Genomic DNA, 115343 nt, shown 5'->3' with positions numbered 1-115343 from the left:
TAAGCTCGCGCTTGCCGGTGATGAACTCAGCGAGCCCCTGTTCGTAGAAGCGCTTCAGGTCTGCGTTGGGAATGGGCAGCATGTCGGAACCGATGGCCGGCGTCCACTTGCGGCTCTGCATGTCACGCAATACCGTCAACGCGCTCATCGTCTTGCCGCTGGTCGCCGTCTGGTAGGTCGGGTACCGGCTGCCAAGCTCGATGTCACCATTGTAGAACACCATGTTGCGCAACTGGGTGACCGTCTGGCCTTTCGGACCGGAGAACGCCAGATCTTTGTCCACTCCGTCAGCGACAGGAATACCATTGGCGTCTTTGGTGTAGTTCACGCCTTCGACACCCCATCCGAGCAGATAGTAGCCCTCATCGGAAGCCATCCACTCCAGCAACTGGGCGATCTTGTCCAACTTGCCGGCTTTCGCCGCCTTGGCGCTGACCGCGTAGATGCGGTAGTTCACTGTGTACGGACCGATGGAAGCCTTGCCCGTAGGCCCTACCGGCGGATCAATGACGATCCATTCGCCGTTGGGGAAGTTCTTGTCAAACGGTGCGTAGTTGGAAGTCGCGGCGTACGCGGCGTTCTGTTCCCGCATGATGCCGAACCGGCCCTGCTTCCACGCAGCGCGGAAGTCATCCTTCTTGTAGGCCAGCCAGTTGGGATCGATCACACCAGCGTCCTGGATCTTCTTGATGAAGACCATGGCGTCGTAGAACTCCGGCTTGAGGATGTTCAGGCCAGCGTTGGCTTTGGTCATGTCCCAGGTTCCTTCCACGCCGAAGGCGCCAAGGATCGGCTCAAGACGACGGCCAGGCCACTCTTCGTAGTTGTTGATCTCCTGGAAGGCGCCATAGCCGTAGGTGTCGTTCTTTCCGTTCCCGTCAGGGTCGTTCTTGGTGAACGCAACCATGACGTTGTACAGGTCATCCAGCGTCTTGGGAACAGCCAGACCAAGCTTGTCCAGCCAGTCCTTGCGGATCAAAAGACCTTCGTTCTTGGCGATGGAGCCCGGGTCGGCAAAGCCATAGGAATGGCCGTTGACGGTGGTGTTCTGGATGCTGGAGGCATCGTAGTGCTTTGCGGTGCGGACCGGCATCTTGGCATACATGTCATCCACCGGGGCGACCAAGCCCTGCTTGACCAGACGCATCAACGTGTCACGGCGCACCATGAACAGATCCGGCAGGTTGTTCGCCGCGCCGGCAGCCTGAATCTTCACATCCTGGTCGTTTTCCGCAGAGGGAAGCGCCGTCAGCTTCAGATTGATGTTCAGCTTGTCCTTGATGATCTGATAGCCTACCCAATCATCAGGTGGGGGTCCCGCTTCGGTGATCGCCGCGCCATACCACAGATCAATCGTCACCGGCTCTTCCTTGGCAGGAGCTGCCGGGGCGGCCTGCTCACTGGTCGCCTGCGCAAACAGCGCGCCGACCAAGCAGGTCAGGATCAACAGAACCAACAATGTTTTCTTCATGTAATCCTCCTCTTTCTGATTACCTCAATTCGATATCATCATGCTCAGCCCTTGACGGAGCCAAGCAACGTGCCCTTGGTGAAATACTTCTGGATGAACGGATAGGCGAGAACCATCGGGATGGCGCTCATGAACACCGACGCCGCCTTGATGGCGGAGATCGGGGCCTCGCCGAAGGCGCTGACCTCCACGTATTCGTTCATGCCGCTGCCGATCAAGATGTTCCTGAGCAGAATGGGAAGCGGCTGCAGGTCGTTGTTGTTCAGATACAGCATGGCGCGGAAGAAGTCGTTCCAGAACGAGACGCCGTAGAACAGGCCGACGGTCAGGATGATGGCCTTGGACAGCGGCAGGATGATGCGGATCATCACCTGGAGCTCCGAGGCGCCATCGATCCGGGCCGATTCCTTCAACTCATTGGGAATCCCCTCGAAGAACGAGCGCATGATCAAGCAGTTGTACGTCGAGACGGCGACCGGCAGGTAGACGGACGAGAGGTGGTCCTGCAGTCCGATGCCGGTGACCAACAGGTAGGTCGGGATCATGCCGACGTTGAATACGTACGGGATGATGATCAACCAGTTGAAGAACTTCCGTCCAGGAAGCGTCGGAATGGAAAGACTGTAGGCAAGCGGAATGGTAAGCAGCAATGCCGTCGCCACACCGAAGATCAGAATCTTGATGCTGTTCCAGAAGGCAAGCAGGAAGCCCCGGTTGCCCAGAAGCGCCTTGTATGCCGCCGAGGACCACTTCCAGAAGGGAAGGAACATCCCCTGCAGGTTGGAACCAATGTAGTCGTTCGGACGGAACGACAGCGTGATGGTGCTCCAAAGCGGGATGGCGATGATGAACAAAAGAAGCCAGAGGAACACGTCGACGACGATGTTGAACGTATGGTCGGCGGCGGTGGGCTTGACGGCCACCGCATTGAGCTTCGGTTTCAGAGAGGTGCGTTTTTCTTTTTTCTGCTTGGTATCCATGCCTCACCTCTCAATACAGCGACGACCCGCTGAGTTTCTTGGTCAGCTTGTTGCTGACGACGATCAGAAGAAGTCCGATGACCCCTTTGAACAGACCGACGGCGGTGGCGAGGCCAAACTGGAACTCCAGCAGGCCTTGGCGGTACACCCAGGTGTCGATGATGTCTGCGACGCTGAGGACCGGCGTGCTGTACAACATGAAGATCTGGTTGAAACCGGCATCCAAAATGGTGCCAAGCCGGAGAAGCAATACGACGACGATCACCGGGCGGATCGATGGAAGGGTGATGTAATGCACACGTTGCCAGCTGTTGGCTCCTTCCACCATCGCCGCCTCAAACAGCGACGGATCGATGCCCATCAACGCGGCGATGAAGATGATGGCCGACCAGCCCATCTCCTTCCACGCGTCGGATAAGATGACGATCCAAGGGAACGCCTTGGTGCTGGTCAGAAAGTCGATCGGCTTCCCCCCGGCCATTTTGATCAAATCGTTGACCACGCCGTCTCCCGGAGCGAGCAGGGAGAGCAGAATGCCGTACATGATGACCCAGGAGAGGAAGTGCGGCAGGTAGGCCAGCGTCTGCACCACTTTCCCCAATTTGGGATGGACACACTCATACAGCGCGATGGCAAGGATGATGGACAACGGCAGGCTGAACACCAGTTTTCCCACGCTGTACATCATCGTGTTGCGGATCAACTCACCAAAGTAGAACGAATGGATGAAATCCTTGAAGTTGGCCAATCCAACCCATTTGGACCCCAGCACGCCATCCAGGGCCATGTAATCACGGAACGCGATCTGGCCGTTCCAGATCGGCACGTACTTGAACAGGATGTAATAGGCCAGCGGAATCAGCATGATCGCATAGATGCTTCGATGCCGCTTGATCTCCCGCGTCAGATGATGCTTTTTATACGCGAGGTATGCCGCTCGTTCCTCACTGTTCAGCGAGGCTGCCATCGAATCCAACTGCGCGGCATTGTCTTTCCGTTTGCCCATACCAGTCTCCCTTGCCTTTTCAGTATAGGAGCCGTTTCGCGTAAAAATGCAGAGAGACAATTGTACTTTACCGACTTTCTGAACTGCCTTTCCCCCGCCTGATTTTCCCCGGATTGACTCCCATCGTCTTCTTGAACACTCTGCAGAAATAAGCCTGATCCTGGAATCCGCTCTCGCTGGCCACCTCGTTGATGGTAAGCGATGTCTGCCGGAGCAGTTTGGTCGCCAGGAAGATCCGATACCGGTTCAGATAATCCCACGGCGAGATCCCCAGCTCCTTGCGGAAGATCCTGGTCAGGTAATCCTCACTGACGTTGATCGCCTCGGCAAGCTGCCAGCGTGAGATCTGGCTGGTGGCATTCTTGTCCAGATAGGCGATGGCCCGTTTGACCAGCACCCCGGTGAGCGGAGGCAGGATCGCCTCCCCTCCGATGATCGAGATGATCCGGGTGATGAACGAGCCGACGTCGCAGACGCAGGTGTTGGCGATCACCAGGTTGGGGATGGCGGCAAGCTTCTCCACCGCGTCCTTGTCGAATTTCTCCGAGATCACCAAAATCGGGGTCTGGGAGACGCTTCGGATGGAAGAGAGCCTGCTGGCGTCCACATTGGTGGTCAGGAACAACGCCGGAGCCCGTTCCTTGGCATAGGTGGCGAAAGCATCCAATGAAGGAAGCATCAGGAAATCGGAGGGAATCCCCAGTTTCTCCAACCCCGGAGGAATGACCGGTCCATCGACGAAGATCGCCCCACCCAGGACACTGCGGAAGCGGGACTTCAGCGCCTCGACAAGCGTATCGTAGCCCTGCGGGCAGTTCAGGCAGAGGATCGGCATCTTTCGGGCGGCCTCATCCGTCTCCATCGCATGGACGAGCATCTGCATGGTGAACGAACCACTCTGGGCGTCCAGCGCCACGGCGCCGTAGCCGTCCAGCATTTTCAGATCTTTGATCACCATCTTGGCATCCAGGAACGGCGAAGAAGTAAACAGGGCGGGAACCGCTGCGGGGTCTTCCCCGACGAAGCAGATCCGGGCGTCCTTGCGCCCGACGGTCTCCGAATTCTGCAGATTCGGCCAGGGGAACACCATCTGGACACGGTTGTCCACCAGGGTGAACGTTCCTCCTTCCATCAGCATGATCCGCTCGGCCAGGCTGAATCCGGGATCCTGGCGGTTCATCGACGCCATCCACCTCGGCTGGGAGCTGGTCAGTGTCAGACGGAGTCCTTCGACCGTCGTCTGGAACGTCTCCGCGCAGGTCTCCCCATCCCCTTCCATCACTTCCTTGATGGCTTCCAGCACCTCGGAGAACAGACGGCTGTCCACCTTCACCGCCGGAAGACCCGGGCGGAGCGTGGTGATGTGTTCCACCAGCTCCAACGCGCCAGTCTGGCTGAGCGAGAGATCCAGGAGGTGGTTCGCTTTGGAAAGCTGGGATTTGATCTCACCCCAACGAGGGCTGTCCTGGGACAGCGTGGCGATGGTCTCCAACGGGTCCCGCAGACCGTTTGAGATGTTGGCGAAGAACTCGCTGCGGGTCCGCTGGGCCTTCTCCGCGGCCTCCCGCGCCTTGTTGGCGGCATCAAGCAACATCGTCCCTTTGACGGCCGATGAGAGCGAGGTGCGCAGGTCTTCGATCAACGTGCCGGAGAACTCCTCCGTCTTCAGCACGACGTACCCCAGCGACTGGTTTTCCATGAACAACGGCTCCACCACGTACACACCTTCCGTCAAGGACGCGGAAACCGATTCGGGAAGCAACGTTGTTTCCGACAGGTCGGCGGGTCCGACCGGACCGTGCTCATCAAACCCGCCCACCAGACGGTTCCCGGCATCCTGGTGCAGCACCAGGTAGCAGGCGGTGATGCCCACATCGGGAAGATGGGTGGTGCAGATGGACGCGATGGAGACGATGCTGCGCGAGCAGAGGAGCGCGCTCTTCAGCGAGTTGATCCTCCGTGACTGCATCCGCGTGGCGTAGGCGCTTTCCCGGTCGACGAAATCCCTCTGACGGAGCAACAGGGAGTGCAATCCCCTGCTCCGAACCACTGATGTACCGTTCATACCAGCCGATGGCCTCATCAGCCAACAGCGTATCCCCGCCATGCTGCAAGTAGGCGCGGAGCGTCCTCTCCAGCATCCGGGGATCGCCGGAGGCGACCACCTCCCGGACCGGGTATCCGGGGAACCGTTCCTCCAGCCAGGAGACGAACGCCTCCCGGTTGCCGGAGAACTTCGCCCGGGCGATCTCCTCCCCTCCCAGGGAATCCGGACAGCCGCAGGAGCGGCGGATGACCAGCGGAGCGGGCAGCAACGTGTCGTTGTCGCTCCCCCGTGGGTTGTCGATCAAATCAAGCAATTGATAATAGGAAAGCGAGGCCATCTCCTCCACCGGCATGCGCACCGTAGTGCAGGGGCACTCCAGCAGCAGGCTTTCCTCACTGTCGTTGAATCCGGCCAACCGAAGGTCTCCAGGAATGGAGATCCCCATTCCTTCCAGCACCTTACCGGCGGAGAACATCATCATGTCGCTGGAGCAGAGGAGCGTGTCGAAATCCTTTCCCGGTTTCAGATGACGCTCGTCGACCAACTGGGAAAGCGCCTTCGCCCCATCCTCCCACGCCACCGGATCGGAGACCAGGTTGGCGTCAAACGGAATATGGCACTGGGAAAGGGCATCCACGTACGCCTTGTACCGTAGCCGGGCTCCCTCGTGGTTGCCCGGTCCCCGGAGGAACGCCAACCGTTTGGCGCCATGGTGGAGGATCATATGGGTGACCAGCGCCTGCATCCCCCCGTAGGCGTCAAAGCCGATGTTGGGGTGCCCGGGACGCTTCAGGGAATAGGTGACGAACGGAAGGTCCTGGAACCGGTCATGGAACTTCTCCACCTGGGAGATGCTGATGCTGCCCCCAAGCGAGGATCCCCAGCTGACCAGCCCATCCAGGTTCTTCGCGTTGGCAAGATCATAGATTTCGTTGCGCAGGAACTCAAATTCATCCTGGCATTCCAGCCGGCCTCCGGGAAACACGAACAAGGCGTCGCCGTGTTCCTTGGACAGGACGGCGAGGTCAGACCAGAATCCCTTGGATGATCCGGTATGGATGGATGCCAATACAAAGCCGATCCGCTTATGCACCTTCCCTATTCTCCTTCGTACAAAAAGATGCCTGTTTTTCCATCATACCACGGGAAATCCCGCCTTGACAGGTCAAAATGGCGAGCATATGATTGAAACTATGTTTCATTTTCAGAACACCGTCCAACACCTGAAGCAGGCGGACCATATCCTGGAACGGTTGATGCCGGTCATCACTCCTTGTGGCGTCCTGCTGGGGCTTCTGCTGGGACGTCACGTCGCATGGATGAAACCAAGCGTCAACTGGCTGTTCGGGTTCCTTACCCTGACCGGCGCGCTGTCCATCAGCGTCAATGACATCGGCAAGACGCTGAAGCGACCGTCGTTCCTGCTGGTGTTCCTGATCTGCGCCAATCTGCTGCTTCCGTTCATCGCATGGGCCAGCAGCGCCATCTGCTTTCCATCGGACAAGGATCTGCGTACCGGGTACATGCTGCTCAAGGCGACGCCATCGGCGGTGGTAGGGACGGTATGGAGCTCCATCTATGGCGGCAACATGGCCGTGTCGCTGACCATCCTTCTGGTGGACACGCTGTTCGCCCCGTTGCTGGTGCCGCTGACCATGCACATCTTCACCGGGCAGTCCGTCCAGATGGACACCACCGGCATGATGCTTTCCCTGGTGAAGATGGTGGTCATCCCGTCGATCATCGGAGTAGCGATCCACCAGGCAACCCACGGCAAGGTGACGAAGACCGTCGCCCCGTGTCTCAAGCCGTTCTCCAAGGTCGGGTTGCTGCTGGTCGTCATGATCAACACCTCCCAGATTGCCGAAGAGTTGATCCAGTACGCAACATGGAAGTACATCCCCATCGCCCTGCTGTGCGCCGGCCTCGCCGCGGTGGGCTTCCCCATCGCCTACCGTTTCTGCCGGCTGTTCCACTTCTCCCACGAGGACGCCATTTCGGTGACGTTCGCTTCGTCGCTGCGGAACATCAGCGCCGCCCTGGTGCTCGCCATTGAGTTTTTCCCGCCGATGACGGCGCTTCCCGTCATCCTGGGAATTGTTTCCCAGCAAACAATCTGTGCGATCATGGCTTCCCTTTTATTTGGTAAAAAAGAGAAGAAAGACGTATACTATACAAAGGAGTCTGCGAAATGAAAAGCATTCTTGATGTCAAGCAACCGGTAGACAGACCGGTGCGTGTCCTCCAGTTCGGGGAAGGCAACTTCCTCCGCGCGTTCGTTGATTGGCAGTTCGACAATCTCAACGAGAAAACCGATTTCAATGGCAACATCGTGCTGGTCCAGCCGTTGGAACGGGGCATGGGTGGGATGATCAACCAGCAGAAAGGGCTGTACACCACGGTGCTTCGTGGCGTGCAGAACGGCAAACCGGTGGTGGAATACCGCCTGATCACCAGCGTGAAGGAATGCCTCAACCCGTACGTTGAGGAAGAGTACCGGAAATACATCGGCTACGCGGAAAGCCCGGAGCTGAGGTTCATCGTCTCCAACACCACCGAGGCGGGAATCTCCTACACCTCCGGCTGCTCCCTGTCCGACCAGCCGCCGCTCTCCTATCCGGCCAAGGTCTGCCAGTTCCTGTATCATCGCTACCAGTTCTTCCATGGGGATCCGAAGAAAGGCGTGATCCTGATTCCGTGCGAGCTGATCGAGAAGAATGGTGACAACCTGAAGCGGATCGTCCTGCAGTACGCCTCCGAATGGAAGCTGGAACAGGGCTTCACCGACTGGCTGGAGAATGCCTGTGATTTCTGCAACAGTCTGGTCGACCGGATCGTTCCGGGCTATCCCAAGGCCGAGGCGGAGAAGATCTGCCAGGAACTGGGCTACACGGACAACCTGCTTGATTCTGCGGAGATCTTCCACCTGTGGGTCATCGAGTGCCACAAGGCGCCGCACAGCCACGAGGACGAGCTTCCGTTCGACAAGGCGGGGCTGAACGTCGTCTGGACGGACGACATGAGCTTCTACCGCACCCGCAAGGTGCGCATCCTCAACGGCACCCACACGATGTTCGTTCCGGCAGGCTTCCTGTATGGATTCGACTGTGTCCGGGACTGCATCGAGGATCCGGTGATGATCAAATTCATCCGCAAGGGTCTGTTCGAGGAGATCATTCCGTCGATGGATGGCGACAAGGCGATGCTGACCAAGTACGCCGAGGATGTGCTGGAGCGTTTCGACAACCCGTACATCTATCACATGCTGCTCTCCATCACGCTGAACTCCACCAGCAAGTTCAAGACCCGGGATCTTCCATCCGTCAAAGGATACATCCAGAAGACCGGCAAGGCCCCTGTGGTGCTCTCCTTCGGCATCGCCGCCTTGATCACCTTCTACAACGGAAAGGACATCCACGACCGGCAGATGACGGGCCTCAGGGACGGCAAGCCGTATGCCATCCAGGACGATGAGAGCGCGCTCTCCTTCTTCCAGGATCTGCACGGCAAGACCAACGATCCCAAGAAGCTCGCCCATGAGACGTTGGCTCATACCGAATTCTGGGGCGAGGATCTGACCAAGCTTTCCGGTCTGGAGGATGCCGTAGCCTCCGCTCTGGCGTCCATCCAGAAGCATGGCATGCAGCAGGCCGTGCAGCAGCTGGTCAAGTAAAGGGGGGTTCATGAAGAACAAACTGCTCAGGATTACGCCGCACGACAGCGTCGCCGTTGCCATCCAGCCCGTCGCCAAGGGTGAGACCTTGACGGTGGACGGGATTACGGTGACCGCGCTTGAGGATATTCCGGCGGGGCACAAGATCGCGCTGGAAGCGATCAAGGCAGGGGAACCGGTCATCAAGTACGGATACCCCATCGGAGCGATGAAAACGGACATCCAGAAAGGCGGGCACGTCCATGCGGACAACCTGCACACCTTGCTGGAGGAGTCCGGTACCTACCGGTACGATGAGAAGCAGGCGGATGCGTTCAAGGCCAAGGCTGACGAACTGAAGAAAAGGTACGAAGGGCACGTTCCCACCATCCAGGCGTATCAACGCTCCGATGGCAGGATCGGCATCCGCAACGAACTGTGGATCGTCCCGACGGTGGGATGCGTCAACCGCATCGGAGAACGGCTGGTAGCCTGGGCGGACCAGCACCTTGGGGTGGAAGCCCACATCTGGAGCCATCCGTTCGGATGCTCCCAGCTGGGCGACGACCATGAGGCGACCCGGAAAATCCTGGCCGATCTGGTCCACCATCCCAATGCCGGTGGCGTCTTGGTGCTTTCCCTGGGGTGCGAGAACAACACCCCGGCGTCGTTCCGCGAGCTGGTCGGTCCGGTGGATCCCAACCGGGTCAAGTTCCTGGTCTGCCAGGACGTGGAGGATGAGATCGCCTCTGCGCAGAAGCTGATGACCGAGCTGGCCGAGACGATGAAAGGAGACAAACGGACACCGGTCCCGATGTCCCGCCTGGTCGTCGGCCTGAAGTGCGGCGGCAGTGACGGGCTTTCCGGCATCACCGCCAACCCGCTGGTCGGCCGCTTCTGCGACGCCTTGACCGCCATGGGCGGCACGGCGATTCTCACCGAGGTGCCGGAGATGTTCGGAGCCGAGCAGATTCTGATGAACCGCGCCGATTCACCGGCGGTGTTCGACAAGACGGTCGATTTGATCAACGCGTTCAAGGAATACTTCGTCAAACACGGACAGGTGGTCTATGAGAACCCGTCGCCGGGCAACAAGGCCGGTGGCATCAGTTCGCTGGAGGATAAGAGCCTGGGATGCGTGCAGAAAGGCGGGCATGCCGTGGTGAAGGATGTCCTTCCCTATGGCGCCCGTGTGGTGACACCGGGGCTGAACCTGCTCTCCGGACCGGGGAACGACATCGTGTCGACCACCGCCCTGTCGGCGGCAGGCTGCCACATGATCCTGTTCACCACCGGGCGTGGAACCCCGCTGGGTTCCGTCGTTCCGACGCTGAAGATCTCCAGCAACACCCCGCTTGCCGAGCACAAGCCCAATTGGATCGACTTCAACGCCGGCCGGGTGCTGGAAGAGGATTCCCAGAAGGTGACGGATGATCTGATCGACCTGGTCAGGCAGTGCGCTGACGGCACGTATCGCACGAAAAACGAACAGAACGGATACGCGGAAATCTCACTGTTCAAAGATGGAGTAATACTATGAGACAATTCATGGATGAGCATTTCATGCTGTACAACGATACGGCGGAAACCCTTTTCAACACGTACGCGAAGGATATGCCGATTTTCGATTACCACTGCCATTTGATCCCCCGGCAGATCGCCGAGGACAAGCGGTTCACCACCATCACCGACGCGTGGCTTGGCGGAGACCACTACAAGTGGAGATTGATGCGGGCATACGGTTTCGATGAGAAGTTGATCACCGGCGACGCCGATCCGTACGACAAGTTCCTGGCATGGGCGGAGACGATGGAACATTCCATTGGAAACCCGGTCTACCACTGGACCCATCTGGAGTTGCAGCGATACTTCGGCATCAACCAGGTACTGAACCGCAAGAACGCCAAGGCGATCTACGACGAGGCGAACGAGAAGTTCAAGACCGATCCGACGCTGTCCGTCTTTGGCATCATGAAGAAGTTCAAGGTGTACGCCGTCGGGACGACGGATGATCCCGCCGATGACCTGCACTTCCACCAGTTGATCAAAAACGAAGGGAACTGTCCCGCCAAGGTCATTCCTTCCTACCGCCCGGACAAGGCCATCCAGATCGAGAAGGCGACATTCGCCGACTACATCGCCACGCTTGCAAAGGCGGCGGGCATGGAGATCAACAGCGCCGAGGATGTCACCGCCGCATTGATCAAGCGGCTGGACTTCTTCGTCCAAATGGGATGCAAAGCCAGCGACCATGCGTTGATCAGCGCGCCGCACACCTTCCTGCCGGTGGAGCAGGTCAACGCCATCTTCCAGAAGAAGATGAACGGTGGCATCCTCTCCGAAGAAGAAATCGACGCCTACAAGACGTTCGTCCTGACGACGATGGCCAAGGCGTACGCCAAGCGGAACATCGCCATGCAGCTGCACTTCTCCTCGATCCGAGACTGCAACCAGGTGATGTTCGACAAGCTGGGGCCGGACACCGGGTTCGATGCCGTGCATGACGTTGAGCTTTCCGCCAACCTCTGCGCGTTCCTGAAGAACCTGTCCATCACCGACGAAGTGCCCAAGACGATCCTGTACAGCCTGAACCCGAAGGACTTCTACCCGCTGGCCACCCTGATGGGTTGCTACCAGGGAGGAGGCATCCACGGCAAGATGCAGCTCGGCTCGGCGTGGTGGTTCTGCGATCATCGCGACGGCATGGAGTTCCAGCTGAAGACGCTGGCCAACGTCGGGTTGCTCCCCACCTTCATCGGCATGCTGACGGACAGCCGTTCGTTCCTTTCCTACCCGCGCCACGAGTACTTCCGCAGGATCCTGTGCAACGTCATCGGGACATGGGTGGAGAACGGAGAGCTTCCCAACGACATCGATTCCTTGGGTTCGATGGTCCAGGACATCAGCTTCACCAACGCGAAGCAGTACTTCGAAGGCTGAGGGGATCGTATGGAACCGGAAAAGACACAAACCAGCGGAGTGGTTCGGACCATCGCGATCCTGGAATCATTGGCACATTGCACAAGCATCAATTTGGAGCAGTTGTCCAAGCAGACCAAGCTTCCCAAGGCGACGCTTCTCCGGTTCCTCAATACGTTGATCGGCCTGGGCTACGTGTATCGTGACCCTGCCGACCAATATTCCTTGACGCTGAAGATGTTCTCCGTCGGTTCCCATGGCCTGGAGCACATTGATCTGATCGGACTGGCAAACCCGGTGGCGCAGAAACTCTGCGACAGCCTGGGGGAGACAGTCCACATGGGAATTCTGGAAGGCAACCACGCCGTCTATGTGCTGAAAAAAGAATCATCCTATACGATCCGGATGTACAGCCGGGTGGGCAAATCCATCCCGCTGTACTGCACCGGCATCGGCAAGGTGTTTCTGGCCAGCATGACGGAGGAAGAGTTGCAACGCTACCTCTCCTCAACCATTCTCAAACCGTACACGCCCCACACCATCAGGGATGCCGAATCCCTGAGAAAAGAACTGGAACTGGTGCGCCAGCGTGGCTGGGCGACGGATGAGGAGGAGCATGAGATCGGGACACTGTGCATCGCTTCCCCGGTGAAGGATTACACCGGCAAGACGGTGGCGGCTATGAGCGTCACCTGGCCTCTGTTCCGGTTCAACCGCGCCGAACAGGACCGCATCACCAAGGCGATCACCACGGAGTGCGGCCACCTGTCCAAACTGCTTGGCTACGAAGCGCCGAATCCCGCCTGATCACTCGCTCTCATGATCATGGTGGTCATGGTCATGATGGTGGTGTTCCTCCATGTCTTGCGACACCAGCGCCGCGGCGGCCTGGACGTATCCTTCGCACACCTCATCCATCTCCGTATCCGTCCGGTCCGGCAGGGTGATCATCATCCCCAGGGCCTGACACACATCCTTGTACAGATAGTAGGAGCGCTCATCCATGGCGTGCATCGCTGCCGGCACTCCCTTCTGCTGGCAGTATGAGAGAAAATGCTCGACGAACGTGACATGTTCCTTGGCGTAGTCGGAGATCATCATGGCATCCACCGGCGTGTGGCGTGTCTTGTCAAACAACACCTGGACGAACGGATAGGAATCCCCCAGGGGAATCGGACAGACGAACACCGCGGCGTACAGCACCGTCGTTTCTTTCTGGCGGTTCCGCCGGAGCGTTGCCAGCCTTTGGAAATCGGTGATCGTCGCCACATCGTGGGTGAACGAGATGTCGATGTCCTTGACGAACAGCGGGGAAACCGACCCGTCTTCCCCGACGAGCGGCGCCACATCCTCCGGAGCGCCCCCCACCCCGGCATCCTTCATCCACCCTTCCTTGTCCTTCCACCGGGCGAACGCGTCCACGCCGGAGAGCAGGACGGAAAGGAGATTCTCCACCGCCGAAGGGTCTTTCGGCGGATGGGGATCATGAAGCGGACGCTTTTCCATCACCGGTTCCTTTTCCCCCGGACAGATCACCAGGACATCCTGCTCGATCTTCCGGTTGAACTCCTTCAGCGGGGTGCCTTCATCCCTGCTGTCGGCGAAGCTTTTCAGGAACGTGGCGTATCCCGCCTCTCCTGGATAGGCCAGGATGGTGTCGGTGTCCGTGACGAAAAAGCAGTAGTAGATGATTCCGTTCGCCTTGACGGCGACCAGATCATACGGATTGAGCGTGGCGATCACGCCACGCTGGGAAATCTGGGTTAAGGTGTCTGTGAGACTCATGGGTCCAGCATACCATATTCCCCGCTGGTCAGGAACCTATCCCTTCACCGCGCCGGCCGTCACGCCTTTGATGAACTGCTTGCTCATCGAAAGGTACAAGAGCAGTACCGGAATGGCGGAGAGCGTCAGGACGGCAAGCACCTTGGACCAGTCCGTCTGGTACTGGCCGAACAGGCGGGTGACGCCCAACAGCAGGGTTTTCTGCGATTCGTCGTTGATGAAGATCAACGGGAACCACAGGTCGTTCCAGAAGGGGATCAGATTGTAGATGGCAACGGTGGCCAGGGCCGGACGGATCAACGGGAGCAGAATGATGCCGAACACCCTGAGGTACGAGGCGCCGTCAATGATGGCAGCCTCGGTCAGCTCGTGGGGCACTTCCCGGAAGAACTCCGTCAGCACGAACACCCCGATGGGAAGCCCCATGGCGATGTAGATCGGCACCAGGGACCAGATGGTGTTGAGCAGTCCCAGGGCACGGACCAGCTCGAGCAGCTTGATGGACGCGATCTTGATGGGAAGCATCATGCCGGCGATGAAGAACAGGTACAGGCCTCGGGATGTCCTCCCCCGCCAGTTGGAAAGGGCGAACGAGGCCAGCGACGAGATGACCAGCACCAGAAACAGCGAGAGGACCACGACGATCAGGCTGTTCTTGAAATAGGTCAGGAAATCCCCGTCCCGAAGCACGGAGCGGTAATTCCCGAAGTTCCACTGTTTGGGAATCCAGAATGGATTGGTGTAGATGGTCAGCCGCGTCTTGAACGAGTTGACGATCAACACCCACAGGGGAAAGAGGACGACGAAACACCACAGGATCATTACGACATGGGAGCCGATGTGGCGTGACGTACGGGTTTGTCGTTCCATCTCACGCCTCCTTCTGGGTGTACCGGAGTACCGGGATCACACCGGCCATCAATACAAAGAACGTGATGGTGGCGATGGCCGCCCCCATGCCGGCATCAGGGATGCCGATGGGATGCTGGCCGGCGATACCGACACGGTAGAACAACGTGCCGATTAGATCGGTGGCGTACGACGGGGCGCCGTTGACGTTCTCCGTGGCGAAGACCACGTCAAAGGCGTTGAAGTTGTTGACGAACGTCAAAATGGTGATCATCCCGACGACCGGCAGGATCATCGGATACTTGACGTACCAGAAGGTCTGCCAGGCGTTGGCCCCCTCGATCTGCGCCGCTTCCAGGCAATCATCCGGAATGTTCCGCAGGGCGGCGACGAACATCATCGTCGGGATGCCCATCCACTGCCAGCAGGAGATCAAGGCGACGCAGGTAAGCGCCGTGGACTGGTCTCCCAACCAGGGACGGACCAGAAATCCCAGGTGCATTTTGGTCAGCACATCCCCGCACCACACCGGGTTGAGCAGCAGTTTCCACAGGTATCCGGTGACCAGTACGGCGAACGTGGTGGGGATGAAGATCACCGTCTGGTAGAAACTTCTTCCCTTCATTGTCGGATTGGTCAAAATAACAGCGAACAGCATGCCCAGACAGTTCTGGGCCAGCATGTTGATGAAAAAGAAATACCAGGTGTTTCCGAAGGCGCCCCAATAGCGGACACGATGGGTCTCATCGGTGAACAACGTCCGGAAATTGCCCCATCCCACGAAACTGCGCGTCGCCGGCGTATTGCCGGTAAAGAACGCCAGCCGCAGGGAATCCAACAGGGGCCAGGCCATGAACACCACATAGAACAGCAACGCGGGAAGGAGATAGAGAATCCAGTACCTTCCCTTTGGCGTAATGGAATTCCGTACTTGCTTCATCAACGCTTCCTTGGAGAAAGACAAGCGGGATGGCCGCCAGAACGGCGGCCATCTTCCCTTTGTTACTTCTTCAGCGCGGCGACGCTGTCAGCGGCCTGCTGCGCCGTGATCTCCCCGCGCATCACTTTGATGACCGCCTGGTTCATCGGCGAATACAGATCCATCAATGCGGGCCAGACGAAACGGGCATCCGTTTCCTTGCCGGCGTTCAACGCCAGGAACTCGTTGGCGTGAGGATCATCCAGCGTGATCTCAAAGTTGATCATCGGGAAGTAGCCGACCGGCAGGTTCTTGCTTGCCGTGGTGGCGCCTTCCTTGGTGCAGAGCCACGCGAGGAACGCCTTGGCTTCTGCGGGATGCGTGGTGGCGGTGTTCATCGTGATGGCCATGTCCGGATGGAAGCAGATGGCCGTCTTTCTCCCCTTGGGGGCAGGAATGGCAAACACGCCCCACTGGAACGTGGCGTCCTTGTACACGCCGGCCGTCCAGGAACCATCGACGAACATGGCGGCCTTCTGCGTGTTGAACAACACCTGGCTGTCATTGTACGTGACGGACTCGAAGCCCTTCGGGCAGTACTTGGCCACATCGGCCATCGCCTGATAGGCTGCGACGAAGTTCTCGTCGTTGAGTTTCTTCTCACCGCTCTCGTACTTCACCCGTTCCGACGCGCCACCCACGTAGTTGGGAAGCATGCCAAGGAAGAAGCATTCCAAAATATCCCATTCATCGGCGACGCCGTTGGCAAGCGGCGTGACGCCGGCTTTCTGCAACGTATCACAGACAGAGAGGAAATCCTCCCATGTGGTCGGAATGGAAAGACCGTACTTGGCGAAGATGTCCTTGTTGTAGTACACCGCATGGCTGACCGCTGCGAACGGGACGGCGAACATCCTGCCATCGGGCATCTGCCACGGTGCCAGATTGGACGCGGAGAAATTGGTCATCAGGCCTGGAATGTCGGTGCAGTCGGCGAAATAGCCTGCGTTGAACAGTTCCTGGCCGGTGGCGTAGGAGCGGGCGTACATCAGATCCGGGCCGGTCTTGGAATCCAGCTGGAGACGCAGCGTCGCGTTGTAATCAGGGGGATTGGTCGGCTGGAATTTGATCTCCACGTTCGGGGCGACCTTCTTGTACTCGGCAAGCAGGTTGTTCATCTGCTCGACATCATCGGTTCTCCACGAACCCATCGTCAACGTCACCTTCTGGGCTGCAGGAGCGGAAGCTTCCTTGGAGCCTTGGGCGAAGACAGTGAAGCACATGCAGAGCACCATCAACAAAACCAATGTTTTTTTCATGTGAGCCTCCTCAGACATTATGCAGGGGCTACTGCCCGTCTGCGCCTCTATTGTAAAGCCAAACATTTCACATCAAAAGAGCGTAACGACAGCTTTTCATGAAAATTATCGACATGATTCAAAGGTTTTTGCCCTCTCAACAAGGCCACTTTTCCTTCCCTCTTCACGCATCACACAAGAGAATTCAGACGAATCCCCTATCGGCACACGGCCCTTTTCTTTTGGCCTTTGGAAGAAAAATGTACATACTTTTTGGGAAATCCCACATCAGGAGGAGCGGACATGCAAACCATCAACCAACATGATGCACCCATAGATGCGAAAAACCGTGTGCTCCCTTGTATTTTGGTTCCTCCGTTTGAGGTTGCAAAGCGCCCCCCTTTCTGATAGGGATGCAAGCATGAGGAATCTTTTCCAAGGGAAGGTCTTGGAATCGGTGAATCTCACCAAATTCTCCCGATAAGCATCCACCTGTCGCCAGATGCATTTTGCCATCACGGCGCGACTTTTCATGCGAAGGGTTCGAACACCATCCGCCTCCGGCCAGCCACAGCACTTGGCACGTGGAGAGGTCATACGTACCGGGGATTATCCTTTCACCGCTCCGGCGGTCAATCCTTTCACCACGTATTTCTGGAATACCATGGTCAACACGATGGCGGGAGCCATGATGGCGACTGCCGCGGCCATCACGGCACCCCAATCGACCTCCACATAGGAAAGGAAGTTGTACACGGCGATAGGAAGCGTCCGGGTCTTCTGCTGGCTGAGCACCTGGCTGAACATGAAGTTGTTCCAACTGAAGATAAAACTCAATGTCGTCGCCGTCACGATTCCCGGCGTCGAAAGCGGAAGCACAATGGAAATGAAGGTATGTTGCCGGGTCTGTCCATCAACCATTGCGGCTTCCTCAAGCTCCAACGGGACGGAATCAAAATACGGACTCATCACCCACACCACCAACGGCAGGGCGATCAACATATGGGAGAGGATCAACGCCACATAGGAATCCATCAACCGGAGCCGGGAGAAGACGATGTACCACGGCATCAGAAATGAGATTCCGGGAAGCAGGCGGGCGACAAGAATGAAGACGGAAAGCTTCTTTTGCTTGAACCGCGCAATGGAATAAGCAGCAGGCAACCCCAGCACCAACGAAAGGGACACCGCAACCACCGCAACGATGACGGAATTCTTCAGGTATTTCATGAAGTCCTGTTCAACGAACACCCGTTCATAGTTCTGGGCGGTGGGACGAAACACGAATCTCGGCGGCCAAGCGATGATGTCGACTTGCGTCTTTATCGAACTCATCACCATCCAGACAAACGGAAACAGGATGGGGATGATGATACATGCCAGCAGAATGGGGAATACGATACGAAACGCGGTACGTTCTTTTCTCATATTCCTCTCCTACAGCTCAAACGCTTTCCTGAGTTTCATGACACCCAGGCTGAAAAACAGGACGATTACGAACAGGATGACCAGCATCACGGCGCTTCTCCCCATGCGGAAATATTCAAAACTGTATTTGAACGCCAGAATATTCAGGTTTTCCGACGCATATCCGGGCCCCCCACCCGTCATGGCGTAAATGATGTCGTACGTTTTCAACGCATCAATGGAACGAAGGATCACCGCGGTGAGGATGGTCGGCATCAGCATCGGCAAGGTGATCCTGAACAGAATCTGCCGGGAATTCGCCCCATCCACATAGGCTGACTCATAGGGCTCCGTGGAAAGACCGGCGAGCCCTGCCATGACAATGATGGTGATCATCGGCGTCCACTGCCAGATATCCACCAAGATCAAGGAAGGCATCACCGTGGCCGCGTCGGTCACCCATCCGGACTGCGGCAACCCAAGTTTGCTGAGCATATAATTCAGGATCCCGATGGTAGGATCATAGAACAGATTCCAGACAATACCGATGGCGACCGGTGTCGATACCAACGGCAACAACAACAGCGTCTTCACGATTCCTTTTCCGGTAAATTCCCGATTCAACAACAGGGCGACCGCTGTTCCCAAAACCATTTCAACGATCACCGCACCAAAGGTAAACGCAAATGTTCTTCCCAGGGCCGCATGGAATCTTGGTTCCTTGAGCACGGACACATAGCTCTGCAATCCGATGAATTGCAACGGCTTTCCACTGGTGAGCGTCCAGTCCGTAAAACTTAAGAAAAATGTATAACAGACAGGAAACACCATCAGCACCACGACAAATATCACCGCAGGCAGTGGAAACAAATACTTGATGTTCCGTTCAAAGAATCCTTGCTTGATCATGCGCCGCCTCTTTCCTGCAAAACAACTCCAGGCATGGAGGACCCATGCCCGGAGAACCTTCGTGTGTTACGGTTGGTATTCCCCATCCGTCTTCAATAACTCATTCACCGCTTTCGCTTTTTCCGCAGCCATCGCGGGAATCTTGGAGGACTCACCTTTCGAATTGATCGACTCGATGATCACTTCTCCGATGAGATCCCGCGCCGCGCCCACAGAACTCATGTAGGGCCGGTCATACGGATATCCGTTGGCAGCCGCAGTCGCCTGGGACTCCACCAACCCGGGATTCATCACGGCAAGCACGTCTTTGTCTTTCCACACGGAGTTGCGGGCCATGGTGATGTCGCTCATCATGCCTTCCTTGGCAAGCGCCTGGCTGGTCGCCCACTCCAGGAACTGTTTGGCTGCATCCAGATTTTTCGTTTTGCTGGCAATGGCCATGCCCCAGGAAACCACAATGAACGGGTTGTTCCGTTTCGGACCGGTGGGGAATGCGGCAACACCGACGTTTTCTTTGGGGATCACCGTCTTCGCCGGGTCGACCACCTGGCCATAGAACACGGAGGCGTCGGTCCACATGGCGATTTTTCCCGCCTGGAAGACCGGCATGATGTTTTCCCACGACATGCTGGTGATGCCCTGCGGTCCATACGTCCCGTTCAACCGTCCGTAGTAGCGGATGGCCGCAACCGCTTCCGGGCTGTCAAATACGGCATGTCCGTTTTCCAGATACCGGCCTCCGAAATTGTACACGTAGCTGGACATCTGGGTGACTCCGGCATTCCCCTTTCCGCGCGACGCGAATCCGGCGACCCCATCTTTGTTCAGCTTGGCCGCGGCGGCTTCCAGTTCCTCAAAGTTCTTTGGAACCGCAATCCCTGCCTTCTCAAGCAGATCTTTCCGGTAATACAACACTTCCCATTCCGTCACCAACGGGACGATATAGGAAACACCGGTCTTTTTCCCGATATCCACCGTACTCTGGGGATAATCGGAGAAATCATACGAATCAAGCGGCGTATACCACCCGTTCTTCATGAACAGCAGCCCTTCCTGCAACGGTCGGGTCATGAACACGTCAACCGATGAGGATCCTGTCGCAAATTCCGTGGTAAGTTGCTGGGTCAGCTGGGCTTCCTGCAACTGTTCCACCTTCACCTTGATCCCCGTCTTCGCCTCAAACTCAGGGATTCGCTTCTTCAGGAGATCCCCATAGGGATGGTTCGCCAACATCACCCGAATCTCCTGCGGTTTTTGCGTATCACTTTTTGCTTCTTGTCCTCCTTGGGCAAAGAGCATCAGAGACCCACACATACAGAGGATAAGGAATCCAATTAAAACCTTTTTCGTCATAACGCGCTCCTTTTGTATGTGTAAGTATGAAACCTGTTTTGGAATCTGTAAACAAAAAAGTAAATAAAAATTTCTTTACATGAATATTAATTTCATCTATAGTAAGACCAGAGGTTCTCATGGAAATCATCAGCGCGACATTCGCCATTAAACAGAATTACAACGAACTGAGCATCAAAGAAAAGAAAATCGCTGATTTTGTCCTTGCGCATCCGGAAGATTCCGTCAATCCAAGCATTGAGGAACTGGCCTCCCGCATCGGCATCAGTGAAGCCACGCTTGTCAGATTCGTCAGAAAGCTGGGGTTTTCCGGATACCAACAATTCAGGATCGCATTGGCGAAGGAATCAATCAACGGATCCAAACAGATCTTTGAAGTCGAGGTTTCCGACAAGGAGGACGTGGTGGATCTTGTGTTCAACCATACGATGAAAGTTCTGCAGGAAACCCAGAAGCTTGTGAACCGCAAAGAGGTACAACAACTGGCAGCCATCCTGGCCTCGTGCAGGACTGCCTATCTCTTTGGTTTGGGAGGATCGAACATCGCGGCGCGCGCCGCATTCCATAAATTCATCCGTTCCGGATTGAACTGTGGCTTCGCCGAAGACTTCCACATGCAACTGATGCTCGCCTCCCAAAGCACTTCAAAGGATGTGGCGCTCCTGTTCAGCCACATGGGAACCAACTATGACATCCTTTCCCTCGCCCAAGAGGTGAAGTGCCATCATTGTCCCGTGGTCGTGTTCACCAGTTATGCAAAATCCCCGCTTGCCCAGATGGCGGACAAGGTATTCTGCCTTTCTCCGGTGCACAGCGAAGTGGTTGCGGAAGCGTTTACCGCAAACATCGCGGCAGCCACCTACATCAATGTCATCTACATTGAGATGATGCAGCGTCTTGGAAAGAAAGGATTGGACAGTTTGGACAATATGCGGGAAGCGATCGCCAAACGGCGGTCATAAGCAAAGGGGGATACATGAAAGCATCCATCGGATTCATCGGGCTTGCGGTCATGGGCGAGAATCTGGCGCTCAATTTGGCACGAAACGGATATACCGTCGCCGTATACAACAGAACGACATCCCGTGTGGATGAATTTCTCCAGGAGCGAGGGAAAGGAAAATCATTCATTGGAACCCACAGCCTCCAGGAACTGGTCTCTGTTTTGCAATCACCCCGCATCGTCTTTCTCATGGTCAAGGCGGGGGATCCGGTAGATCAGATGATCAACCGACTTCTGCCGATCCTCTCTCCCGGAGACATCATCATCGACGGGGGGAATTCCTATTACAAGGATACGGAACGAAGGGTGAAAACGGTAGAGGCAAAAGGGTTGCAGTACATTGGAACCGGTGTTTCCGGTGGTGAGGAAGGAGCCCTCTGGGGTCCGTCCATCATGCCGGGAGGGAGCATCGGGGCATGGAAGACCGTCAAGCCAATCCTCCAGGCAATCGCCGCCAAAGCATCCGGAAAACCCTGTTGCGACTGGATCGGGCCAGGCGGAGCCGGACATTATGTAAAAATGGTCCATAATGGCATTGAATACGGTGATATGGAGTTGATCAGTGAGATCTATGCCATCATGAAACGCTATCTTCAAATGGATTACCATGACATGGAGTCTTGCTTCCGCATCTGGAACAACGGCAACCTGAACTCATACTTGATGGAGATCACCGCAGACATTCTGGGATTCAAGGATGCGGACGGGAGCCCGTTGGTGGAGAAAATCCTCGATACAGCAGGACAAAAAGGAACGGGGAAATGGACCAGTGAGGACGCGCTTGACCGTGGTGTCCCTTTGACGTTGATCACCGAAGCGGTGTTCGCCCGTTCCCTGAGCGACCAGAAAGAGGCCCGTATTCAGGCAAGCCAGGTATATCCCCAGGACATCTTTTCATTCCAAGGGGACAGACAGGTGTTCCTTGCTGATTTGCATGACGGGTTGTATGCGGCGAAGATCATTTCGTATACCCAAGGATTTGAGTTGCTCAGAAAAGCGGGAACGACAAACGACTGGAATTTGGATTTGGGGAATATCGCACTGTTATGGAGGGGTGGATGCATCATCCGTTCTTCGTTCCTCGACAAGATCAGCGATGCATACCATACGCATCCCGATCTGGAAAACCTCATATTGGCACCGGCATTCCAGGACTCTCTGCACCGAGGAGTACAAGGACTGAGAAAGGTACTTTCCACGACTCTTCTGGCGGGCATCCCCACCCCGGCGCTTTCCGCAGCCCTGTCATGGTTTGATGGATATCGGAGCGCGTGGCTTCCCGCCAATCTCATCCAGGCGCAACGGGATTATTTTGGAGCGCATACCTATGAACGGACCGATACGGAGCGTGGATCGTTTTTCCATACCAACTGGACCGGTCATGGGGGAACCACCGCGTCAACCACATACAACGCATAGGAGGAAACCTGATATGCTTTTGCAGATACCAAAAAAAACGTCTGATGGAATTGATTTCGCCGCGTTAGGGGCTTTGGTGATCCGATTGGATTCCGGCATCACCCCAATCGAATATGCCGATACGGTACAGATGCACGTCTCAGGCGGAGAATACAATGTCGCGGCGAACCTTGCCCGCGCGTTCGGGGAACGGACGGCAATCATTTCGGCGATGGTTGACTATCCCCTTGGATGGAAAATCGAAAGCGAAGTGAGGAAAATGGGGGTCATCCCGTTTTATACCAGGTTCCCTCATGATGGCGTCCGGGGCCCCAACATGGCCCACGTGTACAGCGATCGCGGGCAAGGAGTCCGAGCACCCGTCGTTTTCTACAACCGGAGCAATGAAGCCGCCGCCCTTCTCACCAAGGAAAGTTTCGCATGGGATGAAATCTTCTCTCACAAGATACGATGGTTCCACAGCGGGGGTATTTTCAGTGCGCTCTCCCCTGCAACGCCCGATCTGGTGATCAAAGCGATGCAGGAAGCCCATTCCCATGAAGCGGTGGTTTCCTTTGATCTCAACTACCGCAAGAAACTCTGGGCTTCCATCGCGCAATCCGGAGAAGACGCCCAACGGACAGCCCAGCAATGTCTATCCCGAATCGTCGAGAATGTGGACGTACTTCTTGGCAATGAAGAAGATCTGCAGCTCGGTCTGGGACTGGAAGGTCCCAAAATGGAGAAATCGGGGAACTCCGACCCCTCCGTCTTTTTTGCCATGATGGATACCGTCTCGAAACGCTTCCCCAACATCAAGGCGGTGGCAACCACCCTCAGGGAGGTGCATTCCACCAACTCCCATGACTGGAGCGCCGTATTGTATATGGATGGGAAGGGATACCAGGCCCCCACCTGCCACCTTGACGTGTATGATCGTGTCGGTGGTGGTGATGGCTTTGCCGCCGGGTTGATCTACGGCCTGTTGGAAGGAAAGGATCCCGAAGAGGCATTACGGCTTGGGTGGGCCCATGGTGCGTTGCTCACCACCTACCCCGGTGACACCACCATGGCGACCCGGGCGCAGGTGGAAGCCCTGGCCCATGGGGCCAACGCACGAATCCAACGATGACGCAGAGACGGCGCGGAATGGATGAGTACCTCACCATTCCGCGATGGTTCCGTCGTAATTTCTCCAGATTGGATTCTTCCAGGAGTGGCCTTTGGCGGCTGCGGCCAGGACTTTCTCCTTGTTCACTTCAATTCCCAATCCGGGAGCGGTCGGGATCTGGATATACCCGTCTTTGAAACGGAACACCTCAGGATCCTTCAGATAATCGAGCAGATCTGTTCCTTTGTTGTAATGGATGCCGAGACTTTGCTCCTGGATCGCGACATTCGGGGTACACGCATCCAGTTGCACACACGCGGCAAGCGCGATCGGACCAAGGGGGCAATGGGGAGCCACGGATATGTCGTAGGCCTCCGCCATTGCCGCGATCTTCTTCACTTCCGAGATCCCTCCCGCATGGGAAAGATCCGGTTGGATGATATCGACGTACCCCGCCTCAAACAATGGTTTGAAATCCCATCGGCTGAACATCCGCTCGCCGGTTGCGATCGGCGTCGAGGTATGATGCGCGATCTCACGAAGCGCTTCATTGTTCTGGGGAAGCACCGGTTCTTCAATGAACATCAGATGGTAGGGTTCCAACGCATGGGCCAATACCTTCGCCATCGACTTGTGCACCCTTCCATGGAAATCCACCGCGATGTCCATCTTCGATCCCATTGCATCCCTGATTGTCTGGACGCGCTGGCATACCGCGTCGATCTTTGTGTACTGGTCGATGTAATGCATCTCTTCGGTAGCATTCATCTTCACCGCGGTGCACCCGCTCTCCCACAGCCGTTTCACCCCTTCCTCAAGGTCTCCCGGGCGGTCTCCGCCAACCCAGCTGTACACCCGCAAACGGTCCCTGCACAACCCGCCGAGCAGTTCATACACCGGAACGCCAAGAGCTTTCCCCTTGATGTCCCACAACGCCTGGTCGATGCCCGCAATCGCGCTCATCACTTCCGGCCCCCCACGATAGAAGCCGGTACGGTACATCATTTGCCACAGATCTTCGATCCGTCGGGGATCTTTTCCCACAAGCAACGTGCCGAAATCCTCCACCGCGGCTTTTACCACCGAGGCCCTTCCTTCCACAACCGGCTCACCCCACCCGGTGATCCCTTCATCCGTTTCCATTTCCAAAAAGAGCCATCGTGGAGGGACGGTATACAGATTCAGCTTGGTAATTTGCATGTTGCACGCTCCCGCTTTCAGCAATCAGGCACACAGAAGGCGCCGTATGATTGGTATTGGTTTCAGAGTACCATACGGAAAGGGGCTGTCAAGGAAAGCTTTGGAAAGGGTTGACGATCCTTTCCCATAAAACGACAAAAGGCCTTCCGCAGGGGAAGGCCATTGTGGGAAACGGAAGAATGATCAGCGCTGCACTCTGCCCGATCCATCGCCCTTGGCCAGCGCTTCGATCTCGCTCTTGGTGGCCAGGTTGAGGTCTCCGTCGATGCTGTGCTTCAGGCAGGAAGCGGCGACGGCGAAGTTCAGGGCATACTGCTCGTCCTGGGGATACTCGGAAAGTCCGTAGATGATCCCGGCGGCAAAAGAGTCCCCGCCTCCGACACGGTCGATGATGTCCTCGATCTCATAGTGGCGGGAGACGTAGTACCCCGTCTTGCCGGACAATGCGGCGCTCCATCCGTTGTGGTCGGCGCTGTGGCTCTCGCGGAGCGTCACCGCAACCACGTTGACGTTGGGGAACTGCTTCTTCACTTCCGCCGTCAACGCCTCATACGCCTTGGGGTCAAGCTTTCCGCTGGTCACATCCACCTTGGCCTGGATGTCCAGACACTTCTGGATATCCTCTTCGTTGGCGATGACCACATCGGCGTACTTGGTGAGCTCCCGCATCACTTCCGGAGCCTTCTTGCCGTAGTTCCACAACTTCTTGCGGTAGTTCAGGTCAATGGACACCGTGGCGCCGTGCTTCTTGGCAGCCTGCATGGCGGCCAACGCGGCGTCGGCCGCTTCCTGGCTGACCGCCGGCGTGATGCCGGTCACATGGAACCAGGCGGCATCGGCCATGATGGCATCAAACGGATAGTCGGAAGCCTTGCTGGTGGCGAAAGCGCTACCGGCACGATCGTACACCACGGAACTGGCACGCTGGTTGGCGCCGGTCTCCAAGTAATAGATGCCAAGCCGGGAACCTTTGATCCGGTTGATGCTGTCCACATCCACACCGTATTTGCGCACCTCGCGGATGCATGCCTCTCCGATGGCGTTGTCAGGCACGGAGGTGACGAACCGGGCCTTTTTCCCCAAAATGGCAAGGGAGACGGCAACGTTGGCTTCTCCGCCGCCAAAGGTGGCCTCAAGGCTGGGGGACTGGAAGAAACGCTCATGACGAGGCGACTTCAGACGCAACATGATTTCACCGAAGGTGACAAATTCTTTTCCCATGGAATTCCTCCAATTTGTTTTGTATGAAACGCTTGCAATTCCCCATCATAGGGTGTATCCTTTGGGATGTCAATATTTGAAACAATGTTTCATTAATATGCAATAAGGAGCGCACCATGTTTGAAGATTTCTACAAACGTGTCCATGACATCGGTATCATCCCCGTCGTCAAACTGGACGACGCGTCGAAAGCCACCAAGCTGGCCAAAGCGTTGATCGACGGCGGCATCCCCGCCGCGGAGGTCACCTTCCGCACTAGCGCGGCGGAAGCGGCCATCAAGGCAATGCACCAGGCATACCCCGACATGCTGCTTGGGGCGGGAACCGTCCTTTCCATCGAGAACGCCGAGAAAGCGGTGAAGGCGGGAGCGTCGTTCATCGTCGCGCCGGGCTTCGATGAAGAGCTGGTTTCCTGGTGTCTGGAACACCACATCCCGGTCTGCCCGGGCGTCAGCACGCCGAGCGAGATCACCAAAGGGGTGAAGATGGGTCTTTCCGTCCTGAAGTTCTTCCCCGCCGAAGCAAATGGCGGCGTTGACATGCTGAAGAACCTGGCCGGTCCGTTCCCCTCGCTGAAATTCATGCCCACCGGAGGCATCAACCTGGAGAATATCGCATCCTACGCCAAAGCGCCCAACGTGCTTTCCGTCGGAGGATCCTGGATGGTCAAGTCTGATCTGATCAACGGCGACAAGTGGGATGAGATCACCACGATCTGCAAGGAAGCGGAACTGGCGCTGCAGGGACTGCACTTCACCCACATCGGGTTGAACAACCCGGATGCCGCGGCCATGGAGAAATCCATCACGGCGTTCGAGCACCTCGGCATGGTCTGCACCAAGCGGGGAGCGGGCTCCTCGTTCATGGACACCACCATCGAAGTGATGAACAAACCGTTCTACGGCACCCATGGCCACATTGCCTACAGCTGCTTTGACGTGGACCGTACCATCGGATACCTGAAGCAGTTCGGCTTCACCCCGATCTCCGAGTCAATCGTCTCCGACGCCAAAGGGACCAAGGTGGTCTACTTCAAGGAAGAGGTCAACGGGTTCGCCATCCATCTGGTTCGAGCGTAACCAACCATTCCTTCTTTTCGTGTTGAGCGTGCCGGGCAACTGTCCGGCACGTTTTGTTTTCTTACGTTGTTTTGAGTTCCGTCACCCCGGTTTCCTTCTCCACCGGGCAACCGCTGACAGCAGAGAGCCGGACACTGACGTTCCGTAGCCGTATTCCTCGTGACGGATTGTCCGGAAGCCCCTGGTACATCTCGCTCTGCGCCACCGGCTCCAAGCCATCATCCGCCAACGCGAACGAGCACTCCTCCAGCACCAGACGTTCCACCGGTCGCTCTGGAAGTCCGACGATGAACGCCGCCATCGAGCGGATGCCATCGGATTGGAGCCGTTTGATGGTCACATCGTGGATGTGCGGGGTAGTCACCCCCACCGGCTGGGCATCCAAGGAAAACAGCGAATGATCGGTGGCGCCGCACATGTAGTACATGTTGATGGTCAGCGGGCAGAGCGCCCCATGGACGGTGATGTCAGTGAAGGAAAGATCGGAGATGTCTCCGGCACGCCCCCTGCGGGTTTTGACGCGCACCCCCCGGTCCGTGCCATCGAAGCGGCAGTTGGCGAACGAGATATGATGGATGCCTCCGCCGGTCTCACTGCCGATCACGGCACCTCCATGGGCGAAACGCACCACGCAATCCCTGACATCCACATCCGTCGTCGGTATGCCGACGGCCAAGGCATCCTCGCCGATGCCGCTCTTCACGGCAATGCCGTCATCCCCCACCGTCACCGTGCAACCGGTGACCGTCACCTGCTGGCAGGAGTCGATGTCGATGCCATCGGTGTTCGGGGCGTCATTGGGATTCTCGATGGTCAGATCCCGGATGGTGATCTTCTGGGAAAAGACGGGATGGAGCGTCCAGAACGGACTGTTGCGCAGTGTGATCCCCTGGATAGTCACATTTTGGCTGTGGTGGATCTGCAGAAGCGGGGGTCGGAGGAACTGGCTTGACCGACCGCCGCCACCCCCCGGCTGGGTGAGAAACCCAGGGTTCAACGCGGCGAATTTCCGCTCCAAATCCGTCACTGGTCCCTGCTGGTGTTTCTTCTCCCCCGCCTGGGTCCACCACCATGCGCCGTTGCCATCCAACGTCCCCTCCCCTTTGATCACCACATCTTTGCTTTCGGTGATCCACAAGCAGGGATGCATCGCCCAACAACGGACCCCTTCCCACCGGGTCTTGACCGGCTCATACCGGGTGGGGTCATCGAGAAAGCGGAGGGAGCTGTGCGCTTCAAGCACGATGGTGATCCGGTCGGTATCCACGGTAAGCGGCCCGGTAAGGTAGACCCCGGCGGGAATGGACAACGTATCTCCGGAAGACAGCGCCGAAAGCGCGGCGGACAGGGCCGCTGAATCATCATGCGCCCCGTCTCCGAAGGCTTGGAAATCCCGTTTCACATCATACGTTCGCATCACATGCTCCTTGAGAAACCTGGTACATCGCGCTACACTGCAGGCCATGATGCACATCGGATTCCGCGCCCACGATCTGGGCAAATTCACTACCGTACAAGAACTGGCCCAAAGAGCCGCTTCTTTCCAACATCCCGTCACCATCCAGCTGGCGATGAAAAAAGTCATCGCCACGGCAAAGGACCCGTCGGCGTACACCCCGGAGTATGTCCAGGCCATCCACGACGACCTGGCCAAGGAAGGGGTTTCCATCGCCGTCATCGGCTCGTACATCAACCCCGTCCATCCCGATGCCGAGGTCCGCAAGCGGATGCTGGCTGACTTCGCCACCAACCTCCGCTTCACCAAGGAGTTCGGCTGCCGCCTGGTCGCCACGGAAACCGGATCCGTCCATCCTGACTGTTCGTACAGCCCGGACACCTATGAACCCGAAATCCTGGACCGGTTCCACGCCAGCCTGGAGTTCCTGCTGGAACAAGCGGAGCGGTATGACGCCATCGTCGGCATCGAGCCGGTCAACCACGCCCACACCATCTGCTCCATCCAGCGGATGGTCGACCTGCTGGACCGCTACCCGACTCCGCACCTTGGCGTGGTGTTCGACCCGGTCAATCTGGTCGGATACACCGGAATTCCCGAATCGGACGGCTCGTTCCATCGTCATCCGTCCCGGGAAGCGCAACAGCGGTATTTCGCCGAAGCGCTGGATGCCTTCGGGCCCAGGATCAAAGCGATCCACGTGAAAGACTTCATCCTCTCCGAACAAGGAACGAAGATCGGGGACCTGACGGCGGGAACCGGCGTCATGGACTGGCACCTGTTCAATGCGGAACTGGAAAAACGACACATCGACGTTCCCTGCCTGTTGGAAAACCTCAATCCGGACACACTGACAAAAACCCTTGCCTCACTTTCCTAATAGTGAGGGGTTCCATCGTTCTTTTGTAGTGGAGTTTTTGACTTTTTCCGTCTACAGCAGCATCATCTGCTCAAACGAGACCGGTCTGCGGTTGTCCGAGAGGGTCTTGGAAAGATAGGTGGTGTCCAGGGAAAGGTCGGTGACGATGCGCCGCATCAGATCTTCGGCGATGAGGTTCTGCTCGCAAAACAGGTAGGCCAGCGCCTTCTCGGCGATGTGCTGGGGCCGCACCGCATCCAGATACACCTGGCCGTCCGGAAGCTTCCCGTACTGTTTTTCCAAAGAAGCGTACAGGATGGAACGCGTTTTGTCCCCCTGCAGGGCGGCAAGTTCCTTCTCCAGCGGCTTCAGATTTCCTTTGGAAGCGTCCAAGCCCAGCGGCTTCAGCGTAAGGAAGGTATATTCCTTGCCAGGAAGATAGTGATGCTTGTCACAGCGGGCGGCGTAGTTCGGCTCGGTGGCGCTCTGTTTCTCCACATCCCCGCCGACAACGATCAAGGGATCGAAATACAGGGCGGGGCATTCCCTGCCGTCCACCGTGTAGTAGCGGTAGGTGTAGAAGCCATCCCGCATGCAATCGGGATGCTCGCAATAGGCGGAAAGCGGAATGACATCCGTGGCGATGTCCAGCATCAGACGGGCGGTGGCGTTGAAGATGTCCCTGCGGAAGTTGAGGATCAACGTGGGGAAGATGAACATCGCTCCGGTGGACAGGCTGGCGCCCCGCACCACGTAGGCGATCCGCTCATCAAAGAACGACGCTTCGTCGATGATGTACGTCCCCACCTCCGGGTGGGAAGCGATGACCCGCTCCAGATCGAACGAATCGTGGATGTGCGCCATATGGTCTCCGCAGCGGACATACCCGCCGCGGTACGCCAGCGCGTCCGCCGGATAATCAGGGAACCGCGCGGAATCAAGATCACTCCTGAGATAAAAGATATTGCGCCGGTCAAGCGAACCGGTGGAGGTCAACACCTTGACCGCCCCGCTTTTACGGCGTGCCACCTCGGCGTCCCGCCACAGACGGGCGGCGTACTCAGATTTTCCGCTGCCCATCGGGCCGATGACCAGCACCCGCCGCCCGGGCGTGGTGAAATCAAAATGGGAGAACGTCTCATGGACGTCCACCGTCGGAAACCCAAGGCTTTTGAGGAAATCGGCCCCTTGGGGACGTTCCTCAATGCGCGGCATGCTGCTCCTTGACGATCTCCACCCCGGAGGAGGCGCCGATCCGGTTGGCTCCCGCCTCAATCATCGCCATCGCCTCGGCGTAGGTGTGGATGCCTCCGGCGGCCTTGACGCCGCATTCCGGTCCAACGGTCTTTCGCATCAGCTTGACGTCGGCGACCGTCGCCCCGCCCTTTGAAAAGCCGGTGGAGGTCTTCACAAAATCAGCGCCGGCGCTCTTGGCAAGCCGGCACGCTCTGACTTTCTCTTCTTCGGTAAGCAGGCAGGCCTCGATGATCACCTTCAGCGTCCGCCCCCGGCAGGCCATCTTCACCGCGGCCACCTCGTCCTGGACCAAGCCATCGTCATGGCCTTTCAGCCAGCCGATGTTCATCACCATGTCAATTTCATCCGCGCCATCCGTAATCGCCTGTTTGGCTTCAAATACTTTGGCTTTGGTGGACATGGCGCCCAGCGGGAACCCCACCACACAGCACACCTTCACTCCACTGCCGGAAAGCAGCCGCGCACACAACGGCACCCAGCAACCGTTCACACAGACGGAAGCGAACCGATAGGTGATCGCCTCCAGACACACGCGTTCGACACGTTCCTGTGTGGCGTCCTCGCTGAGGATCGTATGATCAATGTAGCTTGCGATGGATTCCATCCTGCGTTTCCCCCTTTGCTGTTCTTCCTTCAGCTTACCCCAAATCAAGGAGTCAAGCAATGAATTTCTTGCCGTCCGCCAAGTGCTTGACGGGACGGGGAATGGCACACTAGGCTACGGGTATGATCCTTGAATCCATCGAATCAAACTACACATGGGGCTTGATCCTCATCCTGTTCCTCAACCTCAGCCAGCGGAAGATCCCCAATTCCAACAAGAAACGCATCGCCACCATCTGGATTTGTTCCCTGATGCTGTTGATGGAAATCGGTATGGTGACCATCATCTCCCGGGAATGGAACCACTCCATCGCCTGGGGCGTTCTTGGCCTGTGCGTCCTGATCGCCGTCATCTTCCGACGCCGTGTCTGGCCGTTCCGCCTGCACTGCGTCCAATGCCACGCCAAGCTGGACTGGAACCACATCATCGGCCATGACGACAACCTCTGCCAGGACTGCTGGGACAAGGCGCACCCGGAAGAAGCGGCGAAGCGCAAGGAAAAGGAAGCGGCGGAAAAAGGGATCACCCCCAAAACCACCGTCATCCCCGACACGGTGGACGAGATGGACTGGGACAGCTGGGAACCGACGGACAAATGCGTCATCACCTACCTGTTCGACCAGGACAACGTCCTGATGATCGAAAAAAAACAGGGCCTTGGCACCGGGTTGATCAACGCGCCGGGCGGGCACATCGAGGAAGCGGAGACGGCGGTGGAAGCGGCCATCCGTGAGACAAAGGAAGAAACAGGCCTGGAGATCGGTGATCTTTCCCTCCGGGGAGAGCTCCGGTTCCAATTCAAGGACGGCATGGCCGAACGCGCCTACGTGTTCTTCGCCAACTCCTACCAGGGAACGTTGAAGGAATGCGACGAGACCCGTCCGTTCTGGATCAAGAAAGAAGCGTTCCCGTTTGACCGGATGTGGGAGGACGACCGGTTGTGGCTGCCAGCCGCATTGGAAGGCAAGCACTTCCTCGGCTCGTTCATCTTCGACGGACAGACCATGCTGGACCATCGCCTGGTCATCACCGATGGCGACTGAGCTTGCGCTGGGGACATGGGAGTTCGGAGGCGGCTTCGGATTTTGGGAAGACCAAGATCGCGCCGCTTCCATCAAGACGGTGCATGACGCCGTGCGCAGCGGCATCCGCGCCTTCGACGCGGCTCCTTCCTATGGAGCCGGACGCAGCGAACAGCTTCTCGGACAACAACTGAAACGATTCCCCCTCAAACGGGAGGAACTGTGGATCGCGTCCAAAACAACCAACGGCCGGCATCTGGAAGCGACCTTGTCACGACTGTGCACCACCTATCTGGATCTCTGGTACCTCCACTATCCCATCCAAGGACAACGGGAGATCCTGGAGACGATGGCACAACAGAGCAACGTACGGGCCATCGGGGTATCCAACATGCCTCTTTCCCAACTGGAAGAACTCTCCGACCTTCCCATCCGCTGGGTGCAGGTTCCCTGCAACCTGCTGTGGAACCGGGACATCCCCCAGCTGAAAGCGTACTGTGCCGCCCATGGCATGCTGCTTTCCGGATACAGTCCGCTGGCGCTGGGGACTCTCAGCGGAAATCATGACCAGATGCCGAGGGACGGCAGGGATCGCCTGTACTGCTATCAGCACCCTGACGCGTTCCACGCGTTGACCGACACGCTCCGCACCATCGCCCAGGAAAAGGGGGTCTCCCCTTCCCAGGTGGCCATCGCGTGGAGCCTTGCCCAAGGATTCGACCAACTGGTCCTGGGGGCCCGCACCAAAGCCCAGCTGGATGCCGACCTCGCCGCATCCATCCTCTCCCTGCTTCCTTCCGAGATGGCCCGGCTGGACGAAGCGTCCCGGGCGATCTGCTCGTGCATTCCTTCCGACCAGGAAAACTTCTTCAACCACAGGTGGCGCCATGCGGATCCTGACCAATGAACCTTCCACATCCATCGAAGTGAAACGTTCCCGGTTCATCGCCATCGCGCGGCGCTGTCCGTCCTTGGAAGAGGCCAAGCGATTGGTCGCCGAAACCAAGACCCAGTATGCCGACGCCACCCACGTAGTCCATGCCGCGGTGATCGGCAAAGCGGGGACGCTGTTCTCCTCCAGCGACGACCGGGAACCGAAAAACACCGCAGGACGCCCGGTGCTGGAAGTGGTCAAAGGCTCGGGGATCACCGATATCTGCGTGCTGGTCGTCCGGTATTTCGGAGGAACCCTCCTGGGAACCGGAGGTTTGGTCCAGGCGTACGGAGACGCGGCCAAGGCGGTGCTCGCCCTGTGCCAGACGGAGGAGCTGGTGGAGAAAGCCTCCTTCCGCATCGTCCTTTCCTACGGCCAGTATGACCTTGCCCAAAAGCTGCTCCAGGAATACGGCGGTACCGTCACCGACACGGCATTCACCACCGATGTGACCATCACCGGCACCATTGCCCGCACGCAGGCCGCATTGCTTCAGGAACGCATCACGGACACCACCGGGGGACAAGCGACGGTGGAGATCACACCGAACGCTTGAAGCGGAGCGTCGGCGTCGTCTGGGGCTCTGGCTCCGGTTTTTTCTTCTCCTCCCCTTCAGAGAACAGCCGGTCCTCATCCACCAGTTCGACCAGCTTGATGCCCAGCGAAACCGCTTCCTCCACCGCCTTCTCCTCGATGTGGTCCACCGTATCCTCACTGGTATGGTACACCTCGGCGTGGGAACGATCCCCCCAGCCTACGGCGACCAGCGTACAAGCCTGGATGCCGGCCCGGGCGCCTTCAGCGGCATCGGTACCTCCGGCAAGGAACGGAATGGAACCGCTTTTGGCAGGATATCCCATCTCTTTGGCCAACCCCACCATCCGGCGGGCCAGCTTCGAGGACAACGGCTGCAGTCCGTTGATGTCCTTCTCCAGGAACATCAGGCGGTCAGCATAGTACAGGCAGTCGAAGTTCAGCATCACCACGTCCCCTTCCAGGAGATCCTTGTGATGGAAAAACCAGGCGCGGCTGCCCAACAGGCCATCCTCCTCGCCATCGAACGAGGCGAAGACCACCCGGGTCGCGGAAAGTGGTTGTCCACACCGTTTCTTCCAGTCAACATAGCGGGCCAGCTCCACGGTAAGCGCACTGGAGACCAGGTTGTCCCCCGCTCCCGGGGAGAACTCACCGGTGAAGAATTTCCGCAGGCGAAAGACCAACGGAAGACCGGCGGTGAGCAGGGCAAGGAGAATGATCAACCCGGCGGGAGGAAGATTCAGTGAGAGAATCCGGCCGGAAAACAGTTCGGTGAGCGTCTGAACCACCGCCTGGATGGCAAGAAGCAGGCAGAGTCCGACGGGGAGCAGCACGCTCTTGGCGTACTGCCACTTGTCGTCCTTGGAGAAACGGGTCAGCGGCGCGCTGTCATGATGTCCGGAAAAGATGATGGTATGCCTGACCGGTCCGGATGGGTTGATGGACGCCCATACGTTGCGCCCTTTCTTGGGTTTGACCCACCGCTCCAGTACGGGACGATAGCGGAACGATTGGGAAAACGACAAAAGCACGAAGGCGACGGAAAGCAACGTCGCCGTCAGGGGAAGGCCGACCCAGAGCAGGACCAGCAGTACCGGATACAGGTAGGGAAGCACCCGAAGAGGCAGATGCATCGCCTCTGGCTTCAGCTCTTCGTCTTCGCCGTGGACTTCGTCGCAGAACGGCTGGTACTCCTTCTCCAACGCCTCCGCCGTGTCCTGGCATGCCTGGCCGCACGAAGGCCGGGGGCCGAAGGTTTCGACCAGGTGTCCGGCAAGCTGGATGGCAAGCCGTGCGAGCTTGCCTGACTTGAGCGTCTCCACGTCTTTGATCTTCCGGACGGTCTCATCGCTGTCCGGGACAAGATCAGGCTTCTGTTTTCGCTTTTTCATCGGATGGAACAAATCAAACGCCATGCCTCTACCGTACCGTTCTTTTCCGAAAAAGTGAACCGTGGTACACTGGTGTCCATGGCACGAACGAACCTTGGATTTGGATTGATGCGTCTTCCCTGTACGGATTCCTCGGATCCCACCAGCATTGACCTGGAACTGTTCTCCCGAATGGCCGACCGGTTCCTCCAGCAGGGGTACACTTATTTTGACACGGCCTATCCCTATCACAACGGGAAAAGCGAGGAAGCGTTCCGGGAAGCGGTGGTGAAGCGCCATCCCCGGGATCGGTTCACCATCACGGACAAGATGCCCGTCTGGCTGGTGAAATCCCCGGAAGACTACGCCAGGCTGTTCCATGAACAGTTGCAGCGGTGCGGCGTCTCGTTCTTCGATTACTACTGGCTCCACGCGTTGAACGCGTCCCGGTACGAGGAAGCCAAACGCCTGGGAGGATTTGATTTCCTCCGCTCCCTCCGCACCGAGGGAAAGGCAAGACACATCGGATTCTCGTTCCACGACAAAGCGGATGTGTTGGAACGGATCCTCACCGAACAACCGGATGTGGAATACGTGCAGCTGCAGATCAACTACATGGATTGGGAGGATGCCACCGTCCAGGCAGAGGCGTGCTACGAGACGGCGCGTTCCCATGGCAAGCAGGTGATCATCATGGAGCCGATCAAGGGCGGATGCCTGGCCACCATTCCCCAAAAGGCCGAGGCGATCCTCCGCGCCGTCCATCCCCAGTGGTCCAACGTCCAGTGGGCGTTGGCGTTCGTCGCCTCGCTTTCCGGCGTCCACGCCATTCTCTCCGGCATGAGCGATCTGGAGCAGGTAGAAGAGAACACCTCCCTCTGTTCCGACCTTCCCCTTCTGGGAGCGGAAGAACAACAGGCACTCCAAAAAGCCCGGGAAATCATCAAGGATTCCATCGCCATCACCTGCACCGCCTGCGGGTACTGCAAGGCGGGTTGTCCGAAGAAGATTGACATTCCTTTGGTATTCAACCTGTACAACAACCTGGCCCAGTACGGAATGAGCCCGGGCTTGATGCGAAGGTTCCGGAACAACGTCAAAGAGGAAGAACGTCCGTCGGCATGCATCAGATGCCGTCAGTGCGAACGGGCCTGTCCCCAGCACCTTCCCATCACCACGGCGCTGGCCGACGCGGCCAAGGCGTTCGAAGGATGAACACCCCATCCTTCCGCGATCCCAATCCCTCGGGAATAACGCTTTCCGCATGGCAGGAAGGTGGCATGGTCTGGAGCAGCCAGGGACATTGGCTGCTTCCCCTCTTTGAACTGGAGCGTTTCATTTCCCGCCACCAGCTCGATCCCCAGACCTTGTCCATCCACGACACCATCCAGGGCAAGGCGGCCGCCGCGCTCTGCCTGTATCTCGGTCTGGGGGAGATCGCCGTGGATCTGATCAGCGACGGGGCGCTCCGGCTGTACCAGGTGCATGGGAAAACGGTGACCTACCAGAGGCGTACCGAACGGATCCAATGTGCCACCGAGGGGATGATCACCGATGCGATGGACGTCAAGGACGCCTATCTGCTGCTTCGCCGCAAGGCAGGCCTGAACCATGGACAGCCTCTTTCCCTTGGTCCGCTCCAGGTACCGGATATTCCCCATCCGGTTTCGTTCCACCTGATGGCTGGGGAGCAGGCCTTGTTCCGGTATTCCACCGAGCAGGCCAGGGAATCCCTTCGCACGCAGTTCCTGCAACATGGCGTGCCAGTAACGGAACACATGCTCCCCAAAGGTTTCACCGTGTCCCAGGCGGTCTCACCGCTCAAGGAAGCGGCAGAACTGGCTCTCCGGCGACTGGGATGTTATGCTTTGGCTTCCAAGGCCACGGAGACGCTCACCCCCGGGGAAGAGGCGTTTGTTTTGCTTGCCAAGGCCATCGCGGCCAATCCTCCCAGCCTGGTGCTGGATGATCCCTTGAAGGGCCTTTCCCCGGACGAACAGCGGCGGTATCTCACCTCTCTTTCCTCCTGGGCGAACACGGAAGCGCCGACGCTTTTGCTGCTTGCTTCCCAACCGGTCGCAGGTTGGCAGAGCTGTGGTGTGAGTGGTTGACAAAAGGGGGGTAGGTTACTATATTGGAAACCCGACTGGTGGTAATCGGCCTGAAAGATATCTGTGTTCTTTTGCAATTTCCAATTTTGGAGAGATGTCCGAGTGGTCGAAGGAAGCAGTTTTGAAAACTGTCGAGGCGCAAGTCTCCGGGGGTTCGAATCCCTCTCTCTCCGGTAATTGCCGCTGGTCGAATAGTATTCCTTGGAGAGGTGCGAGAGCGGTCGAATCGGGCTCCCTGCTAAGGAGTTGACCTGGTAACGGGTCCGGGGGTTCGAATCCCCCCTTCTCCGTCTTTGTGTTTTTGGTTTTTTTACAATGAGGTTGTAGCTCAGCTGGATAGAGCATCAGTTTGCGGAACTGGTTGTCGAAGGTTCGAATCCTTTCAGCCTCAATGAAGCGTGTCACCTTGGAGAGATGTCCGAGTGGTCGAAGGAGATGGACTCGAAATCCATTGTATCGTTTTTCGGTACCGGGGGTTCGAATCCCCCTCTCTCCGATTTCTCGGTTTCCCGTTTGATGGTGACGCTTGTAGTGTATCGACCTGGAGAGGTGTCCGAGTGGTCGAAGGTGTACCCTTGGAAGGGGTATGAGTCAGCAATGGCTCCGGGAGTTCGAATCTCCCCCTCTCCGTTTTAATCTCCCAGCCAGCAGATTCTGTGCTATGCACCGCCACCCAACCCCGCCAGGACCGGAAGGTAGCAACGGTAAGTGGATGATGCATGAGATACGGGTGATTTGTTGGCTGGGTCTTTTTGTATCCCGCAAAGCCTACCAGAGATCCTCCGGTTCGTGGTATACTCCGATGGGAGGAGCACCCGATGGCATATGAAGTAACCGCGACACGAAAACGTCCCCAGGGTTTTGACAGTCTGGTCGGGCAGGAGTTTGTCGTATCCACCATCACCAACGCCATCGAACAAGGGCGCATCGCCCATGCGTATCTGTTTTCCGGCCCCCGCGGCGTGGGCAAAACCACCTCGGCGAGGATCCTTGCCAAAGCGCTGAACTGCGACCACGGCCCGACGGCCCACCCCTGCGGCGTCTGCACCCATTGCAAGGAGATCGCAGCGGGCAACAGCGTGGACGTCATTGAGATCGACGGCGCGTCCAACACCAGCGTCAACGACATCCGGCAGATCAAGGACGAGGTGATGTTCCCGCCGCAGTCCAGCCGGTACAAGATCTACATCATCGACGAGGTCCACATGCTCTCCATCAGCGCGTTCAACGCGCTTCTGAAGACCATCGAGGAACCGCCACCGTACATCGTGTTCATCTTCGCCACCACCGAACCACAGAAGGTTCCGGCGACGATCCGCAGCCGCTGCCAGCAGTTCCACTTCCAGTTGATCGACCTGGAGACGATCAAGCGGTGCCTGAAGAGCGCCGCGGACGATCTGTCCATCCAGGCGGATGATGACGCGCTCTTCTGGATCGCAAAAGAGTCCACCGGCTCGATGCGGGACGCCTACACGTTGTTCGACCAGGTCGCCTCGTTCTCCGGAACCCACATCACCATGGAGGGCATCCGGGACAAACTGGGGCTGGTCGGCACCAGCCAGATCAACGCCATCGTCTCTTCCCTTCTGGAAAACGACCGCAAAGGGGCCATTCTCAGCGTCCAGGACCTCCTGAAGAGCGGTGTTTCCGTCGAACAATGCCTGAAGGATTTCACCGAGTATTACCGGACGCTGCTGTTGCTGAAACAGGGGATCACCGACGAGGACATCCTGGGTATGCAGGCCGACGCCATCCCGGCGAAGATGCAAAACGCCTACACCACCGAACAGCTCCAGGGCGCGGTGGAGTTGCTGCTTTCCACCTACCGGGACATCCGCTACTCCCTCAACCCCCGTTTTGAACTGGAGATCGTCCTTTCCAAGCTGGCGTCCCTGCCGTACCTGGTCTCATCGACGGTGCTGGTCCAGCGGCTCACCCAACTGCAGAACGACCTGACCAGCGGAAAAATGACGCCGATGCCAAGCGTACCCGCTCCGGATGACGCCGCTGCCGTTCCTCCCCAGACAAAGATCCAAAGCGCGCCGCCCGCAGCACAGCCCCAGCCGGAGCCTGTGCAAGCACCTGCCCCGCAACCTGTGGCGCCCCCGGCGCCGGTGCAACCTGCTCCCATGGAGCCCCACCAACCAACCGTGGCTGACATCCCCGCGCTGGAGAAACAGCTGGAGACCGACCCCATCGCGTCGACGTTGGCGCGGGAGATCAAAGAGATATCTGATGCGGATGGGCTGACCTTGCAGTTCGCCGACGCGTTCACCGTCGACCAGGCACAGGCCAACCGGAAGGCGCTGGCGGAAGCCATCAAGGCGGTCACCGGCTACGCCGGCCCGATCCATTTCGCCATCAAACAGAAGGAAGAGGCGAAGAAACCCCAGATGACGGCCGACGGGGACCCCGTCATCTCCCACATCGTGGACCTGTTCCGCGGAGATGTGGTGACCAAACGTTCCTACGAGGAAAACCATGACGAATCCATTTGATTTGCTGAACAACATGGGAGCGTGGCAGAGCAAGATGCAACAGCTCCAGGATACGGTGAAGAACACCACCGCCACCGGCACGGCCGGAGCGGGCATGGTGCAGGTGACGGTCAACGGACTGGGCAACGTGTATGAAGTGAAGATCGACCCGTCCCTGATGACGGCGGACAACACCCATACGCTGGAAGTGCTGTTCGCAGCGGCGAGCAACGACGCCATCACCAAAGTGCAGGATCTTCTCAAGGCGAAAGGATCCAGCATGTTCATGGGAATGGACCAATGACCGATCTGGAGAACCTGGCCAAACAGCTCTCCCGGCTTCCTGGCATCGGGCCGAAAAGCGCCCAGCGGATCGCCTACTTTCTGATCAAAAGCGACAAGGAGTTCAACCGTATCCTCGCCGATGAGATCGCCACCATCCAGGAGAAGGTGTTCCCCTGCTCCATCTGTGGCGCCTATACGGAAACCGACCCCTGCCCGATCTGCAGCGATCCCAACCGGGACCGCACCCAGCTGTGCATCGTCGAGCAACCGCAGGATGTGGTGACCATCCAGAACAGCGGAGCGTACAACGGCCTGTACTTCGTGCTGGGAGGAGCCATCAGCCCATTGGATGGCATCGGACCGGAGAAACTGAACTTCCCCAAGCTGGTCAAACGGATCGATGAAGGCATCATCCGGGAGGTGATCATCGCCACCAACCCCACCGAGGAAGGTGACACCACCGCCCTGTACATCCGGCAGGTGCTGAAGGACAAGCCGAACCTTTCCGTCTCCCGGCTTGCCAGCGGCATCCCCATCGGAGGGGACCTGGAGTACGCCGACCGGATCACCCTTGCCAGGTCACTCAGGGGAAGGATCAAGTTCTAAGACAATAAAAAAAGCGCTGGCCGAAACCAGCGCTTTCGCTTTCTCTGCGTCTTCGATCATGAAGGCTGCTTGCCGATGTAGGCGAGAATACCGCCGTCGACGTACAGGATGTGTCCGTTGACGAAGTCGGAAGCCTCAGAGGCCAGGAACACGGCGGGTCCTTTCAGATCCTCCGGAGTGCCCCATCTGCCGGCCGGGGTCTTGGCGACGATGAACGCATCAAACGGATGGCGGGAACCATCCGGCTGGCGCTCGCGAAGCGGCGCGGTCTGCGGAGTGGCGATGTAACCAGGTCCGATGCCGTTGCACTGGATGTTCTTGTCGCCGTACTCGGAACAGATGTTCCGGGTCAGCATCTTCAAGCCACCCTTGGCTGCGGCGTAGGCACTGACCGTCTCACGGCCAAGCTCGCTCATCATGGAGCAGATGTTGATGATCTTTCCATGCCCCTTGGCGATCATGCCGGGAAGCACCGCCTTGCTGACGATGAACGGCGCGTTGAGATCGACATCGATCACGGCGCGGAAATCAGCGGCGCTCATCTCCAGCATCGGGATCCTCTTGATGATGCCTGCGTTGTTGACCAGAATATCGATGACGCCGACTTCCTTGGTGATCTTCTCCACCGTAGCCTTCACGTCATCCTCATCCGTCACGTTGCACACATACCCGTGGGCGTCGATACCCTCAGCCTTGTAGGAAGCAAGCCCTTTATCCACTTTCTCCTGGTTGAGATCGTTGAATACAATCGTAGCACCGGCCTGAGAGAAGGCGGTGGCGATGGCAAACCCGATGCCGTATGACGCACCGGTGACCCATGCAATCTTTCCTTTCAATGAAAACTTCTGTGTAAAGTCCATATGCAACTCCTTCGGTTTGCTGTTATTAACCTATCATGGTTTCAGGGAAAATGCAAGAATGGAACAATATTCCATTTTACGCTTTCATCCCTCGATCCTTCTTGATCGTCTCATACGCCTGCTGGATTTCCTGGAATTTCTCCTCAGCGGCTTTCTGGAATTCCTCCCCCATTCCTTTGGAGGCGAGCGTATCCGGATGGAACTCGATGCACATCTTCCGGTACGCCTTCTTCACCTCTTCATCCGTCGCGGAAGGAGACAGGTTCAGGACGGAATAGGCGTGCTCATCGGCACTCGCACCGCCGTAACGGCGGCGGATGGCATCCACCACATAGTCAGGAAGATGGAACAGCTGGGCTACCCTGCGGATCAGGGCGTCTTCGCTGGTGTTGATCGCCCCATCGGCCGCAGCCACCTGGTAGAAGAACTCGATCATCAGCTGCAACAGTCCGGAAGACGAAGAGAAGTTCTCATAGAACTGGGCGGCGAACTGGTCGAACGTTCCGCCTCCGGAGAGCGCGGCGTCGAACACCCGCATCGCCGCGGCATGCTCGCTCGGCCCCATGCCCAGCCGCTCGTCGATGAACCGTTCGATGGCCTGCCGTTCGCTCATCGTCACCTCGCCGTCCGCCTGGGCGACACGCGCCACCATGGAGAACGCGCCGACGAAGAACATCATCTGGGTGGTTTCGTGGGTGCCCTGCACCCGGGAAGCCGGCCGGCTGGTATGCTCGAACTCGTCCGCCTTGTCGAACAGATGGCCGAAGGCGATGCCCGCGACCATCCCCAGTGGTCCGCCGAATACGAACCCCAAGGTTCCGCCGAGCAACTTCCCAAGCCAGGCCATTACAGTTTGTCGATCAACATCGAGCACTTGCCGGAAGGAATGGGCAGCGTCTTCTTCTTGTGCTCGTCAAGGATTTCGATGGTGAAGTAGTACAACTTCTCGCTCTCCAGCCGGATTTCCCAACCACGGTCCGTCTTGTTGGAGAGAATGGTGATCATGTTCCGTTTCAGCGACAGGTTTTCGATCCCCATCGCTTCCAGCGACGGCATGACCCAGTTCACCGTCTTCCGGGGAAGCGAAATATCCAGACCAATGATGTTCTCGATCATCATCGTGATGGTGACCAGCCCGGCGTACGGCATGAACCGTTTCTTGGGGAAGCCCGGGATGTCCTTCGTCTGGGAAGCCCCTTCCTTGTTGGGAAGGTACGCCTCCCACACATCCCCCATCGTCTCGGCATCGGGATGCAGGGTATCCAACAGGAAGTACATGTGCCGGATGGCACACTCACGACCGAAGACGAACTCATGGAACTTCTGCAGACCCTTGACCACCATGTAGGTGTTGACGGTGGACACCCCACCGTTCAACCCATCGCCGGTCTCTTTGAAATCAGGAGAGGAGACGGGAACACCAGGGAACGGGTTCTCCGTACCGAATTCTTTCGGATCCTTCAGGTACTCCACCATATGGCCGGCCTTCTCGTCGTTGGGGATTTCCCCGAGCAACGTCCAGTAGGCGCCGATGAACTTGTATGGCAGGCGGGCTTCCTTGATGTCCAGATCGTAGTAGAACTTCGTCTCCGGATCCCACATCAACGTGTTGATCCTGGTCTTCAAGGCAAAGTAGTGCCGTTTGTACCGGAACGAGATCTCCTTGTCGTTCAGGATATCCCCGATGGCCGAGAGGTACAGCGCGTTGATGGCAACCATGGTATTGAAATCCACCGGATAATACATGTGGTCACGATGAATGTTGCCGCTCTGGCAGGCGGAAGCGGGCACACTGTACAGCCCATTCGGTTTCTGGAACGTCGTCGCCATCCAGTCATACTGTTTCTCCAGGATGGGCACGATTTCCTTCAGGCGCTTCTTATTGCCGATCTTGTGATAGAATTGATATTCCACATAGGAGAACAGCGGAGGCGCCACGCCTTCCGGATTGTCCGCGGAGAAAACCGGTTTCCCGTCTTCCACGGAATATTCGCCCCGGATGGCCCCATTGGCTTCCTGCTTCTTGTAGAAGTAGTCCAAAAGGGGAAACGGTGAGTTGTTTTGGTTGCTATACACCAGGAACAACGTCGTGAAACAGTGGTAAAACTGATTGAACGTCGTTTGTCCCGGGTATGAGAGATAATTTCCTTCAAAACCGTTTGCCGTTGTTCCCTGCTTCCAGAGCTCATCGATCCATACCCAAGAGCGGTCATACATGTCGACGAAATCCTGGTCGTAGAAGTGGACAAACGGGACCAAATCCTTAATCAACTCGCACTCCTTGCCGCGAAAAACCGTATTCCACAGGCCGAAGAAAACACATTCTCTAGAATACAACGCGGAATATCCAAAGTCAATTTCGAAATGATATCATACACCACAGTTCCCCACTTTGCACAAAAAAAGATAAAAATTTCATGTGTCATTTCATAACTCTTTTATTCAAAGATAGTTAGAAATTTCGCTTTTTCAAAGAATTCTTCCCTTCTTGAGGAAAAAGGCCGCTTTTTCCCCCGAGGAGCGGCGTTGCACGCCCCTCGGGGATGGAGTATCATCGATTCCATGCAGAGAGACCTGTTTCTTCCTACCCAGGAAAGCGACCTTGCCCGACGAGGTTGGGACGGCGTCGACATCGCGTTGATCAGCGCGGACGCCTACGTTGATCATCCTTCCTTCGCCGTCGCCTTGATCGGCCGGCTTCTGGAAAGCCAAGGGTACCGCGTCGGGATCATCGCCCAGCCTGATTGGCGCAGCACCACCGATTTTCTCCGGTTCGGGAAACCACGGCTCTGCGCGATGATCAGCGGAGGGAACATCGACAGCATGGTGCTCCACTATACGGCCAACAACAAGATCCGGCACGACGACGCCTACAGCCCGGGAGGAAAGGCCGGCATGCGGCCGGACCGTCCCACCATCGTCTACACCTCGCTGGCCAAACAAGCCTACGGCAAAACCACCCCGGTGATCATCGGAGGCCTTGAGGCGTCCCTGAGGCGGATGGCCCACTACGACTACTGGTCCGACCTGGTGAGGAAAAGCATCCTGCTGGACAGCAAGGCGGATCTTCTCATCTACGGCATGGGAGAGTTGCAGGTGGTGGAGATCGCCCGCCGTCTTGCCGCGGGAGAACCGGTTTCATCGATGCATGACATCCGGGGGACGGTCTGGGCAAGCTCAACCATTCCCCAGGGACCCGTCATCACCCTGCCGTCCTATGAGGAAGTCAGCCAGCGGGATCCCCATTCCAACACCCCTACGGAAGAAGGCAAACGGAAGTACGCCGAAGCGTTCCAGATGAAGATGCTCCATGAGAATCCGATGAAGCCTGAGGTGATCATCCAGGCATGCATGCAGCGGTTCGTGGTGCAGAACCCCCCGGCGCTTCCCCTGTCCACCGAACAGTTCGACGCATTGTATTCCCTCCCCTATACGTTTGACGCCCACCCGGACTACGACAAGGCAGGCGGGATCCCCGCCCTCAGTGAAGTACAGTTCTCCCTGACCAGCAACCGGGGATGTTACGGCGCGTGCAGCTTCTGCGCCATCTCCAGCCACCAAGGCCGGATGATCCAGACGCGCAGCATCCCTTCTCTGGTGGAAGAAGCCAAGCACATGGCTTCCCATCCCGGCTTCAAGGGCTACATCCACGACGTGGGGGGACCCACGGCCAATTTCCAGGGAAGGGCGTGCGACAAGCAGGCCATCGCCGGCCCCTGTCCGGCCAAGGAATGCCTCTGGCCGAACCCCTGCCCCAACCTGAAGGACAGCCACGCCCACTACCTTGACGTCCTGGATGCCATCGAGGCGGTTCCTGGGGTGAAGAAGGTGTTCATCCGAAGCGGCATCCGCTACGACTATCTGATGAGCGTCGCCTCCCCTGAGGTGCGCGCCCGCTTTCTCAGCCACATCGTCGGGCACAACATCAGCGGACAACTGAAGATCGCGCCGGAGCACATCCTGCCGGAAGTGCTGGACGCCATGGGAAAACCCCAGGTGGAGCAGTACGAAGCCTTCTGCGACGCCTACGCCGACGAGAACCACCGACAGGGACGCAAACAGTATCTGATCCCGTACTTCATCGCCGCCCATCCGGGCAGCACGCTGAAGGACGCCGTCCTGCTTGCGTTGTATCTGCACCAGCACCACTTCGTCCCCGACCAAGTACAGGAGTTCTACCCCACCCCGGGAACGGTCTCCACGACGATGTACTACACCGGGCTTGACCCACGGCCCGGCAAACGCTTCGCCCCGATCTACGTGCCCAAAGGACGGGAGCGGACGCTGCAACGCGCCTTGTTGCAGTATGACCGTCCGGAAAACCGCATGCTGGTCAGGGAAGCGCTCCGCCAATGCGGGATGCAGGACGCGGAAAGGATTCTGTTCTCCCATGGCCGTTGATTCCACCTTCTCCCGCAAAATGGCCTCCATCGCCATTCCGGTGGTGTTGCAGAACCTCCTGGTCAACAGCCTGACGTTCGTCGATACGTTGATGATCGGGCAACTGGGGTCGGAGGCCATCGCCGCCGTGGGGCTGGCCAACCAGATCTCGTTTTTGATCAACCTGTTCTACTTCGGCACCTGCACCGGGGCTTCGATCTTCATCGCCCAGTTCTACGGGGCGCGCAACCACAAAGGCATCCAGAACGTAATGGCCCTGGGCCTTCTTACCTGCTTCATTGGCTCGGTGGTCTTCACCATCCTGGCCATGGCGGCCCCCAAAGCGGTGATGCACATCTTCACCCAGGACCCCGTCGTGGTGGAGATGGGAAGCACCTACCTGTTTTTCATCGGTCCGAGCTTTCTCTGCCTGGCGTTCGTCCAGATCCATGCCGTGGGACTAAGGACGACCGGAAGGGCAGACCTGCCGCTGAAGACTTCCCTTGTTTCGCTCGGCACCGACGTGGTGCTGAACTACCTGTTGATCTTCGGTATCGGGCCGTTCCCCCAATTGGGCGTCAAGGGCGCGGCCATCGCCACGCTGATCAGCAGGATCCTGGAGATGGTGTTGATGTTCCGCTTCACCTATCCGGACAAAAGCCCCTGCGCCATCCAAAGCGCCGAGGCGTTCCGCTTCTCCCGTACATTCCTGTCCAAGGTGATCCCCACCTGCATTCCGGTGATCTGCAACGAATTCTTCTGGGCCCTAGGCATGTCCACCTACAAGGTGGCGTATTCCCGTCTGGGAATGGATACCATCGCCGCGGTGAACGTCAACGAATCGGTCTCCAACATGTTCTTCACCGTGATGTTCGGCGTCGCCTCCAGCGCCCTGGTGATGATCGGACAGAAGATCGGGGAGAAGATGTACGACGAAGCAAGGGTGTACTGCCGTCGTTTCTCTCTGATCGCCGTACTCGCCGGAGCGGTGATGGGCGGCTTGCAGGCGCTCTGCGCCCCGCTGTTCGTCGGCATGTTCAATGTGGACGGCGCCGTCGCCCAGGCGGCCCGGTACTGCCTGTACGTCTCATCGGCGGTCTTTCCGCTGCGCAGCTACGACACCACGTTGATCGTCGGCATCCTCCGCTCGGGCGGCGACACCCGCTTCTCCATGCTGAACGAACTGTCCGCCGTCTGGTTGATCGGCATTCCGATGGCGTTCCTGGGTTCCGTGTTCTTTGCCTGGCCCATCTGGTGGGTGTACCTGTTGGTCAGCCTTGAGGAAGTGGCCAAAGGCCTCGTCGGATTCTTCCGGGTGAAGAGCGGCAAATGGCTGAATGACCTGTCCCAGACCGCATGAGATTGCACCTTGCCCTTTGGTGTGGTACGCTACGGGTGAGATTTTTTGGATATGAGGAGGAATACCATGGGTACACCTACCGTACTTACCAATGGCACCATCGTCACCGGCTTCGCGGAGCTTGACAACTGCGCGCTCTATATAGATGAAAACGGACTGATCGGAGACATCTTCAACATGAATCGGTTGGAGCAGAAACAGTTCCCGGAGAATACACTCCGTATTGATGTGCAGAATGCCTACATCATCCCGGGGATGATCGACAGCCACATCCATGGCATCGGAGGATACGGGACGGAGGACTGCTCCCCCGACTCGATCCTTGGAATGAGCGAACGGCTTGCCGACTACGGCGTCAGCGCCTTCCTGCCCACCGTCTACACCAACCTGCCGGAGGACATGATGAAGGCCGAACAGGCCATCGTCAAGGCGATGGGCCACGAGAAAGGGGCCAAGATCATGGGCATCAACCTGGAAGGCCCGTTCATCAGCCCCAAGCGGATCAACGCGCAGAACCCCGAAGGAGTCCACGCGGTGGACACCGACCTGTTCGAGCAACTGGTCAAAGCGGGTCAGGGACACGTCGTCTGCATGACGGTAGCCCCAGAACTGAAGAATATGCGTGAACTGGCATTGCTTGCCCGTCGGGAGAACATCGTTCTGCTGGCAGGACACACCGACGCCACCTACGAGAACATGATGGAAGGCATCCAGTGCGGCATCCTGCACACCACCCACTTCTACAACGCCATGAGCCCGTTGCACCACCGCAACCCGGGATGCGTCGGCACCGTCCTGATCCACGAGGAGATGCAGTGCGAGATCATCTGTGACGGCGTGCACGTCCACCCCGAACTGGTCAAGCTGCTGCTTCGGGAGAAGCCGGTCTCCAACATCGTCATGGTCACCGACTCCCTCAAGCCGACCAAACAGAAAGCGGGTCCGTTCTTCGCAAACGGCATCCGCGCGGAGCTTTCCGACCAAGGCGTCTGGGTCAGTGAGAAAGACCCGACATTGTTCCTCGGCTCTGCGTTGACGCTGCAGAAAGCGGTGAAGAACGTGGTCAGCTGGGGGATCCCGCTTTCCAACGCCGTCCAGATGACCTCCACCAATCCGGCGCGCATCTACAGTTTTCACAACATGGGGATGTTGATCCCCGACTACACGGCGGACGTGACCGTCCTGGACAAGGCGTTCCAACTGAAAGGCCTGTTCGTCAACGGGACTCTGATCCGTGATCGATTTGATTGAGGTACCACATGCAAACAACCATTGAGCAATTGAAACAGAAGAATCTGTGGAAGTATTTCCTGGAACTGGAGCAGATCCCCCGGGAAAGCGGAAATGAGGAAGGAGTCCGGCGTTGGCTGCTCTCCTGGGCGAAGGAGCACGGACTGCAGGCGTTCGCCGATGAGACGGGCAACGTCATCATCCGCAAGGACGCGACGAAAGGATACGAACACCACAGTCCGGTGGCCCTGCAGGGACACATGGACATGGTGTGCGTCAAACGTCCGGGAAGCACCCACGACTTCACCAAGGATCCCATCGACGTGATGGTGGACGGAGACTGGCTCTGCGCCAAGGACACTTCGCTGGGAGGTGATGACGGCATCGCCATCGCCATCGCGCTGGACGTCCTGTCCGATCCCTCGGTGCAGCACGGCCCGCTGGAAGCGATCTTCACCATCAGCGAGGAGACCGGCATGAACGGCGCCTTCGGCATCAAGGAAAAAGACATCCGCAGCAGGAAACTGCTCAACCTGGACAGCGAGGATGAAGGAATCCTGTACATCGGCTGCGCCGGTGGCAAAGAGGTGGAAGGAACGCTGGACTGCAACATGGAGACCATTCCGTTGGACTGGAACGCCTACCGGCTGGATGTCAGCGGTCTGTTGGGCGGCCACAGCGGCGGAGAGATCCACAAGCAGCGGGCCAACGCCATCAAGCTTGCGGCCCGCCTGCTCGTCCAGCAGAAGCACCTGATGATCTTCTCCATCCAGGGTGGCACCAAGCGCAACGTCATCCCCTCTTCCTGCGAGGTCGGCTTCGCCGTACCGGAAGAAGAGGAGAAGTCGCTCACCGAGAACATGGCCAACCTGCAGGAAGCCCTGAAGACGGAGTACCGGAACAACGACCCGAGCATCAAGCTCACGTTGGAGAAGACCGAACGGCCCCGCGCCGCCGCGTCGACCAAGACGTCCAAACAGTTCATCCGCTCCCTGTTCCTCGCCCCGCACGGCGTGTACGCCTACGAGACCAGCGAGGAGTTGAAAGGCATCGTGGAGACCAGCAGCAACCTGGCCATCGTCTCGACGGACGGAAAACAATTCAAGGTGGTCACCAGCCACCGCTCTTCCGTCATCTCGCGGCGGGATCTGGTGGCGGAGCTCTGCGGAGAGGCGCTCCTGTCCGGAGGCATGAAGGTGACCTACACCGGAGCGTATCCGGCATGGCTCCCCAACCCGGATTCTCCGCTGGCCCATTTCTGCGCCCAGGCGTACCACGAGTACACCGGCAAGGAGATGAAGGTCACCGCCATCCACGCCGGTTTGGAATGCGGACTGATCAACGACACGGTCAAAGGCATGGACAGCGTTTCGTTCGGACCACAGATGCGTGACATCCATTCGGTGGACGAGCATCTGTCCATCTCCTCGTCGGAGCGGTGTGACGGCTTCCTCAAGCACCTGTTGTCCATCATCCAATGAGAAGACCGGTCATCGGGATTGCGGGGGTGTCGTCAGACACCCCTTCTTCAAGTCCGTTCCACGCATGGCAACGGATCTTCACCAGCCAGGCGTACACCACTTCGGTGGCGCGCTCTGGCGGTGTGCCGGTCATGCTGCCTCCCACCGACGACGAGGAAGTCATCCGGCGGGAGCTGTCCGTGGTGGACGGCCTTCTGCTGCAGGGCGGAAATGACATCGACCCATCGCTGTACGGCGAGGAGAAGGATCCGCTGTGCGGCGAAACCGATCTTCAGCAGGACCGGATGCTGATCGCCTTGTTCCATCAGGCAAGAACCATGGGAAAACCCATTCTGGGAATCTGCAAAGGCATCCAGCTGGTCAACGTCGCGTTGGGCGGCACGTTGTACCAGGATGTCTCCCGCTTCTCCCCCAACGCCCTGCAGCATGACCACCTCAAGGACGCGACGAAGCCGTTCCACCAGGTAAAGGTGGAACAGGATTCCCTCCTCTGGGAAATCTTTCATCAGGAAACACTTTCGGTGAACAGCCTGCACCACCAGATCGTAAAGGACATCGCCCCATCCCTGACCATTGCGGCCCGGGCGACGGATGGCGCCGTGGAAGCGGTACAGGGGAACGAAGGACCGTTCCTGTTGGCCGTCCAATGGCATCCCGAAGCGATGATGATGGCCTCAAACGACATGCTTGTGCTGTTTTCCGCCTTCATCAACGCCTGCAGGATATGATTTCTCAGCCGATGGCGATCATATGTGCCAACTGCTTGGCCATATCGTACGCTTTCTTCTTGTCCGCTTCGGTGGGATATCCTTGATACTCCACCGTTCCGCAGCACTCCAGTTTCATTGACGTGACGAACTCGTCGAACTGCTTCTGGGCGCCGCCGGACCAGCCGAACGAACCGAAGCGCATGATCTTCCTTCCGGTGACATGGCTGCGGTCCAGCACGTCAAGGATGGCGTACATCGGCGGGAACATCTTGTATTCGTAGGTGGGCATGCCGAAGATCAAGCCTTCGGACCGCCACGCTTTCTCCAACACGAACGACGCGTGGGTCTGGGGCACCTGGAATATGTTCAGCTTCACCCCTTCGCTCTCCACCGCCTTGACGATGGTGTCCACCAACGCCTGGGTGTTGCCGTACATGCTTGCCCAGACCAGCGTGATCTCCTTCTCCCGGGGACCGGCCGCATACTTGGCAAGACGAAGATAGGTGTCGATCACCTGGCAGTGGTCGTCACGCCACACCACGCCATGGCTGGGGCCGACCACACGGATGCCGGGAGCCGCCTGCACCACTTTGGTGATGCCACGGATGACGAACGGACTGAACGACGAGATGATGTTGGCGTAGTACCGCTCCATCTCATGGTTGAGCTGAGCCTGTTCGTCCTCTCCAAGCTGGTCATGGAAACAATGATCATACTGGCCATAGGCGCCGAAGGCGTCGCAACTGAACAGGATGCCATCCTCCTCATCCAGCGTCATCATCGTCTCCGGCCAGTGGATGTTCGGAGTGAGGAAGAACTTCAGCGTCTTCCCTCCGATATCCAGCGTCTCTCCATCCTTCACCGCATGGACGTTCTCCGTCACTCCATAGAACGCCTTGATCAACGGAACGGACTTGTCTGAACAGAAAATCTCCACCTTGGGATTCTTGCGTACAAACGACGCCAAACTGCCGGTATGGTCCGGCTCCATGTGGTTGATCACCAGGACATCAATGTCCGCCACGGTCAGGGAAAGCTCCTTCATCTGCGCCTCAATGGCATCACAGGCGCCATCCCAATCCTTGACGAGATCCACCAGCACGGTCTTCTCGCTCCCTTTCAAGACATACGAATTCAGCATGACGCCATCGGGGATCGGCCAGATGCCTTCGAACAGATCCCTGCTTCCGACTTTCGCGGATACCCGATAGACATCCTTTGCCAATACATCAGGTTTCAACGTGTAACTCCTTTCCACTCGAGAGACATCCGGGCGATGTACGATCCCTGTCTCAACGAGCTGAACTGTAATTTCGTTCCTCCCTGCAAATATAGCACATCATTCTGAATTTTACACACATCAACGACGTGTTTGCGGAGGAGTTTGGGTGGTATCTGCAACTCTGTGCACGTTTCATGACGTATCCGTACAAAATTGATGTGATTGTCCAAAAGCAGCTTCTGCGCCGCTTTCTCCAGGTTCTCCCCGGTGATGGCCGCGGAAACACTGAGCTCTGGTTCAGGAGGTGAACACCTGGTAGCCGGCCTGTTCCAGGCCAGCAACAAGCGATCCGTACCGGGCATTGGAGAACGGGAATACGGCGAACAGGTCGTCCCCCCACCACGGGCACATCCCCTGGTACCGGTCACTGCCGAACAACACGTCCCGGACGGTCATCACCTGTTCCACGCCATCAGGCATCCGGCTGCACAAATCCCGCATCACCGCCGCAGCAATGCTCTCCGGATGAGAGCCCGCGTATTCCTTGGGAAGGGAGACCAGTACATACACCGGTTTCGCCTGGGCTTTCTCCGTGCGGATCTGTCCGATCTCCTGGATGTCCCGCATGACAGGCATGGTGATCCGATGCCCTGTCAGGAACCGGCGTTGGGCATCATTGCACGCGCCGCACGCCTTGCAGGTATCCCCCATGCAACTCTTCAGCTCATCCCCTTCCTTGGCCGCGACGAACCGTTGGTACAACACCGGGAGGTTCTGCTGGAGAAACGGGAAGGCGAACGGATAATCCAGATTCTTCTTCGATGCGTCCACCTGCACACGGGAGGAGAAGAACTCCCATACGCCACTGGGAAGCGAACCGTCGTATACCATGGCGCGACGCCCCATCTCCTCCAGGACCGGCGCGAGGTACTGGCTGGTCATCACCAGGGACTGGGAGAGGAAGTACTCCTCGTACGGATAGGTCAGACGGAACTCATACCCGGCCGACTGGACGGCCTCCCGCGCCGAAGCGACCACCGGATCCCACTGGGCGGGGGTGAGGAGCAACCGCTCGAACATCAGCGGAGTGAACGGCATGCGCACCAACAGCCCGAAGGAGAACAATACCCTGATGCCCCGGTTTCCCTTCGCCTTGATGGTCTCGATGCTCTTCAACAGGCCACGGAAATCCCGGAAATCATCCTCCGTCTCCAGTCCGGAGAGAATGAAGAACAGCTTCACCTCCCGGATCTGCCGGGACAACAGCAATGTCAGGGCGGAGAGCAACACTTCTCGGCTGAGGTTCTTGTGGTAGTACCGCCGCATCCGTTCGCTGATCCCTTCCACCCCGATGGTGTACTGCCGCTTGTCCGCGGCGATCTCAAAGTCAAGCAACGACGGGTTCGCCGCCAGGATGTCAGCCCGCTGGCTCATGAAGTTCACCCGGAAAAACAGCTTGTCCAGCTCGGTGAAGATCCGGACCACCTCGCTGTGGGTGTTGAAGTTGAACGCCGTGATCTCCAGCGTATCGGCGCCGGTCTCCCGTTTCAGTTTCTTCGCCGCGCCGATGATCTGATCAACCGGCACCTCGCGGTACGGCTTGCGCTCCCATCCTTCGAAGCAGAAGGTGCAGAAGAACGGACAGCCATAGGTGATCTGCAACCTGGCCGTAGTCGCCTGGTCACTGTCGAACAGGTACTGCTTCGCGTTGGCAAGCACCTCGTGGGACGTGTCGGCGAAGATTGCCTTGCGCACCGGAGCTTCTCCCGTTCCGAACACCTTCAGCCCGACCATGGATCGCTGCAGCGCAGAAAGCGTCTCCCTCCGTTGTGGCCGGGGAACCTCCGAGAGCGCCTTGACCAGAGAGGTGACGTTGTATTCCCCTTCCCCGAAGTACAGGGCGTCGACCATCGCCTCATCCGGTCCGTACAGGATGGCCTGGCTGGCCATGGCGTTGGACCCGCCCATGACCACAAGAGGGGCGGAAGCGTCCCGTTGGCCTCCACGCATCGGGATACCGGCGAGATGGAGCAGGTAGGGGAGATTGATCAACTCCACGGCATAGCTGTTGGAGACCAGCCACAGGTCGAAATCCTTGGCGTCCCTGCCGGTCCGCATGCCATGGAGGGCCGCTCCTTCCTTCCGCTGGGAAGGAGGAGGAAGAAAGGCGAAATCAATCGCCTCGTCAGGCAACACCCGGACACATTCTCCATACAGGAACTGATGGGGCGTGGATTTCACCACATCCCCGAACGAAGAGAGACGGACGATCAGGACGGAAAATGACATGTCATCCTCCAAAAACGTCGCAGCAGGGCTGCATCACCCTGAGGTGCTGTTCCCTGGTTTTCCAACCAGGCATATGGGCGTCAAGGTACGCGTGGAACAACGGCCCATGGTTGAAATGGACCCGGTGGGCCAGCTCATGCAACACCAGATAGGACAGGTCGTCATCATCCAAGCCGGCGCACCGCAGGGAGAAATTGAGGTTTCCCGCCCGGGTACAGCTCGCCCAGACCCGGTGGGTGTCCCGGATGGTGATGCTTCCTACCCGCACGCCAAGGGAGGAACACCACGAAGAGACCAACGGCCGGACCCTGCGGGCTACATCCATACGGTAAAGTTCCTTCACCTGGCCGCGTACCTCCGTGGAAGAACCGCCACCAGCGATGAGCTCATCCCCATGCTCAACCGCATGGGTCCGCCACGGCTGGACGGAGAGACGCATCTCCCTGCCGTGAAAGACCAGCGTCTCCCCTTCCTCCCAGTCCCGAGGCTCAGGCATCCGTTCCAACAGTTTCCCCTTGTTGCGGATGATCAGATTCTCAATTTCCCGTTTGGACGCGTGGTAAGGCGCGCATACATGGACGCTTCCCTGCGGAGAAATCCGCAAGGTGATCATCCGGACCCCCCGACGGTAAAAGATGGTATAGGGGATCGACTGTACGGTGCCTGACGTTTTCATTATCTTGGAGGTATGATACTCCATTTGTACCAACAAATTCCATATATCCGGATCCAGCTCTCAGAACACGACCTTCCCAAGGCGTACCTTGCCGTCCTGGATTTCCTGGACAGCAAGGAAACCGGATCGGAAGCATGCCTGGTGCTGGATCATTCCCTCCAACCGATCGACTGCGGGTTCAGAATCCACCGGATGACGAAGAGCTTCGTTCCGTACAGGCAGATGCGCCCGGACAAGGAACGGGCCCATGACTGGGCCATCACGCCAGGAGACTACCAGATCGTCCAGTTCCCGGAAACGCCGGATGAGATGAGCATTGAAGGGAATCTGTCCGTCTATGTGGCCTCAGGATCCCTCAACCCGGTTTACCTCCGTCTGATCAAAGAAAACGCTCTGGTCATTTCCGTACAGGCATTGTGGCGCTCGTAGGGTTTCTCCTTGCCAAGCCCCAAGAAGTTCCGTATCATCGATACGTATGATTGATGAAAAACTCGGTGGCACAACCCGCAGGATCACCTTCAGCAATGGAAGGATCATCACGCTGGTGGGGACGGCCCATGTCTCAAAAGAAAGCGTTGATGAAGTCCGCCAGGTGATCGAGCAGGAACAGCCCGACCGCATCTGTCTGGAGCTGGATGAAGGCAGATACAAAAGCAAGACGGAGCAGCAGGACTGGTCAAACACCGATATCCGCAAGGTATTCAAGGAACACCGAGGTTTTTTGATGCTGGCCAACATGGCCCTTGCCGGTTATCAGAAACGGATGGGGGACGAGACGGGCAGCGCCCCGGGCGAAGAGATTCTTTCCGCCGCTGAAATCGCCGAAGAGAAAAACATTCCGTTCACCCTCTGCGACCGGGAGATCCAGATCACCTTCAAACGCGCATGGAGGCTTTCCTCCCCCTGGAACAAGGCCAAGTTGATGGCATCCCTCCTCGGAGCCGGTGTTCAGCAAGGAAGAGGTCTCTCCCGGAGGAACTGGAGAAGCTCAAGCAGGGAGACACCATGCAGACGATGATGCAGGAGATGGCCAAGGAACTCCCCCAGGTGAAAAGCGTGTTGATCGACGAACGTGACCGGTACCTTGCCACCCGCATCTACCAGAGCCAAGGCAACCACATCGTGGCCGTCATCGGCGCAGGTCATCAGGAAGGGATCATCAAGAACCTCAAGGCGCTGGACGAGCACGGACAGAGCTCCGACCTGTCCGACATCACCACCGTCCCGCCTTCCTCAAAGTGGGGCAAGGTCATCGGCTTCATCATCCCGGCGGCGATCATCGCGATGATCGTCATGGGATTCGTCAACGCAGGTTGGGACAAAGGGGTGCAGATGTTCCTGTACTGGGTGGAAGTCAACGCCATCTTTACCGGAGTCTTCTCCCTGCTCGCCTGGGCCCATCCGCTGAACATCCTGTGCAGCATGGCCGCCGCGCCCGTTCACCAGCCTGAACCCGACCATCGGAGTGGGGATCATCAGCGGCATTCTGGAAGCGGAATTCCGTAAGCCAAAAGTGAAGGATTTCGAGGATCTCAACGAGGACGCCACCCACTTCCGCAAATGGTATTCCAACCGGATCCTGCACGCCCTCTGGGTATTCCTGCTGAGTTCCATCGGCAGCACCATCGGGACGTTCGTCGGATTCCCCATGTTGATCAAACTGTTGGCCTAGATAGATTACAAAGGAATCCTAACAAAGTAGAAGTCCTTCTTTCTCAATGAATTATCAAGACAGAGCAGGCGATCGCTTCCTTGATGGTCTCCACGATGGACACATTGGTAAGTTTTCCTGATTTTGTCCCTTTGGGGACCATCAGGCGGGTAAAGCCCATCTCCACCGCCGCCTTGATCCGTTTGTCGGAGAATCCGACAGGCCGGACTTCCCCCGCCAGGGAAAGCTCCCCGAAGGACACGAGCCGACCCGGTAGCGCCACCCCGCGGTACGCCGACCACAAGGCCAGGGCCAGCGGCAGCTCGATGGCCACTTCGTTGAGCTTCACCCCGCCTCCGACATTCACGTAGATGTCCTGCTCCCCCAACGCCAAGCCTGCATGGCGCTCCAGGATTGCGCTGACCCGCAGCACCCGGGCCGAATCAATGCGGTCCGAATAGACCCTGCTGTACCCGCTCTTCGTCGAGACGGTCAGCGCCTGGATCTCCACGATGAACGTTCGGCTCCCTTCGGTGACGGCAGTGTAGGCGATGCCCGGAGGCGTCACGTTGCCCGCCCGTTGGCTGATGAAAAACAACGAAGGATCCCTAACCGGTTCCAGCCCTTTCTCCCCCATGGTGAAGATCCCCAACTCATCCACCGAACCGAAGCGGTTCTTCAGCGCCCGGATGATCCTCACTCCCGATCCGCTCTGTTCGAACGAAAGCACGGTATCCACCAGGTGCTCGATCACCTTCGGACCGGCAAGAATGCCTTCCTTGGTGATGTGCCCGATCAAAAACAGCGAGATGCCGAGCCGCTTGGTCATGCCTACCAACGCCGTACTGGTTGCCCGAATCTGGTTGACCGAACCCGCCGGTGAAGGGACCTCGGCGGAGACCAACGTCTGCAGGGAATCGATGATCACCATCTGAGGTTTGGTCTCTTCCAACACCTCGCTGATGGCTTCCACCCGTGTGTCACAGAAGATGGAAATCCGGTCCACATCAAGCCCCAGGCGCTCTCCACGAAGCTTCACCTGGCCGGGTGACTCCTCACCGGATACATACAGGATGCTGCGGTCCCTGATGCACAGGGAGGCCATCTGGAGCATCAGGGTGGATTTACCGATGCCTGGTTCTCCTCCGATCAACACGGAGGAACCTTTCATCACCCCACCGCCCAGCACACGGTCAAGCTCGGAGATACCGGTGGAAAAGCGATAGCCGGGTTCCACCTGGACATCCTTCAAGGGAACCGCTTTTCCGCCATCGGAGAGCACGACGCTTTTGGTCATGTCCGCCGAAGTGGTCACCGCTTCTTCCTCGAAGGTGTTCCAGCCGCCGCACTCCGGGCAGCGTCCCAGCCATTTGGTCTCCACATGCCCGCATTGGCTGCAAACATATTGGATTGCTTTTCCTTTCACGTATATCTCCTTTATATACAAGTAATTAGAAACTTATCAGCTCAACATCAAACACCAAATAGGAATTGGGTGGAATCACACCAGGATACCCTTGGGTTCCGTAGCCGAGTTCCGGCGGGATGATCATCGTCACCTTCTCGCCTTTGCTCATCAACTGCAATCCTTCATTCCAACCTTCAATCACCTCCCCGATGGTGAAGGTCACCGGGCCACGATTTACGGAACTGTCAAAGATCTTTCCGTTCATCAACGAACCGGTGTAATGTACGGTGACCGCCTGTCCCCATTTGGGATGCTTTTTCCCGTCACCCGGTTTTACCACCACGTAGCGCAGTCCGGATTTGGTGGTAACCGCTTCCGGCCAGCGGTTCTTGATCTCCCCATTGATCTTCGCCTGTTCCTCCGCTTCCTTCTTTACGTCTTCTGCTTCCTTTTCCTGGAGCAGTTTTCCAAAGGTTTCACGTGAAACCACAAATTTCTTTGCGTCTTCTCCCACTCGGATCACGTCCACCTTTTGGATTTTGTCCCCCTGGGCGATGGCGTTCACCACATCCTGTCCTTCCACCACATGACCGAAGATGGCGTGCTTGCCATCCAGCCATGGTGTGGGGACGTGGGTGATGAAGAACTGGCTTCCGTTGGTCCGGGGACCGGCATTGGCCATGGAAAGGATGCCGGGACGGTCGTGCTTCAACGAAATGTCAAACTCATCCGGGAACGTATATCCCGGTCCACCGGTACCGTTGCCGATGGGGCATCCACCTTGGATCATGAAATCCTTAATCACCCGGTGAAACGTCAGACCGTCATAAAACGGCTTGCCGGGATTCCTCAGGTTCAACGAACCTTCGGCGAGTCCGACGAAATTTGCGACGGTCATCGGGACTTTCCGGTATTCAAGTGCCAGGGTAATGTCCCCCTTATCGGTATGCATGATGGCATACAGGCCATCTGCAAGCTGTGTGGTATCCATACTAACTCCTTATACGTCGAACAATTCGTCGTCCGGCTTGAACAGTTGATAGATCCGCTCCAATTCCTCTGAACTGGTGTACGGTATCTCAATCTTCCCCCGCTCCAGCGAACCCTGTACTTCAACTCGTGTGCCAACTATGTGGAGAAACTTGTCTTCCACCGAAATGACATCAGGGGATTTCGCCAGGCTCTTGGAGACCCGTTTCTTTTTCTGATAGGCGACCCGCTTGCCTTTGTTGAACTCCGCGGCAAGCTGCTCCGTCGCCCGTACGGAAAGTTCTTTCTCCAGTACGGTATGGTACAGGATGTCACGATCTGCGGGGTTCACCACAGAAAGAATCGCCCGCGCCTGTCCCGCGCTGAATTTCCCCGCCAAGAGGTCAGCCTGCATGTTGGCTGGCAATTGCAGCAACCTGAGACTGTTCGTGATGGTGGTACGATCCTTTCCCACCCTCCGGGAAAGCTCTTCCTGGGTGATGCCCGCTTCGTTCAGCAGATAGGCATACGCTTTTGCTTCTTCCAAAGGATTGAGGTTTTGCCGTTGGATGTTCTCGATCAACGATACTTCCATCCGCTGGATATCCGATAAGGTTTTCACCAATACCGGTACGGTGGTAAGCCCGGCGATCTTTGCCGCGCGGTATCGCCGTTCACCCGCAACGATGGAATATTCCGTCTCAGAAATCTTCTCCACGATGATCGGACTGATCACCCCTTGATTCTTGATGGACAGAGCCAAGTCCTTCAATGCAGCTTCATCAAATGTTTTTCTCGGTTGGTTGGGATTGGGACGGATCTGCGCAACGGGAACTTGGATGATCCTTTCCCCTTCCGGTTCTGCTTCCTTCACAGGAGCGCCTATCGTCGTTTCGACCGCGGCATTGAAGCTGTAATCATCCAACAGGCTTTCAATTCCTTTCCCTAATCCATGCTTCTTAGGCGTGTTCATTTGCTTGAGCGACACGTTTCATCACCTCCTCTGCGAGAGCATCATATGCCTTTGATCCTGAACTGCTTGCATCATAGGCATTTACCGGAAGTCCATGGGATGGGGCTTCAGACAGGCGTACATTTCGCGGAATGATCGTCTTGAACACGAGGTCACTGAAGAAAGAAGAGACATCCTCAATCACATCATTGGCAAGACGTTGCCGCTTGTTGTACATTGTGAAGACGATCCCCAGGATTTTGATGGAAGGATTTACCGCTTTCTTCACGTTGGTGATGGTCCGCATCAACAGGTTGAGCCCTTCCATGGCGAAATACTCGCACTGCATCGGGATGATCACATACTCCGTCCAGGCCATGGCATTCACCGTCACCAATCCCAACGAAGGAGGACAGTCGACAAAGATGTAATCATACTGGTCATCAAGCCCGGTAAACGTCCGCTTCATGAAGAATTCCCGTTCTTCCTGGTTCACCAGTTCGACATTCAGGCCAGCCATGTTGATGTTGCTTGCCATGACGAACAGATTGTTCACCGGTGTCCGTTGGCAGACATCCACAGCATTTGCTTCTTCCGCCAACACTTCATACGTTCCCGGCAAACGTGGATCCGCAGACACGGAGCTGGTCAGGTTTCCTTGGGCATCCAAATCAACCAACAAAACCCGAAACCCCTTTTTTGCCAACGCCGAGCCAAGATTCACTGCGGTGGTTGTCTTTCCGACGCCACCTTTCTGATTCAGGAATATCGCTTTCGTTGCTTTCATAGATTCTATCATAGGGGATTCCCCGGGAAATGTCACCGGATTTCCCCGCAACCTTGACCCTTCGTCTTCCCTATAGTACATTGCTAGTGTCGGAGGAAGACATGGACGAACAAAAAGTCTCTGCCCTTGAGCAGAAAGTCAAAGAGGCGATTGAAGCGATCAGACCGTCACTCCAGAATGACGGAGGCGATATCGAGTTCATAAAAATGGATGGCAAAAACGTACAGGTTCGCCTGATCGGGGCCTGCGCAGGTTGTCCAATGAGCGAAATGACCTTGAAGAGTGGTGTTGAGCGGTACCTCCGCAACACCGTCGACAAGGGAATTGTCATTGATAATACATTTGACATGTAAGTGATCTTGCCCCTTACAAGTTCAGGAACGTTCCACGTGAAACATCGTGGAACGTTTTTTTGTTTCACGTGAAACCTCATACACCATCCAAGCTCAGAGCGTGTACGCTGCGTTTCACGTGAAACGGTCCTATATCCTTTCCGATTGTACGGAACTATCATCATCACTCCTGCGAGTACCTACCCTTTACATACGTTTTCTTATGCCTCCAACGTGTTTCACGTGAAACATCACGCCCCATTCCCTCCAACACAACAAACAAAGAAACCTTCACCCTGATCAAAAAGGCAGACATCCCGCCGCCTTTCTCCTTTTGGGTGTCTTGATGCAGGTTTCACGGGAAACTGCAAAAGAAGAATACTTCACCTATCATCGCTATCCGTTCTCCATTGCTCTTGCATACTTCATTCTCGTGCAAGATCAACCCCAAGGTTTTCCTTTTCTTCTTTTTGTTTCTTCACCATAGCACCTGTTCAGATCATTGGCATTGGTCGTACGCAAAGGGTGCGTGTTTCTGTCTTTTCTTCTCCTGGTTGGTTTTGCAGGGTTGTTTCTCAAGGATTATTTCTTTTGCCAAAAACCTGCATTTCAGCGCGCCAAATGCAGGTTTTTAAGGAGATGTTTCTATTAAACAATACAAAATCGTGTGAAAATTTTGATGTTTTTCTGAGCCTTTTTGGGGTAAAAAAGAGGGGTTGCCAAGCAATCGGCAACCCCGCAAAACAGTAAACAGATGTTATCTATTTATGCTTCAGGATCCGTTTCTGCTGGCTGAGGTGTTTCTGCCGGCTGTTCCGGTACTTCCGTCTCCTCATCCTCGTCCAGAGCGGTTTCCGCGATGGCGACAACGTGGTCCTTGGCTAATTTCATCGTGACCACTTTGACGCCTGCGGCGTTCCTGCCTTGGATGGAGATGTCCCGGACATGCACACGCACCGTCTGGCCAAGCATCGTCACGCAGACGACATCGTTCTCTTCGTTGACGGACAGCGCTCCGACAATGAAGTTCGCTTTGTCGCCAAGGCGATAGATCTTCTGGCCATGCGTTCCACGTCCGTGGCACATGAAGTTGTCATAGGCGACCTGTTTGCCCTGGCCGTTTTCCGTCAGCATCAGGATACGTTTGGAAGGATCGACCTTGAGCAGTCCGGCGACTTCGTCCCCTTCACTGAGGCGGATGCCACGCACACCGTGCGTCGCCCTGCCCATGGCGCGTACCTCATCGGCGGAGAACCGCAACCCGATCCCACCACGAGTGATCAACATCACCTGGTCGCCAGCCGATACGAACTCTGTCTGCAACAACTCATCACCTTCATCCAGGATGATGCCACGAATGCCACGGGTCTTGGCGTTGACGAAGTTGGACAACGTGACCTTCTTCACCACGCCATGTTTGGTGGCCATCATCAGATAGACATCATCGCTGAACTCGGAGAACGTAATGATGGTGGTGATCTTCTCCCCACCTTCCATCTGCAGGAAGTTCTTGATGCTGGTGCCTTTGGCGTATTTGCCCGCTTCAGGAATCTCGTACACCTTGGTGTAGTACGCTTTGCCCAGATTGGTCACGTACAGCACATAGTCGTGGCTGGAAGCGACGAACATGTGCTCGACGAAATCCTCGTCCTGCAGCTTGGCAGTCCGCGTTCCTTTTCCGGCGCGAGCCTGGGCGCGGTATTCTTCCGCCGGGATCCGCTTGGCGAATCCTTTGTTGCTGATCAAAACGACCACATCCTCTTTCTTGATGAAGTCCTCGTCCTTGGCGTCCCCGATCTCCTGCGGGAGTATCTCCGTTCTGCGGCGGTCACGGGGGGCGAGCTGGGCGGGAAGCGCCCGCGTCTCACTCTCCACCACGCCGAGAATCTTCTTCTCATCGGAGAGGATATCCTTGTAGTAGGCGATCTTCTGTTCCAGGTCGGCCAGTTCCGCCATGATCTTGTCCGTCTCCAGATGGGAAAGACGTCCAAGCTTCATGTCGATGATCGCCTGGGCCTGAATCATATCGATGCCCAGCTGGGCGATCAAATGCTGGCAGGCGGCGTCATTGTCCTGGGACTCCTTGATGATCTTCACCACCAGGTCGATGTTCTCCAGCCCTTTCTTCAGGCCTTCCAGGATGTGGGCGCGTTCCTGCGCCTTGCGAAGGTCGAAACGGGTCCGACGGGTGACCACTTCCTCACGATGCTTGATGTAGCATCCCAGCATCTGCCGGAGGGAGAGGGTGACCGGCCTGCCATCGACCAGCGCCAGGTTGTTCACGTTGAAGTTGCTCTGCAGCTGGGTGCGGAGGAACAACTGGTTCAGCGTAACCCGCGGAGCGGCTCCGCTCTTCAGCTCGACGACGACCCGGATGCCTTTGCGGTCCGACTCATCACGCACCGCGGCGATGGACGGGATGACGCCGTCCTTACGCAGGTCATCAATCTTCTTGACCAGGTCGGCTTTGTTGACCTGATAGGGGAGTTCGGTGAACACGATGTCGTCGTGCCCGTGCTCGTGCGTCTCAATTTCATAGCGGCTGCGGATGACGATCTTCCCGTGACCGGTGGAGAAAGCGTCCTTGATGCCCTGAACACCGCAAATGATGGCTCCCGTGGGGAAATCCGGCCCTTTGATGGAGTGCATCAGCTCATCCAGGGTGATGTTCGGGTTCTCAATCGTCGCGCAGATGGCGTCGCAGATCTCCTGCAGGTTGTGGGGAGGCATGTTGGTCGCCATACCGACAGCGATGCCGGAAGAACCGTTGGCCAACAGGAACGGGAACGCGGCGGGAAGCACCAACGGCTCTTTCAGGGAGTCATCGTAGTTCGGGCCGAAGTCCACCGTTTCCTTCTGGATGTCATCCAGCATGCTCTCGCCGATGCGGCTCATACGGCATTCCGTATACCGCATGGCTGCCGGAGGATCGCCATCGATGGAACCGAAGTTTCCTTGTGGCGTGATGGCCGGGTAGCGGAGAGAGAAGTCCTGTGCCAGACGCACCAGTGCGTCGTACACCGAAGCATCCCCATGGGGATGGTATTTTCCCAGAACGTCACCTACGACACGCGCGCTCTTTTTGTTTCCACCGGTGGAACGCAACCCCATCTCGTACATGTCGTACAGGATGCGGCGATGCACCGGTTTCAGTCCGTCGCGGACGTCAGGGAGCGCACGGGCCACGATGACACTCATGGCATAGTTCAGATACGAGGTGCGCATCTCCTTGGATACGTCGGCGATGATGATGTTTTCTTTGATAGGTTCGTCCACGATTTTATCCTTTCCTCAGGCGTCCAGATTGGACACGTATACTGCGTTGGCATCGATGAACTCCTTGCGGGGTTCCACTTCCTCTCCCATCAGCATGGAGAAGTTCCTGTCCGCTTCCTCGGCGTCTCCCAGATGAATCTGGCTCATACGCCGGGTTTCCGGGTTCATGGTGGTCTCCCAGAGCTGCTCCGGGTTCATCTCACCAAGACCTTTGTACCGCTGGATCTCCACCTTGGAGGAATCGGTGACCCCGTACTTGTTCAGGATCTGGCGCCGGGCCTCTTCGTCGTACGCGTACTCCACATTCTTCCCGATGGTGATCTTGTACAACGGAGGCATGGCGAAGTAGATGTATCCCGCTTCGATCAACGGCCGCATGTAGCGGAAGAAAAATGTCAGCAACAATGTCCTGATATGCGAGCCATCGACATCAGCATCGGCCATAATGATGATTTTATGGTATCGTGCCTTGGTGATATCGAAGGTGTTCTCCACATCTTTCCCGTCGGAATCGGTGTTGTTGTACCGGGTCAGGCCGGCACCGATGGTGGAGATGACCGGCTGGAGCTTGTCGTTGCCAAGTACCTTGAATTCCGGAGCCTTCTCCACGTTGAGCATCTTCCCCCACAGCGGAAGGATCGCCTGGAACGTACGGTCACGCCCCTGTTTGGCTGAACCGCCTGCGGAGTCACCCTCGACGATGAACACCTCGCACTTGGCCGGATCCTTCTCCGAGCAGTCGGCAAGCTTGCCGGGCAGGCCGCCGCCTTCGCTCTTCTTACGGATCTGCTCACGCGCCTTGCGGGCCGCGATGCGCCCCAGGGCGGCGTCGATGATCTTGGTGAGGATCGCTTCCGAAACGGCAGGATACTCGTCAAGATAGTTTCCCAGCTTCTCATAGACCATCGAGTTGACCAAGCCGGCGACATAGCTGTTGCCCAGCTTCATCTTCGTCTGGCCTTCGAACTGCGGGTTGGGGATCTTCACCGAAATGACGGCGGTAAGCCCTTCGTTGATGTCATCCGGCTCGAACTTGTCATCAAACTTCTTCAGCAGTTTGGCGTTCTTCTGCAACTGGGCGTTGATCACCCGGGAAAGCCCGGTACGGAAACCGGTCAGATGGGTGCCGCCCTCACGGGTGTTGATGTTGTTGACGAACGTCAGGATCTTCTCGTCGTACTTGTCGTTGTACTGCAGGGAAATCTCCACCCGGGTGTTGTCCTTCTCTCCTTCGATGGAGATCGGAGGATCGAACAGGACATGCTTGTAGTCGTTCAGATAGGCGACGAACTGGGGCAGTCCTCCTTCCGACTTGAAGATGTTCTTCCGCTCCTCAGCGCCCCGACGGTCGGTGATGGAGATGGAAACCCCTTTGTTCAGGAAGGAAAGTTCGCGGAACCGGTTGGATAGCACCTCGAAATCAAACGAGTTGCGCTCCATGACGGTGAAATCCGGCGTGAAGCTGATCACCGTACCGGAACGATCCGAGTCTCCGACCCGCACCACATCCCCCTGGGGGATTCCCTTGCGGTACACCTGGCGGAAAATGCCGCCGGGATGCTCGGGATCCTCGGTGGGATATCCGCCGGCCAGCCGGTAGACGTTCACCTCAAACCAGTCTGAGAGGGCGACGACGCAGGAGACGCCGACGCCATGCAGGCCTCCGGAGACCTTGTAGGCGTTTTTGTTGAACTTGCCGCCGGCATGCAGCTGGGAAAGGACCACCTCCAACGTACTCTTCTTTTCGGTGGGATGCATGTCGACCGGAATGCCACGGCCGTTGTCCTCGACGGTGCAGATTTCCTGCCCGTCGTTGTTGACGTCGAGAAATACCTGAATGTCGGTGCAATAGCCCGCCATCGCTTCATCAATGCTGTTGTCGATGACCTCGTACACCAAATGATGGAGACCATCGATGCCGGTGGTCCCGATGTACATGCCTGGACGCATGCGTACCGCTTCCAAGCCTTTGAGCACCTGGATGGATTCGGCTCCATACGAACGTTCGGCGCGCTTGATCGTATCGCCGTCCTGTCCATTTGTCGGGGTCAAGGACTCGTTGATTTTGTTACCTTCATTCATTCAATTAATTCCTTGTTTTGTAGTGCAAAAGACCGTACTCTTGCATCGTTAAGTATACCCAAAAACGGTGGGGTCTTGCAAGCCACAGAGGGTTTTTTACTCTATTTTTATCTTATTATAATAAAATAAGTTATCGAGTTTCCAGAAAAGGGGTTGAAACTTGCTTGCACTCTCACCGTGACAAATGTAGAATAGTTGGCTATGAGCAACGACAAAATCGATTACCTTCCGTTTTGGAAAGAGACCTGCATCGCGCTGAAAAAAACCACCCAGGAATTCCTGTACAACACGTGGTTCAGCAGGATCAGCTATGTCCAGTCCCTTCCCGGAAAGCTTGTTCTGGCTGTACCCAGCCAGTTCGTATATGACAACGTGACCAAACTGTTTTCCGATGACATCACCGCATCGATGCACAGCCTCTGCGGGGAGGACATCGCCATCCAGTTCATCATCAGCAAGGAGACGGAACAAGCCGCGCATCCCTCATCCTCGGCACGCGCCGTGGAGGCTCCCAGCGATGACGAACGTCTTGAGAAAGCCCGCAGGGCGGCCAACATCAACTCGGACTACCAGTTTTCCAACTTCGTCAGCGGTGACAACTGCATCTACGCCCTGAACGCGTCCCTGGCCATCGCAAAGAACCCGGGCATCAGCTACAACCCCTGCCTGATCTACGGCGGAGTAGGACTAGGGAAAACCCATTTGATCAACGCCATCGGCAACTACATCCTGGAACACCAGAAAGACCTGAAGGTGCAGTACATCACCGCAGAGGCGTTCACCAATGAATTCATCGAATCCATCGGCTCGGCAGGCAGCGGCAAAGCCCAGCAGTTCAAGAACAAGTTCCGCAAGGTGGACGTCCTTCTGATGGATGATATCCAGTTCATCCAGCAGAAGACCCAGACGCAGGAAGAGCTGTTCCACACCTTCAACGAACTGTACGAGGCGAAGAAGCAGATCGTCTTCACCTGCGATCGTCCGATCAACGAACTGAAGGGTGTCATGGACCGTCTGACCAACCGTTTTGAGCGTGGCTTGAACGTGGATCTCCAACCACCAGCCTACGAAACGAGGGTCGCAATCCTCAGAAACAAGTGCAAAATGCAGAACAAACAGGTCGATGCGGACATCATTGACTATATTGCCCAAAACGTCCGCTCCAACGTCCGGGATCTGGAAGCCTCCCTTACCAAGCTGATCTCCTACAGCGAACTGCTTGGCCAGGAACTGACGATGGAGAAGGCGAAAGAGCTGTTGTCCACTATGCCGTTCTTCAAACCCCAGGAAAAGGAACAGGGCATCTCCATCCAGGCGATCAACAAGGTGGTATGCACCTATTTCAACGTCAACACCAGTGACATGAAGAGCAAAAAGAAGAACAAATCGCTGGTTCAGCCCCGGCAGATCGCCATGTACCTGGCAAAAGAGCTGACCACCTATTCCTTCACGGAAATCGGTTCGGAATTCGGCGGACGGGACCATACCACCATCATGCACGCCTATGACCGGATCCAGTCGCTGTGCAACGTTAATCCGGACATGCGGAACATCGTTGCAAAACTAAAAAAGGAAATCATGGAGCAACATTAACAACCGGTGGATTTCCCCTTGATAGCCGGTGGATTGAGGTGGACAACTGAAAAGTCCGGTGGATGAATTCCGGGTTATCCACTTTTTTATCCACCGGTTGTGCAACGCGTAACGGACAAGTGTACAATGAATTGCGTAGAAATCCACCGTTTTTTGTGGTATTATGATTATGATGAATTAAAATAAAGAGACCTAATCGGAGTAAGGCATGAAATTCTACTGCAAACAACAAGATATCCTCACGGAAATCGTCTTCTCAATGGACTTCACCCAGCAAAGAAGCTCGCTTTCCATCCTGAGCAACATTTATCTCGAGGCGAAAAACAACACGCTGCTCATCAAAGCAACGGACAACGCCACCGGCTTCACCACCCAGATTCCGGCACAAACGGAAGAGGAAGGCAGTACGACGGTATACGGAGAGAAATTTCTGGAAATTCTCCGGTTGCTTCCCTCTGATGCGGATATCCTGTTTGAGACGCAGGATCGCCAGCTGACCATCACCCCACAAGGTGGAAGCATCAAGTTCAAATCAACCCTCAGGGTCATCGATGGCGCTGAATTCCCCATGATGGAGAATCCGGGAGAGGTTCCGTTCTTCACATTGGGACAGAAACCGTTCATCGGAATGGCGGACCAGACGCTGTTCTCCGTCAGTACGGATGAAACCCGCCATTACCTCTGTGGACTGTATCTGGAAAAAACAGCGGCCGGATTGAATCTGATCGCAACAGACGGCCGCAGGCTGAGCATTGTGGAACGCAAGTTCAGCGAACAGATTCCAGAGTTCAAACCGATTATTATTCCGACGAAGTTCTTTACCGAACTGAAAAAACTTTCCACTGGGAAGGAACGTTTGATCTGTGCATCAAGGAAAACGTGATCTTCGCCAAAATAGGGAATCGTTTCTTCTACTCGACGTTGATCAAAGGCCAGTATCCTGATTACCGAAGAGTCGTCCCCCAGAACCAGACTTCCCACTGCCTGATCTCCAGTCAAGGAGATGGTGGATGCCATCAAACGTGTATCCGTCGCCATCGAGAGCAAGGTATGCAAGCTGTACCTGCAGATTTCCAAAGATGAGTTGACGTTGTACAGCGAAGAAAACGAACTGGGGGCGGCAAGCGAGAAGATTCCCTGCGAATACGAGGGGGAGACCTGCACCATCAGCCTGAACTACCAGTACATCCTGGCACCGCTGAAGGTGATGGAAGGCGAGAAGTTCACGTTGAACTTCACCACCCCGTCACGTGCGATCACCCTCTGTCCGGAAGGAGAGCATGACTACTTCCACCTGGTCATGCCGATGCAGCCGAACAGCTGATGCGTTTTTCTTCCATCCAGACGGCACAATTCAGAAATCTCATTGCAGAGACGATACCTGTCGGTTCCCGGCAGGTATTGCTCGTTGGGGAGAACGGACAAGGGAAAACCAACTTTCTGGAAGCAATCTACACGCTCTGTTACGGCTCTTCGTTCCGGACAGCCGACATCAAGGATATGATCCAGCACGGCACGGAAGGATTCCGCCTCTGTGGGACGTTTCTGGATGATGACGGCCAAAACCGGATGATGAGCCTGGTGTACAAGGACGCCAAACGGACCATCACGCTGGATGAGCGGGTCATCACTGACCGGAAGGAGTTGATCTATACCATTCCCTGCATCGTGTTCAGCCACGATGACATCTGGTTCGTCAACGGAGAACCGGAACAACGGCGCAAGTTCTTCGACCAGACGATGAGTCTGTACGATCCGCTGTTCTTCGATGACCTGCGCCGCTACCGCCGGGTGCTCCGGCAACGGAACCAGGCGGTGAAGGATCGTCAGGAAGGGCTGCTTTCCGTATATGACCAGCAGCTCGCCGGCTACGGACTCTCCATCCAAAAACGGAGAATCCAGGCGGTTGAGGAGTTCAACCGGATATTTCCCTCGCTGTATCGTCAGGTAAGCGGAACAGACCAGGACATCACCATCGTCTATCGTCCCTCTTGGAAGGAATGTGACAACCCCGAAGCCGTCATCCAGGCGTTGCGGCAGACCAGGGAGCGAGACTATGCGTTGGAAACCACATCCAGTGGCATTCACCGCGACCGGTTCATCGTCCTCTGCGGGCAGCGTCCGTTCTCCGACATCGGTTCCACCGGGCAACTCCGGCTGGCATCGTTGCTGTTCCGGATCGCCCAAATGCGGTTCTTCACCATGAAGACGGGACGGAAACCGGTCATTCTGGTGGATGACGTGTTGCTTGAGCTGGATCTGGAGAAACGCAACCGGTTTCTCCAGATGATCGACGGGTATGACCAGGCGTTTTTCACGTTTCTTCCTGAGGAACGGTACTTCTCCGAGGTTCCTTCCCAGGAAACGCTGGTGTATGATGTGAAGGACGGGAGGTTCCAAGCTCGTGGATGACAAGGAATTCATCGATGCGCAGCTCCTGGTGAAAAAGGTGATGGGTTCGCTGAACATCGATACGGACAGCGACAAGCGCTACCAGATGATCTCCCATTGGGATGAGATCATCGGGGAGAAGTTTGTCGGACACATCACGCTGAAGGAGATCAAAGGGGATACGTTGGTCGTCCGGGCCGACCATCCGGCATGGAGCCAGTTGTTCTCCATGCAACAGGGCAAAATCATCTCCAAAGTACGAAAGGAGTATCCATCACTGGGAATCCGGAAAATTCTTCTGCTCTCTTGATCGCCGGAATGCTTGACGTAACGGGGGTCTCTCACTATAGTTTATGTCTCACGGGGGGATACTGTCCCCGTTTTTTGTGTGTGAAAATCCGCGCATACAGTATGCGATGAAATTTGGAGTTGCAATATGAGTTACAAAGGGAAAAGAACGTATCAGCCGAGCAAGATGAGAAGGACGAGGAAGTTTGGGTTCCGCGCCCGCATGGCAACCAAAGGCGGTCGCGCCGTCCTTGCCAGAAGAAGGGCTGCGGGCAGATACAAGCTTACTGCCAGCGATGAGAAAAAGCCTTACTAAGAGTGAGATTGTCCGTAATCGTCCAGAGATTGACCGAATTTTCAAACAGGGGAAAGCCACTTCTTGCAAAGGCATCAGACTGATTGTGGGAAAGAATGACCTTGGCTGGTCGAGGATTATCGTGATTCCGGTACGGCACTACGGCAACGCGGTGCAACGGAACAAGATCCGAAGACAAATCAAGGAATTCTGGCGGACTTCTAAGGAAAGGTTGGTCTCTGGGTACGATTTTGCTTTTGTGGTTTATCCAGGAAATGCCTACGACTTCACCATGTTGACACAGCAGTTGTTGCACCTTTGCGAAAAAGCAGGGGTCACCACGCCATCCGGCACGTCATCACTCTCCTAACCAATACCCGTACCATGCCGTATCATTCCTGAGACATCCCAACGACTGTTCTACCAGGAGAAGATATGGAAAAAAACACCATCATTGCGGTCATTCTGTCCGTGATCGTCATTACCGTCGGCATGACGATCCAGACGATGTTCTATCCGGCCCAGCCTGCCACAGCTACGGAAAGCGTGGAAGAAACCTCCCCAACCACCGATGATGCGGCGCTTTCCGCTTCCCAGACGGTGGTGGTGCCAAGCAATCTCGCCTATGGTTCTGATGCCAAGGGATCATTCCTTCCGGTGGACGACAAGAATGCCGACGCAACGCCGTTCACCTTCTCCAATGAGGTGTTCACCATCACGTTCGATCCCAAAGGGGCGTCCGTCTCCTCCATCAAGCTGAACAAACACACCACAAACGGGGACCCGGTGGAACTGCTGTTCAAAGGGGAGAGCGGAAAAAACGCCTTCCTGATGTACGCCGGAGACGACAAGACCAATCCGATCGACGCCGTCTTCAACCACACCATCGACGGGAACAAGGTGATCTTCACCCAGACGTTCTCCATCAACGGCAACGAAGATCCCTTCACCATCACCAAGACGTACACGTTCGGCAAGGACGACTACCTGTTTGAGGTGAACGTGGCCGTCGACAACAGCGTCAACAAGGCGATTCCGCTTTCCTATGAGAACAACGCCTATACGCTGGCCTTTGAACCCCAGTTGGGACCTGCCTTCGAGAAGATGCCCCAGGACCAGTACGAATACCGTCATTTCTATCTGAAGAAGGATGGTTCGAAGAAAAAGACCCAGATAAGCTTGAAGAACGGACGGTACACCTCCGACGCGACGATCAGCTGGGTCGCCTTGACGGGCAAATACTTCTCCGCCATCGCCATTCCTGACGCCACCCACTACACGCTCTCCCTCAGCCAGCTTCCCGATACGGAAGAGGGGATCGCGCTGACCAGCTCGATCTACCTGACCCGCCCTGCGGTGAAGAGCGCCCACACCTCAGATACGTTCCGCTTCTACATCGGACCGCAGCTGAAGAAGAACATGACGATCTACAACAACGCCCAGGACAACAGTTTCGGAGTCTCCGGCCTGAATCTGGAGATGGCGCTGGACAGCTCGACGGCCCTCGGCTGGCTGGAAAGCTTCCTGATGTGGATCCTGAACATCTTCTACAAGATCATCCCCAACTACGGCATCGGCATCATTCTGGTGACGTTCCTGTTGAAGTTGATCCTGTATCCGTTGACCAAGGCCAGCATGCGCAGCACGGCGAAAATGAGCGAGCTTGGTCCGCAGATGCAGGCCATCAAGGACCGGTATCCGGACAATCCGCAGAAACAGAACGAGCTGATGGCCGAACTGTACAAGAAGGAGAAGATCAACCCAATGGGCGGCTGTCTGCCGATGTTGATCCAGTTCCCCATCCTGATCGCGTTCTTCGGACTGCTCAACAAGCACTTCGAGCTGCGCGGAGCAATGTTCATTCCCGGATGGATCCCCGATCTCTCCCAGCCTGATGTGGTGTTTGTCTTCAGCTTCAATATTCCTTTGTTGGGCAACCAGCTGCATATCCTGCCGATCCTGTACACGATCAGCATGATTTATTCGATGAAAATCACCCAGAATACCCAGACGAGCGGGCAACAGCAGGGCATGATGAAGTTCATGACCTACGGCATGCCGTTGATCTTCTTCTTCTGGTTGTACAATTCTCCTTCCGGCTTGATGCTGTACTGGTCCGTGATGAACGTCATATCCATCGTCCAGCAGATGATCACCAACAAGAAACAGGCCGAAAAAGACCGCGCCAAGGCTGTCGTGAAGGGCAAGCAGTTCCCTGGCAAGAACAAGAACACCAAATGAGGAGGCCGTTATGGTCAAAGAATTTGAAGGAAAAACCGAACAGGAAGCGATCGCGAAGGCCATTGACGAACTGCACATCGAGCGTGAGGACTTTGATGTGGAGGTTGTGGAAAATACCCGCGGCGGATTGTTCAAAAAGAGCAGCGTAAAGATCCGCATCCATTTTGACGACGACAACATCGCGCCACTGCCTGATGACATCACCCCGATGGGAAAGGTTGCCAAACGGGTGCTTCCCGCGACGGACGAGGATGGCCCGGATCTCGAGCAGTCACCCAATCCCGATCTGGAGAACAGCATCAGTGGCGTTCGTCACCGGGATCCTGGAGAAGATGGGGCTATCCCGCCACGGTCAATGTCGCCTACCGCAAGGAACGCAAACTTGGGCTGAACATCGACAGTGAGTACAGTTCGATCATCATCGGACGCAAAGGGAAGAACCTGGATGCAATCCAGCTGGTCGCCAATGTGTTCGCCGGAAAGACGGACAACGACCTGAAGGTGATCGTCGACAGCGAGAACTACCGCACCCGCCACGAGGAGCAGTTGATCCGCATGGCGCTGAAGAGCGCCGACCAGGTCAAGCGGTCCGGTCGCAGCGTGTTGCTTGAACCGATGAATCCGTTCGAACGCCGCCTGGTGCACACCGCGCTGAACGACTACGGCGTGGATACCAAGAGCGAAGGTGACGGCCTGTACAAGCAGATTCGCATCACATTGAAACAAAATTAACCGTAACAAGCCATCGTGACAAAAAGCGCCTCCCGTTCGGAAGGCGCTTTTTTTACCCTCTGAAACCCTCCGTCGAAAGGCGGAGGATTTCCGTTTGATTGGGTTATTTCTTTAATGTAACAATCTGTTCCCAGGGAACGCCCGCACGACCGAAATGACCGTAGTTGTCGTTGGCCTGGTAGATCGGCCGGAGCAGATCCAGCGTCTCGATGATGCCGCTGGGCGACAGGTCGAAGTTGGAGCGTACGATCTCCTCGAGCTTGCTGTCCTCCACCACACCGGTGCCGAACGAATCGACGAAGATGGAGATGGGATCAGGCACGCCGATGGCGTAGCTGAACTGCACCTCACACTTCTTGCACAGGTGGTTTGCCACCAGGTTCTTTGCCACGTAACGTGCCATGTAGGCCGCGCTGCGGTCCACCTTGGAGGGATCCTTGCCGCTGAAGGCTCCGCCACCGTGGCGTCCCATGCCGCCGTACGTATCGACGATGATCTTCCGTCCCGTCACGCCGGTATCTCCTGCAGGCCCGCCGATGACGAACCGACCCGTCGGGTTGATGTAGAACTTGGTATCCTTGGTGATCAGGTCATTGTGGCCGAGCACCGGTTTGATCACCTCATTCAGCATGAAGTCGTGGATCTGCTGTTCGGTGGCATCCGGCGTCGTCTGATGGCTGATGACCACCGTATCGATCCCCACCGGCATCCCATCCTTGTAGATGACGGAAACCTGGCTCTTGGAGTCAGGGCGGAGGAACGGAGCCTTGCCGCTCTTGCGCAGTTCCGTCGCCTTGCGAAGCAGGGCATGGGCGTACATGATCGGAGCGGGCATCAGTTCCGGTGTCTCGTCACAGGCGAAACCGAACATCATTCCCTGGTCACCGGCACCTTGGCGATGGCTCTTCGAGGTGTCCGAGTTGACCCCCATGGCGATGTCCGGGCTCTGCTTTTTGATCAGATTGAGCACGGTGAGGGATTCGGCGTCAAAGCCGCAGTGCGGCTCGGTGTAGCCGATGCCTGCGACGACGGAGCGCACGATGGCATCCACGTCCAGCGTCGCTTTGGTGGTGATCTCCCCACCGACCACCACGGTGTTGGTGGTGGCGAACACTTCGCATGCCACGTGGGAGTGCTTGTCTTCCCTGAGGCACGCATCCAGGATGGCATCCGCGATCTGGTCACAGACCTTGTCGGGATGTCCCTCGCTTACCGATTCCGAAGTGAATACATGGTATCCTTTCTCTAACATAAAAAGCCCTTCCTTTAGAAACCAGGAAGGGGGTAGACAAGAAGCTGTGAGTCTCTCCCCTTTTAGCCAGTTTCTTTAGTGACGTCTGCAAGCCGGGAGGCAAATCAACGTCAGTGACACCTACTATAATCACAAACGAAAAAAGAAGCAAGACATCTTTGCAAAGTTTTGTCTTGTATGCAAATAGATGCATATTTACTTCCACAATATCAAGCGTAGTGGGTAAAAACATCACAGAGAGCGTCCTTTGTCCAGAGAAGAGAACAAGAACCGTTTTGTTCTGCAAATATTTAGTAAACTTGCATACAAGTTAATCCATGGAGAAGGCGATCTCTTTTCAAAATCATCGTGGTTCGTGAACCTCATCTAACACAAAATTGTGATTTTTTGTTCACTTCGTGCTTCTCACACGAAAACTTCATCTCTGTTGATACGTTTTCATTTGCGCGTTTGGTATTTCAGTGTTCTAATGAATAAGGAAGGGGGGAAAATCCCCCAGGAGGTATGTGTATGAAAAAAGTTGGGATTGCCGTTTTGTTGGCACTCTCCGTCTGCGGACTGGTGTTCGCGCAGGGCGGTTCTGAAGCAGCCAGCACGGCGAAGGTAACATTGAACAAGGACAAACCGCTGGTATTCTTCAACAGGCAGCCGTCTGACCCGACAACGGGTGTCATTGATATGGACACCATGAACTGGAATGACAAGACCTATTATGTCGGTTTTGACGCAGCTGGCGGCGGTGCCGTACAGGGCAAGTTGATCACCGATTATCTGGCAACCGCTCCCGCGACCATCGACCGCAACGGTGATGGAACGATCGGATACGTGCTGTGCATCGGAGACGTCGGCCACAACGATTCCAAAGCAAGAACGGAAGGCATCCGCAAAGCGCTTGGGACGTGGAATGGCTCCACCGATCCTGGCAAGGCAAAGGAAGGCTCTGTGACGATCAGCGGCAAAACCTACAAAGTCGTCGAGCTGGAAGGCAAGGCGATGACCGGTACCGATGGTTCCACCTGGAACGCCAACGCGGCGACCGACGCGATGAGCGGCTGGGCCACCAAGTTCGGAGACAAGATCGATCTGGTCGTTTCCAACAACGATGGTATGGCAATGGGTTGTCTGCAGGCTTCCAACTATCCGACCGGCGTTCCTATCTTCGGATATGATGCCAACGCGGACGCGATCGAGGCCATCGGCGCCGGAAAACTTACCGGAACCGTATCCCAGAACGTCGACGCCCAGGCAACCGCCACCCTGCAGGTGCTTCGCAATCTGCTTGATGGTCTGACGGGTTCCGATGTGTACACCAAGGGAATCTCCGAGCCGGATCAATACGGCAACAAGATTTCCGCCGACATGGAGTACAGGGCCGACACCAAGGCGTTGCTCGCCCAGAACAGCGGCGTCAACAAAGACAACTGGCAGGATTACAAGGCCGGTTCCCGTGATACGGGAGTCAAACAGACCAACGCCCCGAAGAAGAAAGTATTGCTGACGATCTACAACTCCGGCGATAACTTCCTCTCTTCCTCCTATCTGCCCGCGCTCCGCTACTACGCTCCGCTCCTCAACCTGGATCTGAACGTCGTGCAGGGTGATGGCCAGAACGAGTCAAGCTGCCTTGACAAGTTCACTAACCTGAACAACTACGACGCCTACGCCATCAACATGGTGAAGACGAACTCCGGCAAGGACTATACGGACAAGCTGAAGTACTAAGGTGTGTTATGCGAAGGGAAGCATGCGGTGTCCCCGCATGCTTTTCTTCATTTCTGTTGGGATGGAAAAGGGGTGCATATGGACGATAATGTGCTTGAGATAAGGAACTTGTCGAAAGCATTCGCAAAGAACAAGGTTCTGGACGGCATCTCGCTTTCAGTGCGCAGGGGAACGGTCTGCGGGCTGATGGGTGAGAACGGTGCCGGAAAATCCACCATGATGAAGTGTTTGTTCGGCATCTACAGCAAGGATGAAGGGCAGATTCTGCTGGATGGGAAGCTGGTGGATTTCAAGAATCCGAAGGAAGCTTTGGAAAACGGTGTCGCCATGGTGCATCAGGAATTGAACCAGTGCCTGGATCGGACGGTGGTGGACAACCTGTTCCTCGGCCGTTATCCGACGCACTATGGCGTGGTGGATGAGGCGAAGATGTTCAAGGTGGCCACCAATCTGTTCGCCTCGCTGAAGATGAACGTCAACCCCAAGATGGTGATGCGCCAGATGTCCGTTTCCCAGCGTCAGATGGTGGAGATCGCCAAAGCGGTCTCGTACAACGCCAAGCTGATCGTTCTGGACGAGCCGACCTCTTCGTTGACGGAACGGGAAGTGAAGAAACTGTTCTCCATCGTGGACAGCCTGCGCAAGAAAGGCGTCTCGTTCGTCTACATTTCCCACAAGATGGATGAGGTGTTCCAGATCTGCGACGATGTGGCGGTGCTTCGTGATGGCAAGATGATCATGAAGAAGGCCGTCAAGGACACCAACATGAACGAGTTGATCAGCGCCATGGTCGGCCGTTCCCTGGACAAACGGTTCCCCGATGTGGACAACCAGCCGGGAAGGCCGTATTTCGAGGTGCATGACCTGACCACCAAGTATGACCCGATTCTGGAGCATATCTCCTTTACCGTCCGAAAAGGGGAGATCTTCGGGTTGTACGGACTTGTCGGCGCGGGGCGCAGCGAACTGTTGGAATCACTGTTCGGCATTCGGACCCTGGCATCCGGGGAAGTCATCCTGGATGGAAAGAAACTGCATTTCTTCAACAGCAAACAAGCGATGGACTACAACTTTGCCCTGATCACCGAGGAGCGCAAGCTCAACGGGATGTTCGGCAAGGGAACCATTGAATTCAATACGACGATCACCAACCTGGAGCGGTACAAGAGCTTCAGCATCCTGTCCAACAAGAAGCTTGCCGATGCGGCCAACCGGGAAGTGAAGCGGATGAACACCAAGTGTGTCTCCACTGAGGAGTTGATCACCTCCCTCTCCGGCGGAAACCAGCAGAAGGTGATCATCGGCAAGTGGATGGAACGGGAGCCGGACATCTTTTTGATGGACGAGCCCACCCGTGGCATTGATGTCGGCGCGAAGTATGAGATCTACCAGTTGATCATCCAGATGGCCAAGGAAGGAAAGACGGTCATCGTGGTCTCCAGTGAGATGCCGGAGATTCTGGGGATCACCAACAGGATCGCCGTGATGTCCAACCATCGGTTGGCCGGCATCGTGAATACCAAGGAAACAAACCAGGAAGAGTTGCTTCGGCTCTCTGCCAAGTATCTGTAATGAGGGGAAATATGGCGAACAACGAAGAAATCAAGGAAAAACAGACAGTCGTTTCGGTGGATGAAGATGAAAAAATAGCCGAATACCTTGCGCGGCTCACGTCGCTCCGCGCGGAAGGCGTCAACAAGATCACCGAAGTTCGGGAACAGATTTCCTTTCTGCGGCGGAACAAGATGCTGGACAAGGCGACCCGGGAGCAGGATATTGCAAAGCTCCGTGGGGAGATCGCCACGGCGAAACAGGTCGCAGCGAGCCATCGTACCGAAATATCACAGCTCACCAGGGAAGCGGTCGCCTATACCAATGACGTGGGAAAACGGTACGAAGAGGCGGTGGCTGCCGAGGAAAAGGCGAACATCCAGAAGATCAAGGCGGATCTGGCCGCCCAACTGTCCAAGATCAAGGAAGACGGACAGAAACGCATGGAAAAGATCCAGGCGGATTACCAGGGAAAGACGGATCCCCAATCCAAGAAAGACCTGAAGGAAGATCTCGCCACGGCGAAGTATGAGATCCGCTCTTCGATGTACGATGCCAGAAGCCGCGCAGGATCGCATATTGACCGGGCCAAGGCGAACATGTACCAGGCGAGTGTCGACCGGGTGCAGAAGAACCGCGCGTTGCGCAACGGGAAAACCAACTACCACGAAGACCAGATGCTGAAGCGCAAGGCGTACGCCCAGAACTTCAAGATGCAGAAGTTTCTGTTGGACAATGGGTTGTATCTGGCCATTCTGGTCTTCTTCATCGTCTGTATCATCATCGCCCCGATGAAGGGGTACGGGAACCTGTTCTCGCTTCCCAACATCCTGACGATTCTTGAGCAGTCCTCCACCCGTATGTTCTACGCGTTGGGTGTCGCAGGTTTGATTTTGCTTGCCGGTACCGACCTTTCCGTCGGACGTATGGTCGCCATGGGATCGGTCATCACCGGCCTGATCCTCCACCCGGGTACGAACATCGTCACCTTCTTCAACAAAGGTCCGTGGGATTTCACCGGACTTCCGATGGGGCTCCGTGTCGCCATGTCACTGTTCTTCTCCATCGTCCTCTGTGTGGCGTTCAGCGCTTTCGCCGGGTTCTTCAGCGCAAAACTGAAGATCCACCCGTTCATCTCGACGCTGGCCACCCAGTTGATCATCTACGGTCTGTTGTTCTTCGGAACCAGCGGAACGCCGGTCGGTTCGATCGATTCGTCCATCAAGGACAAGATTGGCGGACGGTGGATCATCGGCCAGATGAGCAATGGTTCGTTGATCACGTTCCCCAAGTTGATCATCCCGGCGATCATCGCCTGTATCATCGCCTGGTTCATCTGGAACAAGACGGTGTTCGGCAAGAACATGTACGCCGTCGGAGGCAACGGAGAGGCGGCGGCCGTCAGCGGCATCAGCGTCTTCCGTGTGACGATGGGGGTGTTCATCATGGCGGGCGTCTTCTACGGATGCGGAGCGTTCCTGGAAGCCTTCCGGGCCAACGCCAGCGCCGGAACGGGACAGGGATTCGAGCTTGACGCCATCGCGGCCTGTGTGGTCGGCGGCATCTCATTCAATGGTGGTATCGGAAAGATCGGCGGCGCGGTGATCGGTGTGATCATCTTCACCAGCCTTACCTACTGCCTGACGTTCCTTGGCATCGACACCAACCTGCAGTTCGTGTTCAAAGGCTTCATCATCATCGCGGCGGTCGCGCTGGATTCAGTGAAGTATCTGAAGAGGAAATAAGGAAACGAATCCAAGGAAACCGGGGAGACCCGGTTTCCTTGTCTCTTTCCGGTAGGAATCACCATGGGTTGGTGATATGATGGCGCTGCCGGGGAGGCACGCCATGAACAATCCACAGACGGATATCACCGAGATTCTGTTGCATCAAGGAGAGGACGATCTTCCGTTCGGAGCGGTCAGCCCTCCCATTTTCCAGACATCAATCTTCTGTTTTCCTTCCTATGAGAAGTTCCAGGATGCGTTGGCCGATGAACCAACCCACTATCTGTACAGCAGGGGCAACAACCCGACGGTGAATCTCTGCGAGGAGAAGATCGCCGCGTTGGAGCACGCCGAGCGGGCAAAACTGGTCACCAGCGGCTGCGCGGCAGCCACCTGCGCCATCCTCTCATGCCTGCAGGGAAATGACCATATCATTTGCGTCAAGGACGCCTATGACTGGAACCGTTGGTTCATCAACACCTGGCTGAAACGGTTCGGAGTGACCTGTACGTTCGTCGACGGACGTGACAGCGAGGAATTTGAACGGGCCATCCAGCCCAACACCCGACTGATCTATCTGGAAAGCCCGACGACGTTCACCTTCAAGCTGCAGAACCTGAAGGAAGTGGCGGACATCGCCCATCGGCACCACATCAAGACGGTGATCGACAACACCTGGGCGACCCCGTTCTTCCAGAATCCCATCGACGATGGCATCGATATGGTGGTCCACAGCTGTTCCAAGTACATCGGAGGCAATTCCGACATCGTTTCCGGCGTGATCTGCGGGACGGACCAGGACATCTCCCACCTGTTCAAGACGGAGTTTTCTCCTCTGGGACCAACTCCCGATCCCTTCCAGGCGTGGTTGATCATGCGGAATCTCAGGACGCTGGCCATCCGGATGCCGGTACACTATGAGAACGCGCTGGCGGTCGCGACCTTCCTGGAAGGGCATCCCGCCGTGGAGAGCGTGCTGTATCCGCTGTTGCCTTCCTTCCCCCAGTATGAGCTTGCCAAAACCCAGATGCGGGGTGGCAGCGGTCTGTTCTCATTCCGTCTGAAGACGAAGGATATCCAGCAGGTGAAGCGATTCACCAATCGCCTGAAGTTGTTCAAACGGGCGGTGAGCTGGGGTGGATATGAGTCGCTGGTCTTCCCTGCCGGCGTGAAGTTCCCTGATGACAAGGTGCCTGAGGACCGCATCGGTCTGGTGCGGGTCCACATCGGCATCGAAACGAAAGAACTTCTCATCCAGGACCTTGCCCAGGCGTTGGACGGGATGAATGGTTAATGCTGCTCCGCTTCCGTCTTGGCGAACATCATCAGGAAGCTGACGAACAGCAGAATGCAGGAGATCCAGATGGCCTGCTCGTGGAACAGGTCGGTCATTTTGCCTCCCAGGCCGGCGCCGAGGGCGAACAGCCCGATGATGGCGAAGTACTGACCAGCGGAGGCCAGTTCCGCCTTATCCTTGGTCCGATGATAGGCATACAGCTTGTCCGTGCCGCTACGGAGGTTCCCGATGCACATCGTGGTGGCATAGGCGTTGCCTTTGACCTTCCGGAACGTCTGTACCTGCATGGCGCAGACGAAGGAGACCAGTGCGTTTGCCAGGGCGTTGTACTCCTGGGAAAGGAACCCTACGGAGAACAGGATGACGATCTCTAGGAGCAACACCAGTTGCCGCCAATGGATTCGTTTCATCTCTTGGAAGTGATGGCGCAGGGATTCTGCGATGTAGACGCCCAGAATGAACGAGCAGAGCGGGATGATGTACCGGAGGGCCGTACTCCAGTTCCCTTCGACAATGTTTTGGGAAAACAGCACGATGTTGCCCGTCTGGGCGTTGGCGAACACCTTGTTCCGGGTCAGATAGGTGTAGGCGTCCTGGAATCCTCCGGAGAGGGTCAGGAAGATTGCCGTGGAGAAGGCCTCGGACATCTGCACGCTCTGTTTCATGAGAGGAAATCCACCATCGCCTTTGCCGTCGGAGGACAGCCGGGAAGCGATTTCCCCAATCCCCGGGTACAGGAGCCGACTCCGGTTTTCCCGGAATCGGTGACGCCCCGGTATCCTTGTCCGATGCATACTGCATCGGGAAGATCTTTTCCATCTTCATCCATGCGCTTCAGGGCATGGATCAAATTTCCGTAACAGGCGGAGCAGGCGTCCTTCGGGCAGGTGTGGCGGGCCAGAGGCGCGACGGCCCCGCTGGGTCGGGCGGTGATCTCCGTCTTTGGATGGTTCAGTTCGGTAAGATGGAGGCGGGAAAGATCTGCGGAACCAACCCCATACGCTTCCGCCAGTTTGATGTACGGGATGTCACTGACGGAGAAGCCCAGAAGCGATGCGCCGAAGGCGTCGCACAGCACGCTGTCCCGGGCTGCGAACATCCGTCCGGTCTGCACGGGGTTTCCTCCTTCCTCAAAATCCAGGTCTCCGCAGATGCTGTCCACGATGACCAGGTCGGCATGACGGGCTGCGTTGAGCGCAGCGATCGGCTTCATCAGGCCGAGGGAATGGAACATCCGTTTGCTCCGGTCGGAAAGGCATCCTTTCATGTTCTTCAACGCACAGGTCATCCGCGTCTGGCAGTGGCCTTTCAGCACGGGAAGACTGATCAGGAACGAAGGTTCCATCACCGTTTTGCTGATTTGCATGGTGATGCCCTGGCTTTGCACCGTCTGGTAGGCGTCCTGTTTGACATCCAGCAGTGGAACCTGGTACTTCCTGCTGATCTCCCGGTAGCCGTTGACGTCAAACCCTTCGTCGGTACGCGCGCCGACCCAGGCGCTTTCGGCGATCAAAAGGTTGGAGAATCCATGGGCCTGGAGGTATTCGATCAAAGAGACGACGATCTCGGGATGGGTCGTCGCTCCGCCATCGGCGGTGGCCGGGACAACCAGGTTGGGTTTGAGAATCACCCGCATTCCCTGATCGGGTATCAGCCGTTCCACATGGATGGCTCCAAGCAGCGTGTCGGTCATCTGCTTCGGGTCGTCTCCATAGATCATGGTGATCTCATCTTCCTGCATGGCCCGTAGTATAAAAACAAACGGCGTTCTGGGCAATGACAAGAATCCGGAGCAATGGTACAGTCAGAGGGCGGAGGATGCCATGGAATACCGGATCGAACATGACTCGATGGGTGAGGTGAAGGTTCCCAAAGACGTGTACTGGGGAGCCCAGACGGAGCGGAGCAAGGAAAACTTTCCCATTGGCGTGGGGCATGAGACGATGCCTGGGGAGATCATCAGGGCGTTCGCTTTCCTGAAGAAGGCCGCCGCCCAGGCAAACCGCCAATTGGTACCCCAGCGGATGACGGAAGAGAAGATCAGCGTCATCAGCGCGGTCTGCGACGAAATCCTCCAGGGAAAACTGGATGACCAGTTCCCGCTTGTCGTCTGGCAGACGGGCAGCGGAACCCAGTCCAACATGAACGTCAACGAGGTGATCGCCAATCGGGGCAATGCGATCGTCGGGTCGAAGCTCCTCCATCCCAACGATGACGTCAACATGAGCCAATCCTCCAACGATACGTTCCCCACGGCGATGCACATCAGCGCCGTTCTTGCCATCCAGGACAATCTGTTGCCCGCTCTCCATGCGTTGGTGGCGACGATGCGGCGTCTGGAACAGGAAAACCAAGATGTGGTGAAAAGCGGGCGGACCCATCTGCAGGACGCAACCCCCATCACGTTCGCCCAGGAGATCAGCGGGTGGCGCGCTTCGTTGGAACAGGATGCGAAGATGCTTGCAGCATTGCTGCCATCCCTCTCCCAGCTGGCGCTGGGGGGCACGGCGGTGGGCACCGGACTGAACGCCCCCAAAGGGTTTGACGTGCTGGTCGCCCAGCAGGTCAGCGCTTTGACGGGCAAGCGGTTTGTCACCGCTGCCAACAAATTCCACGCGCTGACCAGCAAGGATGAGTTGGTCTCGGCCCATGGGGTGGTCAAGGCGCTTGCCTGTGACCTGATGAAGATCGCCAACGACGTGCGCTGGCTTGCCAGCGGACCGCGCAACGGACTGGGGGAGATCCATATTCCGGAGAACGAACCGGGCTCGTCCATCATGCCGGGGAAGGTCAATCCCACCCAGTGCGAGGCGGTCACCATGGTCTCCGTGCAGGTGATGGGCAATGACGCCGCCATCTCGTTCGCGGCAAGCCAAGGGAACTTCGAGCTGAACGTATTCATGCCGGTGCTGGCGTACAACTTCCTGCAGTCCGTCCGTCTCCTGTCCGATGTGATCCGCTCGTTTGATGCACGGTGCGTCAGCGGCATCACGGCGGACAGGCAGAAGATGCACGACAACCTGTACGGCTCATTGATGCTGGTCACCGCGCTGAATCCGTACATCGGATACGAGAACGCCGCCAAGACGGCACAGCTTGCCTATCGGGAGCATATCAGTCTGAAAGAGGCGTGCGTCCGATTGGGGTTCCTGACGGCGGATGCCTTCGACCGGGTGTTCAGGCCGGAGGCGATGGTCTGATTCAGAACGACACTTTGACGTTCTGTTTCGCTTCTTCCTCGATGGAAAGATATGGGAACTTGGTGAAATGAGCCATCGAAGCGATGATATTGGAAGGGAATACCTCGATCATCGTGTTCAGGTGCTTGATCACCGCGTTGTAGTACTTGCGCGCTTCCAGCAGGTCCCCCTCGATCTTCTGCAGTTGCTTCTGCAGATCCATGAAGTTGGCGTTGGCTTTCAGTTCGGGATACGCTTCGGCGACGGCGAAGAGACTCTTCAGGGTTGAGGAGAACTGCTGGTTGGCCTGGTCTTTCTCCTCCATGGTCTTGGCGCCCATCGCCGCGTTGCGTGCCGCGATGACGGCGGAGAAGGTTTCCTTCTCATGGGTGGCGTATCCTTTGACCGTCTCCACCAGATTGGGAACCAGGTCGTACCGTTGCTTCAGATGGGCGTCGATGGCTGCGGCAGCCTCTTCACTCTGGTTTCGGTAACGGATCAGCTTGTTGTATATACTTACACCGTACAGCAGAAGCAGTACGACGATGACGATGATGATGGTAAGAACCATATGGCCTCCTTGGATACCTGTATGATGGCATGTTTCTTTCGGTTTGGCAAACCATGCGCCTACTGGGGATCTGCGTTGAGCAGACGCACCCGGTCAGGACTGAAATCGATGGAACAGGCTTCCCCTTCCTGGTAGATCCGTTTGGAGTGGGGGTCGTCCACCTGGACCAGCACTTCGCCGAAGTCGGTGTGGAGGTAGCACTCCAGCGTGTTGCCCAAGTAGACATTCATCTTCACCGTCGCCTCGATGTTCCCTGTGTGGGGGTCGGTCAACCGGAGGGATTCCGGACGGGCCATCAACACCGCTTCGTCTCCCACCTTGACGTTCTCTCCGGCGCTGATGACCGTCACCTGTTTGCCGCCAAGGCGTACCGACCATGCCTGGCCGTCATGGCCCAGGACGGTGACGGGGAAGAAGGTCACTTTGCCGACGAAACCGGCGATGAACCGGTTGAGGGGTTTCTCGTAGATTTCCGATGGCGTGCCGATCTGCCGGATGACGCCGGCTTTCATCACGACGACCCGGTCGGAAAGGCTCATCGCCTCAATCCGGTCATGGGTGACATAGATGGCGGTGATGCCCAGTTGTTTCTGGATCCTGCGGATCTCCACCCGCATCTGCTCACGGAGCAGCGCGTCCAGGTTGGACAGCGGTTCGTCCAGCAGCAGGACGGATGGGGTGACGATCAACGAGCGGGCAAGGGCGACCCGTTGCTGCTGTCCACCGGACAGCTTGGAAGGCGCTCTGCTTCCGTATCCCCCGAGTCCTACCATCTCCAGCATTTCTTCAACCCGGCTCTTGATCTCCTCTTCCGGAGTCTTGCGCAGTTTCAGGCCGTAGGCGACGTTGTCGAAGACCGTCATGTGGGGGAACAGGCCGTAGCTCTGGAACATCGTCGCCGTGTCCCGTTTGTTGGGAGGCAGCATGGTGACATCCTGGTCGCCGATGAAGATCTTTCCTTCGGTGGGGAGCTCAAACCCTCCGATCATCCGGAGCGTGGTGGTTTTCCCACAGCCGGACGGCCCGAGCAGAGTGACCAGTTCTCCCGGCTGGATGACGATGTTGGCATCCTTGACGGCAACCACTTCGCTGCCGCCTTTCAGGTCTTTGAATCGCTTGGTGACGTGTTCCAGGGTGACCGATACGCGTTTCTTTTCCATACGTTGCTTCCTTTACCGTGCGGAGATGGTCTTCTGGGTGAGTTGGTCATCCTTGACCAGCTTCTGCATCAACGCCCATACACCCAGGACGATGAAGATCAGAATGGTGGACAGCACGCTGGCCAGACCAAACCTGAGATTCTCCGAGAAATTGAAGATCAGGACGGTCAGATGGTTCCATCGCGCGCTGATCAAGAAGATGATGGCCGAAACGGCCGTCATCGAACGAACGAAGGTGTAGGACATGCTGGAGAGGAACGCCGGACGTACCAGAGGCAGCACAATGGTGCGGAACACCGTCGTGGTGTCCGCGCCAAGGTCCGCGGCGCTCTCTTCAATGGCCGGGTCGATCTGATGGAGGGCGGTGATGCCGTTCTCCACACCGACGGGCAGTTCCCGGATGATGTAGTTGATCACAATGATGGCGCCCGTTCCCACCAGGAGGATCGGGGGTTTGTTGAACGCCAGGATGTACGAGATGCCGATCAACGTGCCGGGAATGGCGTACGGCGTCATGATCAAGCCTTCCAGGAACCGTTTGCCGGGAAACTTCTTACGGACGATCAGCATGGCGCTCATCATGGCAAGAATGCCGGCGATCGGCGTGGCGATGGCTGCCAGCGTCAGCGTATCCCGGATGCTGGTCCAGCCGCGCTGGATCGCTTCCGGCCAGTTGGCCAGCGTGAAGCTGTAGTCGATGCCCCAGTTCTTCACAAAGCATCCGGCGACGATGGTCAGATACAAGGCGACGATGAACGCCAAAAACACCCAGGCGATGATGGCAAGTGTCGTTCGGGTCGGCTTGTTGGTCAGTTCGGTCAGATTGGTCGAGGGTTTGCCGGTGACGGTGACGTAGCTCTTCTTGGCAACCCAGGCCCGCTGGACCAGGAAGGCCGTCAGGGTGGGGAGCAGCAGCAGGAACGACAGCGCCGCGCCGCCTCCCAGGTCGGAGGTGCTTCCCGTGACCATGGTGTACGCTTCGGTGGAGAGGACCCGGTAGTCACCGGAGAGGAGCAGCGGGTTGGCGAAGTCAGCCAGGCTGTTGGTGAACACCAGAAGCCACGCCGATACGATTCCCGGTCCGGAGAGGGGGAGCGTGACGTACCGGAACGTCTGCCAACGGGTGGCGGAGAGATCCAAGGATGCGTCCTCCACCGTACTGTCGATCTGCCTGAGCACTCCGCTGATCGTCATGAACGCGATGGGGAACATGCCGATGACCTCCACGATGGTCAGACCCTTCAGACCATAGATGGAGGAGTTCAGGTGGAGCAGCTGTTTGCTGATCAACCCATTGTTGCCGAACAGCAGAATGATGGACAGCGAAAGAGAGAACGGAGGGGAGATGACCGGCATGGTGGCCAGGGTGGTCATCAGCTTCTTGTGCTTGATGCCGGTCCGTTCCACCAGGAAGGCGAACAGGTAGCCGACCAGCACGCTGAACGTGGCGGTCAGCACGCCCAGGCGGAGTGAGCCCCACAGCGCGACAAGGTAGTTCGGACTGAGGCATTTCTTCCAGGTCGCCAGACTGAAATGGCCATCCTTGACGAACGAAAGGCGTATCGCTTCCAGAAGCGGGTAGGCGATGAACACCAGCACGATGGCGAACAGTCCCAGCACCAAAAACCCGGTCAATGGGTCACGAGTGAAAAGCAGGACGAACATGATGGCGAAGAACAGCAGGAAGACGGTGGTGAACAACGTCTTCAGCAGATTCTCATACTCCACGGCAGAGGCGGTGGGGACGACCATCAAAATGGCGCCGGCGGCTTGGTATCCGGTGCTGTCCGTCACCGGGACGGCGAACAGCTGGGCTTCTTCCTTGGTCTTGTTGTCGTTGTCCGGATCCAGCGTGTAATCGACGATGAACGGTCGGGAGAAACGCATCGGCTCCAGGTAATAAGCGCTTTCGAACGCCTTTTGGAATTCTTTCTGCGTCTGATTCTTGGTGTACAGCGCCACGACGAGCGGGGAACCTGAGATGGGATCGAACGCGCCGGTCTCCTCGTTGAACTGGAAATAATACGCCCGGGAGCCGTTGATCACGTCCCCCACACCGGACAGCCAGGATTCCACCTGCGCGGGATCATCTGGAGCCGTTTGGGCGAACAACTCGACCTCATTGAAATTCCGTTTGTCGATGTACGAGCGGAAACTGCTGGTCAGGTTGTGGTACATCCAAAGGTCCACAGCAAGGAATACACCTACGGCGAGAAGAAACTGGATGATACGTTTTTTGGTAAACATTCCACCTATCCAATGCATCCCTACAGGTTTCCCTATAGGGATGCGTGTTGTGATACGATCACGTCAGCGCTTGCTGCCGATCTCATTGTTCCAACGATCCAGCAAACGGGTCTTGTTGACGGCGTCTCCATCCCATGCCATGTCTTCGTTGACGACCTTGATGTCGTTGATGGACAGTGCATCGGGGTGCTTCAACGCGCCATCAGCCACCAGGACGACGTACCATTCGGTGAACGTCTTCTGGGCGACCGGGCTGGAAAGGATCCAGTCATACAGTTTCTTGGCGTTGACGGAGTCCTTGCCGCCTTTGACCAGCGACATGGATGCCAGCTCATATCCAGTACCTTCGCTGGGGGCGGTGATGACGATGTTGGCGCCGGCCGCTTTCAGCTTGACCTGGTCATGGGCGTACCCGATGGCGATGGGGATCTCTCCGGTGGCGACGCTCTTGCCAGGAGCGGATCCGCTCTTGGTGTACTGGTCGATGTTCTTGTCCAGTTCCTTCATGTAGGCGATCATCTTGTCTTCCGTGCCGTACACGTCAAGAATGGTGGTCAGCACGTTGTAGGCGGTGCCGCTGGAATTGGGGTTGGCCATCCGGATGTAGCCTTTGTACTGGGGCTTGAGCAGGTCGGCCCAGGACTTGGGGACGTCAAGGCCGAGTTCCTTGGCGCGATCCAGGTTGGTGACGAACGTAAGCGGTCCGACGTACAGGCCGATGTAGTAATGCTCCGGGTCCTTGAAGGTGTCCGGGGTTTTGCTGGCATACCGGCTGACGTACGGGGTGGTGAGCCCTTTGCTCTTGGCGGTGATGTGGTCAAGGCCGACGCCGCCGACCCAGATGGATGCCTGCGGATTCTCTTTCTCTGCTTCCAGACGGGCGACGCATTCTCCACCGGCAAGACGGACGAAGTTCACGTGGATGCCGGTCTCCGCTTCAAATTCTTGGAACAGCTTGGCGGCCAACGGTTCCTCCAGAGTGGTGTACGCGTTGACTGATCCACCGGTGGTCGTCGCCTGGGCGGGTGCCGCTACGGCAGGCGCCGGTGCGGGAGTTTCCTGCTGGGTGGGGGCAGGTGTTTCCTGTTTGCCTTGGGCGAACAGGGGCACGCACAGGGCGATCATCATCAAAACAACCAATGTTTTTTTCATCGAAATCTCCTTTTGGTTTGCTACGCTACCTTCATGCTACGACCGAACATGGGTGAACGCAAGGAAAAAGCCTTGGAAGCTAGGGAGATATCAAGAAAATACCATGGCTTGGAACGGTTTTGTTGTCAGCGGTTCTTCCAACCGCCGCTTTCCAGTTCCTCCCGCAGGGAACGTGCTTTTTCCGCGGAGAACTGGGCGCCGTACTGGCCGATGATCTCCCCTGCAAGGATCGAGGCGATCATCCCGGACTCCTCCACGCTGTGGTGGGTGCACAGTCCATAGATGTAACCGGCGGCGTAGGTGTCCCCGGCCCCTGTTGTATCCACCACCGGGGCGGACGTTTTTGCCGGAATATGGAATATCTGGCCTTCATGGCAGACGAACGAACCTTTCTTGCCGTTCTTCACGATGGCCGTCCGGCACAGTTTTCCCATGGACCGGCAGCATTCGTAGGGATCGTAGTTGTCGAACAGGATCCGCGCTTCCTCGCTGTTGGCGAAGACGATGTCGCACCAGTGGGTGATCAGATCGAGGAACTGCTCCCGGTAGCGGCCGACGGCAAACGGGTCCGCGATGTCGAACGTCACCGTCGTCTTGCTTTCTTTCGCCAGGGAGAGGGCGCGCATGATGGCGTCCTGCTGGCTCTGCGTATCCCACATGTAGCCGGTGAAATGGAAGAAGTCGGCGTCCTTCACCGTTTCCGGGATGATGTCCGTTCGGGCGTAAAGCCGGTTGGCGCCAAGGAACGTGTTCATGCTCCGTTCGGAATCCGGGGTGACGAGAATCACCGTGGAACCGGTCGGCTGCCGGTCCGTCCGGGCCAGTTCGTTGCCCAGTCCCAGCGCATCCAGACGGTCGCTGTAGATCTTCCCGTTCTCATCCGTCCCCACCTTGCCGGCCAACGTGGCATGCACGCCCAAGGACGCCAGCGTGATGATGGTGTTGGGGCAGGAACCGCCGCAGGAATAGGCGGGATGTTTGGTCTTTGCGAAGGAAAGCAGTTCGGTGTGGCGCGCCTGGTCCACCAGCGTCATCGTTCCCTTGTGGATCCCCAGGTCGGTGAGGTCCTGTTCATCGACACTGACAATGATGTCGATCAACGGGTTGCCGATGCCGTAAACTCTGGGCGCGTCTTGGTGTTTCACACGGCAATGATAGTCCCTTTTGCCAATGGGGGCAAGAATCATCTTGCAGGAGAGGGAACACCACAGTACAGTGGGGGTGGAGGGAACATGGGCTCCTATACCATCTTCGGCGGCAAGCCGGCATGCGGAGAAGTGACGATCAGCGGCAACAAGAATGCCGCGTTGGCATGCCTCGCCGCGACGTTGCTGACTGATCAGCAGGTGATCCTGCACAACGTCCCCCAGATCGAGGATGTGCAGGTGATGCTCCGCATCCTTTCGCAGATCGGTTCTTCCGTGGTGAAGACCGACCCCCATACCGTCGTGATCACAAGCGGAAACCGTGAAGGTCGTCTGCAACCGGATCTGGTTGACGCCGTACGCGGTTCCATCCTGTTCGCCGGGCCCCTGCTCGCCACCAACGGAAGCGTCCTGCTTCCCCCTCCCGGAGGGGACGTCATCGGACTGCGCCGGCTGGACACCCATTTCCTGGGATTCACCGCGTTGGGCTCCGACTGTTCCGTCCTGGAGGATGGGACGCTTTCCCTGCGGCTGAAAGGAGACCGGCTGGTCGGCTCCGATGTCTTTCTGGACGAAACCTCCGTCACGGCGACGGAGAACATCATCATGGCCGCTTCCCTGGCACAGGGAACGACGGTGATCCGCAACGCGGCAAGCGAGCCGCATGTGGAGGACCTCTGCTCCATGCTTCAATTGATGGGCTGCCCCATCCAGGGGATCGGCAGCAACGTGCTGAGGATCGATGGGCAGAAACAGCTGTCCGGGTGTGAGTTCACCCTGGGGTTCGACTACATGGAAGCCGGTTCGTTCATCGGGCTTGCCGGTGCGAGTGGTGGGGAGATCCTGCTGAAGCGGGTAAACCCCGCAGAGCTCAGGATGATCCGGCTGGGGTTCCAGCGGATCGGCATTGACTTCACCGTCGACGGGCCTTCCTCCATTCTGGTTCCCCAGGCGCAGAAGCGGATACTCCGCAAGGAGGTCGGCGGTCATACGGCGAAGATTGATGACGCGCCGTGGCCTGGGTTCCCCGCCGATCTTCTATCCATCATCACCGTCTGCGCCACCCAGATGACCGGCATGATTTTGGTCCATGAGAAGATGTTCGAGTCCCGGATGTACTTCGTCGATTGGTTGATCCGCATGGGAGCGGACATCATCCTCTGCGATCCCCATCGCGCCGTGGTCTCCGGACCTTCCCAGCTGCACGGCGCCAACGTGAGCAGCCCTGATGTCCGGGCCGGCATGGCGCTGGTCATCGCCGGCGTGTGCGCCGAGGGAACGACCCGTATCGACAACATCTATCAGATTGAACGAGGTTACGAAAACCTCCAACAGAAACTCTTCGCGTTGGGGCTGGACATCGAGGTGACCCGGTAAATCCCTACCGATACATGAGTTCCCCAGTGCGTATCCACCAGGAATTCCGCATGTTGTCCACAAGTTATCCACCGGTCATATACCGGCTTGGAGAAGCATGTGAGATGTGCGAAGTGCCAGGGGCTGAAACATTTTCCCCAACACTTTTTTAATATTTGTTATCTCTATATAATAGAAATAATTACAATCCACTTAACGTTTGTTTTTTACCGTAATTTTTATATAAGATTTAATTGGGTTTGTGATTAAAATAACACAAATTCCCTTGATGGAAGAAGTGAGTTGTCCACCGGTTATCCACCGGCTGGAATCACACCGGTGGAGAGGTTAATTTGTGCTGTGTTTTCTGTTTACCCTCCACTTCTTGCGTCCTGTCAAAAGTTTTCCTTCCGCTTCCTCCTTCTTCCACCTACCAAGGAAACGGAAGCAGGGGCTGTTCGTCAGCTTCCAGAATCTCTGGTTCAATCGAAATCGCCTGTTTCCCGACGCTTCGCGCGATGGCTTGTTTCAGTACGGAGAACAGTTCCCGGACATTTCCCTGCCAGTACAGGGATTCCAGGCGCCCAAGGCTTTCCTCCGTGACGGGTCTTGGTTCCCCCAGGTTTTGGAGAAAGTGGGAGACAAGGAGCGGGATGTCCTCCTTGTGACTTCGCAGCGGCGGCATTTTCACCGGATAGCCGCACAGGCGGTAGAACAAGTCGGAACGGAGCCTGCCGGTCATCCGCAGGGTGGAAAGCGGGACGTTGGATGCGGTCAGCAGATGGAATCGTGCGTGTCGGGTCACCGATTCCCCGACCCGCTGGTATGTTCCGTGTTCCAGGAGTCGGAGAAGCAGGGATTGGGTGGTTGGGCAAAGATCTTCCAGTTCATCCAGGAACAACGTGGAGCCATTGGCCATTTCCACCAAACCCATGGTGTCCTCCTTGGCGTCGGTGAAGGCGCCTTTGCGGGTTCCAAACAGTTTGCACCGGGCCAACGTGTCGGAGAGGTCGGAGCAATTGGCGATCACCATGTCCGGGCCGTCCGGATGGAGCGTCTGGTGGATCAGATGGGCGGCGATTTCCTTGCCGGTGCCGGTTTCCCCGTACAGGTGGACGGGAAGATTGGACCGCGCGGCGATGGCGATCTCCTGTCTGACCTTCTCCATCACAGGACTCTTTCCGACCAACACATGGAGGGGGGATTTGGAGCGCGGAGGACCAAGAAGCTCTGTGATGGTCTCCGGGGTGTTGAGCGTTTTCCACGGAATGTACCGGAGTGTTTCGTCTTCCCTGGCCATTTCGGGAAGCGAGGTGGTCACCACAACGGACGAAGCGGGGCAACGGGATCGGAGCGAGGCGATGCCTTTGGACCCCAGCGGCGTGTCGAGGATGACCAGAGGTGAGCCCCGTTCCGAGGTGAAGATCCGAAAGAGTTCTTCCGCCTGGGTCGCTCCGTACACCGGATGCGAGGTCACCAATGCCTTCAGCGCTGCGGTGTGGTGCCAGTTGCCGGATAACACGGCGATGAAATCCATGATTGTCCCCCCTTGTCCTCCCGGTAGCATGGGGACAAGGAAAAGACAAAACGAACGATACTATCGTGTAAAAGATTTCAGGATATCCTGCGGTCTTCCGCCGATTCCCGTTTGATCATCCGGTAGACGGTGAAGAACAGAACGGCGACGAACAGCAGGTAGACCACCGTCGCCTTGGGGCTCTCCATCATCGCCGTGGAGTCGTAGATGCCGTGAAGCAGTACGGCGGACAGGTAGGCGGCGATCAGATTGGCCCGCTTCTTCCCCTGTTGCCCGTTGCTTTCCGCCACCTTGGCTTTTCCGTAGAAGTATCCCATGAACACGGCGAATCCCATGTGGCCGGGGACGGCAAGGAACGCCCGGGGAAGGGCGACGCCCAGGCCGTAGCCGAACACGTACTTGACGTTCTCGAACATGGCGAACCCCATGGAGACGAATACGGCGTAGACGATGGCGTCAAACGTGTAGTTGAAGTCAGGGATGTTCCACGTCCTCCGTTTCAGGAAGAAGAATTTGGTGCCTTCCTCCACCACGGCGACGACCAGGAACGCCAGCACCAAGACGTAGGCGGGGCTGTTTTTGGACAAGGAGAGGTCGAGGGCCAGTTCCCCGATGCTTTCAAGGACGATGGAGCACAGGGCGGCCCAGACTCCCTGCAGGAGCAGGGAACCCAACAGGCGTGGATCTTCCTTCTCGATGGTGTCTTTGGAGTAGATGTAGCGGAGAATAAAGTAACCAGGGAGCAACGCGGCCAGCAGGTAGATCAGAATGACGATACGGGCCGCTTGGGTGAGGATGATCATACGGTACCTCCAGAGGTGGTGATGTGCTCCGTCAGGATGACCTGACAGGCGGCGATGGCATAGATGGCGGCGGTTTCCGCCCGGAGAATATTGGTTTTCAAGAGAACAGGATGGAAACCGGAGTGGGAAAGGAGATCACACTCCTCTTCACTCAGGCCTCCCTCGCTGCCTATGATCAGGGATATCTCTTCATCCGCTTTCGCGGTGGAAAGGAGGTGGGGAAGCGTTTCCTGGTCCCGTTGACTCTGATGGAAGTACAGTTTGACCCCGGTCGCGTGCGTGGCGACCTCTTCGATGGTCAGGATGTCCGGAGAAAGCTGGGTGGGGACGGGGGATCCGCTTTGCTGGATCGCTTCCTTGATGATGGCCTCCAGGCGCAGGTTCCGGGCTTGGATCGCCTTGCCACCCTTGTCGGAGAGATCCACCGTACAGAAACGGCTCTGGACGAAGGTTATCTTGGTGACGCCGGCTTCCGCCGCCATGCGGAGGATCGTCTCGTCCTTTTTCCCTTTGCACAGGCATTGGTACAGGTGGATGGGGGGAAATGGCCCCCGGAAGGAAGGAAGCGTGTCGCTGGTGGCCTGGGGCGTACCGTCCTCAGCTCGCTTGCATGCAAGCTGGGAGCCGGGAAGCAGGGTGAGGTCCCACACCTGGCCGGATCGGTCAATGCCGGAGAATTGATGGCCCACTGGGAAGCGAAGCACCCGTTCCAGGTACTTCGCTTCTTTTTCCGAAAGTTTCAGCAGGGCCTCTCCCCGGAACGACGGGGGAAGAAGGTACTGGCGCATGTCATTCTCCCGTGGTGAGGAATTGGATGGCCCGCACCAGCGGCGGATCGTACTGGGTGTCCACGATGGGGATGTCCTCGTACTTCATCGTCTTGGTGTAGTAGGCGTTCCTGACCAGAATCCGCAGGACCATCTCGTCGATGCCTGTCTCTTTCTGCTGGGTGATGAACTTCTGGATGTTCGCTTCGGTGAAGTCCGGATTGTCGTTGACGAATTTTGACGCGGCCTCATCCTTGAGCAACGCGCTGTACGCTTCGATCTGGTCTTTCGGGACGGTGAAATCCTCCACTTCGATATCCGGCTGGATGCCCTTCTCATGGATGCTTTCCCCGCTGGGGGTGTAGTACCTGCCGGTGGTAAGCTGGACATAGCCGTCACCGTAGGCGAAAACGGACTGGAAAATCCCTTTGCCGAACGTCTTGGTACCGATCAACGTGGCGCGGTGGTTGTCACGAAGCGCCGCAGCGAAGATTTCCGAAGAAGAGGCCGAGCCACCGTTGACCAACAGGACGATCGGCATGTCCTGGGGAACCTGGGTGTTGCCCGAGGCGGTGTACCGCTGGGAGCTGTTGGTGCCCTTGCGGCCTTCCATCGTGACGATGACGCTGCCACGGGGAAGGAAGGCGTTTGCGCTCTTCATCGCCGCGTCCACCTCTCCGCCTCCGTTGTTCCTCAGGTCGATGATCAAGGATTTCAGTCCTTTGGTTTTCAAGTCTGAGAGGGCGTTGAGCAACTGGGTGCTGGTGTCCGAGGTGTACTGGCTGATGCTGATGTAGCCGATGCCGCCATCCAGCATGGTGTGCTCGATCACCGGGGTGTTGACCAGTTCCCGGGTCAGCGTCACGTCAAACGACGTTCCGTCCCGGTAGACGGTCAGTTTGACGGTGGTGCCCGGAGTCCCCCGAAGTTTCTTGGAGGCCTCGGTGCTGGTCATCGAGTCGACTTTCTCTCCATCGATGGCTCCGATCATATCGCCGCTGCGCAGTCCCGCGCGCTCGGCGGGGGCTCCGCGGAACGGGGACTCGATGGTGATCATGTAGGTGCTGGGATCATTGGGATCGATGTTGGTGGGGTTCTGTTTGACCAGGTATACCCCGATGCCACCGTACTTGCCGGTGCTTTCCTCGGAGTAGTTCTCCGCTTCTTTGGCGGGTACGTAGAACGAGTATTTGTCCCCCAACGCCTCCAGCATTGCCTCGGCCATCGCTTCCTTGACGGCAGTTTTGTCGACATCCTTGTAGTAGATGGCGTCCACATAGCGGTACAGGGAAGTCAGAGAAGACATATCCTGCGAAATCTGATCCATCTGCTGGGGGGCCTGGACGGATTTCGCCTGGTTTTGCAACCATGTATATTCCGGCATTCCCTCGCAGAACAGCGGGGTGAATACCAGCATCAGTATAAGGAAAAACATCACGTGTGCTTTTTTCATATCTCCAAGTATAATTCCAAAACAGAATTGAAGCTAGCTGAAACCGCTCTTGACCCTGCATTTGGATACACATACACTTTGGCCATGGTCCTGTATGTCCAATTCCCCAGCTGGGTGCGCATGGAAATCATTCCGTCGCTGCCATTCCGATGGTATGGCTTGATGTATGTCGTCGCGTTCGCCATCGCCTATGGGCTTACCATGGTGCAGGTGAAGAAAGGCGAGGTCGATCTTACCCGGGATGACGTGGATGATCTGTTCCTCAGGTGCATCCTCTGCCTGTTGTTGGGCGCCCGCCTGTTTTCCCAGCTGATCTATGAGGGGACGTGGTACTACTGGATCCACCCGTGGTTGATCTTCTGGCCGTTCCAGAACGGACAGTTCACCGGGCTTGCCGGGATGAGCTACCACGGTGGGGTGATCGGCGCCATTCTCGGGGCCGTCTGGTTCTCCCGCAAACGGAAGAAATCGTTCTTCGCCTGCGCCGATACGCTGTGCGCCGGCATCCCGCTTGGCTATACGTTCGGTCGGCTGGGCAACTTCATCAACGGAGAACTGTACGGACGGGTCTGCACCCAGCCGTGGGGGATGGTGTTCCCCGAGGCTCCGCACTTCTCCACCAACTACCAATGGGTCAGGGACGTCGCCCAAAAGGTGGGGATGCCGTATGAGGGCGTGGCGTCCCTGAACCTTCCCCGGCACCCGTCCCAGTTGTACGAGGCACTGTTTGAGGGGGTCGTGCTGTTTTTGTTCCTGTGGTTCGTCATCCGGCCGAACAAGAAGCGTCACCCATCCGGATTCGTGTTCGGTTGGTATTTGATCGGATATGGAGCCATCCGCTTCATCCTGGAGTATTTCCGTGCTCCGGACGCAAACCTTGGCTATCTCATCAAGGGAGGGCCGGGGAGTGACAACATCGCCCTGTTCCAGTCCTTCCTGAACATCTCGCTGGGACAGATCCTCTGTTTCCTGATGATCGTCGGCGGGGTGCTGTTGCTGGTCATACGGAAGAAGGAGTCATCATGACGGTTGATCAAAAGGTCAAGGCTCTGCGTGCCTTGATGAAGAAAACAGGGGTCGATTGCTGGTACATCAACGGCACCGATCCCCATCAGAGTGAGTATGTGTGCCCCCGGTGGCGCACCCGCGCCTGGATCTCCGGGTTCACCGGCAGCGCCGGAACGGTGGTGATCACCCGCAAGGAAGCGCTTTTGTGGGTGGATTCCCGGTACTTCATCCAGGGCGCCCAGCAGATCGAGGGGAGCTGTTTCCGGTTGATGAAGCTGGATACGGAGAACACCCCCTCCCCGATGGAGTGGGTCCGCGCCAATCTGCATAAGGGCCAGAGCGTCGGCATCGACCACGCCACGTTGTCCCTGAAGACCCGCGGGGAGATGCTGGATACGTTTGGACCGAAAGGCATCGTGCTGATGCCGATGGACGACCTGTTGGATGCCATCTGGACGGATCGTCCCGCCGTCCCTGATTCCAAGGTGATCCAGCTGTCCAAGGAGATCGCAGGATATTCCCGCAGCGAGAAATTCGCCCAGGTGCGGGAGAAGATGGAAGAGCTTGGATGTGGGTTCACGTTGATCTCCGCGTTGGATGACATCGCCTGGGTGACCAACCTGCGGGGTGATGACATCGCCTACAATCCGGTGTTCCTTTCCTACCTGCTGTTGGGAAAAGAGAAGGCGTGGCTGTTCACCGATCCGGCCCGCTTCTCCGCAGATCTGCTTGCCGAGGTCACCAAGGATATGGAGGTGCTTCCCTACGAGAATGCCGCTTCCACCATCAAGCACCTGGTCCATGCCAGGGATGTGGTGTACCTCAACCCGGAGCGGACCAACATGTTGATGGCCGGCGCCATTGGCAAAGCCAAGGTGATCTTCGGACGGGACTTCACCACCGACATGAAGGCGCGCAAGAACGATGTCGAGATGGAAGGAATGCGCAAGAGCCATCTGTTGGATGGCGTCGCGCTGGTCAACTTCCTTGCCTCGCTGGATCGCCAGCATCCCAACTACGACGAGTATCAGCTGACGGAGATGCTCCGTGCCCAGCGGCTTCGCGCCAAGGATTGCCTGGGTGAGTCGTTCGGCCCGATCGCCGGCTTCAGCGAAAACGGCGCCATGTGCCACTACAGCGCGACGAAGGAGATCCACAAGACGATCACCGGCAGTGGGCTGGTCGTGCTGGATACCGGTGGGATGTACACCTTCGGCATGACTGACGTGACGCGGACCATTTTGTTTGGTACGGCGACGCCGGAAGAGATCCGTGACTACACGGTGGTACTGAAAGGACATCTTGCGTTGGCTGCGGCAAAGTTCCCCAAGGGGACGTGCGGATACCAGCTGGATATTCTGGCCAAGCAGTTCATGTGGCAGTACGGCATGACGTTCTACCATGGGACGGGCCATGGGGTCGGGTTCCGCCTGAACGTCCACGAGGGTCCGCAGAACATCAGCCACCGGCCGGTGCAGGTTCCCATGGAAGTGGGGATGGTGACCAGCGATGAGCCGGGCATCTACAAGGAAGGCCGGCACGGCATCCGCATCGAGAATTTGATCGCCTGCCAGGCAGGGGAAACGACGGAGTTTGGCCCGTTCTATCAGTTTGAGACATTGACGCTCTGTCCGTATGAACGCGCGTTGATTGATGTCAGCATGCTGACTGACGCCGAGATCCGGCAGATCAACGCCTACCACGCCCGGGTGTACGCCTCCCTGAAGGATCTGGTCGATCTCCAGAGTCTGGCCTATCTGAAAGATGCGACGAAACCGATCGAGAAAGGAGAAGCAAACAATGGTTGAGGCATTACGGAAGTCGGGGAAGCTTTCCCGCAAGGGTCCGGTTGTCCTGTTGATCATGGACGGAGTGGGAATTGGCAAATACAAGGAAGGGGACGCGGTGGCGGCCGCGTTGACCACCCATCTGGACGCATTGAAGAAAGAGTGTCCGTATACGTTGCTGAAGGCTCATGGAACGGCCGTCGGGCTTCCTTCCGACGCCGATATGGGCAACAGTGAAGTCGGGCACAACGCCATGGGGTGCGGACGTGTCTTTTCCCAGGGCGCCAAGCTGGTGCAGAACGCCATTGACAGCAAGTCAATGTTCCAGGGTTCCATATGGAAGAAACTGGTGGAGAACGTCAAGCAGGACCATGGGACGCTTCACTTCATCGGTCTGCTTTCCGATGGCAACGTCCATTCCCACATCAACCACCTGAAGGCGATGATCCTCCAGGCCAAGGCGGAAGGGGTGAAGCGGGTGCGGGTGCACGCGCTTCTCGACGGACGTGATGTCGGTGAGCTTTCCGCGTTGGATTATTTCGATCCCTTCACCTCTTGGCTGAAAGGGCTTTCCACCGATGGCTTTGATGCCCAGATCGCCAGTGGCGGCGGACGGATGGTCATCACGATGGATCGGTACAACGCCAACTGGGACATGGTGAAGAAAGGATGGTACACCCATGTGCTGGGAGAGGGGCGGATGTTTGACAACGCCCACGACGCCATCGTGACGCTCCGCGAGGAGACGCATGCCATCGACCAGGATCTTCCTCCGTTTGTCATCGCCAAAGATGGCAAGCCGGTCGGGACGATCAACGACGGTGACAGTGTGATCCTGTTCAACTTCCGCGGCGACCGCGCGCTGGAGATCACCAAGGCGTTCGAGGCGCCGGAACTGAAGGAATTCGACCGCAAACGGCATCCCAAGGTGGAGTACGCCGGCATGATGGAGTACGACTGGAGACCTGCACGTGCCTCACCAGTACTTGGTCAGTCCTCCGTCCATCGACCGGACGCTTGCCGAGTACCTGTGTGCCAGCGGAGTGAAACAGTTCTCCATCAGCGAGACGCAGAAGTTCGGGCACATCACCTATTTCTTCAACGGAAACCGCAGCGGGTACTTTGACGAGAAGCTGGAACAATACGTCGAGATTCCGTCGGACATCGTCCCGTTCGAGCAACGGCCATGGATGAAGTGCGCCGAGATCGCCGACCGGGTGATCCAGGAGATCGGAAGCGGGAAATGGGATTTCATCAAGATGAACTTCCCCAACGGGGATATGGTCGGGCACACCGGGGTGTATGAGGCGGTGGTCTGCTCCATGGAAGCGCTGGACCTGCAGATCGGACGGATCAAGGATGCGGTGGAGAAAGCCGGTGGCGTGTTGTTGATCACCGCCGACCATGGTAACGCCGATGACATGTACGAGCACAAGAAGGATGGATCGGTGGCATACAAGGAAAACGGGGAACCCAAACCGAAGACCAGCCATTCGCTCAATCCGGTGCCGTGCATCCTGTACGATCCTTCGTATCACGGCGAGTACGACACCACGCTGAACAGCGGACTTGGCATCTCGTCCATCGCGGCGACCTGCATGGAACTGCTCGGCTTCGTGCCGCCATCCGATTACGACAAGAGCATCATTGCGTTGAAGTGACGGGGATGGAAACGAGACAGGGGCCGCGGAACACGGCCCCTGTTTTGTACAAAGGGAGAGCCGCCTTACGGCGGCCCTCTATATATGAACACCAGGAAACCTGGTGATTAGGGGTTACCCCCAAATGCGGTTTGACCGGGCGACCAGCACCAGGATGATCAGGCCGAAGATGTGAATCCACAGGATGAAGAAACGGGCGACGGGTCCCAGCATGCCTGCCTGCAACGTGTGCGCGATGATGATCAGCGTGAATCCGATCGACTTGATGATGGTGTTTCTGCTGGGGGTTTCCTTGAGCAGGTTGGCCACCAGGGATACGATGCTGATACCCCCGAAGATGTACATGAACAGACGGAGCATGCCGCTGGTGATGTATGCGGCACGGAGATACGCGTCACTGGCATACGAGATGGGAACGGTGAGCCCAAAATACAACGAACAGGCAAGGGCGATCAAAATGTACTGGGACATCTTTCGGGTGTTGACCTCTGCCTGGAAGATGCTGCACTCCAAGACAAGGAACGTGCTCAGAAGGAAGGAAACCTGGAACACCTTCGCGACAACTCCCAGCATCGGCGCGAACAGGTGGGTGACCCGGAAACTGACGAACACCACTTCCATATCCTTCAGCGTGAAGGCAAGAAACAGCAGCGGCATCACCTGGACATCCGGGACCGGTGGCCTGTTTTGGTGAAATGGATGATCAAAAGGGCTGCGATGAAGGTTGCCAACGCATGCAGGCACAGCATGCCCATACGCCAGGTGGCCAGATACGCCGCTTCTCCGGTACCCGTGATCCTGACGGACGTCCAGACGGTCAGCATCGTGATGGCGATGGTGATCAATCCTTGGATGACCAGTGTGGTATAACGAAAAAAACCTTTTCCCATGATGCGCTACAGGATGTACCGGTATGGGTTGTTGATCCTGACGTTCATATGCTGGCAGAGGTACGCTGCACCCATATTGGCGATCAGATTATCCAGCATGACCCCCAGTCCGTTGATCAACGGGAGGAACGCAAGGAGCGTCACTTCCGCCCCGTACAGGTTGATGCCCAGCATTCTGAGGGCGAGCACGGTGACCAGCAACGTTTCCGAACCAAAGCCCAGCGACGAGCAGAAACTCGCCGCGGCAGCGGCAAGTGCGATGAACAGCAATACGTTCCACTGGGGGACGGCGTTGGTCGCGCTGTACACCAGCGCCATGGCGCTGATGGCACCCAGCATGGCCGATCCACCACGAGCGATCAACGCGAAGAACGGTAATGCCGTGGCGCTGACCCGTTTCTGGCATCCCAGGTTATGGCGGGTGATGGGTTGTCCGATCACCTGGGAAAGCAGAATGTCGCCGGTGAACAGACCGATGGCCAGGGAAGCGATGCTCCGGTAAATCATCTGGTACGGATTGACTTTGAACTTGGTGAAGATGGCGAACAGCAACGGCAGGATCACCAGCACCACCGCCGCGCATCCGGCAAGCAGCATCTCCAGGAACCGGGAGGCGACAAACAGGGAACCCTCATTCCATATGCCGGAGAAAAACGATGCGGACGCGAAGAACACCAACAGCCAGCTGGTAGTGGTGAACGCCCGGGAAAGCCGGAACATCAGCTCGCTGAAGCTGTTGGTCACCACGTAGGCGGGACGGATCACCTCAACATTCGGCTTGAGGAAATATCCGATCACAAAACAGACAATCAGAAGCGGCAACAGCAAAGTGTCCAGCGAACCGGTCAGGCGGAACGTCAGAAAACGTTGCATGAAGGTGCCGAAGGGAAAGGAGGAAAGAAGCGAGGAATCGCTTCCGGTGGTGCTGGTGGCGGGAAACTTGGTGGGAAGCAACAGAAACACGCCCGCGGCGACCAGAGCGACGATCACCGTGGTGACCACCGCCCAAAGAATGGAGGACCAGAACGCTGTTTTCAGCTGGGCGTCTTTGCGAAGGGAGGCGATTCCGCTGGTGAAGGAACACAGGATCAACAGGAACAGGATGCACAAACCAACCTGCCCATAGACGATGGTGATGTCCGTCATGATGGTCGCGAACCGAGGGCTTTGCCCTACCGTGAGGGTAGCAACCAGCGCCATCAACGCAGCCGCAAGATAATTCACCCAAGTTTTCATAGCACCTAGAGTAGCTTATACGGCGAGGTGAGTCAATGAACAGGGATATCCTGTATCCGCAACAACCCATCCAGCCGATACCCTGCCCGTTCCTCCGCATTCATCAATGTTCGTTGGAATCCGCTCAGTTTCCGAGCGTGCCACAAGAGCGATGCGGCACTCATGAAAATGCACTCCTGCATCGATTCTTTCTTATACCAGGTGACTCCCTGGTACTCGTTACAACCGGTGTATTCCCATACACTGGCGTCTTCCAACAGGTGGGTGAGGAAAGATACCGGATCCGTTTCTTCCTTTCCTTGGAATCCGCTCTGCAGCAAAATCGCGCCCAGATGGCAAATGCGCCGCGCTTCCGTTTCATCAGAGCCTTGCAGCGATTCCTGGAAGAACCGGTGGCACAACAGCGTATCGGAAACTTTCATCGCGTCCATTACCGTGGCGTCTTTGGCGACGAACGGCTCCAGAAACAGGGCTGTGGCAACCACCACGGGCATTTCCTGCATCGTCTGCGCTCCATGGAGGAAGAATCCATTGTCTTCTGTTGGGGTGAACAAACCAAGGAACCGGGCCAGTCCCTTCTGGAGGACGATGGGGTCCCGTTTGCCTTGGAATTCCGGAAGGAACGCTTTGGTTGCCGGGTTGATGGTCTGGAACGCTTTGGCAAGTTCCGCGTCACACTCGGCAAGCAGCAAGGTAAGTTTCCTGGACAGCTTCTCCGGATCCCCACCGGCGATCAATTCGTTCCACAAAGAGAAGAACGGAGCCTTGCCCAGCGCTTCGCAGGCTTGGAAGATCGGCCGAAGCCTGAGAAGCCGGATCTCTTCGGCGATGTTCCGCACCCCTTTTCCCGCCAGCGTGCGGTACAGTTCCGCATAGGTGCCGTCCGTATCGGTCACCTGGTGGATGTCGGTGTACACCATCGTCTCGTATCCGGCCAGATGGAAGGAAACTCCGTGGTCGACGATCTGCCGGGACGGTTCCAGGTAGTACAGGCCGGAGGGGAAGCGGCAGAAGATGGTGTACCGGTCATCACGTGCGCCCAGTTGCAACGCCTCTGCGATGGTGACGGTGGCGGTGTGCCGTTCTTCTCCCTTGATCAGTTTGGGTACGCTGGTCCGGATGGTCCCTTCCACACCCTGGTACTGGTTGTTGTACACCACCAGGGAACGTTCCTTGGCGTTTCCGTTGACATAGCAGTACGCCGATTCCTCCACGTTGCCGTACCCGTTGACCAGGTCAAACAATTGGAAATAGTCGATTCCGCTGTACAGGTACCGTTTGCGTAGCAACGGGAAGATCCTCCGGTAGTGTTCGGCGATCAAAGCTTGGTTGGGATGCTCGTCCCAGTAGGCCCGTTTGTATTCCATGCCGTACTTTTCCCGGTATCCCTCGATCTGGCCGTGGCCGATCATCGGCAGGCCCGGCATGGTGGCCAGCAGCGTGAAGACGCCGAAGTACTTGTCCCCGTCGCCGAACTGTGCGATGGCCGTCTCCTCATCCGGGTTGTTCATGAAGTTGACGAACCGTTTCAGGATCTCCGGCTCGAATGCCAGGGTCTTCTTGATCGTATCCCGGTACTTCTTGTTCTCCTGGTTCTTCAGCATGTTCATGAAGGCGCTGTTGTACACCCGATGCATGCCCAGCGTCCGGACGAAGTATCCTTCCATCATCCAGAACGCTTCGGCAAGGAGCAGCGTATCCGGCAGTTCCTTCGCCATCCGGTCCACCACCTCACGCCAGAATTCCTGGGGCATGCGGGCGTTGAATTCGGCGTCGCTCATGCTTGCGCCCGAGCGGCCTGCGATGTCTCCGCCGCATCCCAGCTGGGGATACCACAGTCTGCGGATGTGTTTTTTCGCCAACGTCATCGCCGCGTCGAAACGGATGATCGGGAAGTTCTGGGCGACGTGGCGGATCTCCTGAAACACCGCCTCTCTGGTCTGTGGATTGAGGAAATCAAGCTGTGCCGTGTCGTTCCAGGGCATCGAAGTGCCGTCGTTGCCATGGAAGATGTACGTCGTTCTTCCTGTACGGTTGTCCCGGCGCATGAAGGTCACCGCGGCGTCGCTGCGGTTGTAGTAGTGGTCTTCCAGTTTGATCTCCACATCCGGATTGTGGGAAAGGTTGGGACCGTTGTACGTGTACGATGGGAACGGGGGATAGTCCTGCTGGATGAAGTATTCCGGATGCTCGAACACCCATTTGCTGTCGATGCCGGTATGGTTGGGCACCATGTCGCTGGCAAGCCGGATGCCGCGGGCATTGCATCGTGAGCGAAGATTCTCCACCGCCGGCCAGCCACCCAGGGATGCGGAGATCTCATAATCCTTCAGGGAATAGGCCGACGCTTCGGCATCCGGGTTTCCGCATCGGATCTTGATCTCCTTGCTGGCGTCCGAACGCTCCCAAAGGCCGATCAACCACAGCGCCGTGATGCCCCGCTCCCGAAGCAGGTCCAGTTCATGGTCGGGTATCTGATCCAGATGGATGATGGGCTGTCCGTACTGCTTGGACAGCTGGTCAAGCCACACCAGCGTGCTTTTGGCGATCATCACCACGTTGGGCATCCAATCCCGGTCATCGGTGAAATTCTCGTAGTCGCTGTCCAGCCTGCTGTAGTCGGGGACGATGGTCTCTGGTTTGCCCCCTCCGGTGCCTCCGAAGCGTGGGCGGTGTTCTTCCTTGTCGAAGGAGAGCGCGCGGAGCAACAGCAGTTTCAGGGGTTCGGGAAGAAAGTCAGCCCATTGCTCCAGGATGAAGGATATCTGGTCCGCAAGCGAGTCGGGATGGCGTCTTGCCGGTTCGGTAAGGAACGTGAACAAATCTTCCCGATGGCCCGAGCTGACCATGCCCGCCTCACGGGAAGAGGTCAGCATCAGCGTACGGAATGCCGTGGCTTCCGGAGGAAACACGACGCCATCCGGGCTGATGAACGGCTTCGCCGCGGAAACGAACGCCGGGTTGTCCGCCATCACCTGGTGGATGAAAAAGCCCCGGAGCGACTCTTCCAGGAGTTCCTGCCGGGAGGGTTGGTGTTGTTCCAGAAGCGGAGAGGGGAATTCCTTGATGTAGAACGTCAGGGCGAACCGGCTCGCCGCGTTGTCCTTCAGGACGGTAGCCATCCGGGAGAAAAAGACCGGGTGGGTGGTGCGGAGAAACGAGCTGAGCACCGTCTGGTACATCAGGTGCAGAACGGCCGCCATGTTCAATGCCGAGGGGGACAGATAGTCTGATTTTCCTTTTTGTGTGACCAGGTTGTTGTACTGGAAGGTGAGGTCATTGGCTTCTTTGCAGAGGTCATTGAGGTTTCCTGTATCGGAAGCGATGAAAACCGGGACGTCGCAATGCAGTTCGCTCCGGGTGCGAACCGAAATCCTCATGTCATGTTTGTTCAAGAAGCGCCTCCCCTGTGGCGAAAAGTATACCATTGGTTTGTCGCAACACGCAAGTTTGAGAATGGAATTTATTCCAACGAGATTGCCTGTGGCTGGTCTTGGGGACGCTCCAGCCATGGGCGGAGGCGGGGAAGCAACAGGGATAGGCCAATCTCCTCGTCCGGCGTGAATGGAGCAAGCACATAGGATGCGGCGTTGCCATGCGGGGGGCGTCCGATGCCGATGCGGATGCGGAGGAACTGGTCGGAGCCAATATCGGTTTTGATGGACCGCAGCCCGTTGTGTCCTTGCAGACCTCCCCCCAACTGGAGTTTTGCCGTCCCGAAGGGAAGCTCCAGGTCGTCATGTACGACGACGACCTCCTGGCTGTGCAGATGAAAGAACGCGTATGCCTCCGCCACGGATTGTCCGCTGATGTTCATGTAGGTCTGGGGTTTGAGGAGCCGTTGTCCCGCTTCCTGGGCGTACAGCCCATGGAATTTCTTCTGCCAGGAGGCGTCGGGAAACAACACGTCGGCAAGGCGGAAACCGACGTTGTGCCGGGTTCTGGCATACTCCTTGCCGGGATTTCCCAGAAAGACGATCAGGTTCATGATTCCTCCGAGCGGGCCAGCATCATGGCTCCTTCCAGCGCGGAATGGACCGGGGTGAACGATACGGTGTACGACGGCAATTGATGGCGCATCTCCGAGAGAAACAGCTTGTCCAGCAGGGGATCATGGGCGAACGAGCCTCCCCCGCAGACCACCGCTTTGGAAAACGGCGCGGAAAGCCGACTGGCGATGGAGAGCACCAGGGAGACAAGCGCCTTGGCTCCCTGCTGTTCGATGTCCAACGCCAACTCGTCGCCATGCTGGGCCGCCTTGGTGATGAATGGAGCGAACGATGCGATGGTGGCTTTTTCCACGGTGGGGTCATTGACGAAATAGATGGCGTCCTGCAGGTTCTCCAGATGGAAGAAAGAGAGGATGGCGCCTTCCAGCGTCGAGGGGATGTCCCGGTTCTCTGAGGCCGCCAGGGTTCTGCGGATTGCTTCCTTTGCCATCCAGAACGCCGATCCTTCATCGCCAAGCCGCCATCCGAACCCGCCTGCGCGAACGACGCTCCCCTGTTCGTTGCGGCCGCAGGCGATCGATCCCGTGCCTGCGATCACGGCGATGCCGCTGAGGCCTCCCAATCCTCCGACCAGAAAGATCTCTTGGTCTCCGCACACCTTGATGCGGGCATTGGGCAGAAGAGGTGCGATGGCGGAAGCAAAACGGATCTGGTCGGCCGGTTTACCCATACCTGCCGAACCAAGCACCAGGGCGGTGACCTGTTTGGCATCCCGTCCCGTCGCTTCCAAGGAATCGGTGATCAATGACTGTACATGCCGGATGGCGGACTCCCATCCGACGCCGTACGGATTGCTGGATTCTCCTTGTGCATGGTGGAGGATGGCGTCATCCGTTCCCAGGAGCAACCGGCAGGTTGTTCCTCCGCCATCCATGGCGATGTAGTGGTTCATGGGCTCATCATAGCATGGATCTGTGGCGATGATAATAATTATTACGGTGTGGCGATAATAATTTACAGAAACGGGAAAGTACCGTATGCTGGGGAGCATGGAAGGAAGTCTGACCAGAATCAAGCAGTTGCAACGGGAACTCAGCCCTTCGGAGGCGAAAGTCGCCATGGCGATCCTCGCTGACCCGGAGCGTGTGGTGGACCAGACCATCACCGCGCTGGCCGCATCCGCCGGCAGTTCCACGGCGGCCATCACCCGGCTGTGCAAACGAATCGGCCTTTCCGGGTATGCCGACCTGAGGATGGATATCGCCAAAGTGGTCTTTTCGTCCCAGAAGCGCAAGGAAGGTCCTTTGCTCCTCGATCCCAAACAGATGAAGGATTCCCGGATGATCACCTCGTCGGTGATCGGGGCGGTCTGCCGGAACGTCGAGCTTCTGGAAGATGTGCTGGATACCAAAGCGGTGGAGGATGCCACGTTGGCATTGGATGGGGCCAACCACATTTTGATCACCGGCGTCGGCGCATCCGGTCTGGTCGGGGCGGATTTCCAGCAGAAACTGATCCGCTTGGGGATTTCCTCGATGTACCAGAGTGATTCGGATGTCCAGCAGGTATGCGCGTCCACGCTCTCCAAGGGGGATGTCTGCGTGGTGTTCTCCTATTCCGGAAACACCGGATCGATGAAACGGGTGGCATCTCTGGCCAAGGATCATCACGCCACGTTGGTCTCCGTCACCCGGGTGGGGACCAATCCGGTTTCCTCCCTTGCTGACATCCGCCTGGAAGTGCCGGACAGCGAAACGTTGTACCGGCAGGGTGCGACCCTGTCCCGGCTGAACCAACTGGTTGTCGTGGACATCCTGTACGCCTCGTTGATCGCCCGAAGGAAAAACTCATTGGATTTGATCTCTCGTACTTGGCTGTCATTGGGGCGGGACGCCAAAGGCGGCACGACATGATCCGCCTGGGAGTGGACCGCACCGAGGATTGGGTGCCGTTGGTATCCGGAAAGCGGGTGGGGTTGGTCTGTAGCCCGGCATCCGTCACCGGTTCGTACCAAGATGACATCGCCTTCATTTCCCGCCATTGCACGTTGACGGCGCTGTTCGGACCGGAACACGGCGTGCGGGGGGAATCCGGGGCAGGGGTGCAGGTGGGCGATGCGGTTGATCCTGTATCCGGACTTCCGGTCTACAGTCTGTATCACGGAGAGAACACCCATCTGGATCCGGACATCCGGCAGCATGTGGACGTGCTGCTGTACGACATCCAGGATCTCGGACTTCGGTTCTACACGTACATCGCCACGTTGAAAGGGGTGCTTCGGGATGCTTCCCGGCTGGACCTTCCCGTCATGGTGCTGGATCGTCCCAACCCGTTGGGGGGCATGGTCTACGGCGCCCCGCTTGATCCATCGGACTGGAGTTTCGTCGGACCGGACGCGCTTCCCGTCCGCTACGGCATGACGGCAGGGGAGCTGGCCCGTTGGTACAACGAAAAGCAACCCCATCCTGCAGAGCTCACCGTCATTCGGATGCAGGGGTGGAGAAGCGGGATGCTCTGGCCACAGACGGGACGGAACTGGATCCCCACCAGTCCCGCCATTGGATCGTTCGCTTCGGCATTCTGTTATGCAGGGTTCTGTCTTCTGGAAGGAACCAACCTTTCCGAAGGACGAGGAACCTCCACCCCGTTCCAGCTGTTCGGTTCTCCGTATCTGGATGCCGATGGGCTCGCTGCGTATCTGAATGACGCCGATCTCCCCGGTCTCCGGTTCGTCCCTCGTCTGTTCCGTCCGGATTCCGGCAAGTTTCAAAACGAGACATGCAATGGGGTGTTTGTCGTTCCGGTTGATCTGAAAGCGGCCAATCCCGTCAAGGCGGCGCTGTTGGCATTGGCGTGGATTGCAAAACGGCATGAGGAGTTCTCCGTATTGCCTCCCCGTGCCGAGGGGGTTCCTCGTCCGCTTGAGCGGTTGATGGGGAAGAGGGATGCCGATGAGGTGTTCCATGATTGTTCGACGGTGGTGGCCCGATGGGATGAAGAGGGCAGGCGCTTTGCCGAAATGGTGGAGAAAGGAAGGTTGTATGCACAGTGAATCGATCGTATGGCAGACAGGACAGCGGCTGGTCACCGGATTCCCTGGATTGGAAATGGATGACCCGTTCCGGGAGACGGTGGCTCGGTGGAAGATCGCCAATGTGATTCTGTTCTCCCGCAACCTGACGGATGCCGATGGCATCGGAAAGCTGTGTGGCGATATTGACGAATTGGTGATGGGGGAGACGGGCACCCACCCGTGGATCATGATCGACCAGGAAGGCGGCATGGTCTCACGTCTGCCTGTCGGATGCGCCATCGCGCCGGGTGCCATGGCGCTTTCCGCCTTGGATGATGCCGATGCGGTGTACACCTCTGCGCTTCAGACGGCACGGGAACTCAGGGCGCTGGGCATCAACGTCAACCTGGCACCGGTGTTGGATGTGAACGCCAATCGGAAGAACCCGGTCATCGGGGTGCGCAGCTACGGTGATGACCCGGGCATCGTCGCCAAGTGGGGGAAGATCGCCGCCAAAGGGTACCAGGACGGAGGCGTGCTGTGCTGTGGCAAGCATTTCCCAGGGCACGGGAATACCTCGGTGGACTCCCACCTCTCCCTGCCATTGGTGGACAAGCCGAAGGAAGCGCTCTCCGGGCAGCTCTTTCCGTTTGAAGAACTGATCAAAGCCGGCATTCCGTCCCTGATGACCAGCCACGTGCTGTTCCCCGCGTGGGAACCGGAGCGCATCCCCTGCACGATGAGCCGGAACATCATCACCGGGCTGCTTCGTGACCAGATGGGGTTCACCGGCCTGGTATTCTCCGACTGCATGGAGATGAAGGCCATCGCCACGTTCTACGGCACCGTCCAGGGGGCGGTCAAGGCGCTGCAGGCGGGAGTCGACCAGGTGATGATCTCCCATCACAGCGATCTTGCCGCCCAAGCAGCCCAGGCGGTGGTGGACGCGGTGGAGAAAGGACAGTTCGACCAGGCCGAATGGGACGCGTCCCTCGCGCGGATCGCCAAGGCGAAGCAGAATGTGATGGACCAGCCCCCGCTTCCTGTGGCGCCGGATGCCATCACGATGATGGACGAATACGCCCGCAAGGCCATCACGCTGGTCTCCGGCACGATGCCGCCGCTGGGGGAGAATCTGTTGTTCGTCGGGCCGCAAGGGTTCATCACCAGCAACGTGCAGGACAAACTGGAAGGGGCCGATTACGCCCGGTCCATGGCCCATCTGCTGGGAGGGCGCGCAATGGTGATCTCCGCCAATCCCTCGGAGGAAGAACAGCAACAGGTGGTGGAGGCGGCTGCGGGATGCCAGGTGTATCTGGGGACGTACAACGCCCACCTGAACCGCGGGCAGATCGCCCTTGCCCTGCGGTTGATCAAATCAGGTCTGCCGGTGGTGGTCACGGCGCTCCGCAATCCGTATGATCTGGAAAAGCCGGTTCGGGACGGCGCCCGTTGCACCCTTGCGACGTGGGAATATTCCGAGCGTATCTTCGCCGCATTGGCGGGAATCTACGCTGGCAACAGCATGAACAGCCACATGCCTGTGGCATTGGAGTAAGCAATGGGAAGTGACATGTTGGTTTCGTTGTACAAGCTTCCTCCATGGGAGCCGGAACAGAAGCGGATGGAAGCTCTGGGAGTGAAGATCCAGAAGGCGTTTCCCCCGGATCGCTACCAGGTGATCGATTGGGTGCGACGCTACTCCGGACCGTATGCCGCAGGCGAAGCCGCCTGTTCGTTCAAGGACAAGGGAACGACGATGTATCTGGCTGTGCGGGAAGGAGCCATCGTCGGCTATGCCTGCTATGATGCCACAGCGCCGGATTTCTTCGGTCCGACCCGGGTGTTGGACAGTGAGCAGGGCAAAGGCATCGGCAAGGCGTTGCTGCTGGCCTGCCTGCACGCCATGCGGGAGGAAGGGTACGGCTACGCCATCATCGGGGATGCCGGACCGACGGGGTTCTATGAGAAGTGCGTCGGCGCGGTGGTCATCCAGGGATCCACCCCGGGAATCTACCAGGATTTCCTCAAACTGAAGGACGAAGGATGAGCCAGAAGCTGGTGCCGCTGTCCCAGCGGAAAGAACGGCTGTGCATCGGCATCATGAGCGGTACCAGCTGTGATGGCATTGACTGCGCCTTGGTGCGGATCTCCGGCAGTGGGGTTGGCTTGAAGGCCACCGAACTGGGGTTTGTCACCGTGCCGTATCAGGATGCGGTGCGGGAACGGCTTCTTGCCCTTGCAAAAGGCGATGTGGGAGGCAGCCATGAACTGACGTTGATGGCCTTCCTGCTGGGGGACCTGTTCACCGAGGCGTGCCTGAAGCTGTGCGACGCCACCGGTGTGAAACCGACGGATATTGATTTGATCGGCAGCCACGGGCATACCGTGTTTCATCTTCCCCAATCGGAGCCGTATCTGGGGCGCGCCATCCGTGGCACGATGCAGATCGGGGATGTGTCCCGTCTTGCCGAGACGTTCTCCTGCCCGGTGGTCAGTGATTTCCGGGTACGGGATTTCGCCGTCGGCGGGATGGGTGCGCCGTTGGTGCCGTACACCGAATACCTGTTGTACCGGAGCGATACGGAGACGGTGGCCCTGCAGAACATCGGTGGCATCGGAAACGTCACCATCCTTCCCAAAGGATGTACGCCAGAAAAGGTGGTCGCGTTCGACACCGGACCTGGCAACATGGTGATCGACGCGCTGGCTTCCCATTACACCCAGGGAACGATGCGCTACGATGACGGAGGGAGGATGGCTTCCCACGGAACGCTTCTTCCCCGCCTGGAACGCTTTTTCCTCTCCGATCCGTATCTTTCCCAACCGATTCCCAAAACGACGGGGCGGGAGCGGTACGGACAGGAATTTGTCCGCAATCTTCTTTCCGTGGCGGGGGACGCCACGGCGGAGGATGTGCTGTACAGCGCGACATGGTTCACCGCCGAGGCGATCCGTCGTGCCGTGGCGGGATATCAGGTGGATCGCCTGGTGATCGCCGGTGGAGGCAGCCACAACCGGACGTTGCTTTCCATTCTTGGGAACATGCTTCCTTCGGTGGCCGTGATGCGGGGGGAGGATGCCGGCTACAACAGTGACAGCAAGGAGGCGGTGGCGTTCGCCATCCTTGCCAACGAGTGTGTCTGCGGGCAGGTCAATTCCCTTCCCTCGGCGACGGGTGGAGCGCACCCGGTGGTGCTGGGAAAAATCCAGCTTTGAAAATAATTATCAAATCATCTTACAGAAACATAAAAATATTTATTGTCAGAACAGGGAAACGATGGGAAAATGAAGGCAATGGACAAGATAGCGACGACGGAAATGCGCAATCCTGCATCGGTAGGAATTGACCGTAAATCCACGTGGGAGATCCTCAGGATCATCAACACGGAGGACAAGAAGGTTCCGTACGCGGTGGAAACGGCGTTGGATGAGATTGCTGCCGTCACGGACCGCGTCGTCGCCGCATTCAAACAGGGAGGCCGGCTCCTGTATATCGGAGCGGGAACCTCAGGACGGCTTGGCGTGCTGGATGCGTCGGAGTGCCCCCCGACCTACGGGGTTTCCCCCCAGATGGTCCAGGGGATCATCGCAGGAGGGGAAGCGGCGTTGACGCATTCCATTGAAGGCGCCGAGGATGACGGACAGGCGGGGGAGGACGCATGCAAGGCGCATCATCTCACCTCCAAGGATGTATTGATCGGCATTACGGCAAACGGGGGAGCCCCGTTCGTCGTACAGGCGCTCCGGTACGCAAAATCACTGGGTTGTGCGATCAGCGCCATCAGCTGCAACCAAGTCACCCCGGTGTTCGATCTGGTGGAGCCGAAGATGCGCATCTATCTCCCCGTCGGACCTGAGATCATCACAGGCTCGACGCGGATGAAGAGCGGAACGGCGCAGAAGCTGGTGCTGAACATGATCACCACGACGGCGATGATCCGGCTGGGGAAGGTGTATAATAACTTGATGGTCGACCTGAAGCCGGTGAACGCCAAACTGGTGGACCGATCAATACGGATGATCCAGGAGATCACCGCCTGTGGGGAGGAAATGGCGCGGGACGCCTTCCGTGAAAGCGGATCGGACACCCGCAAGGCGATCGTCATGGTGGCGCTTGGAGTGGACGCGCCTCAGGCGGAGCGGCTCCTTTCCGATCGTGAAAGTCTTGGTCAGTTGTTTTCGGTGCATCATCCCAAACGCTTGGCGAAGGGTATGGAAGAGAATCTGCTTGGAAAAGCAAAGAAGGAGAGACTATGAAGAGAAGACTGTTTGTCCTGTTGGTGTGCATCGCACTGGTGGGATCCCTGTTCGCTCAGGGAACCAAGGAAACGACGGCGACAAAAGCGGAAGGACCATTGAAGATTTCGATGTTCTATTCCGACAATGCGACGTTGCCGTTCAAGAGTGACTGGCTGACCGTCAAAGAGGCTGAGAAACGGTCCGGCGTCCAGGTGGAATGGGAGATCATCCCCATCGCCGACTACCAGACGAAAGTCTCGTTGGCGCTGAACACCGGGACCAACGCACCGGACGTGATCCTCTACCA

97 protein-coding genes, 5 tRNA genes, 1 other RNA gene and 4 pseudogenes (2 of these 107 cut by a window edge) are annotated in these 115343 nt (G+C 57.2%); 58 read left to right on the top strand and 49 right to left on the bottom strand.

Annotated features, from left to right (window positions below; translation table 11 throughout):
* The 5 genes from LKE28_03455 to LKE28_03435 all read right to left on the bottom strand — a co-directional run.
* A protein-coding gene (locus LKE28_03455) for an extracellular solute-binding protein (GenBank protein ID MCH3907310.1) crosses the window boundary here: on the bottom strand, nucleotides 1–1471 show its 5' portion. It extends 107 nt beyond the left edge of the window; only the first 1471 of its 1578 coding nucleotides appear in the window; it begins with the start codon at nucleotides 1469–1471; its stop codon lies off the left edge, out of view.
* A gap of 44 nt (nucleotides 1472–1515) precedes the next feature.
* Entirely contained in the window at nucleotides 1516–2451 is a 936-nt protein-coding gene (locus LKE28_03450; protein ID MCH3907309.1) for a carbohydrate ABC transporter permease, read from the bottom strand.
* Nucleotides 2452–2461: 10 nt separating this feature from the next.
* Nucleotides 2462–3418: an ABC transporter permease subunit gene (locus LKE28_03445; protein MCH3907308.1), complete on the bottom strand. Its 957-nt coding sequence runs from the start codon at nucleotides 3416–3418 to the stop codon at nucleotides 2462–2464.
* A gap of 106 nt (nucleotides 3419–3524) precedes the next feature.
* Complete coding sequence (locus LKE28_03440) at nucleotides 3525–4136, bottom strand: AraC family transcriptional regulator (protein MCH3907307.1); 612 nt, start codon at nucleotides 4134–4136, stop codon at nucleotides 3525–3527.
* Nucleotides 4137–5262: 1126 nt separating this feature from the next.
* Nucleotides 5263–6597, bottom strand: coding sequence for a LacI family transcriptional regulator (locus tag LKE28_03435; protein ID MCH3907306.1), 1335 nt, complete (start codon nucleotides 6595–6597; stop codon nucleotides 5263–5265).
* 100 nt (nucleotides 6598–6697) lie between these two features.
* Here LKE28_03435 and LKE28_03430 point away from each other — a divergent pair, with 100 nt between their 5' ends.
* The 5 genes from LKE28_03430 to LKE28_03410 are packed head-to-tail and all read left to right on the top strand — an operon-like array spanning nucleotide 6698 to nucleotide 12882.
* Complete coding sequence (locus tag LKE28_03430; protein MCH3907305.1) at nucleotides 6698–7699, top strand: bile acid:sodium symporter family protein; 1002 nt, start codon at nucleotides 6698–6700, stop codon at nucleotides 7697–7699.
* Nucleotides 7696–9177 (top strand): tagaturonate reductase, encoded by a 1482-nt coding sequence (locus tag LKE28_03425; GenBank protein ID MCH3907304.1) that lies wholly within the window; start codon nucleotides 7696–7698, stop codon nucleotides 9175–9177. Before LKE28_03430 ends, LKE28_03425 begins: the two co-directional genes overlap by 4 nt.
* A 10-nt stretch (nucleotides 9178–9187) precedes the next feature.
* Nucleotides 9188–10696 (top strand): altronate dehydratase family protein, encoded by a 1509-nt coding sequence (locus tag LKE28_03420; GenBank protein ID MCH3907303.1) that lies wholly within the window; start codon nucleotides 9188–9190, stop codon nucleotides 10694–10696.
* Nucleotides 10693–12096, top strand: coding sequence for a glucuronate isomerase (gene uxaC / locus LKE28_03415; protein ID MCH3907302.1), 1404 nt, complete (start codon nucleotides 10693–10695; stop codon nucleotides 12094–12096). The genes LKE28_03420 and uxaC overlap by 4 nt, the downstream gene beginning before the upstream one ends.
* Nucleotides 12097–12105: 9 nt before the next feature.
* Nucleotides 12106–12882 carry an IclR family transcriptional regulator gene (locus tag LKE28_03410; GenBank protein MCH3907301.1) on the top strand — a complete coding sequence of 259 codons (777 nt, stop codon included), beginning with the start codon at nucleotides 12106–12108 and terminating at the stop codon, nucleotides 12880–12882.
* Here LKE28_03410 and LKE28_03405 read toward each other — a convergent pair whose 3' ends face one another.
* The 7 genes from LKE28_03405 to LKE28_03375 all read right to left on the bottom strand — a co-directional run bounded on the left by LKE28_03405 (nucleotide 12883) and on the right by LKE28_03375 (nucleotide 20475).
* Entirely contained in the window at nucleotides 12883–13860 is a 978-nt protein-coding gene (locus LKE28_03405; GenBank protein MCH3907300.1) for a hypothetical protein, read from the bottom strand.
* Nucleotides 13861–13896: 36 nt separating this feature from the next.
* Entirely contained in the window at nucleotides 13897–14730 is an 834-nt protein-coding gene (locus LKE28_03400; protein ID MCH3907299.1) for a carbohydrate ABC transporter permease, read from the bottom strand.
* Nucleotide 14731: 1 nt separating this feature from the next.
* Entirely contained in the window at nucleotides 14732–15649 is a 918-nt protein-coding gene (locus tag LKE28_03395; GenBank protein MCH3907298.1) for a sugar ABC transporter permease, read from the bottom strand.
* 62 nt (nucleotides 15650–15711) lie between these two features.
* Nucleotides 15712–16947: an ABC transporter substrate-binding protein gene (locus tag LKE28_03390; protein ID MCH3907297.1), complete on the bottom strand. Its 1236-nt coding sequence runs from the start codon at nucleotides 16945–16947 to the stop codon at nucleotides 15712–15714.
* 588 nt (nucleotides 16948–17535) lie between these two features.
* The gene (locus LKE28_03385) at nucleotides 17536–18354 is read right to left on the bottom strand and encodes a carbohydrate ABC transporter permease (GenBank protein MCH3907296.1); all 819 of its coding nucleotides are present in this window, start codon (nucleotides 18352–18354) and stop codon (nucleotides 17536–17538) included.
* A 9-nt stretch (nucleotides 18355–18363) separates the two neighbouring features.
* Nucleotides 18364–19242: a sugar ABC transporter permease gene (locus LKE28_03380; GenBank protein MCH3907295.1), complete on the bottom strand. Its 879-nt coding sequence runs from the start codon at nucleotides 19240–19242 to the stop codon at nucleotides 18364–18366.
* A 66-nt stretch (nucleotides 19243–19308) separates the two neighbouring features.
* Nucleotides 19309–20475: a sugar ABC transporter substrate-binding protein gene (locus LKE28_03375; GenBank protein ID MCH3907294.1), complete on the bottom strand. Its 1167-nt coding sequence runs from the start codon at nucleotides 20473–20475 to the stop codon at nucleotides 19309–19311.
* Nucleotides 20476–20714: 239 nt separating this feature from the next.
* Here LKE28_03375 and LKE28_03370 point away from each other — a divergent pair, with 239 nt between their 5' ends.
* The 3 genes from LKE28_03370 to LKE28_03360 are packed head-to-tail and all read left to right on the top strand — an operon-like array spanning nucleotide 20715 to nucleotide 24128.
* Nucleotides 20715–21557: a MurR/RpiR family transcriptional regulator gene (locus LKE28_03370; GenBank protein ID MCH3907293.1), complete on the top strand. Its 843-nt coding sequence runs from the start codon at nucleotides 20715–20717 to the stop codon at nucleotides 21555–21557.
* Nucleotides 21558–21571: 14 nt separating this feature from the next.
* Nucleotides 21572–23017: a decarboxylating NADP(+)-dependent phosphogluconate dehydrogenase gene (gene gnd / locus LKE28_03365; GenBank protein ID MCH3907292.1), complete on the top strand. Its 1446-nt coding sequence runs from the start codon at nucleotides 21572–21574 to the stop codon at nucleotides 23015–23017.
* Between the two features lie 13 nt (nucleotides 23018–23030).
* On the top strand, nucleotides 23031–24128 hold the full coding sequence (locus tag LKE28_03360) for a sugar kinase (protein MCH3907291.1): 1098 nt from the start codon (nucleotides 23031–23033) through the stop codon (nucleotides 24126–24128).
* A 30-nt stretch (nucleotides 24129–24158) separates the two neighbouring features.
* Here the strand turns inward: LKE28_03360 and dgoD are convergent, their stop codons facing one another.
* Both dgoD and LKE28_03350 read right to left on the bottom strand, forming a co-directional pair.
* On the bottom strand, nucleotides 24159–25307 hold the full coding sequence (gene dgoD, locus LKE28_03355; protein ID MCH3907290.1) for a galactonate dehydratase: 1149 nt from the start codon (nucleotides 25305–25307) through the stop codon (nucleotides 24159–24161).
* A gap of 183 nt (nucleotides 25308–25490) precedes the next feature.
* Nucleotides 25491–26528: a sugar kinase gene (locus LKE28_03350; protein ID MCH3907289.1), complete on the bottom strand. Its 1038-nt coding sequence runs from the start codon at nucleotides 26526–26528 to the stop codon at nucleotides 25491–25493.
* A 116-nt stretch (nucleotides 26529–26644) separates the two neighbouring features.
* Between LKE28_03350 and eda the strand changes: the two genes are divergently transcribed.
* Complete coding sequence (gene eda, locus LKE28_03345) at nucleotides 26645–27607, top strand: bifunctional 4-hydroxy-2-oxoglutarate aldolase/2-dehydro-3-deoxy-phosphogluconate aldolase (protein MCH3907288.1); 963 nt, start codon at nucleotides 26645–26647, stop codon at nucleotides 27605–27607.
* A gap of 61 nt (nucleotides 27608–27668) precedes the next feature.
* On the opposite strand, the gene LKE28_03340 is transcribed toward eda, so the two are convergent.
* Nucleotides 27669–29024, bottom strand: a complete 1356-nt coding sequence (locus LKE28_03340) for a glycosyl hydrolase family 28 protein (GenBank protein ID MCH3907287.1) — start codon at nucleotides 29022–29024, stop codon at nucleotides 27669–27671.
* A gap of 46 nt (nucleotides 29025–29070) precedes the next feature.
* Here LKE28_03340 and LKE28_03335 point away from each other — a divergent pair, with 46 nt between their 5' ends.
* Nucleotides 29071–29943, top strand: a complete 873-nt coding sequence (locus tag LKE28_03335) for a sugar phosphate isomerase/epimerase (protein MCH3907286.1) — start codon at nucleotides 29071–29073, stop codon at nucleotides 29941–29943.
* Between the two features lie 51 nt (nucleotides 29944–29994).
* On the opposite strand, the gene LKE28_03330 is transcribed toward LKE28_03335, so the two are convergent.
* A complete protein-coding gene (locus tag LKE28_03330) occupies nucleotides 29995–31137 on the bottom strand; it encodes a thymidine kinase (protein ID MCH3907285.1) in 1143 nt (380 codons plus the stop codon).
* Nucleotides 31124–31783, bottom strand: coding sequence for a deoxyribose-phosphate aldolase (gene deoC, locus LKE28_03325; GenBank protein ID MCH3907284.1), 660 nt, complete (start codon nucleotides 31781–31783; stop codon nucleotides 31124–31126). The genes LKE28_03330 and deoC overlap by 14 nt, the downstream gene beginning before the upstream one ends.
* Before the next feature lie 122 nt (nucleotides 31784–31905).
* Here deoC and LKE28_03320 point away from each other — a divergent pair, with 122 nt between their 5' ends.
* Genes LKE28_03320 through LKE28_03310 form a run of 3 tightly spaced genes read left to right on the top strand, consistent with a single transcriptional unit; the run spans nucleotide 31906 to nucleotide 34295 of the window.
* Nucleotides 31906–32826 carry an NUDIX domain-containing protein gene (locus LKE28_03320; protein ID MCH3907283.1) on the top strand — a complete coding sequence of 307 codons (921 nt, stop codon included), beginning with the start codon at nucleotides 31906–31908 and terminating at the stop codon, nucleotides 32824–32826.
* Nucleotides 32816–33712 (top strand): aldo/keto reductase, encoded by an 897-nt coding sequence (locus LKE28_03315; protein ID MCH3907282.1) that lies wholly within the window; start codon nucleotides 32816–32818, stop codon nucleotides 33710–33712. Before LKE28_03320 ends, LKE28_03315 begins: the two co-directional genes overlap by 11 nt.
* Complete coding sequence (locus tag LKE28_03310; GenBank protein MCH3907281.1) at nucleotides 33693–34295, top strand: YigZ family protein; 603 nt, start codon at nucleotides 33693–33695, stop codon at nucleotides 34293–34295. Before LKE28_03315 ends, LKE28_03310 begins: the two co-directional genes overlap by 20 nt.
* Here the strand turns inward: LKE28_03310 and LKE28_03305 are convergent.
* The gene (locus tag LKE28_03305; protein MCH3907280.1) at nucleotides 34279–35691 is read right to left on the bottom strand and encodes a M28 family metallopeptidase; all 1413 of its coding nucleotides are present in this window, start codon (nucleotides 35689–35691) and stop codon (nucleotides 34279–34281) included. The genes LKE28_03310 and LKE28_03305 overlap by 17 nt on opposite strands.
* Before the next feature lie 54 nt (nucleotides 35692–35745).
* Here LKE28_03305 and LKE28_03300 point away from each other — a divergent pair, with 54 nt between their 5' ends.
* The 11 genes from LKE28_03300 to recR all read left to right on the top strand — a co-directional run bounded on the left by LKE28_03300 (nucleotide 35746) and on the right by recR (nucleotide 41125).
* Nucleotides 35746–36861, top strand: a complete 1116-nt coding sequence (locus LKE28_03300; GenBank protein MCH3907279.1) for an aldo/keto reductase — start codon at nucleotides 35746–35748, stop codon at nucleotides 36859–36861.
* Nucleotides 36858–37757 (top strand): DUF1893 domain-containing protein, encoded by a 900-nt coding sequence (locus tag LKE28_03295; protein MCH3907278.1) that lies wholly within the window; start codon nucleotides 36858–36860, stop codon nucleotides 37755–37757. Before LKE28_03300 ends, LKE28_03295 begins: the two co-directional genes overlap by 4 nt.
* An 88-nt stretch (nucleotides 37758–37845) precedes the next feature.
* A tRNA-Ser gene (locus tag LKE28_03290) sits at nucleotides 37846–37930 on the top strand.
* 30 nt (nucleotides 37931–37960) lie between these two features.
* Nucleotides 37961–38047: transfer RNA gene (locus LKE28_03285), tRNA-Ser, on the top strand.
* Nucleotides 38048–38074: 27 nt separating this feature from the next.
* A tRNA-Arg gene (locus tag LKE28_03280) sits at nucleotides 38075–38148 on the top strand.
* A 17-nt stretch (nucleotides 38149–38165) separates the two neighbouring features.
* A tRNA-Ser gene (locus LKE28_03275) sits at nucleotides 38166–38253 on the top strand.
* 47 nt (nucleotides 38254–38300) lie between these two features.
* Nucleotides 38301–38387, top strand: a tRNA-Ser gene (locus tag LKE28_03270).
* 15 nt (nucleotides 38388–38402) lie between these two features.
* Nucleotides 38403–38501, top strand: an RNA gene (gene ffs / locus LKE28_03265) — signal recognition particle sRNA small type.
* 74 nt (nucleotides 38502–38575) lie between these two features.
* Nucleotides 38576–40255 carry a DNA polymerase III subunit gamma/tau gene (dnaX, locus tag LKE28_03260; GenBank protein MCH3907277.1) on the top strand — a complete coding sequence of 560 codons (1680 nt, stop codon included), beginning with the start codon at nucleotides 38576–38578 and terminating at the stop codon, nucleotides 40253–40255.
* The gene (locus LKE28_03255; protein ID MCH3907276.1) at nucleotides 40239–40538 is read left to right on the top strand and encodes a YbaB/EbfC family nucleoid-associated protein; all 300 of its coding nucleotides are present in this window, start codon (nucleotides 40239–40241) and stop codon (nucleotides 40536–40538) included. The genes dnaX and LKE28_03255 overlap by 17 nt, the downstream gene beginning before the upstream one ends.
* The gene (recR, locus tag LKE28_03250) at nucleotides 40535–41125 is read left to right on the top strand and encodes a recombination mediator RecR (protein MCH3907275.1); all 591 of its coding nucleotides are present in this window, start codon (nucleotides 40535–40537) and stop codon (nucleotides 41123–41125) included. Before LKE28_03255 ends, recR begins: the two co-directional genes overlap by 4 nt.
* Before the next feature lie 56 nt (nucleotides 41126–41181).
* Here recR and LKE28_03245 read toward each other — a convergent pair whose 3' ends face one another.
* The 3 genes from LKE28_03245 to LKE28_03235 all read right to left on the bottom strand — a co-directional run bounded on the left by LKE28_03245 (nucleotide 41182) and on the right by LKE28_03235 (nucleotide 44256).
* Nucleotides 41182–41985, bottom strand: a complete 804-nt coding sequence (locus tag LKE28_03245; GenBank protein ID MCH3907274.1) for a gluconate 5-dehydrogenase — start codon at nucleotides 41983–41985, stop codon at nucleotides 41182–41184.
* Between the two features lie 76 nt (nucleotides 41986–42061).
* On the bottom strand, nucleotides 42062–42799 hold the full coding sequence (locus tag LKE28_03240) for a TerB family tellurite resistance protein (GenBank protein ID MCH3907273.1): 738 nt from the start codon (nucleotides 42797–42799) through the stop codon (nucleotides 42062–42064).
* Nucleotides 42800–42831: 32 nt separating this feature from the next.
* Complete coding sequence (locus LKE28_03235; protein MCH3907272.1) at nucleotides 42832–44256, bottom strand: hypothetical protein; 1425 nt, start codon at nucleotides 44254–44256, stop codon at nucleotides 42832–42834.
* 291 nt (nucleotides 44257–44547) lie between these two features.
* Here LKE28_03235 and LKE28_03230 point away from each other — a divergent pair, with 291 nt between their 5' ends.
* The 5 genes from LKE28_03230 (at nucleotide 44548) to LKE28_03210 (ending at nucleotide 51164) form a co-directional block, all read left to right on the top strand.
* A complete protein-coding gene (locus LKE28_03230) occupies nucleotides 44548–46386 on the top strand; it encodes a YgiQ family radical SAM protein (GenBank protein ID MCH3907271.1) in 1839 nt (612 codons plus the stop codon).
* Nucleotides 46376–47725: an MATE family efflux transporter gene (locus LKE28_03225; GenBank protein ID MCH3907270.1), complete on the top strand. Its 1350-nt coding sequence runs from the start codon at nucleotides 46376–46378 to the stop codon at nucleotides 47723–47725. The genes LKE28_03230 and LKE28_03225 overlap by 11 nt, the downstream gene beginning before the upstream one ends.
* Nucleotides 47726–47791: 66 nt before the next feature.
* Nucleotides 47792–48976 carry an N-acetylglucosamine-6-phosphate deacetylase gene (nagA, locus tag LKE28_03220; GenBank protein MCH3907269.1) on the top strand — a complete coding sequence of 395 codons (1185 nt, stop codon included), beginning with the start codon at nucleotides 47792–47794 and terminating at the stop codon, nucleotides 48974–48976.
* A gap of 8 nt (nucleotides 48977–48984) precedes the next feature.
* On the top strand, nucleotides 48985–50436 hold the full coding sequence (locus LKE28_03215) for an aminoacyl-histidine dipeptidase (GenBank protein MCH3907268.1): 1452 nt from the start codon (nucleotides 48985–48987) through the stop codon (nucleotides 50434–50436).
* A complete protein-coding gene (locus LKE28_03210; GenBank protein MCH3907267.1) occupies nucleotides 50433–51164 on the top strand; it encodes a gamma-glutamyl-gamma-aminobutyrate hydrolase family protein in 732 nt (243 codons plus the stop codon). Before LKE28_03215 ends, LKE28_03210 begins: the two co-directional genes overlap by 4 nt.
* Nucleotides 51165–51168: 4 nt before the next feature.
* Here LKE28_03210 and LKE28_03205 read toward each other — a convergent pair whose 3' ends face one another.
* From LKE28_03205 to LKE28_03195, 3 genes are all read right to left on the bottom strand, one after another.
* A complete protein-coding gene (locus LKE28_03205) occupies nucleotides 51169–52386 on the bottom strand; it encodes an FprA family A-type flavoprotein (protein ID MCH3907266.1) in 1218 nt (405 codons plus the stop codon).
* A gap of 279 nt (nucleotides 52387–52665) precedes the next feature.
* Nucleotides 52666–54657, bottom strand: a complete 1992-nt coding sequence (locus LKE28_03200) for a radical SAM protein (protein MCH3907265.1) — start codon at nucleotides 54655–54657, stop codon at nucleotides 52666–52668.
* Between the two features lies 1 nt (nucleotide 54658).
* The gene (locus tag LKE28_03195; protein ID MCH3907264.1) at nucleotides 54659–55333 is read right to left on the bottom strand and encodes a M48 family metallopeptidase; all 675 of its coding nucleotides are present in this window, start codon (nucleotides 55331–55333) and stop codon (nucleotides 54659–54661) included.
* A gap of 12 nt (nucleotides 55334–55345) precedes the next feature.
* Between LKE28_03195 and LKE28_03190 the strand changes: the two genes are divergently transcribed.
* From LKE28_03190 to LKE28_03180, 3 genes and pseudogenes are all read left to right on the top strand, one after another.
* On the top strand, nucleotides 55346–55762 hold the full coding sequence (locus LKE28_03190) for a hypothetical protein (GenBank protein MCH3907263.1): 417 nt from the start codon (nucleotides 55346–55348) through the stop codon (nucleotides 55760–55762).
* A gap of 46 nt (nucleotides 55763–55808) precedes the next feature.
* Nucleotides 55809–56839: pseudogene (locus tag LKE28_03185) on the top strand (TraB/GumN family protein).
* A complete protein-coding gene (locus LKE28_03180) occupies nucleotides 56799–57005 on the top strand; it encodes a hypothetical protein (protein ID MCH3907262.1) in 207 nt (68 codons plus the stop codon). The pseudogene LKE28_03185 and the gene LKE28_03180 overlap by 41 nt, the downstream one beginning before the upstream one ends.
* Before the next feature lie 43 nt (nucleotides 57006–57048).
* Here the strand turns inward: LKE28_03180 and radA are convergent, their stop codons facing one another.
* The 5 genes and pseudogenes from radA to LKE28_03155 form a co-directional block, all read right to left on the bottom strand.
* Nucleotides 57049–58410, bottom strand: a complete 1362-nt coding sequence (radA, locus tag LKE28_03175) for a DNA repair protein RadA (GenBank protein ID MCH3907261.1) — start codon at nucleotides 58408–58410, stop codon at nucleotides 57049–57051.
* A 25-nt stretch (nucleotides 58411–58435) separates the two neighbouring features.
* Entirely contained in the window at nucleotides 58436–58657 is a 222-nt protein-coding gene (locus LKE28_03170) for an FKBP-type peptidyl-prolyl cis-trans isomerase (GenBank protein ID MCH3907260.1), read from the bottom strand.
* Nucleotides 58658–58954: 297 nt separating this feature from the next.
* A pseudogene (locus tag LKE28_03165) lies at nucleotides 58955–59350 on the bottom strand (peptidylprolyl isomerase).
* A gap of 42 nt (nucleotides 59351–59392) precedes the next feature.
* A complete protein-coding gene (locus LKE28_03160; GenBank protein MCH3907259.1) occupies nucleotides 59393–60349 on the bottom strand; it encodes a ParB/RepB/Spo0J family partition protein in 957 nt (318 codons plus the stop codon).
* Nucleotides 60321–61100 (bottom strand): ParA family protein, encoded by a 780-nt coding sequence (locus LKE28_03155; protein ID MCH3907258.1) that lies wholly within the window; start codon nucleotides 61098–61100, stop codon nucleotides 60321–60323. The genes LKE28_03160 and LKE28_03155 overlap by 29 nt, the downstream gene beginning before the upstream one ends.
* Nucleotides 61101–61201: 101 nt before the next feature.
* Here LKE28_03155 and LKE28_03150 point away from each other — a divergent pair, with 101 nt between their 5' ends.
* Nucleotides 61202–61453: a NifU family protein gene (locus LKE28_03150; protein MCH3907257.1), complete on the top strand. Its 252-nt coding sequence runs from the start codon at nucleotides 61202–61204 to the stop codon at nucleotides 61451–61453.
* Nucleotides 61454–62197: 744 nt separating this feature from the next.
* Here LKE28_03150 and gyrA read toward each other — a convergent pair.
* Together gyrA and gyrB are read right to left on the bottom strand one after the other, a co-directional pair.
* The gene (gyrA, locus tag LKE28_03145) at nucleotides 62198–64657 is read right to left on the bottom strand and encodes a DNA topoisomerase (ATP-hydrolyzing) subunit A (protein ID MCH3907256.1); all 2460 of its coding nucleotides are present in this window, start codon (nucleotides 64655–64657) and stop codon (nucleotides 62198–62200) included.
* 66 nt (nucleotides 64658–64723) lie between these two features.
* Nucleotides 64724–66727 carry a DNA topoisomerase (ATP-hydrolyzing) subunit B gene (gene gyrB, locus LKE28_03140; protein MCH3907255.1) on the bottom strand — a complete coding sequence of 668 codons (2004 nt, stop codon included), beginning with the start codon at nucleotides 66725–66727 and terminating at the stop codon, nucleotides 64724–64726.
* A gap of 264 nt (nucleotides 66728–66991) precedes the next feature.
* On the opposite strand from gyrB, the gene dnaA reads away from it, so the two are divergent.
* The 9 genes and pseudogenes from dnaA (at nucleotide 66992) to LKE28_03095 (ending at nucleotide 74330) form a co-directional block, all read left to right on the top strand.
* The gene (dnaA, locus tag LKE28_03135; protein ID MCH3907254.1) at nucleotides 66992–68383 is read left to right on the top strand and encodes a chromosomal replication initiator protein DnaA; all 1392 of its coding nucleotides are present in this window, start codon (nucleotides 66992–66994) and stop codon (nucleotides 68381–68383) included.
* 208 nt (nucleotides 68384–68591) lie between these two features.
* Nucleotides 68592–69266, top strand: a complete 675-nt coding sequence (dnaN, locus tag LKE28_03130) for a DNA polymerase III subunit beta (GenBank protein ID MCH3907253.1) — start codon at nucleotides 68592–68594, stop codon at nucleotides 69264–69266.
* Between the two features lie 120 nt (nucleotides 69267–69386).
* Nucleotides 69387–69707, top strand: coding sequence for a hypothetical protein (locus tag LKE28_03125; protein ID MCH3907252.1), 321 nt, complete (start codon nucleotides 69387–69389; stop codon nucleotides 69705–69707).
* The gene (recF, locus tag LKE28_03120; protein MCH3907251.1) at nucleotides 69707–70795 is read left to right on the top strand and encodes a DNA replication and repair protein RecF; all 1089 of its coding nucleotides are present in this window, start codon (nucleotides 69707–69709) and stop codon (nucleotides 70793–70795) included. Before LKE28_03125 ends, recF begins: the two co-directional genes overlap by 1 nt.
* Nucleotides 70788–71084 carry a DUF721 domain-containing protein gene (locus LKE28_03115; protein ID MCH3907250.1) on the top strand — a complete coding sequence of 99 codons (297 nt, stop codon included), beginning with the start codon at nucleotides 70788–70790 and terminating at the stop codon, nucleotides 71082–71084. The genes recF and LKE28_03115 overlap by 8 nt, the downstream gene beginning before the upstream one ends.
* A gap of 126 nt (nucleotides 71085–71210) precedes the next feature.
* Nucleotides 71211–71378, top strand: coding sequence for a 50S ribosomal protein L34 (rpmH, locus tag LKE28_03110; protein MCH3907249.1), 168 nt, complete (start codon nucleotides 71211–71213; stop codon nucleotides 71376–71378).
* Nucleotides 71359–71727 (top strand): ribonuclease P protein component, encoded by a 369-nt coding sequence (gene rnpA, locus LKE28_03105; GenBank protein MCH3907248.1) that lies wholly within the window; start codon nucleotides 71359–71361, stop codon nucleotides 71725–71727. Before rpmH ends, rnpA begins: the two co-directional genes overlap by 20 nt.
* A 65-nt stretch (nucleotides 71728–71792) precedes the next feature.
* A complete protein-coding gene (gene yidC, locus LKE28_03100) occupies nucleotides 71793–73598 on the top strand; it encodes a membrane protein insertase YidC (protein ID MCH3907247.1) in 1806 nt (601 codons plus the stop codon).
* 10 nt (nucleotides 73599–73608) lie between these two features.
* Nucleotides 73609–74330: pseudogene (locus tag LKE28_03095) on the top strand (protein jag).
* A gap of 103 nt (nucleotides 74331–74433) precedes the next feature.
* Here the strand turns inward: LKE28_03095 and metK are convergent.
* Nucleotides 74434–75582, bottom strand: a complete 1149-nt coding sequence (gene metK, locus LKE28_03090) for a methionine adenosyltransferase (protein ID MCH3907246.1) — start codon at nucleotides 75580–75582, stop codon at nucleotides 74434–74436.
* A 510-nt stretch (nucleotides 75583–76092) separates the two neighbouring features.
* Here metK and LKE28_03085 point away from each other — a divergent pair.
* The 4 genes from LKE28_03085 to LKE28_03070 all read left to right on the top strand — a co-directional run bounded on the left by LKE28_03085 (nucleotide 76093) and on the right by LKE28_03070 (nucleotide 81876).
* Entirely contained in the window at nucleotides 76093–77304 is a 1212-nt protein-coding gene (locus LKE28_03085) for a substrate-binding domain-containing protein (GenBank protein MCH3907245.1), read from the top strand.
* 78 nt (nucleotides 77305–77382) lie between these two features.
* A complete protein-coding gene (locus LKE28_03080) occupies nucleotides 77383–78876 on the top strand; it encodes a sugar ABC transporter ATP-binding protein (GenBank protein ID MCH3907244.1) in 1494 nt (497 codons plus the stop codon).
* An 11-nt stretch (nucleotides 78877–78887) separates the two neighbouring features.
* Nucleotides 78888–80600 carry a galactoside ABC transporter permease gene (locus LKE28_03075; protein ID MCH3907243.1) on the top strand — a complete coding sequence of 571 codons (1713 nt, stop codon included), beginning with the start codon at nucleotides 78888–78890 and terminating at the stop codon, nucleotides 80598–80600.
* A gap of 103 nt (nucleotides 80601–80703) precedes the next feature.
* Nucleotides 80704–81876, top strand: a complete 1173-nt coding sequence (locus LKE28_03070; GenBank protein MCH3907242.1) for an aminotransferase class I/II-fold pyridoxal phosphate-dependent enzyme — start codon at nucleotides 80704–80706, stop codon at nucleotides 81874–81876.
* On the opposite strand, the gene LKE28_03065 is transcribed toward LKE28_03070, so the two are convergent.
* Both LKE28_03065 and LKE28_03060 read right to left on the bottom strand, forming a co-directional pair.
* Nucleotides 81873–82544, bottom strand: coding sequence for a DUF1275 domain-containing protein (locus LKE28_03065; protein ID MCH3907241.1), 672 nt, complete (start codon nucleotides 82542–82544; stop codon nucleotides 81873–81875). The genes LKE28_03070 and LKE28_03065 overlap by 4 nt on opposite strands.
* The gene (locus LKE28_03060) at nucleotides 82541–83620 is read right to left on the bottom strand and encodes a DUF362 domain-containing protein (protein MCH3907240.1); all 1080 of its coding nucleotides are present in this window, start codon (nucleotides 83618–83620) and stop codon (nucleotides 82541–82543) included. The genes LKE28_03065 and LKE28_03060 overlap by 4 nt, the downstream gene beginning before the upstream one ends.
* An 82-nt stretch (nucleotides 83621–83702) precedes the next feature.
* On the opposite strand from LKE28_03060, the gene fumC reads away from it, so the two are divergent.
* The gene (gene fumC / locus LKE28_03055; protein MCH3907239.1) at nucleotides 83703–85079 is read left to right on the top strand and encodes a class II fumarate hydratase; all 1377 of its coding nucleotides are present in this window, start codon (nucleotides 83703–83705) and stop codon (nucleotides 85077–85079) included.
* A 1-nt stretch (nucleotide 85080) separates the two neighbouring features.
* Here the strand turns inward: fumC and LKE28_03050 are convergent, their stop codons facing one another.
* The 5 genes from LKE28_03050 to LKE28_03030 all read right to left on the bottom strand — a co-directional run bounded on the left by LKE28_03050 (nucleotide 85081) and on the right by LKE28_03030 (nucleotide 91333).
* A complete protein-coding gene (locus tag LKE28_03050) occupies nucleotides 85081–85629 on the bottom strand; it encodes a LemA family protein (GenBank protein ID MCH3907238.1) in 549 nt (182 codons plus the stop codon).
* 59 nt (nucleotides 85630–85688) lie between these two features.
* Nucleotides 85689–86789 (bottom strand): ABC transporter ATP-binding protein, encoded by a 1101-nt coding sequence (locus LKE28_03045; GenBank protein ID MCH3907237.1) that lies wholly within the window; start codon nucleotides 86787–86789, stop codon nucleotides 85689–85691.
* A gap of 12 nt (nucleotides 86790–86801) precedes the next feature.
* Entirely contained in the window at nucleotides 86802–89036 is a 2235-nt protein-coding gene (locus LKE28_03040; GenBank protein ID MCH3907236.1) for an iron ABC transporter permease, read from the bottom strand.
* Nucleotides 89037–89099: 63 nt separating this feature from the next.
* Nucleotides 89100–90188 carry an ABC transporter substrate-binding protein gene (locus LKE28_03035; GenBank protein ID MCH3907235.1) on the bottom strand — a complete coding sequence of 363 codons (1089 nt, stop codon included), beginning with the start codon at nucleotides 90186–90188 and terminating at the stop codon, nucleotides 89100–89102.
* A 125-nt stretch (nucleotides 90189–90313) separates the two neighbouring features.
* A complete protein-coding gene (locus tag LKE28_03030; protein ID MCH3907234.1) occupies nucleotides 90314–91333 on the bottom strand; it encodes an adenosine kinase in 1020 nt (339 codons plus the stop codon).
* 87 nt (nucleotides 91334–91420) lie between these two features.
* Here LKE28_03030 and murA point away from each other — a divergent pair, with 87 nt between their 5' ends.
* A complete protein-coding gene (gene murA / locus LKE28_03025) occupies nucleotides 91421–92710 on the top strand; it encodes a UDP-N-acetylglucosamine 1-carboxyvinyltransferase (protein ID MCH3907233.1) in 1290 nt (429 codons plus the stop codon).
* 409 nt (nucleotides 92711–93119) lie between these two features.
* Here the strand turns inward: murA and LKE28_03020 are convergent, their stop codons facing one another.
* The 4 genes from LKE28_03020 to LKE28_03005 form a co-directional block, all read right to left on the bottom strand.
* Nucleotides 93120–94226, bottom strand: a complete 1107-nt coding sequence (locus tag LKE28_03020; protein MCH3907232.1) for a sigma 54-interacting transcriptional regulator — start codon at nucleotides 94224–94226, stop codon at nucleotides 93120–93122.
* 77 nt (nucleotides 94227–94303) lie between these two features.
* Nucleotides 94304–95029: a PrsW family glutamic-type intramembrane protease gene (locus tag LKE28_03015; protein ID MCH3907231.1), complete on the bottom strand. Its 726-nt coding sequence runs from the start codon at nucleotides 95027–95029 to the stop codon at nucleotides 94304–94306.
* A complete protein-coding gene (locus LKE28_03010; protein MCH3907230.1) occupies nucleotides 95026–95817 on the bottom strand; it encodes a 16S rRNA (uracil(1498)-N(3))-methyltransferase in 792 nt (263 codons plus the stop codon). The genes LKE28_03015 and LKE28_03010 overlap by 4 nt, the downstream gene beginning before the upstream one ends.
* A 1-nt stretch (nucleotide 95818) precedes the next feature.
* Nucleotides 95819–97249 carry a S41 family peptidase gene (locus tag LKE28_03005; protein MCH3907229.1) on the bottom strand — a complete coding sequence of 477 codons (1431 nt, stop codon included), beginning with the start codon at nucleotides 97247–97249 and terminating at the stop codon, nucleotides 95819–95821.
* An 84-nt stretch (nucleotides 97250–97333) separates the two neighbouring features.
* On the opposite strand from LKE28_03005, the gene lgt reads away from it, so the two are divergent.
* From lgt to gpmI, 3 genes and pseudogenes are all read left to right on the top strand, one after another.
* Nucleotides 97334–98275, top strand: a complete 942-nt coding sequence (lgt, locus tag LKE28_03000; protein ID MCH3907228.1) for a prolipoprotein diacylglyceryl transferase — start codon at nucleotides 97334–97336, stop codon at nucleotides 98273–98275.
* Nucleotides 98272–100065 carry an aminopeptidase P family protein gene (locus LKE28_02995; GenBank protein MCH3907227.1) on the top strand — a complete coding sequence of 598 codons (1794 nt, stop codon included), beginning with the start codon at nucleotides 98272–98274 and terminating at the stop codon, nucleotides 100063–100065. The genes lgt and LKE28_02995 overlap by 4 nt, the downstream gene beginning before the upstream one ends.
* Nucleotides 100058–101705 (top strand): annotated as a pseudogene (gene gpmI, locus LKE28_02990) (2,3-bisphosphoglycerate-independent phosphoglycerate mutase). The gene LKE28_02995 and the pseudogene gpmI overlap by 8 nt, the downstream one beginning before the upstream one ends.
* Nucleotides 101706–101819: 114 nt before the next feature.
* Here gpmI and LKE28_02985 read toward each other — a convergent pair.
* The 6 genes from LKE28_02985 to LKE28_02960 all read right to left on the bottom strand — a co-directional run bounded on the left by LKE28_02985 (nucleotide 101820) and on the right by LKE28_02960 (nucleotide 108733).
* Nucleotides 101820–102362 carry a hypothetical protein gene (locus LKE28_02985; GenBank protein MCH3907226.1) on the bottom strand — a complete coding sequence of 181 codons (543 nt, stop codon included), beginning with the start codon at nucleotides 102360–102362 and terminating at the stop codon, nucleotides 101820–101822.
* Complete coding sequence (locus tag LKE28_02980) at nucleotides 102362–102595, bottom strand: hypothetical protein (GenBank protein ID MCH3907225.1); 234 nt, start codon at nucleotides 102593–102595, stop codon at nucleotides 102362–102364. Before LKE28_02980 ends, LKE28_02985 begins: the two co-directional genes overlap by 1 nt.
* Before the next feature lie 6 nt (nucleotides 102596–102601).
* Nucleotides 102602–103831, bottom strand: a complete 1230-nt coding sequence (locus tag LKE28_02975; GenBank protein MCH3907224.1) for a dicarboxylate/amino acid:cation symporter — start codon at nucleotides 103829–103831, stop codon at nucleotides 102602–102604.
* Between the two features lie 32 nt (nucleotides 103832–103863).
* Nucleotides 103864–107226: an alpha-amylase family glycosyl hydrolase gene (locus LKE28_02970; GenBank protein ID MCH3907223.1), complete on the bottom strand. Its 3363-nt coding sequence runs from the start codon at nucleotides 107224–107226 to the stop codon at nucleotides 103864–103866.
* 68 nt (nucleotides 107227–107294) lie between these two features.
* Nucleotides 107295–107819 (bottom strand): aminoacyl-tRNA hydrolase, encoded by a 525-nt coding sequence (gene pth / locus LKE28_02965; GenBank protein ID MCH3907222.1) that lies wholly within the window; start codon nucleotides 107817–107819, stop codon nucleotides 107295–107297.
* Nucleotides 107816–108733: a hypothetical protein gene (locus LKE28_02960; protein ID MCH3907221.1), complete on the bottom strand. Its 918-nt coding sequence runs from the start codon at nucleotides 108731–108733 to the stop codon at nucleotides 107816–107818. Before LKE28_02960 ends, pth begins: the two co-directional genes overlap by 4 nt.
* Before the next feature lie 97 nt (nucleotides 108734–108830).
* Here LKE28_02960 and LKE28_02955 point away from each other — a divergent pair, with 97 nt between their 5' ends.
* The 7 genes from LKE28_02955 to LKE28_02925 all read left to right on the top strand — a co-directional run.
* Complete coding sequence (locus tag LKE28_02955; GenBank protein ID MCH3907220.1) at nucleotides 108831–109694, top strand: MurR/RpiR family transcriptional regulator; 864 nt, start codon at nucleotides 108831–108833, stop codon at nucleotides 109692–109694.
* Nucleotides 109691–110833 (top strand): DUF1343 domain-containing protein, encoded by a 1143-nt coding sequence (locus tag LKE28_02950; protein ID MCH3907219.1) that lies wholly within the window; start codon nucleotides 109691–109693, stop codon nucleotides 110831–110833. The genes LKE28_02955 and LKE28_02950 overlap by 4 nt, the downstream gene beginning before the upstream one ends.
* Complete coding sequence (locus LKE28_02945; protein ID MCH3907218.1) at nucleotides 110823–112352, top strand: glycoside hydrolase family 3 protein; 1530 nt, start codon at nucleotides 110823–110825, stop codon at nucleotides 112350–112352. Before LKE28_02950 ends, LKE28_02945 begins: the two co-directional genes overlap by 11 nt.
* A 3-nt stretch (nucleotides 112353–112355) precedes the next feature.
* Nucleotides 112356–112844: a GNAT family N-acetyltransferase gene (locus LKE28_02940; GenBank protein ID MCH3907217.1), complete on the top strand. Its 489-nt coding sequence runs from the start codon at nucleotides 112356–112358 to the stop codon at nucleotides 112842–112844.
* Complete coding sequence (locus LKE28_02935) at nucleotides 112841–114013, top strand: anhydro-N-acetylmuramic acid kinase (protein ID MCH3907216.1); 1173 nt, start codon at nucleotides 112841–112843, stop codon at nucleotides 114011–114013. The genes LKE28_02940 and LKE28_02935 overlap by 4 nt, the downstream gene beginning before the upstream one ends.
* Before the next feature lie 78 nt (nucleotides 114014–114091).
* Nucleotides 114092–115054: an N-acetylmuramic acid 6-phosphate etherase gene (gene murQ, locus LKE28_02930; GenBank protein MCH3907215.1), complete on the top strand. Its 963-nt coding sequence runs from the start codon at nucleotides 114092–114094 to the stop codon at nucleotides 115052–115054.
* On the top strand, nucleotides 115051–115343 hold the beginning of the coding sequence (locus LKE28_02925; protein ID MCH3907214.1) for an extracellular solute-binding protein. It continues 1255 nt past the right edge of the window; 293 of the gene's 1548 nt are visible here — the first part of the coding sequence; it begins with the start codon at nucleotides 115051–115053; the stop codon falls past the right edge of the window. The genes murQ and LKE28_02925 overlap by 4 nt, the downstream gene beginning before the upstream one ends.

The organism is Sphaerochaeta sp. (genome assembly GCA_022482495.1).
Lineage (GTDB): Bacteria > Spirochaetota > Spirochaetia > Sphaerochaetales > Sphaerochaetaceae > RUG023.
The sequence above is the reverse complement of the archived record's forward strand: the minus strand, read 5'-3'. Positions and strand labels throughout refer to the sequence as shown.

Bases quoted from the DNA above. Each gene is read 5' to 3' on its own strand.
- LKE28_03370 (MCH3907293.1), top strand. From the start codon at position 20,715: ATGGAAATCATCAGCGCGACATTCGCCATTAAACAGAATTACAACGAA.
- uxaC (MCH3907302.1), top strand. From the start codon at position 10,693: ATGAGACAATTCATGGATGAGCATTTCATGCTGTACAACGATACGGCG.
- recR (MCH3907275.1), top strand. From the start codon at position 40,535: ATGACCGATCTGGAGAACCTGGCCAAACAGCTCTCCCGGCTTCCTGGC.
- pth (MCH3907222.1), bottom strand. From the start codon at position 107,819: ATGAACCTGATCGTCTTTCTGGGAAATCCCGGCAAGGAGTATGCCAGA.
- LKE28_03170 (MCH3907260.1), bottom strand. From the start codon at position 58,657: ATGAACGGAAAGATCTTTGACAGTTCCGTAAATCGTGGCCCGGTGACC.
- LKE28_03420 (MCH3907303.1), top strand. From the start codon at position 9,188: ATGAAGAACAAACTGCTCAGGATTACGCCGCACGACAGCGTCGCCGTT.
- LKE28_02940 (MCH3907217.1), top strand. From the start codon at position 112,356: ATGGGAAGTGACATGTTGGTTTCGTTGTACAAGCTTCCTCCATGGGAG.
- LKE28_03390 (MCH3907297.1), bottom strand. From the start codon at position 16,947: ATGAAAAAAACATTGGTTTTGTTGATGGTGCTCTGCATGTGCTTCACT.
- gnd (MCH3907292.1), top strand. From the start codon at position 21,572: ATGAAAGCATCCATCGGATTCATCGGGCTTGCGGTCATGGGCGAGAAT.
- deoC (MCH3907284.1), bottom strand. From the start codon at position 31,783: ATGGAATCCATCGCAAGCTACATTGATCATACGATCCTCAGCGAGGAC.
- LKE28_02985 (MCH3907226.1), bottom strand. From the start codon at position 102,362: ATGCCGCTGCTGTTTCTTGCCTTCACGCTGAAGGATATGGAAGTGGTG.
- rpmH (MCH3907249.1), top strand. From the start codon at position 71,211: ATGAGTTACAAAGGGAAAAGAACGTATCAGCCGAGCAAGATGAGAAGG.
- LKE28_03340 (MCH3907287.1), bottom strand. From the start codon at position 29,024: ATGCGAACGTATGATGTGAAACGGGATTTCCAAGCCTTCGGAGACGGG.
- LKE28_03005 (MCH3907229.1), bottom strand. From the start codon at position 97,249: ATGAAAAAAGCACACGTGATGTTTTTCCTTATACTGATGCTGGTATTC.
- LKE28_03040 (MCH3907236.1), bottom strand. From the start codon at position 89,036: ATGTTTACCAAAAAACGTATCATCCAGTTTCTTCTCGCCGTAGGTGTA.
- LKE28_03395 (MCH3907298.1), bottom strand. From the start codon at position 15,649: ATGAAGCAAGTACGGAATTCCATTACGCCAAAGGGAAGGTACTGGATT.
- nagA (MCH3907269.1), top strand. From the start codon at position 47,792: ATGGGTACACCTACCGTACTTACCAATGGCACCATCGTCACCGGCTTC.
- LKE28_02950 (MCH3907219.1), top strand. From the start codon at position 109,691: ATGATCCGCCTGGGAGTGGACCGCACCGAGGATTGGGTGCCGTTGGTA.
- LKE28_03010 (MCH3907230.1), bottom strand. From the start codon at position 95,817: ATGCGCCAGTACCTTCTTCCCCCGTCGTTCCGGGGAGAGGCCCTGCTG.
- LKE28_03195 (MCH3907264.1), bottom strand. From the start codon at position 55,333: ATGAAAACGTCAGGCACCGTACAGTCGATCCCCTATACCATCTTTTAC.
- LKE28_03035 (MCH3907235.1), bottom strand. From the start codon at position 90,188: ATGAAAAAAACATTGGTTGTTTTGATGATGATCGCCCTGTGCGTGCCC.
- LKE28_03400 (MCH3907299.1), bottom strand. From the start codon at position 14,730: ATGGAACGACAAACCCGTACGTCACGCCACATCGGCTCCCATGTCGTA.
- LKE28_03150 (MCH3907257.1), top strand. From the start codon at position 61,202: ATGGACGAACAAAAAGTCTCTGCCCTTGAGCAGAAAGTCAAAGAGGCG.
- LKE28_03410 (MCH3907301.1), top strand. From the start codon at position 12,106: ATGGAACCGGAAAAGACACAAACCAGCGGAGTGGTTCGGACCATCGCG.
- LKE28_03360 (MCH3907291.1), top strand. From the start codon at position 23,031: ATGCTTTTGCAGATACCAAAAAAAACGTCTGATGGAATTGATTTCGCC.
- LKE28_03310 (MCH3907281.1), top strand. From the start codon at position 33,693: ATGCGGATCCTGACCAATGAACCTTCCACATCCATCGAAGTGAAACGT.
- LKE28_03440 (MCH3907307.1), bottom strand. From the start codon at position 4,136: ATGCTTCCTTCATTGGATGCTTTCGCCACCTATGCCAAGGAACGGGCT.
- LKE28_03385 (MCH3907296.1), bottom strand. From the start codon at position 18,354: ATGAGAAAAGAACGTACCGCGTTTCGTATCGTATTCCCCATTCTGCTG.
- dgoD (MCH3907290.1), bottom strand. From the start codon at position 25,307: ATGCAAATTACCAAGCTGAATCTGTATACCGTCCCTCCACGATGGCTC.
- LKE28_03065 (MCH3907241.1), bottom strand. From the start codon at position 82,544: ATGAAACAGAGCGTGCAGATGTCCGAGGCCTTCTCCACGGCAATCTTC.
- eda (MCH3907288.1), top strand. From the start codon at position 26,645: ATGTTTGAAGATTTCTACAAACGTGTCCATGACATCGGTATCATCCCC.
- murQ (MCH3907215.1), top strand. From the start codon at position 114,092: ATGGACAAGATAGCGACGACGGAAATGCGCAATCCTGCATCGGTAGGA.
- LKE28_03020 (MCH3907232.1), bottom strand. From the start codon at position 94,226: ATGGATTTCATCGCCGTGTTATCCGGCAACTGGCACCACACCGCAGCG.
- fumC (MCH3907239.1), top strand. From the start codon at position 83,703: ATGGAATACCGGATCGAACATGACTCGATGGGTGAGGTGAAGGTTCCC.
- LKE28_03190 (MCH3907263.1), top strand. From the start codon at position 55,346: ATGATACTCCATTTGTACCAACAAATTCCATATATCCGGATCCAGCTC.
- LKE28_03315 (MCH3907282.1), top strand. From the start codon at position 32,816: ATGGCGACTGAGCTTGCGCTGGGGACATGGGAGTTCGGAGGCGGCTTC.
- metK (MCH3907246.1), bottom strand. From the start codon at position 75,582: ATGTTAGAGAAAGGATACCATGTATTCACTTCGGAATCGGTAAGCGAG.
- LKE28_02955 (MCH3907220.1), top strand. From the start codon at position 108,831: ATGGAAGGAAGTCTGACCAGAATCAAGCAGTTGCAACGGGAACTCAGC.
- LKE28_03125 (MCH3907252.1), top strand. From the start codon at position 69,387: ATGGTGGATGCCATCAAACGTGTATCCGTCGCCATCGAGAGCAAGGTA.
- LKE28_03070 (MCH3907242.1), top strand. From the start codon at position 80,704: ATGAACAATCCACAGACGGATATCACCGAGATTCTGTTGCATCAAGGA.
- LKE28_03050 (MCH3907238.1), bottom strand. From the start codon at position 85,629: ATGGTTCTTACCATCATCATCGTCATCGTCGTACTGCTTCTGCTGTAC.
- LKE28_02975 (MCH3907224.1), bottom strand. From the start codon at position 103,831: ATGAAAACTTGGGTGAATTATCTTGCGGCTGCGTTGATGGCGCTGGTT.
- LKE28_03080 (MCH3907244.1), top strand. From the start codon at position 77,383: ATGGACGATAATGTGCTTGAGATAAGGAACTTGTCGAAAGCATTCGCA.
- LKE28_03155 (MCH3907258.1), bottom strand. From the start codon at position 61,100: ATGAAAGCAACGAAAGCGATATTCCTGAATCAGAAAGGTGGCGTCGGA.
- dnaX (MCH3907277.1), top strand. From the start codon at position 38,576: ATGGCATATGAAGTAACCGCGACACGAAAACGTCCCCAGGGTTTTGAC.
- LKE28_03255 (MCH3907276.1), top strand. From the start codon at position 40,239: ATGACGAATCCATTTGATTTGCTGAACAACATGGGAGCGTGGCAGAGC.
- LKE28_03445 (MCH3907308.1), bottom strand. From the start codon at position 3,418: ATGGCAGCCTCGCTGAACAGTGAGGAACGAGCGGCATACCTCGCGTAT.
- rnpA (MCH3907248.1), top strand. From the start codon at position 71,359: ATGAGAAAAAGCCTTACTAAGAGTGAGATTGTCCGTAATCGTCCAGAG.
- LKE28_03330 (MCH3907285.1), bottom strand. From the start codon at position 31,137: ATGCCGCGCATTGAGGAACGTCCCCAAGGGGCCGATTTCCTCAAAAGC.
- LKE28_03075 (MCH3907243.1), top strand. From the start codon at position 78,888: ATGGCGAACAACGAAGAAATCAAGGAAAAACAGACAGTCGTTTCGGTG.
- LKE28_03225 (MCH3907270.1), top strand. From the start codon at position 46,376: ATGGCCGTTGATTCCACCTTCTCCCGCAAAATGGCCTCCATCGCCATT.
- LKE28_03015 (MCH3907231.1), bottom strand. From the start codon at position 95,029: ATGATCATCCTCACCCAAGCGGCCCGTATCGTCATTCTGATCTACCTG.
- gyrA (MCH3907256.1), bottom strand. From the start codon at position 64,657: ATGCGCACCTCGTATCTGAACTATGCCATGAGTGTCATCGTGGCCCGT.
- LKE28_03430 (MCH3907305.1), top strand. From the start codon at position 6,698: ATGTTTCATTTTCAGAACACCGTCCAACACCTGAAGCAGGCGGACCAT.
- LKE28_03380 (MCH3907295.1), bottom strand. From the start codon at position 19,242: ATGATCAAGCAAGGATTCTTTGAACGGAACATCAAGTATTTGTTTCCA.
- LKE28_03450 (MCH3907309.1), bottom strand. From the start codon at position 2,451: ATGGATACCAAGCAGAAAAAAGAAAAACGCACCTCTCTGAAACCGAAG.
- LKE28_02960 (MCH3907221.1), bottom strand. From the start codon at position 108,733: ATGAACCACTACATCGCCATGGATGGCGGAGGAACAACCTGCCGGTTG.
- LKE28_03245 (MCH3907274.1), bottom strand. From the start codon at position 41,985: ATGGACTTTACACAGAAGTTTTCATTGAAAGGAAAGATTGCATGGGTC.
- LKE28_03335 (MCH3907286.1), top strand. From the start codon at position 29,071: ATGATGCACATCGGATTCCGCGCCCACGATCTGGGCAAATTCACTACC.
- LKE28_03405 (MCH3907300.1), bottom strand. From the start codon at position 13,860: ATGAGTCTCACAGACACCTTAACCCAGATTTCCCAGCGTGGCGTGATC.
- LKE28_03085 (MCH3907245.1), top strand. From the start codon at position 76,093: ATGAAAAAAGTTGGGATTGCCGTTTTGTTGGCACTCTCCGTCTGCGGA.
- LKE28_02980 (MCH3907225.1), bottom strand. From the start codon at position 102,595: ATGGGAAAAGGTTTTTTTCGTTATACCACACTGGTCATCCAAGGATTG.
- LKE28_03305 (MCH3907280.1), bottom strand. From the start codon at position 35,691: ATGGCGTTTGATTTGTTCCATCCGATGAAAAAGCGAAAACAGAAGCCT.
- yidC (MCH3907247.1), top strand. From the start codon at position 71,793: ATGGAAAAAAACACCATCATTGCGGTCATTCTGTCCGTGATCGTCATT.
- LKE28_03425 (MCH3907304.1), top strand. From the start codon at position 7,696: ATGAAAAGCATTCTTGATGTCAAGCAACCGGTAGACAGACCGGTGCGT.
- LKE28_02995 (MCH3907227.1), top strand. From the start codon at position 98,272: ATGACGGTTGATCAAAAGGTCAAGGCTCTGCGTGCCTTGATGAAGAAA.
- murA (MCH3907233.1), top strand. From the start codon at position 91,421: ATGGGCTCCTATACCATCTTCGGCGGCAAGCCGGCATGCGGAGAAGTG.
- LKE28_03060 (MCH3907240.1), bottom strand. From the start codon at position 83,620: ATGCAGGAAGATGAGATCACCATGATCTATGGAGACGACCCGAAGCAG.
- LKE28_03215 (MCH3907268.1), top strand. From the start codon at position 48,985: ATGCAAACAACCATTGAGCAATTGAAACAGAAGAATCTGTGGAAGTAT.
- LKE28_03350 (MCH3907289.1), bottom strand. From the start codon at position 26,528: ATGGGAAAAGAATTTGTCACCTTCGGTGAAATCATGTTGCGTCTGAAG.
- LKE28_03200 (MCH3907265.1), bottom strand. From the start codon at position 54,657: ATGTCATTTTCCGTCCTGATCGTCCGTCTCTCTTCGTTCGGGGATGTG.
- LKE28_03295 (MCH3907278.1), top strand. From the start codon at position 36,858: ATGAACACCCCATCCTTCCGCGATCCCAATCCCTCGGGAATAACGCTT.
- LKE28_03300 (MCH3907279.1), top strand. From the start codon at position 35,746: ATGGCACGAACGAACCTTGGATTTGGATTGATGCGTCTTCCCTGTACG.
- dnaA (MCH3907254.1), top strand. From the start codon at position 66,992: ATGAGCAACGACAAAATCGATTACCTTCCGTTTTGGAAAGAGACCTGC.
- LKE28_02945 (MCH3907218.1), top strand. From the start codon at position 110,823: ATGCACAGTGAATCGATCGTATGGCAGACAGGACAGCGGCTGGTCACC.
- dnaN (MCH3907253.1), top strand. From the start codon at position 68,592: ATGAAATTCTACTGCAAACAACAAGATATCCTCACGGAAATCGTCTTC.
- recF (MCH3907251.1), top strand. From the start codon at position 69,707: ATGCGTTTTTCTTCCATCCAGACGGCACAATTCAGAAATCTCATTGCA.
- LKE28_03320 (MCH3907283.1), top strand. From the start codon at position 31,906: ATGATCCTTGAATCCATCGAATCAAACTACACATGGGGCTTGATCCTC.
- LKE28_03045 (MCH3907237.1), bottom strand. From the start codon at position 86,789: ATGGAAAAGAAACGCGTATCGGTCACCCTGGAACACGTCACCAAGCGA.
- LKE28_03210 (MCH3907267.1), top strand. From the start codon at position 50,433: ATGAGAAGACCGGTCATCGGGATTGCGGGGGTGTCGTCAGACACCCCT.
- lgt (MCH3907228.1), top strand. From the start codon at position 97,334: ATGGTCCTGTATGTCCAATTCCCCAGCTGGGTGCGCATGGAAATCATT.
- LKE28_03375 (MCH3907294.1), bottom strand. From the start codon at position 20,475: ATGTTGGCGAACCATCCCTATGGGGATCTCCTGAAGAAGCGAATCCCT.
- LKE28_03230 (MCH3907271.1), top strand. From the start codon at position 44,548: ATGCAGAGAGACCTGTTTCTTCCTACCCAGGAAAGCGACCTTGCCCGA.
- LKE28_02935 (MCH3907216.1), top strand. From the start codon at position 112,841: ATGAGCCAGAAGCTGGTGCCGCTGTCCCAGCGGAAAGAACGGCTGTGC.